60 protein-coding genes, 7 pseudogenes and 1 riboswitch (2 of these 68 only partly in view) are annotated in these 115,343 nt (G+C 72.2%); of the genes and pseudogenes, 47 read left to right on the forward strand and 20 right to left on the reverse strand.

From position 1 onward, the window contains the following. Nucleotides 1-491, reverse strand: partial view of a methylmalonyl-CoA mutase gene (scpA, locus tag AC4IHM_RS32815; RefSeq protein ID WP_490870606.1) — the start only. Its footprint begins 1,687 nt before the window's first position; 491 of the gene's 2,178 nt are visible here — the first part of the coding sequence; the start codon lies at nt 489-491; its stop codon lies off the left edge, out of view. Continuing rightward, a complete protein-coding gene (locus AC4IHM_RS32820) occupies nt 491-2,302 on the reverse strand; it encodes a methylmalonyl-CoA mutase family protein (RefSeq protein ID WP_490870607.1) in 1,812 nt (603 codons plus the stop codon). Before AC4IHM_RS32820 ends, scpA begins: the two co-directional genes overlap by 1 nt. Before the next feature lie 146 nt (nt 2,303-2,448). Here AC4IHM_RS32820 and AC4IHM_RS32825 point away from each other — a divergent pair, with 146 nt between their 5' ends. The 3 genes from AC4IHM_RS32825 to AC4IHM_RS32835 all read left to right on the forward strand — a co-directional run bounded on the left by AC4IHM_RS32825 (nt 2,449) and on the right by AC4IHM_RS32835 (nt 3,816). Then, nucleotides 2,449-2,595, forward strand: coding sequence for a hypothetical protein (locus AC4IHM_RS32825; protein WP_490870608.1), 147 nt, complete (start codon nt 2,449-2,451; stop codon nt 2,593-2,595). Between the two features lie 67 nt (nt 2,596-2,662). Then, nucleotides 2,663-2,787: riboswitch (cobalamin riboswitch) on the forward strand. Between the two features lie 37 nt (nt 2,788-2,824). Next, a complete protein-coding gene (locus tag AC4IHM_RS32830; RefSeq protein WP_490870609.1) occupies nt 2,825-3,046 on the forward strand; it encodes a CbtB domain-containing protein in 222 nt (73 codons plus the stop codon). 20 nt (nt 3,047-3,066) lie between these two features. Next, complete coding sequence (locus AC4IHM_RS32835) at nt 3,067-3,816, forward strand: CbtA family protein (protein WP_490870610.1); 750 nt, start codon at nt 3,067-3,069, stop codon at nt 3,814-3,816. 11 nt (nt 3,817-3,827) lie between these two features. Here AC4IHM_RS32835 and AC4IHM_RS32840 read toward each other — a convergent pair whose 3' ends face one another. Next, complete coding sequence (locus AC4IHM_RS32840; RefSeq protein WP_490870611.1) at nt 3,828-4,415, reverse strand: histidine phosphatase family protein; 588 nt, start codon at nt 4,413-4,415, stop codon at nt 3,828-3,830. Between the two features lie 60 nt (nt 4,416-4,475). Between AC4IHM_RS32840 and AC4IHM_RS32845 the strand changes: the two genes are divergently transcribed. Continuing rightward, entirely contained in the window at nt 4,476-4,919 is a 444-nt protein-coding gene (locus AC4IHM_RS32845) for an NUDIX hydrolase (RefSeq protein WP_490870612.1), read from the forward strand. 24 nt (nt 4,920-4,943) lie between these two features. Here the strand turns inward: AC4IHM_RS32845 and AC4IHM_RS32850 are convergent, their stop codons facing one another. After that, nucleotides 4,944-5,570: a TetR/AcrR family transcriptional regulator gene (locus AC4IHM_RS32850; protein ID WP_490870613.1), complete on the reverse strand. Its 627-nt coding sequence runs from the start codon at nt 5,568-5,570 to the stop codon at nt 4,944-4,946. A gap of 139 nt (nt 5,571-5,709) precedes the next feature. On the opposite strand from AC4IHM_RS32850, the gene AC4IHM_RS32855 reads away from it, so the two are divergent. Continuing rightward, nucleotides 5,710-6,471 carry an SDR family NAD(P)-dependent oxidoreductase gene (locus AC4IHM_RS32855; RefSeq protein ID WP_490870614.1) on the forward strand — a complete coding sequence of 254 codons (762 nt, stop codon included), beginning with the start codon at nt 5,710-5,712 and terminating at the stop codon, nt 6,469-6,471. Between the two features lie 49 nt (nt 6,472-6,520). Here the strand turns inward: AC4IHM_RS32855 and AC4IHM_RS32860 are convergent, their stop codons facing one another. Next, complete coding sequence (locus AC4IHM_RS32860; RefSeq protein WP_490870615.1) at nt 6,521-8,329, reverse strand: flavin-containing monooxygenase; 1,809 nt, start codon at nt 8,327-8,329, stop codon at nt 6,521-6,523. Nucleotides 8,330-8,503: 174 nt separating this feature from the next. On the opposite strand from AC4IHM_RS32860, the gene AC4IHM_RS32865 reads away from it, so the two are divergent. Then, nucleotides 8,504-9,526 (forward strand): SMP-30/gluconolactonase/LRE family protein, encoded by a 1,023-nt coding sequence (locus tag AC4IHM_RS32865; RefSeq protein ID WP_490870616.1) that lies wholly within the window; start codon nt 8,504-8,506, stop codon nt 9,524-9,526. Nucleotides 9,527-9,543: 17 nt separating this feature from the next. Here the strand turns inward: AC4IHM_RS32865 and AC4IHM_RS32870 are convergent, their stop codons facing one another. The 4 genes from AC4IHM_RS32870 to AC4IHM_RS32885 form a co-directional block, all read right to left on the reverse strand. Continuing rightward, entirely contained in the window at nt 9,544-10,134 is a 591-nt protein-coding gene (locus AC4IHM_RS32870; protein WP_490870617.1) for a TetR/AcrR family transcriptional regulator, read from the reverse strand. Nucleotides 10,135-10,245: 111 nt separating this feature from the next. Beyond that, nucleotides 10,246-11,130 carry a sulfurtransferase gene (locus tag AC4IHM_RS32875; protein WP_490870618.1) on the reverse strand — a complete coding sequence of 295 codons (885 nt, stop codon included), beginning with the start codon at nt 11,128-11,130 and terminating at the stop codon, nt 10,246-10,248. Then, the gene (locus AC4IHM_RS32880) at nt 11,127-11,561 is read right to left on the reverse strand and encodes an OsmC family protein (RefSeq protein ID WP_490870619.1); all 435 of its coding nucleotides are present in this window, start codon (nt 11,559-11,561) and stop codon (nt 11,127-11,129) included. Before AC4IHM_RS32880 ends, AC4IHM_RS32875 begins: the two co-directional genes overlap by 4 nt. 9 nt (nt 11,562-11,570) lie before the next feature. Continuing rightward, nucleotides 11,571-12,023 (reverse strand): transposase, encoded by a 453-nt coding sequence (locus AC4IHM_RS32885; protein WP_490870620.1) that lies wholly within the window; start codon nt 12,021-12,023, stop codon nt 11,571-11,573. A gap of 188 nt (nt 12,024-12,211) precedes the next feature. Here AC4IHM_RS32885 and AC4IHM_RS32890 point away from each other — a divergent pair, with 188 nt between their 5' ends. The 8 genes and pseudogenes from AC4IHM_RS32890 (at nt 12,212) to AC4IHM_RS32925 (ending at nt 21,238) form a co-directional block, all read left to right on the forward strand. After that, nucleotides 12,212-13,834: an ABC transporter substrate-binding protein gene (locus AC4IHM_RS32890; protein ID WP_490870621.1), complete on the forward strand. Its 1,623-nt coding sequence runs from the start codon at nt 12,212-12,214 to the stop codon at nt 13,832-13,834. A 4-nt stretch (nt 13,835-13,838) separates the two neighbouring features. After that, the gene (locus tag AC4IHM_RS32895) at nt 13,839-14,768 is read left to right on the forward strand and encodes an ABC transporter permease (protein WP_490870622.1); all 930 of its coding nucleotides are present in this window, start codon (nt 13,839-13,841) and stop codon (nt 14,766-14,768) included. Between the two features lies 1 nt (nt 14,769). Further along, nucleotides 14,770-15,654 (forward strand): ABC transporter permease, encoded by an 885-nt coding sequence (locus tag AC4IHM_RS32900; RefSeq protein WP_490870623.1) that lies wholly within the window; start codon nt 14,770-14,772, stop codon nt 15,652-15,654. Further along, nucleotides 15,641-17,323 carry a dipeptide ABC transporter ATP-binding protein gene (locus tag AC4IHM_RS32905; RefSeq protein WP_490870624.1) on the forward strand — a complete coding sequence of 561 codons (1,683 nt, stop codon included), beginning with the start codon at nt 15,641-15,643 and terminating at the stop codon, nt 17,321-17,323. The genes AC4IHM_RS32900 and AC4IHM_RS32905 overlap by 14 nt, the downstream gene beginning before the upstream one ends. Nucleotides 17,324-17,356: 33 nt before the next feature. After that, complete coding sequence (locus tag AC4IHM_RS32910) at nt 17,357-18,829, forward strand: NtaA/DmoA family FMN-dependent monooxygenase (protein WP_490870625.1); 1,473 nt, start codon at nt 17,357-17,359, stop codon at nt 18,827-18,829. Nucleotides 18,830-19,465: 636 nt separating this feature from the next. Then, nucleotides 19,466-19,972 (forward strand): annotated as a pseudogene (locus tag AC4IHM_RS32915) (LLM class flavin-dependent oxidoreductase); the annotation flags it as partial. A 63-nt stretch (nt 19,973-20,035) separates the two neighbouring features. After that, nucleotides 20,036-20,194, forward strand: a complete 159-nt coding sequence (locus AC4IHM_RS32920) for a hypothetical protein (protein WP_490870626.1) — start codon at nt 20,036-20,038, stop codon at nt 20,192-20,194. Between the two features lie 30 nt (nt 20,195-20,224). Next, a complete protein-coding gene (locus AC4IHM_RS32925; protein ID WP_490870627.1) occupies nt 20,225-21,238 on the forward strand; it encodes an aldo/keto reductase in 1,014 nt (337 codons plus the stop codon). Between the two features lies 1 nt (nt 21,239). On the opposite strand, the gene AC4IHM_RS32930 is transcribed toward AC4IHM_RS32925, so the two are convergent. Then, nucleotides 21,240-22,106 (reverse strand): sulfurtransferase, encoded by an 867-nt coding sequence (locus tag AC4IHM_RS32930; RefSeq protein WP_490870628.1) that lies wholly within the window; start codon nt 22,104-22,106, stop codon nt 21,240-21,242. 226 nt (nt 22,107-22,332) lie between these two features. Between AC4IHM_RS32930 and AC4IHM_RS32935 the strand changes: the two are divergent. The 7 genes and pseudogenes from AC4IHM_RS32935 (at nt 22,333) to AC4IHM_RS32965 (ending at nt 27,443) form a co-directional block, all read left to right on the forward strand. Beyond that, nucleotides 22,333-23,239: pseudogene (locus tag AC4IHM_RS32935) on the forward strand (ABC transporter substrate-binding protein). Continuing rightward, nucleotides 23,236-24,129 (forward strand): amino acid ABC transporter permease, encoded by an 894-nt coding sequence (locus AC4IHM_RS32940; protein WP_490870629.1) that lies wholly within the window; start codon nt 23,236-23,238, stop codon nt 24,127-24,129. The pseudogene AC4IHM_RS32935 and the gene AC4IHM_RS32940 overlap by 4 nt, the downstream one beginning before the upstream one ends. Nucleotides 24,130-24,149: 20 nt before the next feature. Beyond that, the gene (locus AC4IHM_RS32945) at nt 24,150-24,878 is read left to right on the forward strand and encodes an amino acid ABC transporter ATP-binding protein (RefSeq protein WP_490871003.1); all 729 of its coding nucleotides are present in this window, start codon (nt 24,150-24,152) and stop codon (nt 24,876-24,878) included. Nucleotides 24,879-25,049: 171 nt separating this feature from the next. Then, the gene (locus AC4IHM_RS32950) at nt 25,050-26,057 is read left to right on the forward strand and encodes a dihydroxyacetone kinase subunit DhaK (RefSeq protein ID WP_490870630.1); all 1,008 of its coding nucleotides are present in this window, start codon (nt 25,050-25,052) and stop codon (nt 26,055-26,057) included. Continuing rightward, complete coding sequence (locus AC4IHM_RS32955) at nt 26,054-26,704, forward strand: DAK2 domain-containing protein (RefSeq protein WP_490870631.1); 651 nt, start codon at nt 26,054-26,056, stop codon at nt 26,702-26,704. Before AC4IHM_RS32950 ends, AC4IHM_RS32955 begins: the two co-directional genes overlap by 4 nt. Before the next feature lie 62 nt (nt 26,705-26,766). Beyond that, entirely contained in the window at nt 26,767-27,063 is a 297-nt protein-coding gene (locus tag AC4IHM_RS32960) for a hypothetical protein (protein ID WP_490870632.1), read from the forward strand. Then, nucleotides 27,060-27,443, forward strand: a complete 384-nt coding sequence (locus AC4IHM_RS32965) for a fic family toxin-antitoxin system, toxin component (protein WP_490870633.1) — start codon at nt 27,060-27,062, stop codon at nt 27,441-27,443. The genes AC4IHM_RS32960 and AC4IHM_RS32965 overlap by 4 nt, the downstream gene beginning before the upstream one ends. Before the next feature lie 113 nt (nt 27,444-27,556). On the opposite strand, the gene AC4IHM_RS32970 is transcribed toward AC4IHM_RS32965, so the two are convergent. Both AC4IHM_RS32970 and AC4IHM_RS32975 read right to left on the reverse strand, forming a co-directional pair. After that, the gene (locus AC4IHM_RS32970) at nt 27,557-30,685 is read right to left on the reverse strand and encodes a family 78 glycoside hydrolase catalytic domain (protein WP_490870634.1); all 3,129 of its coding nucleotides are present in this window, start codon (nt 30,683-30,685) and stop codon (nt 27,557-27,559) included. Between the two features lie 242 nt (nt 30,686-30,927). After that, nucleotides 30,928-31,923, reverse strand: coding sequence for an Lrp/AsnC family transcriptional regulator (locus AC4IHM_RS32975; RefSeq protein WP_490870635.1), 996 nt, complete (start codon nt 31,921-31,923; stop codon nt 30,928-30,930). Nucleotides 31,924-32,286: 363 nt separating this feature from the next. Between AC4IHM_RS32975 and AC4IHM_RS32980 the strand changes: the two genes are divergently transcribed. The 8 genes from AC4IHM_RS32980 (at nt 32,287) to AC4IHM_RS33015 (ending at nt 42,481) form a co-directional block, all read left to right on the forward strand. Then, nucleotides 32,287-33,855: an MFS transporter gene (locus AC4IHM_RS32980; RefSeq protein WP_490871004.1), complete on the forward strand. Its 1,569-nt coding sequence runs from the start codon at nt 32,287-32,289 to the stop codon at nt 33,853-33,855. A gap of 440 nt (nt 33,856-34,295) precedes the next feature. Next, nucleotides 34,296-35,669, forward strand: a complete 1,374-nt coding sequence (locus AC4IHM_RS32985) for an aldehyde dehydrogenase family protein (RefSeq protein WP_490870636.1) — start codon at nt 34,296-34,298, stop codon at nt 35,667-35,669. Nucleotides 35,670-35,712: 43 nt separating this feature from the next. Then, nucleotides 35,713-37,677, forward strand: a complete 1,965-nt coding sequence (iolD, locus tag AC4IHM_RS32990) for a 3D-(3,5/4)-trihydroxycyclohexane-1,2-dione acylhydrolase (decyclizing) (RefSeq protein ID WP_490870637.1) — start codon at nt 35,713-35,715, stop codon at nt 37,675-37,677. Continuing rightward, nucleotides 37,674-38,483: an HpcH/HpaI aldolase family protein gene (locus AC4IHM_RS32995; RefSeq protein WP_490870638.1), complete on the forward strand. Its 810-nt coding sequence runs from the start codon at nt 37,674-37,676 to the stop codon at nt 38,481-38,483. The genes iolD and AC4IHM_RS32995 overlap by 4 nt, the downstream gene beginning before the upstream one ends. Next, on the forward strand, nt 38,480-39,697 hold the full coding sequence (locus AC4IHM_RS33000) for a Gfo/Idh/MocA family protein (RefSeq protein ID WP_490870639.1): 1,218 nt from the start codon (nt 38,480-38,482) through the stop codon (nt 39,695-39,697). The genes AC4IHM_RS32995 and AC4IHM_RS33000 overlap by 4 nt, the downstream gene beginning before the upstream one ends. Before the next feature lie 4 nt (nt 39,698-39,701). After that, the gene (locus AC4IHM_RS33005) at nt 39,702-40,661 is read left to right on the forward strand and encodes an NAD(P)-dependent oxidoreductase (RefSeq protein WP_490870640.1); all 960 of its coding nucleotides are present in this window, start codon (nt 39,702-39,704) and stop codon (nt 40,659-40,661) included. Next, nucleotides 40,658-41,545, forward strand: a complete 888-nt coding sequence (locus tag AC4IHM_RS33010) for a sugar phosphate isomerase/epimerase family protein (RefSeq protein WP_490870641.1) — start codon at nt 40,658-40,660, stop codon at nt 41,543-41,545. Before AC4IHM_RS33005 ends, AC4IHM_RS33010 begins: the two co-directional genes overlap by 4 nt. 87 nt (nt 41,546-41,632) lie before the next feature. Continuing rightward, nucleotides 41,633-42,481 carry a sugar phosphate isomerase/epimerase family protein gene (locus tag AC4IHM_RS33015; RefSeq protein WP_490870642.1) on the forward strand — a complete coding sequence of 283 codons (849 nt, stop codon included), beginning with the start codon at nt 41,633-41,635 and terminating at the stop codon, nt 42,479-42,481. A 56-nt stretch (nt 42,482-42,537) separates the two neighbouring features. On the opposite strand, the gene AC4IHM_RS33020 is transcribed toward AC4IHM_RS33015, so the two are convergent. Both AC4IHM_RS33020 and mmsA read right to left on the reverse strand, forming a co-directional pair. After that, nucleotides 42,538-43,314 carry a GntR family transcriptional regulator gene (locus AC4IHM_RS33020; RefSeq protein WP_490870643.1) on the reverse strand — a complete coding sequence of 259 codons (777 nt, stop codon included), beginning with the start codon at nt 43,312-43,314 and terminating at the stop codon, nt 42,538-42,540. Next, nucleotides 43,314-44,813, reverse strand: coding sequence for a CoA-acylating methylmalonate-semialdehyde dehydrogenase (gene mmsA, locus AC4IHM_RS33025; protein WP_490870644.1), 1,500 nt, complete (start codon nt 44,811-44,813; stop codon nt 43,314-43,316). The genes AC4IHM_RS33020 and mmsA overlap by 1 nt, the downstream gene beginning before the upstream one ends. A 270-nt stretch (nt 44,814-45,083) precedes the next feature. On the opposite strand from mmsA, the gene AC4IHM_RS33030 reads away from it, so the two are divergent. Genes AC4IHM_RS33030 through AC4IHM_RS33050 form a run of 5 tightly spaced genes read left to right on the forward strand, consistent with a single transcriptional unit; the run spans nt 45,084 to nt 50,173 of the window. Then, on the forward strand, nt 45,084-46,103 hold the full coding sequence (locus tag AC4IHM_RS33030) for a sugar ABC transporter substrate-binding protein (RefSeq protein WP_490870645.1): 1,020 nt from the start codon (nt 45,084-45,086) through the stop codon (nt 46,101-46,103). Nucleotides 46,104-46,111: 8 nt separating this feature from the next. Further along, nucleotides 46,112-47,137 carry a sugar ABC transporter substrate-binding protein gene (locus tag AC4IHM_RS33035; protein WP_490871005.1) on the forward strand — a complete coding sequence of 342 codons (1,026 nt, stop codon included), beginning with the start codon at nt 46,112-46,114 and terminating at the stop codon, nt 47,135-47,137. After that, on the forward strand, nt 47,137-48,216 hold the full coding sequence (locus AC4IHM_RS33040) for an ABC transporter permease (RefSeq protein ID WP_490870646.1): 1,080 nt from the start codon (nt 47,137-47,139) through the stop codon (nt 48,214-48,216). The genes AC4IHM_RS33035 and AC4IHM_RS33040 overlap by 1 nt, the downstream gene beginning before the upstream one ends. Nucleotides 48,217-48,221: 5 nt before the next feature. Further along, nucleotides 48,222-49,124 carry an ATP-binding cassette domain-containing protein gene (locus tag AC4IHM_RS33045; protein WP_490870647.1) on the forward strand — a complete coding sequence of 301 codons (903 nt, stop codon included), beginning with the start codon at nt 48,222-48,224 and terminating at the stop codon, nt 49,122-49,124. A 29-nt stretch (nt 49,125-49,153) separates the two neighbouring features. Further along, a complete protein-coding gene (locus AC4IHM_RS33050; RefSeq protein WP_490870648.1) occupies nt 49,154-50,173 on the forward strand; it encodes a Gfo/Idh/MocA family protein in 1,020 nt (339 codons plus the stop codon). A gap of 64 nt (nt 50,174-50,237) precedes the next feature. Here AC4IHM_RS33050 and AC4IHM_RS33055 read toward each other — a convergent pair whose 3' ends face one another. Genes AC4IHM_RS33055 through AC4IHM_RS33070 form a run of 4 tightly spaced genes read right to left on the reverse strand, consistent with a single transcriptional unit; the run spans nt 50,238 to nt 54,246 of the window. After that, nucleotides 50,238-51,257 (reverse strand): Gfo/Idh/MocA family protein, encoded by a 1,020-nt coding sequence (locus tag AC4IHM_RS33055; RefSeq protein WP_490870649.1) that lies wholly within the window; start codon nt 51,255-51,257, stop codon nt 50,238-50,240. Continuing rightward, nucleotides 51,254-52,258, reverse strand: coding sequence for a Gfo/Idh/MocA family protein (locus AC4IHM_RS33060; RefSeq protein WP_490870650.1), 1,005 nt, complete (start codon nt 52,256-52,258; stop codon nt 51,254-51,256). Before AC4IHM_RS33060 ends, AC4IHM_RS33055 begins: the two co-directional genes overlap by 4 nt. Before the next feature lie 31 nt (nt 52,259-52,289). Then, entirely contained in the window at nt 52,290-53,051 is a 762-nt protein-coding gene (locus AC4IHM_RS33065) for an SDR family oxidoreductase (RefSeq protein WP_490870651.1), read from the reverse strand. Between the two features lie 16 nt (nt 53,052-53,067). Then, nucleotides 53,068-54,246, reverse strand: coding sequence for a phytanoyl-CoA dioxygenase family protein (locus tag AC4IHM_RS33070; RefSeq protein ID WP_490870652.1), 1,179 nt, complete (start codon nt 54,244-54,246; stop codon nt 53,068-53,070). Nucleotides 54,247-54,353: 107 nt separating this feature from the next. On the opposite strand from AC4IHM_RS33070, the gene AC4IHM_RS33075 reads away from it, so the two are divergent. The 5 genes and pseudogenes from AC4IHM_RS33075 to AC4IHM_RS33095 all read left to right on the forward strand — a co-directional run bounded on the left by AC4IHM_RS33075 (nt 54,354) and on the right by AC4IHM_RS33095 (nt 61,325). After that, nucleotides 54,354-55,400 carry a LacI family DNA-binding transcriptional regulator gene (locus tag AC4IHM_RS33075; protein WP_490870653.1) on the forward strand — a complete coding sequence of 349 codons (1,047 nt, stop codon included), beginning with the start codon at nt 54,354-54,356 and terminating at the stop codon, nt 55,398-55,400. 164 nt (nt 55,401-55,564) lie between these two features. Then, nucleotides 55,565-56,644, forward strand: a pseudogene (locus AC4IHM_RS33080) (ABC transporter substrate-binding protein); the annotation flags it as partial. Between the two features lie 1,082 nt (nt 56,645-57,726). Further along, nucleotides 57,727-58,128 (forward strand): hypothetical protein, encoded by a 402-nt coding sequence (locus tag AC4IHM_RS33085; protein WP_490870654.1) that lies wholly within the window; start codon nt 57,727-57,729, stop codon nt 58,126-58,128. Nucleotides 58,129-58,303: 175 nt separating this feature from the next. After that, on the forward strand, nt 58,304-60,235 hold the full coding sequence (locus AC4IHM_RS33090) for an NHL repeat-containing protein (RefSeq protein WP_490870655.1): 1,932 nt from the start codon (nt 58,304-58,306) through the stop codon (nt 60,233-60,235). A gap of 307 nt (nt 60,236-60,542) precedes the next feature. Beyond that, complete coding sequence (locus AC4IHM_RS33095) at nt 60,543-61,325, forward strand: thioesterase II family protein (protein WP_490870656.1); 783 nt, start codon at nt 60,543-60,545, stop codon at nt 61,323-61,325. A 120-nt stretch (nt 61,326-61,445) separates the two neighbouring features. Here AC4IHM_RS33095 and AC4IHM_RS33100 read toward each other — a convergent pair whose 3' ends face one another. Continuing rightward, nucleotides 61,446-62,651, reverse strand: a complete 1,206-nt coding sequence (locus AC4IHM_RS33100; protein ID WP_490870657.1) for a cytochrome P450 — start codon at nt 62,649-62,651, stop codon at nt 61,446-61,448. A 384-nt stretch (nt 62,652-63,035) separates the two neighbouring features. Between AC4IHM_RS33100 and AC4IHM_RS33105 the strand changes: the two genes are divergently transcribed. The 6 genes and pseudogenes from AC4IHM_RS33105 to AC4IHM_RS33130 form a co-directional block, all read left to right on the forward strand. Continuing rightward, nucleotides 63,036-64,187 (forward strand): glycine amidinotransferase, encoded by a 1,152-nt coding sequence (locus AC4IHM_RS33105; protein ID WP_490870658.1) that lies wholly within the window; start codon nt 63,036-63,038, stop codon nt 64,185-64,187. A gap of 309 nt (nt 64,188-64,496) precedes the next feature. Continuing rightward, nucleotides 64,497-83,822, forward strand: a complete 19,326-nt coding sequence (locus AC4IHM_RS33110) for a type I polyketide synthase (RefSeq protein ID WP_490870659.1) — start codon at nt 64,497-64,499, stop codon at nt 83,820-83,822. 84 nt (nt 83,823-83,906) lie between these two features. Then, nucleotides 83,907-87,657 (forward strand): annotated as a pseudogene (locus tag AC4IHM_RS33115) (type I polyketide synthase); the annotation flags it as partial. Nucleotides 87,658-87,681: 24 nt separating this feature from the next. Then, nucleotides 87,682-88,461: pseudogene (locus AC4IHM_RS33120) on the forward strand (SpnB-like Rossmann fold domain-containing protein); the annotation flags it as partial. 210 nt (nt 88,462-88,671) lie between these two features. Continuing rightward, nucleotides 88,672-92,869: pseudogene (locus AC4IHM_RS33125) on the forward strand (beta-ketoacyl synthase N-terminal-like domain-containing protein); the annotation flags it as partial. Nucleotides 92,870-93,907: 1,038 nt separating this feature from the next. After that, nucleotides 93,908-95,038, forward strand: a pseudogene (locus AC4IHM_RS33130) (beta-ketoacyl reductase); the annotation flags it as partial. 86 nt (nt 95,039-95,124) lie between these two features. Here AC4IHM_RS33130 and AC4IHM_RS33135 read toward each other — a convergent pair. Continuing rightward, a complete protein-coding gene (locus tag AC4IHM_RS33135; protein ID WP_490870660.1) occupies nt 95,125-96,174 on the reverse strand; it encodes a methyltransferase in 1,050 nt (349 codons plus the stop codon). A gap of 303 nt (nt 96,175-96,477) precedes the next feature. Here AC4IHM_RS33135 and AC4IHM_RS33140 point away from each other — a divergent pair, with 303 nt between their 5' ends. Both AC4IHM_RS33140 and AC4IHM_RS33145 read left to right on the forward strand, forming a co-directional pair. Beyond that, nucleotides 96,478-115,284, forward strand: coding sequence for a non-ribosomal peptide synthase/polyketide synthase (locus AC4IHM_RS33140; protein WP_490870661.1), 18,807 nt, complete (start codon nt 96,478-96,480; stop codon nt 115,282-115,284). 38 nt (nt 115,285-115,322) lie between these two features. Further along, a protein-coding gene (locus tag AC4IHM_RS33145) for a cytochrome P450 (protein ID WP_490871006.1) crosses the window boundary here: on the forward strand, nt 115,323-115,343 show its start. Its footprint extends 1,197 nt past the window's final position; the window shows 21 of its 1,218 coding nt (coding positions 1-21); it begins with the start codon at nt 115,323-115,325; its stop codon lies beyond the right edge, outside the window.

The raw sequence follows: 115,343 nt of genomic DNA on the forward strand, positions 1-115,343 counted from the left end.
GACACCGTCATGCGGTCCAGCGGGATGCCGTCGAAGAGCTGCCGCATGTCGTAGATGGAGTCGATCGCCACGCCCGCCATGCCGACATCGCCGGTCACCCGCGGGTGGTCGCTGTCGTAGCCGCGGTGGGTGGGCAGGTCGAAGGCGACCGACAGGCCCTTCTGCCCGGCCGCGAGATTGCGGCGGTAGAAGGCGTTGGACTCCTCGGCCGTGGAGAACCCCGCGTACTGGCGGATCGTCCAGGGCTGGTTGACGTACATCGTCGGATAGGGGCCGCGCAGGTACGGCGCGATGCCCGGGTAGGTGCCCAGGAAGTCCAGGCCCTCCAGGTCGTGCCCGGTGTACAGCGGCTTGACCGCGATGGCCTCCGGCGTCTCCCAGAGGAGGTCGTCACCGTCGGCGGCCCTCTTCACGGCCGCCCGCCACTCGTCGAGGGAGGCGTCGGCGGACGGCGTCCCCAGCTCGATCGCCGAGAAGTCGGGGATGGACATCAGGACACTCCCATGCGGTCGAGGGCTGCGGTGAGTACGGCGACGGCGTCGCAGCCGGCGAAGACATAGCTGTCCACGCCCGCGTACGGTCCCGGACGGCCCGCGAGGAACACGTGCTCGGCGCCCGCCTCCCGCAACGCGGCGGCGGTGGACTCGGCCTGCTCCCCGTACAGCGCGTCACTGGAGCACAGGCACGCCTCCCGCGCCCCGCTCTGCGCGAAGCCGCCCTCGGTGACGGGCTCGATGCCGCCGGCCTGGAAGAGGTTGGCGGCGAAGGTGAGCCGGGCGGTGTGCGCGGCGGCCGGGCCGAGCGCGGTCAGATGGACCCGGGGCCGGGTGCCGGTCGCGGCCAGGTGGGCGTCCGAGCGGGCGCGCAGCGCCTCGAACGCCTCGTCCCGCCGCACCCGGGGCAGGCCGCCGGCCGGCTGCTCGGGCGCCGGCTCGCGCAGGACGGGCTTCTCGGCCAGGTGCGGGAACTCGCTGACCCCGGTGACCGGCTCCCGCCGCTTGGCCAGCTTCGCGCTGCGCACGGCCCAGGTCCGCGCCAGCCGCTCGCCGACCGTCCCGGAGCGCAGGGCGGCGGCCTGCCCACCCGCCCGTTCGATGTCCTGGAAGAACTCCCAGGCGGCATGGGCGAGTTCGTCGGTCAGCCGTTCCACGTACCAGGAGCCGCCCGCCGGGTCGATCACCCGGGCCAGATGCGACTCCTCGATCAGGATGGTGGAGGTGTTGCGGGCGATACGGCGCGCGAACGCGTCCGGCAGACCGAGCGCGTGGTCGAAGGGCAGCACGGTCACGGCGTCGGCGCCGCCCGTCCCGGCGGCCAGTGCGGCGACCGTGGTGCGCAGCATGTTCACCCACGGGTCGCGGCGCGTCATCATCACCGTCGAGGTCACCGCGTGCTGGAGCTGCGCGCCCGCGCGCGGCGCCCCGCAGACCTCGGCCACCCGCGCCCACAGCCGGCGTGCGGCGCGCAGCTTGGCGATGGTCAGGAACTGGTCGGCGGTCGCGGCGTACCGGAACTCCAGCTGGGCCAGGGCCTGAGCCGTGTCCAGTCCCGCCGCGGTCAGTTCACGCAGGTAGGCCAGGCCCGTCGCCAGCGAGCAGCCCAGCTCCTGGGCCGCCGAACCGCCGGCCTCGTGGTACGGCAGCGCGTCCACGGTCAGAGCCCGCAGACCCGGGTGGCGTACGGCGCACAGCCGGGCCAGCTCGGTCACCGGCGCGGTGTCGTACGAGCGGCCGGTGCGGGCCTCGTGGCCCAGCGGATCGGCACCGAGGTTGCCGCGCACGGCGTCCGCGCCGACGCCCCTCGCCTCGTACAGGCGCAGCAGCTCACGAGCGGCGGCCTCGAACGCGTCGCCCGGGTCCAGGACGACGGGGGCCAGGTCGAGGTGGACGCCGCCGAGGGCGCGATCGAGCGCGGCGACCGGAAGCCCCGCGGGTTCTCCGACGGCCAGCCACAGGGAGGTGACGCCGTTCTCCAGGTCGGCGAGGACCGACGCCCCGTCGGCCACCGTGTGCCGCTGGCGCACATCCCACCCGCCCGCGCTGCCGGCCTGCGCGCGGGCGCCGCGCACGAAGGGCGGGAAGCCCGGAAGACCGGGGTCGGGGGCGACATCACGCGCGGTGTACAGGGGGCGTACCCGCAGGCCGTCCTCCAGCACGGTGGACAGGGCGTCCTCCGCCTCGTCGTCGGGCACCTCCCTGCCCGACTTGCGCAGCACACCCGCCACCAGGCGCTGCCACTGCTCGTGTGTCGCGTGCGGGAACCCGGCCGCGAGGGCGAGTCCTTCGTCAGGCAGGAGCGTCATGGTCGGATGTTAGGACAGGCCGGTGGACCGGCAGCAGAGGAAGCGGTTGTGACCTTGTTCTCGCCGCGAGTGTGACACGGGCCGCTCACACACCACGAGGTGCGCCGCGCCGCGCCGACCGGACGGCCGAGGTGGCGACGGCGTGGGTGACGGCCGTCCCTCCCTCCGCGGGGATGCTCGCCCACGGCGACGTGCCGCGTCAATCGGGCCGCACCGTCCCCGGCGCGGGCGTGCCCGGCGCGTGCGCCCTGGCCTGCGGCGACAAGCGGCCACCCGGGTTCCGCCACGAGTAAGCATTCGGTGAGAGCGGATCCTCGCCCCTCGGCGCGGTATTGGTCATGTACGGGCCGAGGGGTACGGTTGCTCCGAATCGACGACGGCAGGACGGAAGCCGGTGGGAATCCGGCGCGGTCGCGCCACTGTGTGCCGGCCCCTTCACAACGGGGGCGGCGAGTCAGACCCGTAGCCGTCGTCATGTGCACCACCGAAATGGGACGCGAACTCCCGGAGGAGGCCCCCGCCATGGCGCAGCATGTCGCCCCGCCGACCGCCACCAGCCCCGCCCTGCCCGCCAAACTGCCGATCGGCGCCATCGTTCCGTGGGCGGTCTTCTTCGGCGTCCTGATGCTGGTCCTGCTGTACTTCGTCGGTGCCGAACAGGGTGCCACCGCCCTCGTCTCCGGCGAGGACGTCCACGAGTGGGTGCACGACGCCCGCCACCTGCTCGGCTTCCCCTGCCACTGACGCCGGGAGCCGACATCCTCATGAACTCCACCACGGTGCGCAACCTGCTCGTGCGGGGCATGCTCGCGGGCCTGGGCGCGGGTGTACTCGCGCTGGTCGTCGCCTACTTCCTCGGTGAGCCGAACGTCGACCGGGCGATCGGCTTCGAGGAGGCCCACGCCCACGCCCACGAACACGAGGCCGAACTCGTCTCCCGGAGCCTTCAGTCCACCGCGGGCCTGGCCACCGGTGTCCTGGTCTACGGGGTCGCCTTCGGCGGCATCGCCGCCCTCGCCCACTGCTTCGCCCTCGGCCGCGTCGGCCGCCTCACCCCGCGGGCCACCGCGCTGCTGCTGTCCGGCTGCGCCCTGCTCGCCGTCTACGTCGTGCCGTTCCTCAAGTACCCGGCCAACCCGCCGGCCGTCGGTGACGCCGACACCATCGGCAGGCGGACCACCCTGTACTTCCTGATGATGGTGCTCGGGGTTCTGCTCGCGGTGGCCGCGGCCATCCTCGGCAAGCGGCTCGCCCCGAAGCTCGGCACCTGGTACGCCACCGTCGCGGCGGTGGCCGCGTTCGGCGTCGTGATCGGCGTGGCGTACGCGCTCCTGCCGGCCGTCAACGAGGTGCCGAGCGACTTCCCGGCCACGGTCCTGTGGCGGTTCCGGCTCTCCGCGCTGGCCATGCAGGTCACCCTGTGGGGCGGCTTCGGCCTCCTCTTCGGCGACCTGGCCGAGCGGCTGCTGAACCCCAGGTCCGCCGTCGCGGCCCCGGCGACGGCTCCCGGCTGACCGCCCCGCGTTCATGCACGAGGGCTCTCCGGCGCCTCCAGCGGGCGCCCCAGCCGCAGATTCCACCGTCCGGACCTGCCGGTCAGCTCCGTCGCCGTCAGGGGCGGCACATCCAGCCGCCAGAAGGCCGTGGCGGGCAACCCCAGCGCGTGGACGACGGCCGCACGCACGACCTCGGGCTCGACCACGGCGTGCGTGCGCCCGTCCGTCCGCGCGGCGTCGAGCCACCGGGCCGCCCGAGCACACAGGTCCCGGACGGACTCCCCACCGTGCGGTGCGCAGGCCGGGTCGGTGAGCCAGCGGGTCATCGCCTCCGGCTCGCGGGCGGCGACCTCGTCGAGGGTCAGGCCCCGCCACCGGCCCACGTCCAGGGGCCCCAGTGCCGGCTCGTCCTCACCACCCAGCCCCAGAGCCACGGCCGTCTCGCGACACCGCACACTTTCCGGGGAGACGACCGCACGGCCGGCCCGGGGCAGCGAGCCGGCCGCCGCGCGCGCCCGAGCGGCCCCCGCGTCGTCGAGCGGCCCGCCGTCGTCGAAGCGGGCCTGCCGCAGCGACCGGCTCGTCGCCGGCGAGATGAGAACGACTCTGCTGGTCACGCGGCGGTGCCTCCTGCTCCTTGACGAGTGTGCGGCCGACGGCGAGAGAAAGGACAGCGTATGGCACAGGAGTACGCAGCCGGCGGCGGCCGGGGCCCCGGCGGGACAGGGCCGCTGATCGTGGTGGCGGCGGTCGTCGTGGAGGCCGGGGGCCTCCTGGTGGTGAGCAAGAAGGCGGCTCCCGAGATCTTCTATCTGCCCGGCGGCAAGCCCGACGGCGAAGAGGCGCCGCTGGAGGCACTGGCCCGGGAACTGGACGAGGAACTCGGGGTCCGGCCCGTGGCACCCCGGCAGCTCGCCGTCGTCGAGGCCACGGCGGCACTGGAAGGCGTGCCCATGAGGCTGACGGTCTTCGAGACCGCGATCGACCAGGCCCCCAGGCCCGCCGCCGAGTTGGCCGGCCTGCGCTGGATCACCGGAGGTGAGCACGGCGTCCGGCTCGCTCCCGCGCTCACCGACCACGTACTGCCGATGCTGGGACGGCGCGGCGTTCTGGCGTCGTGAGCGAACCGGAGCCGGCCGGTGAGGTCAGTCGTCGATTCCGGCCACCGCGAGGGCCACCGCGGTGCGCAGGGCGCCCACCATCTCGGCCCTGGCGCTACCGGGACCGGCGCCCGCCTCGGCCGCCCGGTAGGCGTGGTGCTCCACGGCCGCGCGCAGGGCGGCGTTGAGCATGGCGGCCCGGATGGCCGGCCGTACGTCGTCGGCGGGCAGTCCGGCGCGCTCGGCGAGGGCGCGCGCGAAGGCCGGTTCCGCCTCGTCGTGGGTCTGCAACCAGACCGCGCGCAGGCCCGGCTCGGTCCGGGTCAGCCGCAGCAGGGCGCCGATGTCCGGTCCGGTCAGGTCGGCGGTGGCCCACAGGGGCTCGAAGGCGTCCTGGAGCGGACGGCCAGGTTCCCACTGCCGCAGCGCGGCGGCGATCGCGTCGATGCCGGCCGAGAACAGCGGCCGTATGCAGCTCTCCTTGGTGGGGAAGTAGCGCCAGACCGTCCGTGCCGAGACACCGACCGCCCGACCGATCTGCTCGCCCGTGGTCGCCGCGACGCCCTGGGCGGTGAACAGGCCGACCGCCGCGTGGGCGATCTCCAGCCGGACGGCGGCCTTGCGCTCCGGGGTCAGCGGTGGCCGCCCCGTCCGTCCGCGGGCTGCGCTCATCTGCCCCTCCGTGCCGCCGATCGGTGTCCCGGCCATTCTCCACCCGGACTTTATGTCACTGAAGGACAGAAAGTTGTAGGGTGCTGGCGCGGCGCGACACCGGTCCGCCGCACCGACATGCATCCGGACGGAGTCCTTCATGACCGACGGCGAGAACCAGCGCAGCGTGATCGTCACCGGAGGGGGGTCGGGCATAGGCCGCGCGGCGGCGCTGGCCTTCGCCGGGCAGGGCGACCGCGTCGTGGTGGCGGACCTGAACGCCGAGGGCGCCGACAGCGTCGTCAAGGAGATCGAGGAGGCCGGCGGCACCGCGGTGGCCGTCCCGGGCGACCTGAGCGAACAGGCCGTCGTGGACCGGGTGACGGCGACGGCGGTGGAGCGCTTCGGCGGCGTGGACGTTCTGGTGAACAACGCCGGGATCATGGACAGCATGTCGGCGCCGGCCGACGTGAGCGACGCCGAGTGGGAGCGGGTCCTGCGGGTCAACCTCACCGCACCCTTCCTCCTGACCCGCGCCGTACTGCCGCACATGCTGGCCGCGGGGCGCGGCGCCATCGTGAACACCGCCTCGGAGGCCTCCCTGCGCGGCAGCGCCGCGGGCGCCGCGTACACGGCGTCCAAGCACGGCGTGGTGGGGCTGACGAAGTCGCTGGCGGTGATGTACCGCAAGAGCGGCATCCGCGCCAACGCCATCTGTCCGGGCGGCACCGCGACCGCCATCACGGTGGACGCCGACCGGACCGCGCACGGCCCGGCGGCACTCGGCCCGCACTTCGTGAACCTCGGCCGGGTGGCCCGGCCCGAGGAGCAGGCCGCGGCGATCCTGTTCCTGGCCTCGGAGGCCGCGAGCAACATCAACGGTGCGATCCTGCCGGTCGACGACGGCTGGTCCGCGGTCTGACCGCGCGCGTCCGCGGACCACACCGCCGCCTTGCTGGGCGACCGCCCGTTCAGGCCTGGGCGGGAGTCCTCGGCCGGAGGACCTCGTCCAGGGACTCGGCCCGCCAGCGCCCGAGGAGTTCGTGGAAGGCGACGGCGCCGTGCGGATAGGCGGTGGGGCCGTTCGGCCGGCCGCGGCCCTCGGCGTTGTAGTAGCCGGGGGTGCACTCGGCGTGGAACCACTCGTGGTCGGGGGCGCCTTCGCCCAGCACGGCGATCCAGGCGTCCTCGGCCTCGCGGGAGGGTTCGACGAGGCTGCCCCGGGCCTCGGCGGCGGCGACCAGCGCCGCGGCGTGGACGGCGTGTTCGTCCAGCACGTGTGTGTAGTTGACGCTGCTGGCGCTCTGCATCCCGCCCAACTGGATCAGGTTGGGGAAGCCGTTGCTGGTGAAGCCGTGCAGCGTACGCGGGCCCCGCTCGGCCCATGCCTCCTGCAACACCTCGCCGCCCCGACCGCGCACGGGCAGCCGGCCCGAGCGGATGCCGGAGACCCCGACGGAGAACCCGGTGGCGAAGACCAGGCAGTCCAGCGGGTACTCGGTGCCGCCGACCACGACGCCGTGCGCGGTCATCCGCTCGATGCCGTGGGTGTCGGCGGTGTCGACGAGGGTGACGTTGTCCCGGTTGAACGCCTGGAGGTACAGGTCGGAGAAGGTCGGCCGCTTGCACGCGTACCGGTACCAGGGCTTGAGCTTCTCCGCCGTCTCCGGGTCCGTGACGACCTCCTCGACGCGCGCGCGGATCTCGTTCATCTTGGCGGCGTCCGCGACCTCGTAGGCCGCCTCGAAGGCCGCCCGGTCGCCCTGCCGGCGAAAGCTCGGCAGGAGCTTCTCGAGCAGGCCGGCCGAAGTGGTCCACCGGTCCGCGACGAGGTCGTCCTCGACGGTCTCGCCGGAGACGATGCGCAGGAAGTTGTCCCGGCGCTCGCTCGCCCAGCCGTGGTGGTCGGCGCCAACGTCCCGGGCGGTGGTGCGGCGGTTGGCGCGCACGTCCACGGTGGAGGGGGTGCGCTGGAAGACGTAGAGATGCCCGGCGTCCTCGGCCAGCTTCGGGACGACCTGGATGCCGGTGGCGCCGGTGCCCACGACGCCGACCCGCTTGTCGGCGAGGCCGGTGAGACCGCCGTCCGCGGTGCCGCCGGTGTAGGCGTAGTCCCAGCGCGAGGTGTGGAAGGTGTGGCCCTCGAACTCCTCGATGCCGGGGATGCCGGGCAGTTTCAGCTCGGTCAGGGTGCCGGTGGCCGTGACGACGTACGTGGCCCGGAACTCGTCGCCCCGGTCGGTCGTGACGACCCACACCTCGGACGTGTCGTCCCAGGACAGCGACGTGACCGCGGTGGAGAACAGGGCGTCGGAGCAGAGGTCGAACTTCTCGGCGATGCGCACCGCGTGCCGGCGGATCTCCTCACCGGGCGCGTACTTCCACTCCGGCACGTAACCGGTCTCGTCGAGCAGCGGCAGATACACGTGCGACTCGATGTCGCAGTGGATGCCGGGGTACCGGTTCCAGTACCAGGTTCCCCCGAAGTCACCGCCCTTCTCGATGACACGCACGCGCCCGATCCCCTGCATGCGCAGCCGCGCCCCCGCGAGGAGCCCGCCGAATCCGCCGCCGACCACCGCGACGTCCACCCTGTCCCGCACCGGCTCACGCTCGGCCGCCGCGTCGGTGTAGGGGTCGTCGGCGTAGTAGGCGAACTCGGCGTCGGCGCCGAGATACTGCCGGACGCCGTCGGGGCGCACTCGTCGCTCGCGCTCGGTCCGGTAACGCTCCCTGAGTTCGGCGAGCGCCGCGGGCGTCAGCTCTTGTGAATGTGCCATGTGGGGGGACCTCAATCCTTCCGGTTGTCCGCAAAGGGGCCATCTCGCCCGTGAACTGGGCGGGGAGCAGGCGGACTTGATCAGCCGTGCACTACGGTAACAACAACCGGACAGTGATGTCCGGTTGGTACGCAGGTTGCTTCCGCATACTTTCGGGCAGGAAAAGTGATTCAGATGCGACGACTCCCGAGCCGGCCGCTGGCCGGGCTCGCCACGATCGGTGTGCTGGCCCTCGCGGGGTGCGGCACACAGCCGGCCGGCGACCGCGCGCGGGCGGGGACCGGCGCGGGGGACCGGACCCTGCGCGCGCAGCAGGTCGTGCGCCTCACGACGGCGCACGAGCAGACCGGGATGACCCTGCTGGAGGGACCGACCTTCGACAAGGAGGGCAAGCTGCTCGTCGTCGACGTCACCGCCCCGGCCGGCGAGCCGAAGGTGCTGCGCGTGGATCTCCGCGAGAAGACGTCGCAGGGGATCTACACCGACGACCACGGCGCCTACACCTCGGCCCAGTTCAGCCCGTACGACGGGCGGATCTACCTGACCGACTTCGCCGGCGGCGCCGTCGTCAGCCTGGCTCCGGACGGCGGTGACGCGCGGACCTTCTTCTCCGGCGAGGTCGACGGCGCGCCGATGAACCCGGACGACCTCGCCTTCGACCGGGAGGGCAACCTCTACGTCAGCGACTCGCGCGGCATGTCCGAGGGCGAGGCGAAGGGCCGCATCGTGCGCGTGGACCGCTCGGGCAAGGAGGCCACCGTCCTGGTGGACGGCCTCGCCGCGCCGAACGGCATCTCCTTCGACGCGGACTACCGCGGGCTGTGGTTCAGCGAGTTGACGCAGAACCGCGTCTCCTACCTCCTCCTCGACGGGAAGGGCTCCGTGTCCTCGCGGCACACCGCCATCCGGGTCGACGGCGGAATCGCGCAGACCGACTCGATCGCGGTGGACGCCGACGGCAACCTCTACCAGGGGCTGCACGGCCGGCCCGCGATGGCGGTGTACAGCAAGAACGGTGAGCGCCTGGCCACCGTGGAGGTACCGGCCCGTGCCGCCGCCGGACTGGAATCGGCGACCAACGTGGCCATCACGCCCGGCGGGACCCGGGCCTACATGACCGTCAGCGGACCGGACGGAGGCTACCTGTACGCCTTCGACGCCCTGGCGAAGGGCACCCGGCAGTCCAACGGCGGCTGACCTGCGCGCCGGGCGCGTCAGTCTTCGAACGGCCGCACAGGCCCCACCTCGACACCGAGGAGCCGCCAGGCCGCCCGTGCCCGGCGTTCCCGGTGCTCGCGGGTGTGGCCGGTGACGGCCCCGGAGACCATGCCGACGGCGATCATGAGATCGCCGGGCTCGGCGGCGAGCGGATGCCCCCGTCTCAGATGCCGGCGCAGGGCGCGTTCGACCCGCCGGGACAGTGGCCGCGCGTACGCGGGGACGGCCGGGCCGCTGCCCGCGCTGTCCGCGTGCAGAACGCCGATGAAGGCCGCCGACTCCCTCAGATGCCAGGTCAGGACGCCGAGAACCTCGGCCAGGCAGGTGCTTTCGTCCGCCGCCCGCTCGACCTGACGCACGTTCTCCTCCAGCACCGCGCTCGCCACGGCGGCCCGGTCGGGGAAGTGCCGGTACAGCACGCCCTGTCCGACCCCGGCACGGCGCGCGATCGCGGACAGCGGCGCGTCCAGCCCGTGTTCCGAGTAGACCTCTCGGGCGGCGGTGATGAGGGCGGCACGGTTACGGGCGGCGGCCTTGGACCCGCCGCTCGCGGGCCGCCGCATGTCGGGCGCGGGTTGCTGCGTCACCCCGTGAGCGTATCGGGCCGGCCCCGAGACCGATCCGGAGCCGGGCGGCGGACGGCGGCGCCGCGGCCGTCGGGCAAACACGCGGCTCCGTCCGCCCGGCTCCCGTGCCGTTCAGACGCAGTCGTTGTCCACGGCCGCCGAGCGGGTCGGGGCCCGGCCCTGTTCGACGGGCCGGGACGCGTCGCGCACCCAGGCCGACCACGAGTCCACGTACAGGCCGATGGGCTGGCCCACCAGGGCGCCGGCGAACACCAGCAGCGCGCTGGAGACTCCGCCGCCGCAGTACGCGCCGACCTCGTGGGCGCCGATCGCGCGCCGGGACAGGAACCACTTCCGCAGCTCCACGGGGGAGAGCAGCAGCCCGTCGGGGGCGGTCAGTTCGGCCGAGTGGGCGTGCACGGCGTGCGGGATGTGACCGGTACGAGGATCGCCGGGCGTTCCGTTGTACGAGCCGGCGGGACGCGAGTCGAGCAACGTGCCGTAACGGGCGATCTCCGGGATGTCGGCGGCCCGCAGGACGCGCGGGCCGCCTTCGGCGGGCGGGCTCGACGCGCTCGGGGAGACGGCCGGCCCCGGCGCGCGGGGCGGGCCCGTCGGACCGCCCGCCCGGACCCAGGCGGGCAGACCGCCGTCCAGGATCCGTACCGAACGGAAGCCGGCCCAGGTGAGGACGAACCACGCGCGCGCCGCCGAGGACAGCTCCTCGACACGGCGGGTGTAGAGCACCAGGTCGTCGGCGGGTCCGACACCGTGCGCCAGCAGCGCCGCGTGCACGGCGCCGCACCGCGGCAGGGGGAGGTGACCGCTGTCGGCCGTCGGAAGGCCGGCGAAGTCGGACCTGACGGAGGTACGGACCGCGTCGGGCACGCTCCCCGTGATCGGGTCGGGGCCCGGGGCCATCGTCCGCCAGGGCGCCACCTCGACGAAGACGGTGTCCGCCCGCCGGGCGTACGCCGCCGTCGCGCCGACCAGAGGAGAGCCGCCGGCCGCGCTCACTGCGGCGCTCCCGAGGGATGCGGCACGAAGACCACCGGAAGGCTCTCCTTGAGGGCGTTGTAGATGCGGCACCGCTTCTTGTACTCGGCGACGAGTTCCTCGGCCGTGACGTGGTCGACGCCGTCGATGAAGCACTCCATGATGAGCGTGCCCAGGAAGTCGCCCTCGATCCTGCGCTCGATCCGGGCGAAGATCTCGACCTGCCGCTCGGGCCGGCCGCTCTCCAGGTAGTCGTGCCGGAAGGCGTTGAGCGCACAGGAGACGAGGGACGCGACGAGCAGGTCGAGCGAGCCGGCCTCCTCGCCCGGCCCGCCGCTGCGCACCGAGCCGTCCGACACGATCTCGAATCCCGCCCCGGCGATGGTGTAACGGCCCCGGACCTCGGTGGTCCGGCCGTGCAGATTGCTGACCACGGTCACTTTGTCGCTCACCGGAAAATTCTAGGCACGCGGCGGCTGAAGGCCCGCGGAGTCCGGACTCTGGACAGCGCCCCCGCCCGTGGTGGCCGTGCGCAACTGGTCGGCCAGCAGCGACACGACCCGGGTCAGTGACCGGTTGTCCTCCCGCAGGACGGCGATTTGATGCTCCAACTCCTCGATCCTGGCGAGCAGTTCCCGCTGACCTGCGGGCTTGGCGGTGGGCCGGCGGCCGGTGGCGGGGGCGGTGCGCGGCTCCCAGCCGTCGCCATGACCGTCGGCCGGGTCGCCGTCGTAGTCGTAACTGCCGTCGTCGTAGCGCGTCAGCCACTTGCGGAGCGACTGCGGGCCGACCTCGAACTCCTCGGCGACCTCCCGGACGATCGAGCGGTTCTCGGGTTCCTCGCGCCGCCGCTCCAGCACCCGCTCGACCGCGCGCTGCCGGACCTCGTCGCTGTACTTCCTGTCGAACACCACGCCGGTTTCCCCGTTCAGGAGACTGCAACACTGCTGACACGATACTTCAAGCGCTCTCGTGCCAACATATCGGCTACGAGGTAGTCGCACTCAGTTTATGTATCACCGCAGTATCGCCGCCGAGGTGGCCATGCGGGTACGTAGCGCTACCCGCTCACCCTTGAGCCGACGGAGAGGAACAACAACTCGTGTCCAGTTCAGGCCCGTGGCGCTGGCTCGCCGCAGTGGGCGCCGCGCTGACGCTTCTCGCAACCGCCGCCTGCTCGGGCCAGGGCGGGCAGGGTGACACCGGGGCCGACGTGGCCAAGAAGGACCGCTACGGCGGCACGCTCAACATCGGCCTCAGCGCCGACCCGGGCGGAGTCGACTCCGCGGTCGTCAACCAGGTCTGGCGCACGGTCGCCCGCGCCCTCGCCGACTCGCTGGTCTTCTACAACCCCGAGACGAAGAAGGTCGAGCCGTGGCTCGCCACCAAGTGGACGGTGAGCGACGACGCACGCACGTACTCCTTCGACCTCCGTGACGACGTGACCTTCCACGACGGCACGAAACTCACCGCGCAGGTCGTCAAGGCCAACCTGGAGAGCCTGAACCGGCCGGGCATCCACTCCAGCGCCAAGACCATCGTGCAGGGCATCAGCAGGATAGAGACGCCCTCCGAGCACAGGGTCACCGTCGAGTTCGCCGAACCGAACGCCGCCTTCCTGACCTCCCTCTCGCGCGCCTACGTCGGCATCGTCTCGGCGAAGACGGCCGCCCTTCCGGTGGAGAAGCGGCAGAAGTGGCTGGACGGCTCGGGCCCGTTCTACCTGAAGGAGTACGTCCCCAACCAGCGCATCGTGCTGAAGAAGCGCGAGGACTACGACTGGGCGCCCGAGTACTTCGAGCACCGGGGCGCGGCCTATCTCGACGAGGCCGTCTACAAGATCATCCCCGAGGACTCGGTCCGCAACGGCGCGGTCATCGGCGGCAACGAACTCCAGTTCGTCTACTGGGTCAACGCCAAGTACGTCTCCCAGCTCGAAGGCGCCGGACTGACGATATCCAAGACACTCAACCCCGCCACCGGCACCGAACTCCCGCTCAACACCTCGTCGCAGTTCCTCAAGGACGTGCGGGTCCGCCAGGCACTCCAGATCGGCGTCGACCGCGACGAGTTCGTCAAGATCGACTCCGGCGGCGTGGACCAGCCCGCGACCGGCCCGCTGAGCAAGGACAACCCCTACTACTCCGACCAGAGCGAACTGCTGAAGTACGACCCGAAGAAGGCCAAGAGGCTGCTGGAGCAGGCCGGCTGGAAGAAGACCGGCGCCGACGGCATCCGCGTCAACGCCGACGGCAAGCGGCTGTCGCTGCGCGCCCCGCAGGACGACGCCGGCTGGCAGGTGCTCCAGGACCAGTGGAAGAAGCTCGGCATCGAGCTGGTCCTCGACCCGCCACTGGACGCGGAGGCCAACGAGAAACTGCTCAGCGGCGAGTACGACATCGCCTACTGGTACGCCTCCTCGCCCGACCCGGACGTCCTGCGGGCCAACTACGGCACGACGAGCGGCTCCAACCGCAGCTTCATCGCCGACGGGGACCGCACGGGCCGGGAACTCGACCGGCTCCTGGAGAAGCAGAACCAGACGATCGACCCGGGCGAGCGGCAGAAGCTGGTCGACCAGGCCTCCCGCATCCTCGTGGAGCAGGCGTACGAGGTCCCGGTCTCCAACGACGTCGACATCTGGGCCTACTCGCCCCGGCTGCACGACATCGAGCCCGTCGGCCTCGACCAGTACCTGATCAACGCCTGGCTGACGAAGCAGTAGAGCGATGGCACGATACGGACTTCGGCTCCTGTACGGCGCGATCGTGGTGTGGGGAGCCTTCACCGGAGCGTTCTTCCTGCTCTACGTCGTCCCCGGTGACGCGGCGGGCGGCCTCACGGTCGGCGCCGACGGCGCCGACGTCGAACGGCTCCTGGCCGAGCAGCGCGAACTGCTCGGCCTGGACCGCCCGGTGTGGACGCAGTACTGGGACGCCCTGACCCGGGCCCTGCAAGGGGACTTCGGGCAGAGCGTCTACCAGCGCCGGGCCGCGGTGGACGTTTACTTCGAGTCCTTCCCCGAGACGCTGAAGCTCGCCTTCCTCGGACTGCTCCTCGCCGTCGTGCTCGGCGTCACCCTGTCGGTGGTCATCGAGCTGACCGACTGGAAGTGGGCGCGCGAACTGCTCATCTCGCTGCCGCCCGTCGCGGTGTCGCTGCCGCCCTTCCTGGTCGGACTGGTCCTGCTCCAGGTGTTCGCCTTCCAACTGGGCTGGATCAAGGCGGTCAGCGACCAGAGCTTCGGCGGACTGCTCGTCGCCTCGGCGGCCCTCGCGGTCGCCGGCGGCGGCAGCATCTCCCAACTGCTGACGGCCAATCTCCGCGCCGCGCTGACCTCGCCGTACATCGAGACCGCCCGCAACTGGGGACTCAGCCGCTTCGACGTCGTGGTCCGGCACGCCCTGCGCAACGCCGCGCTGCCGGTCGTCACCTCGCTGGGCACCACCGTCGGCGTGATGGTCGGCGGGACGGTACTCACGGAGACGGTGTTCTCCCGGCTCGGCGTGGGCCGCCTCGTGGTCGACGCCGTGAACGGCCGCGACATGCCCGTCGTCCTGGTCGCCGTCACGATCAGCGCGGTCGTCTTCGTCGTCGTCAACCTCGTCGTCGACGCGGTCTACCCGCTGCTCGACAAGCGGATCCGATGGGACGGATGACATGACGACCACTCTCGAAGCCGGGACGGCCACGCCGCCGTCCACCCGCCCACGGCCCTCGCGCGGGCGGCTCGCCGCACTGCTCCGCTCACCCGGACTGCTGCTGGCGTACCTGTGGATCGGCGTGATCCTGCTCGCCGCGGTCCACCCCGCGCTGTTCGTCCCCGGCGACCCGCTGCGGCAGGACGCGTCCAGCATGCTGCTGGCGCCGAGCGCCGACCACCTGTTCGGCACCGACGACTTCGGCCGCGACCAGCTCACCCGCACCGTGTACGGCACCCGGCTCTCCCTCCAGGCGGCGGTCATCGCCGTGACCATCGGCCTGGTGAGCGGCTCCCTGATCGGCCTCGCCGCGGGCGCGCTGCGCGGCTGGACCGACGTCGTCCTGATGCGCGTCGTCGACATCATGCTGGCGGTGCCCAGCCTGATCGTCTCGCTCGCCATCATCTCGGCGCTGGGCCGCGGCACCCTCAACATCGCCGTCGCCATCGGCATCAACAGCACCGCCGGCTTCGCCCGTCTGATGCGGTCCGAGGTGCTCAGGGTGAGCAACGCCAAGTACGTCGAGGCCTCGGTCTTCGCCGGGCACGGCTATGTGCGCCGGCTGTTCAAACACGTCGTGCCCAACGCGTCCCGGTCGGTGCTGGCCGCCGCGACCATGGACATCGGCACGGCAATCCTCACCGTCGCCGCGCTCAGTTTCCTCGGCCTCGGCGCGCCCCCGCCGACGCCCGAGTGGGGCCTTCTGGTGGCCGAGGGGCGCACGTTCATCGGCGTCCAGTGGTGGCTGAGCCTGCTGCCCGGACTGGTCATCGTGCTCAGTGTGCTCGCGGTCTACCGCATCGGCAGGTCGTTCAACCGAGGGAGGACCCGTGTCGTCGCCTGACACCGACCGGAAGAACACCGTGCTGCTGCGCGTACACGACGTGAGCGTCGAGTTCGCGCTGCCCGGCCGCGCCGCGACCCGCGTGCTCGACGGGGTCGGCCTGGACGTCGCGGCCGGTTCGGTCCGGGCCGTCGTCGGCGAGTCCGGCTCGGGCAAGTCCACCCTCGGCCGGGTCGTCACCGGCACCCTCGCCGAGAACGGCCGGGTCACCGGCGGAGAGGTCGCCCTCGACGGCCGCACGCTCACCAGGCTCTCCGAGCGGCGCTACCGGGCCGTGCGCGGCAAGGAGATCGGCTACATCCCCCAGGACGCGCTGCTCGGGCTCAACCCCCTGCTGCCCGTCGGCGTCCAGGCCGCCGAACCCCTGCGCGCCCACGGGCTCGGCTCACGCGCGGAACGCCGCGAACGCGTCCTCGACCTCTTCGCCGAGGTCGGACTGCGCGACCCCGCGCGGCTGTACGGCCGCTACCCGCACGAACTGTCCGGCGGGATGTGCCAGCGCGTGCTGATCGCCGCCGCGATGAGCACCCGGCCCCGGCTGCTGATCGCCGACGAGCCGACGACCGCGCTCAACGTCACCGTGCAGAAGACCATCCTGGACCTGCTGTCGAGCCTCGTGGAGACCGAAGACCTCGGCATCCTGCTGATCACCCACGACCTCGGGGTGGCCGCCGAGCGGGCCGACGACATCGCCGTGGTCAAGGACGGGCGGATCGTGCGCGCCGGACCGACCGCGGAGGTGGTCGCCGACCCGGGCGACGCGTACACGGAGGAACTGCTGCGCTCGTCCTCGCTGGGGTTCTCCGGCCGGCGGGCCGCCAGTGCCCGGCTGGAGTACTCCAGGACCGTGCCCGCCGACGCCCCCGTGACGGTCGAGGCCAAGGGGGTCGGCAAGACCTTCGCCGCCGGCCGGGGCGCGGAGCCGGTCACCGCGCTGGCCGACGCGTCCTTCCGGGTGCGCAGGGGGACCACACTCGGCATCGTCGGCGAATCCGGCTCCGGCAAGACCACGCTGGTGCGGATCCTCGCCGGGCTGACCCCGGCGGACACCGGCTCGGCCGAGATCGACGGCGAACCGGTCGTCCACCACCGCCGGGGAGCCGGGCAGGCCGGCCTCTACCGCAAGGTGCAGATGGTCTACCAGGACCCCTTCGCCTCACTGAACCCGCGCTCCACGGTCCGCGCCATCCTCGACGAACCCCTGCGGGGCCACCGCTACGGGACGGCCGAGGAACGCGCCCGCCGGATCACCGAACTGCTGGAGGTCACCGGCCTGCCCGCGTCGGTCGCCGACCGGTACACGGCGGAACTCTCCGGCGGCCAGCGGCAGCGGGTGGCCATCGCCCGCGCCCTGGCACCCCGGCCGGACGTCGTCGTCCTCGACGAGCCGGTCTCCGCGCTCGACGTGACCGTGCAGCGCCAGATCCTCCGCCTGCTCGACTCGCTCCAGCGCGAACTGGCGCTGACCTACGTCTTCATCTCCCACGACCTCGGCGTCATCGCCGAGGTGTCCGACGAGATCGTCGTCCTGCACCGCGGGCACATCGTCGAGCGCGGCCCCGCCCTGGACGTCCTCACCGAGCCGCGGACCGACTACGTCAGACAACTGCTCGCGTCGATCCCCGGAGCCGGCCGAGCCGTCCCGGCCGGCTCGGCCGTCCCCTCGTAGGCCCCGCGGCTTCGCAACAGAAAGGAACACATGATGCCCGAGCGACAGCTCCACCTGGGCTACATGCACTGGCTCAACGGCACCCACTGGGGCGGCTGGCGGCACCCGGACGCGCCCACGGCCGAGGCGTTCGAGCTGGAGTACGCCACCAGGGCGCTACGGATCGTCGAGGACGCCAAGTTCGACTTCTTCTTCCTCGGGGACACCCTCCCGGGCGACATCGTCGGCGAGCAGTGGATCACCACCCACAACACCGGACGCCTGGAGCCGTTCACCCTCGGCTCTCAACTCGCCCTGAACTCCTCGAAGATCGGGCTCGTCGTGACGGCGCACCCGACGTTCTACGAGCCGTACATCCTGGCCCGGCTCACCGCCTCCCTCGACCACCTCAGCGGCGGACGGCTCGCCTGGAACGTCGTCCTCGGCGCCTCCGACCTCGCCGCCCGCAACTTCAGCCTGCCGGACCTCGGCGGCGCCGGCCGCTACGAGCGCGCGGACGAGTTCATCCACGTCGTCCAGCGGCTGTGGGACAGCATCGAGGAGGGCGCCTACCTCCAGGACAAGAAGAACGGACGCTACATCGACGACAGCAAGGTCCACCGGCTCGACTGGGAGGGCAGGCACTTCCAGGTCGCCGGCACCCTGCCGCTGGAGCGTCCGCCGCAGGGCCACGTCCCGCTGCTGTACGCCGGCGCCTCCGAGCTGTCCCGGGAACTGACCGCGAAGTGGGCCGACATCAACTTCACCGGCCCGGCGACCCCCGAGGAGTCGATCGCGTTCAACACCGACGTCCGACGGCGGGCCGAACGCCTCCGGGGCCGCGTGGACCCGATCTTCTTCCTGCCCGGCATCACACCGCTCATCGCGGACACCCGGGCCGAGGCCGTCGAGCGCTACGAGGAGCTGAACACCCTGCTGCCCTACGACGACGACATCGTCGAGGGCGACCAGGAGGAGTCGTACTGGTCGGGGCCCGAGTGGGCCCGGATCGCCGGGTCGCCCCGGGGCGGGCTGCCCAGGGGCGTGCGCAGCGTCCGCTCGCTGTCCGAGCGGACCGGCGTCGACCTGCGGCCGCTCGGCATCGACGGCACGGTCAAGCCGGACACCGCCGACCGGTTCAACGCCTACGGCCGCGGGCTGCTGACCGCGCTCGCCGACCGCACCGGACGCACCGTGGACAACGCCGGCGTCCGGGTCAGGGACCTCCTCGGCGCCGCCATCGCGGGCAACTTCCCGCTCGTGATCGGCACGGCCGAGCATGTCGCCGACACCCTCGTCGACTGGTTCGAGCGCGGCGCCGCCGAGGGCTTCAACGTCAGCGTGCCCCACCTCTGGGAGCCGCTGCGGCGCTTCGCGGACGAGGTGGTCCCGATCCTCCAGGAACGCGGCGTGTACCGCACCGAGTACACCGCCGACACCTTCCGCGGCCACTTCGGACTGGACGTTCCCCCGAACACCTTCGCCGCGGCCGACCCCGTGACCGACGTGGAGGAACGAACCGCATGAGCGGCCGACGCAAACTCCGCCTGGGCCTGGCCGCCTACGGCACCGGCTGGGACCTGGACGCCTGGCGTCTTCCGGAGGCCACCAACTCCGGCCTCGACGACCCCCGCGTCATCCTCGACATCGCACGCACCGCCGAACGCGGCACGCTGGACTACGTCTTCGCCGGCAGCGCCCTCGGCAGCGAACCCGACCGCCTCAACCGCGTCTTCCGCTGGGACAACTTCGTCTACGCCGGCCACGCCGCCGCGATCACGGAGAACCTCGGGTTCGTGATGTCGGTCAACTCCTCCTTCGAGCACCCCTACGCCATCGCCCGGCAGCTCGCGACCCTGGACCGCTTCAACCAGGGACGCACCGCCCTCAACGTCGTCTTCGGCATCGACCGCGACGGCGACCCGATCGGCAACTACGGCAAGAACCCGGTGCCGACGCAGGAGACCAAGTACGCCCGCGCCCGGGAGTTCACCGAGGTCGTCAACCGGCTGCTCTACGAGAGCTGGGACGCCGACTTCCTGCTCGACGACAAGGCCGGATCCACCCTGATCCGCCCCGGCTCCTGGCACCCGATCGACCACCACGGCGCACACTTCGAACGTCCGCGGCCCGCTGAACGTCCCGCCGCCCGTCCAGTCCCACATCCCCGTCGTCCAGGTCGGCCTGTCCGAGGAATCCCTGCGCTACGGCGCCGACTTCGCCCAGCTCAGGTTCTCGCCGTACTTCGGCATCAGCCGAGGGAAGGAGGAGTACCGCAAGCTCAAGGAACGGGTCGCGGCCAACGGGCGCGACCCCGAGAAGTTCAAGATCATCCCAGGCATCACCTTCCACCTCGGGGGCACTGTCCGGGAGGCCCGCGCCAAGTTCAACGAGATCAACGCCCTCCAGCTCACCCAGGCGATCCCGGCCGCGTTCTCCCGGGCCCTCGGCATCGACCTGTCGCGGGTCCGCGACAGCGAACGCGTCCTCGACCTCGTCGACATCGACAAGGTCGCCGCCGACGCGCTGCGGCCACTGCTCAGCGACCGGGTCCGCCACACCGAGGACGACCGGGAACTGCTGCGGCACATCCTCACCACCCAGATCGGCGAGGACGCCACTCTGCGCGAGCTGTACCACTACGTCCAGCGCTCCCGCCACGCACAGCAGCCCGCCGTCGTCGGCGACGCGCGGGCCGTCGCCGACTGGCTGGAGGAGAACCTGGAGGAGGAGGTGCTCGACGGCGTCCAGCTCTTCCCGCCCTACCACCGCGGCCCCGCCGACCTCTTCGTCGACACGGTCGTCCCGGAGCTGCGCCGCCGGGGCATCTTCCGCACCGAGTACGAGGCCGGCACGCTCCAGGGCCTGCTCGACACCGACGACACCCGCTGACACGTCCGACCCACCACACCGAGGAGCCCCGTGCCCCCTGCACTCCACATCCCCGACGGACACCGCCGGCTCGGCTCCTCGGGCCTGGTCCTGTCCGAGATCGGCATCGGCGCCAGCACCTTCGGCCGGTCGGGCATGCGCGCGGCCGGCCAGGAGGCGGTCACCGCGATCGTCGACCGTGCCATCGACCTCGGCGTCACCTACTTCGACCTCGCCGAGGGATACGGCGACAGGCCCGGACAGAGCGAGGAACTGTTCGCCGCCGCGCTCGCCGGCCGCCGCGAACAGGTCGTCATCGGCACCAAGTTCGGCGGCAGCCTGAGCCGGGAACGCGGCGCCGCCTACACCCGGCCGGGCTCGCGCAAGTACATCCTCGCCGCCGTCGAGGAGTCCCTGAGACGCCTCGGCACCGACTACATCGACCTCTACCAGATCCACTTCCCCGACCCCCTCACCCCGGTCGAGGAGACCCTGTCGGCCCTCGACACGCTGGTGCGATCGGGAAAGGTCCGCTACATCGGCGCTTCCAACTTCAAGGCGTGGCAGATCGTCGAGGCGGAGCACACCGCAAGGTCGCGCCGGCTCACCCGCTTCGTCTCCACGACCGACGAGTACAGCCTCCTGTGGCGCGGGCCGGAGGAGGAGCTGATCCCGGCACTGGACCGGTACGGCCTCGGCTTCATCCCGTACTTCCCGCTGCAGAACGGGCTGCTCACCGGCAAGTACGCGGCGGACCGCGCACCCGCCGACGCGAAGATCACCAACCTGAAGCGGTATCTGCTGCGCTCGGCGCCGTGGGCGGCACTGGCGAAGTTCGAACAGTTCGCGCGCGACCGTGGCATCACCCCCGCCGCGGCGGCCCTCGGCTGGCTGCTCGCCCAGCCGACGGTCACCAGTGTCATCGCGGGCGTCACCGTGCCCGCGCAGCTCGACGAGAACGTCCTCGCCTCCCGCTGGGCCCCCACCGCCGAGGAGGAGGCCGAACTGCGCGGCCTGTTCACCGGGGACCTGTCGGGCGGCCCCGGTGTGGTCGACCGGGGATGACCTACCGCCCCGGCGACGCGGGCGCACCGGGCCGGGGCCCGGTCACGGCCGGCCGCGCGGGATCGGTGATCCAGGCGGACCAGGAGCCCGGGTACAGCGCCGCCCGCACCCCGAGCGAGGCGAGCGCCAGCACGGTCGCCGTCGCCGACACCCCGCTGCCGCAGTACGCGCCGACCTCGCGCCCGTCCAGGTGCGCGGCGTACAGCTCCCTCAGCCGGGCCGCGCCGTGCAGCGTCCCCCCGGTGAAGTTCTCCGTGCCGGGGACGCTGTGCGCGCCGGGGATGTGGCCGGTCCCCGTCCGCCGCGGATCGCCGGTGTAGGCCGCCGTGCCGCGCGCGTCGACCAGATGGCCCGAGGCCGCGAGCCGTCCGGCGTCCTCGGCGTCCAGCACGGGCAGCGAGCCGGACCGTACGACGGCCGTGCCGGCACCCGCGGGCGGAACCTCCGTGCCGAGCGCTCCGCCGGCCGAGAGCCACGCCGCCAGGCCCCCGTTCAGATAGCGCACGTCCCGCACCCCGGCCCAGCGCAGCACCCACCAGGCCCGGGTGGCGACGGCGGGGTTCTGCCGGGTGTGGACGACGACCGTGGTGCCGTCGTCCACACCCCAAAGGCGCAGCCGCTCCTGAAGCGCGTCCGCGTCGGGGAGCGGACCGCCACCGGACCCCTCGGCCGCCAAACCGACCAGGTCCACGTCGAGGGCCACATACCGCGCGCCGGGTATGTGCCCCGCCAGATAGGCCCGCCGGGCCTCGTCGCCTCCCTCCTCTTCCCGGCCGATCTCAAGAACGGTGACCGTCGAGTCGTTATGTAGCGCGGTAAAGAGTTCGGTCGCGGAAATTACGACATCATCGGTGGAAACTGGGCGCATCTCAGGCACTCCTCCGCTTCTCGGTGTTGTAAAACTACCCGCACGGTGATGTAGCGCTGCGTACTTTCTATTAAGCATTTACTACGGGCTTGTAGCGAGAGACGGGTCGGGTCCGGAGGCGCCCTGCCGCAGCGGATGTTCATGAGACCGCAACACGGTTCTCGGTATGCGGACCGGCACCGGAACGATCTCGACAAACGACAGCCCGCAGGGTAAATCTCCCGGGATGGATGTCGCCCTCAAGACCCCCGGAACTGTCCGCGGTACCCGTGCACTTCGACGCGTCGCGGCCCTCGCCCTGTGCGCCGTGGCGGTGGGCTGCGCCCCGCAGCCGCAGGACGACTCCTCCGCCGGGTCCTCGCCCTCCGCCGGACAGGACAGCTGCGCCAGGGGCGAGTTGGCGACACGGACCGCGGGCAGGCTGACGATCGCGACCGACGCGCCCGCCTACGAGCCCTGGTTCAAGGACGACGACCCCGCGAGCGGCCAGGGCTTCGAGTCGGCCACCGCCTACGCCGTCGCCGAGCGGCTCGGCTTCGGCGAGGACGACGTCGTGTGGCAGACGGTGCCCTTCAACAAGGCGTTCGCACCGGGGGAGAAGACCTTCGACTTCGACATCAACCAGGTGTCCGTGAGCGACGAGCGCAAGAAGGCGGTCGACTTCTCCTCCGGCTACTACGACGTTCGGCAGGCCGTCGTCGCGCTCAAGGGCTCCCGGGCGGCGAAGGCCACCGGCGTCGCCGGTCTGAAGGGCGTCAAGCTCGGCGCCCAGGTCGGCACGACCAGCCTGGAATTCATCCAGGACGTTCGTGCGGCCCGAGCGCGCCGCCGCCGCCTTCGCCAAGAACGACCAGGCCAAGTCGGCACTCAGCAACGGACAGGTCGACGCCATCGTGGTGGACCTGCCCACCGCCTTCTACATCACCGCCGCCGAGGTGACGGACGCCGAGATCGTCGGCCAGTTCGAGAACCGGGGCGGCGCCCCCGAGCAGTTCGGACTCGTCCTCGACAAGGGCAGCAGGCTCACCGCGTGCGTGTCGGCGGCGGTGGACGCGTTGCGCGAGGACGGCACCCTGGCCGGGATCGAGAAGCGGTGGCTCTCCGACGCCGTCGACGCGCCGGTGCTGAAGTGACGGTGACCCAGGAGAAGCCCGGCCGGGACGGCGCGGACGGCGACGGCTACGTGCCGTCGCCGCGCCGCCTGGACCGGGAACGCCACCGGCGCGCCCGCACGCGGCGCGCCACGGCGGTCGCCGCGCTGTCGACCCTCGTGACGGGCGCCGTGCTGTACCTGGTGGTCGTCAACGCGCCGGGCTGGCCCCGTACCCGCGAGACCTTCTTCGACGCCGGGTACGCCCGCGAGGCGCTGCCGCTGGTCCTGGAGGGACTGTGGCTCAACGTCCGGCTGCTGCTGGTCTGCGGCGCGGCCGTCCTGGTCCTCGGGCTGCTCATCGCCGTCGCCCGGACCCTGCCCGGACCGGTCTTCTTCCCGGTGCGCGCGCTGGCCGCCGCCTACACGGACTTCTTCCGCGGACTGCCGCTCATCATCAACCTGATGATCGTCGTCCTGGGCGTGCCCGCCCTGCGCCTCCAGGGCGTGAGCGTCGACCCCGTCCTGCTCGGCGGCACCGCGCTGACACTCACGTACTCGGCCTACGTCGCCGAGGTGTTCCGGGCCGGCATCCAGTCCGTCCACCCCTCGCAGCGGGCCGCCGCCCGCTCCCTGGGGCTCACCAACCGGCAGACCCTGCGCCACGTGGTCCTGCCCCAGGCGGTCCGGCGCCAGGTCCCGCCGCTCCTCAACGACCTGGTGTCCCTCCAGAAGGACACCGGACTGGTGTCGATCGGCGGCGCGGTCGACGCGGTGCGCGCCGCCGACATCATCGTGGGCCGCAGTCTCAACTACACGCCGTACATCGTGGCCGGGCTCGTCTTCGTCGCGCTGACCATCCCCATGACCCGGTTCACCGACTGGGTCACCGCGCGCACGGACCGGCGCCGGGCCCAGGGAGGCACCCCGTGAGCGGCACACCCGTCCTGCGCATGGAAGCGGTCCGCAAGACCTTCGGACAGCACGTGGTCCTGAGAGACGTGGCCCTCGAGGTCGCCCCGCACACGGTCACCGCCCTGATCGGCGCCTCCGGGTCGGGCAAGTCGACCCTGCTGCGCTGCGCCAATCTGCTGGAGGAGATCGACGACGGCGCGATCTGGCTGGACGGCGAGGAGATCACCGACCCGCGGACCGACCAGGACGCGGTACGACGGCGCATCGGCGTCGTCTTCCAGTCGTACAACCTCTTCCCGCACATGACCGTGCTGGAGAACATCACCCTCGCCCCGCGCCGGGTCCACGGAGTGTCCCGCGCGCAGGCCGAGGCGCACGCCCGCGAGCTGCTCGAACGGCTCGGTCTCGGCTCCAGGGCCGCCGAGTACCCCGACCGGCTCAGCGGCGGCCAGCAGCAGCGCGTCGCCATCATCCGGGCGCTGGCGGTACGCCCCCGCCTCCTGCTCCTGGACGAGATCACCGCCGCCCTCGATCCCGAGCTGGTGGGGGAGGTCCTCGCCGTGGTGCGGGACCTGAAGGACGAGGGCATGACCATGGTGCTGGCCACGCACGAGATGACCTTCGCGAGAGATGTCGCCGACCAGGTGTGCTTCCTGGAAAACGGCGTGGTCCACGAGCGCGGAACCGCCGAGCGGATCTTCGCCCACCCGGAGCGCGAGCGCACCCGGAGCTTCCTGCGCCGGGTCACGGAGGACGGCCGGCTCTGAAAACCTTCCGACGGCCCTGATCCGGCGGTCACCCGTACGGCGCAGGCCGTGGCGTCCGGGATCTCCGGGTGCCGCGGCCCTCTCCCGCCTGCGCCGAGGCGAAGCGAACGCCACCATGGAAATGGTGACCGCCGAGCAACGCTCCGAAGGTCCCGAAAGGAGCCAGGTCTCGTGAACCTTCTCTTCCTTCCCTCCGACCACGCCGTCGAGCACGCCCTGAACGGCCTGGTGCTCGCCCACCCCGACCTGCTGCGGCTCAACGAGGACCCGCTCTACGTCGCCGCCCGGGAGCGCCACCCGGACCGCCGCGTGGGCCTTGTCTCCGGCGGCGGGTCCGGACACGAACCCCTGCACACCGGCTTCGTCGGCTCCGGCATGCTGGACGCCGCCGTACCGGGCCGGATCTTCGCCTCCCCGCACAACCGGCAGCTCTTCGAAGCGTCCCGGGACGTCGCCGGGAAGGACGGCGTCCTCCACATAGTCAAGAACTACACCGGCGACCGCATCAACTTCGGCATCGCCGCCGAGCGACTGCGCGCCGAAGGCATCGAGGTACGCCGCGTACTCGTCGACGACGACCTCGCCACCGAGAGCGACGAGACGGCCACGGGCCGCCGCGGCACGGGCGCCACCGTACTGGTCGAGAAGCTGCTCGGCGGTGCGGCCGACACCGGTCTCGCACTGGACGAGCTGGCCGGACTCGGCACGGAGTTCGCCGCCGCCTCCCGCAGCGTCGCGGTCGCGTCCCGCGCCCAGACCTCTCCGTCGCAGGGCGGCGAGGCGTTCCGGCTCACGGAGGGAACACTGGAGTACGGAGTCGGCATCCACGGCGAACGCGCCGTCGACACCCTGGAGCACCCGGGTTTCGAGGAACTCGTCGACCGGATGACCGGCCGACTCGTCACCGCCCTGCCCCGGTCCACCGGCTCCGTCCTGCTCCTGGTCAACGGCCTCGGCGCGACCACCCTGCTGGAGCTTCACGCGGTCCACTCCCGGGTGACGGACCGGTTGCGGGAGCGCGGTATCGACGTGGCCGGCCGGCTCGTCGGCACCTTCGTCCCCGCCCTGGACATGAGCGGCTTCTCCCTCACCCTCACCGCCCTGCGCGACGACTGGCACGCCTACTGGAGCGCCCCCGCCCGCACCCCGGCCTTCCCCGCAACGGAGTCCTCCCGATGAGCATCGACGCCCGGACCGTCCTGACCGCGTTCGCCGAAGCGGCCCGTACCGCCCGCCCGACCCTCACCGCCCTCGACCAGATCTCCGGCGACGGAGACTTCGGCGACAACCTGTGCGACGGGCTCGACCGCGTGACCGCGGCCCTGGCCGACCGTCCCGCCGAACCGCCGTTCGCCGTGGCCGCGGCCGTCTTCCTCGACGAGGTGGGCGGCACCAGCGGCCCGCTGACGGGCCTGCTGTTCCAGGAACTCGCCCGCGCCCGTGCCGCTCATCCGGATGACGAGCAGGAGTCCTGGCGGATCGGCGTACGGGAAGGCCTGGCCGCCATCCAGCGGGTCGGCGAGGCCGAACCCGGCGACCGGACCCTGGTGGACACCCTCGCCCCGGCCAGGGACGCCCTGGAGGCGGGCTCGGACCCGCGTGGCGTGGCCGAGGCCGCGCTGGCCGGGGCCCGCGCCACGGCGGCCCTCCGCGCCCGCATGGGCCGCGCGTCCTACGTGGGGGAGCGCGCGGTCGGCTCACCGGATCCCGGCGCACTCGGCATCGCCCTGCTGTTCTGGTGCCGGGCCGAGGCGGCGGGCGACGCGCCCGGCGCACTCGCCGACCACCTGCCCGAAGTCGGCCCGGAGCACGCCGACAGCCAGTGACTCGACCCCGGTTCCGGCCGCCCCCGCGACGCCTGGGTGGTACCGCTGGTACCGTAGGGGCCATGTCGGATCCCAAAGCGATGAATCTGCGTTTCCCCGACCCCACCCAGCGGGCCGCCATCGCGGCGGCCGCCAAGGAGGCGGGGGTCAGCATGCAGGAGTACATCCTCTCGGCCGCCTACGACCGGGCGACCGCGGTGGAGCAGCGGTTCCTGGCGGGCTTCAAGGCGTCCATGGCACGCAGCGGCGCGGCCTTCGCCGCCGAGCCCAGCGGTATCGACGCCGGCGCGGAGCAGCGGGCGGCCGAGCTGGAGGCGCTGCGGGAGCTCGAGCGGCAGGAGCGGGGCCACGCCGCGTGAGCGAGCAGGAACCCCATCCGATCGGCGTCACCTTCCTGCTGCACGCCGCCGAGCTGCTCGACGGCGATCCGCAGGTCGACGACTTCGGGCCGCTGTACGCGGCCGTCGCCCGGGTCAACGCCCGAGCGATGGAGCGTGACATCTACGGATCGACGCACCTCAAGGCCGCCGCCCTGCTGCACACGCTGGCGAAGCTGCCCTGCCTGGAGCACTCGAACGAGGCCTTCGCCTGGCACACGACCGAGGCCTACCTCGCCCTCAACGCGCAGACCCTCCACTACCCGCCCAAGGCCGCCGTCGCGCTGGTACGCGAGGCGGCCTCGGGCACCGTCGGCGTCGCCCGCATCGCCCGGCAACTGCGCGCCTGGACGGTGGCCTGACCCTCGGCGACGCCGGGCGCCATGACGAGCAGGCCGTGAACGGCCACGGCGGGCCCCGGCCCCGGCCTCGGCGACCGTCGGGCCGTGACCGGGGCATCCGTCCCCGCCGCCGTCTACGCCCGCCGGGCGATCACCGTGGTGCCCGAGCCGACCGGGCCGACCCGCAGCACCGTGCCGGTCAGATCGTTGAACAACGTCACCTCGACCCCGCCGTCCGCGTGGGCGCCCGTGGTGGCCACCCGGTAGTCCGTGGGGTCGGCGTCACCGATCTCCAGTTCGGCCACCGCCCGGGTGTTGGGCGGGACGGTCACCTTGAGGGAGTGCGTGCCCCCGGAACGGCGCAGGGAGACCGACACCGGGCCGCGCAGGGACGGCACCGTGCCGTCGACCTCGGTCAGCCTCCCGGTCCTGGGCCGGACACGGAAACCGGCCGCGCCCGCCTCCGTGACCTGGACGCCCAGCACATGCCGGGCCACGACGTTGGCCGGGGCGGAGGCCCAGGCGTGGGAGAAGGTCATGTTCGGCTTCAGCGACGGATCCCACGCCTCGGCGACGATGGTGGCCTTCAGGTCGTCGATCATGTGCAGCCAGGAGTTCGTGGTCCTGGAGGTGAGCAGCGCGAGCGCGGCGTCGGCGCGGCCGAGCCGGAACAGCGCGTCGAGCAGGAACTGCGCCCCGTACGCGCTCACTCTCATGCCACCCGCGGCGAGGGTGTCGCCGATCCTGGCCAGCGTCTCGTCGTCGAGGGCGTCGGCCGCGCCGAGCGCGACGGGGAAGGCGGTCGCGTGCTGGGCGCCGTGGGTGGTGCCGGCCCCGTCGCGGAACCGGCCCGCCGGACCGTCGAGCAGGGTGTCGCACATGGCGGCGGCGAGGGTGTCGGCACGCGCCCGCAGCGACGCCTCCTCGTCGCTCCTGCCGAGGACGGCGGCGCACTTGGCGAGGGCGTCGAAGGCCGCGTACTGGAAGGCGTTGACGACGGTGTTGACATCGGTGAAGACATAGCCGTCGCGGTTGGTGGCGGGCCAGTCGACCAGGTCCCCGAGGTCCTGGCTGGAGTTGCCCGGTGCCTTGTGGACCAGGCCGTCCGACCCGAGATAGGAGGTGAGGTTCTTGGCGGCGAGCAGGGCGTAGTCCTTGGCGAGCTGCCGGTCGTCGCCGGTGGCGAGGTAGTCCTCCCAGGCGGAGATCGCGCACATGAGCCGGTACTCGGTGGGCCAGGTGCCCTGGCGTACGAGGTAGTCGTTGGACCACCGGGCGAGTGCGAACGAGCGCTGCACGCCGTACTCGGAGAGCTGGTTGACGAACGCGTCGCCCTCGTAGGGGCCGCGCTCACGGGTCGGGGTGTCCTGGTAGAGGTCGCCGCGGGTGGCCTCGACGGAGTAGCGGCACAGGTCCCAGACCCGGTCGAGATCGGGGTCGGAACTGCTGAAGGCGCAGTCGGAGTCGTCCCAGTCGAGCTTCCAGGCGCGGCCCTTGACCGTCGCCCGGGACAGGTCGACGGAGGTGCGCAGTTCGGCCCAGCGGAAGCCGCGGTAGCCCCAGTGCTCGAAGCGCTGGGCGCCGTCGCGCAGGGTCCACACCTCGCGGTAGACGTTGGTGGCCCGTAGCTGGTACCGGACGCTGCCGTCGGCGTCGAGTTCCTCGCCGAGCCGCACCTCCACGGTGTCGCCCGCCTTTCCGGTGACCTCCAGGGCCAGCCCGCCGACGATCTCCCGGCCGAGGTCCACCAGCCAGCGGCCGTCGGCCGCCTTGGTCACCGAGGCGGGGGAGACGTCGTGCAGCCGTACCGGCTCGATGGGCGCCGGGACCAGTGCGTCGATGGCGGAACGGGCGGCGGGGGAGTGCCAGGCGCCGTCGTCGAAGCCGGGCTCGGTCCAGCCGACGGGCTCGTTGCGCAGATCCCAGTTCTCCTGGGGCACGGTGAAGAACGTACTGCCCGCACTGCCCCCGGCCGGGAGCAGACCGGCCTGGCCGCGGGCCTTCCAGTCGCCGCCCGAGCCGATGGTGGCCCGGCCGCCGTCGGCGTACGTGACCTCCAGCTGGGCCAGGAACTTCTGCTGCGAGGTGGTGTAACAGAGCGCGGCCAGGGCGTTGGCCCGGCCGGCGCGCAGGGTGTCGGTGATGTCGAAGGACTGGTACGCGACACCGGACCCGGAGCGCACCGACGCGTGGCCGACCAGGCTGCCGTTGCTCCACACCTTGGCCGCGTACTGCCGGGCCGGGGCGGCGGAGGTGGCCGCGACGTGCAGTACGGCGGCGGCGACCTCCCTGCCGGAGGCCAGGCCGTATTCGTGCCGCAGCAGGGCCCACGTGGAGTCGGCGCCGTACGAGGAGAGCGAGGAGGCGCCGGCGGGGAGGGTGAGGACGCCGTTCGCGACGGTGCCCGCGGAGAACGTGCCCCGGTCGGACGTGAAGTCGTCCTCGATCAGTACGGTGCCGTCGGCCGCGGTGAAGCGGACGCTGTCGTACACCTGCGACTCGGTGAGGCCGTTGCGCAGGCCGATGTTGCCGGAGGCGTAGCGGGCGTCGGTGGTGGTGTCGACGACGACGCCGTTGACGCGGGTGGTGAAGGTGGAGCCGGTCATGGTGACGGAGAGGTCGATCCAGGTGTCGGTGCCGACCGGGAAGGGCAGGGTCACCTCCCCGAGGACGCTGTAGGTGCCGCCGACGCACACGTGCTTGCGCAGGACTCCGGCGGTGGTTCCGGCCCGCAGCTGCCACATGTAGTTGTTGGAGGTGTCGGTGGCCCGGAACCACAGGCCGGCGGCGACCGCGGTGACCTTCAGACGGGCGGCGAAGGTGCCGTCCGACAGCGTGGGCCCGGCCGGAGCCCAGATGGGCGTGGCCTGCCACTCGTTCTCCACCGCCGTCGCCATCAGTGCCGGCTCCGACCACGACGACGGCTCGCCTTCGCCCCAGCTGCGGACCCGCCACCAGTAGGCGGTCCGGGGTTTGAGCGCCGGACCCCCGTAGGCCACGGCCGTGGAGTCGGCGGCGGCCACCTTGCCGCTGTCCCAGACCAGATGACCCTCCCGGAACCCCGACGGGGTGGCGGCGACCTCCACTTGGTAGGCGTGCTGGGGGACACCGGCTCCGAGATCGGGGACCTGCCAGCTGAATCGCGGCCGTTGTCCGGCACCGGCACTCAGGCCCCGCGGCAGCAGGTCGGTCAACAGCCCGGTGGGCGCGCACCGCACGCCCTCACCGCGCGCGGCGGCGGACGCCTTGGAACCGAAGACCACAACAGAGGCGGATGCCGCGGCCCCCAGCTGCAAGATCCTGCGACGCGACGGGTGTCTGGACATGGGCGACCTCGCAGCGGTGAAAGGTTTCACTCAGGTGGCTCGGAGGTTAAACGCCGTGCAGAAAGCGGGTCAACCAGTAGGACGAGGAAACGATGATGAAACGAATGAAACGTTTTACCGACTCCCGCCGGTGCGCCTGCCGCGGGACCCGACCGCCGGCCACCGACTTCTCTCCCCCCTCACCGCCGCGGAGGCGGGGGAATCAGCCGGCCCCGGTAGACGAGTGACGCGGCCTGTTTGAGGGGGCGGAGGCGGACGCTCACCGCATAGCCGGTGACGCCGGGGACCGTGGCGAGGCGGTGGCTGAGGAAGTCGTAGAAGTCGGCGGCGTCCGTGCACATCACGATCGCCATGAGGTTCTGGTCGCCGGTCGTGGCCGCGGCGAAGACGACGCGGGCGAGCGCGGCGACCGCCGTGCCCGTCTCGTGCAGCCGCTCCGGGGAGGTGCGCAGCCACAGCGCCGCACTGAAGGGGTAACCCAGCCGCTCCGGCACCAGGTCCACGTCGTACACGAGGGTGCCCGAGCGCTCCAGGACCTCCATGCGGCGGGCGATCCGGCCGGTGGTCCAGCCGGTGCCCTCGGCCAGCGTGGCCTGGCTCGCCCGGCCGTCCTCGGCGAGGACGGCGAGCAGCGCGCCGTCCTCCTCGCGCAGTTCTACCGGCGGGCCCTGCGGCCGCTGCCGCGGATGCCGCTCCAGGAGCAGCTCCACCGCCTCCTGCGGGAGCGAGGGGCCAAGCCGTGCCCAGTCGGCGCCGGGCGGGGAATAGGCGTGCAGCACCATGCGGGTGTCGAGATCCACCACACCCGGGAAGCGCGCGAGTTGGCGCAGCACCTCCGGCACCCGCCCGTCGTGGGGCGCCTCGACAGAGCAGACGATCTCCGAGCCGCCGAAGGAGATGTTCGCGAAGGAGACCTCCGGCAGCCGGGTCACCGCCTCGGCGAGCGCGTCGATCCTGTCCGGGCTCAGCGTGATCCGCACGACGCTCGAAGTGAGGCCCTGCACCGCCGGGTTGACGAGTCCCACGACCCGCACGGTGCCCGTACGCCGCATCGCCCGGTAGCGTCGCGCCACGGTCTGCTCCGACACTCCGACCGCCTCCCCGATCACGCGGAACGGCGCGCGCGGCACCACGTGCAGAGCGTGGAGGATAAGGCTGTCCAGGGTGTCGAGCATGGAGGAATCTTCGCACGAAGTGCTTGGTGGTAGCGGTTTAACCCATGTCTTCGGAAGGAATTTGGGGGAATCGTCGGGTGTGACGGAGACTTCTGGAGGTACGCAGCGAGCGGATGCACGGTGCGCCCCGCGCCCGCACCGCGGGGTCCGTGTCTCCCCGACGCCGGCCGGCAGCGTCGCCGTCCGGCCCGTCCGGCCAGGTGAGCGAGCTTCGTCGCCCGCCCCGGTCCCGCAGGGCCGGACCCGCTCCACCGCTCGCGCGCCCCCCACCCGTCCCTCGCGCCGCAGTTCCGGCGCTTCGAAGGAGTCCTCTTGTCCCAGTCACCGCCCGCCGCCGAGCCCCGTCGCGGGGTGACGCTCCTCATGGCCTGCCTCGGGGTCTTCGTCGCCTATCTGCCGGTGACGAGCGTCTCGGTGAGCCTGACCGCCATCCAGTCGGCCCTGTCCACGACCACCTCGCAACTGGCGTGGGTCTCGGACGCCTTCGTGCTGCCGATGGCCGCCTTCATCCTCACCGCCGGGGTCTTCGGCGACGTCCACGGCCGCAAGAAGGTCTACCTCACCGGGCTGCTGCTGTCCGCCGCCGGCGCCGCGACCTCGCTCACCGCACACTCGGTCGGCCAGCTGTGGGCCGGTCAGGCGCTCTCCGGGATCGGTGCCGCCGCGCTGCTGCCGACGACGCTGGCACTGATCAGCCACGCCGTGCCCGACCACCGCGAGCGCGGAAAGTTCATCGGCTTCTGGGCGATGTGCCTGCTCGGCGCGCTCGCCATCGGCGGCGTGGTCGCCGGGCTGATCCTCGGCCAGGCGGGCTGGCGGTGGATCTTCCTCGTGCCGATACCCGTCGCGCTGTTCGCCTTCGGCTTCTCCCTGCGGCTGCTGCCCGAGTCCCGCGCCCCGCGCACCGGACGGCTGGACTGGCCTGGACAGATCAGCGCCGCGCTCGCCATCACCGCGCTCGTCTTCGGAGTCATCCAGGGCGGCGCGGGTTCCTTCGGCGACACCCAGGTCGTCGTCGCGCTCGCCGTCGCGGTCGTCAGCGGGACCGTCTTCGTCGTCGCCGAGCGGCGCTCCGCGCATCCGATGCTCGACCTCGCGCTCTTCCGCAGCCCCGGCTTCACCGCCACCACCCTGGTGGCCATGGTCATGTTCCTCGGCATGATCGGCTTCTTCTTCGTGCTGAGCCTCTACTTCGGCATGGTCCAGCACCTCGACACGCTCGACACCGCCTGGCGGATGCTCCTGATCACCGGAGCCGCGCTGCTCGTCAGCGGGGTCGCCGGGCGCGTCATGCACAAGGTCTCACCGCGCCTCATGATCACCACCGGGCTGCTCATGGTGACCGCCGCACTGCTCACCCTGCTCGGCGCCGACGCGAGTACCTCCTTCGGGTCGCTCTCCTGGCGGCTGCTCCTGCTGGGACTCGGCATGGGCCTGGTGACGACCCCGATGACGGCCGTCGCCGTCGCCTCCGTGCCGCACCCGCTCGCCGGGATGGCCGCCGCGGGAAACAACGCCTTCCGCCAGGTCGGCGGCGCGCTCGGCCCCGCCGTGCTCGGCGCCCTCCTCACCAGCCGCGCCGTCTCCGCGCTGCCCGGCAGCCTCTCCGGCGCCGGCGTCGAGGGGCCTCTCGCCGACCGGCTCACCGACGCGGCCCGCGACGGCGGCCTCGGCGCGGTCGGATCCGTACCGCTCGGCGCGCAGGCCGGCCAGGTCTGGGGCGCCGTCGGCGACGCCTTCCTCGAAGGCATGCGGTTGTGCCTGACCGTCTCGGCCACGCTGACCTTCCTGGCCGCCCTCCTCGCCTTCATCCTGCTGCGCCCCCGCACGCCCCGCGCGGGGACGGCGAAGGTCGTGCGCGCGTCGCAGGCACAGACGCCGCCCGGCACTACCCCGCAGCGGCCCGAGGCCGTCGTGGGGGAGGGCGCCTGACACGGGACGGCACTGCCGCCGTCGGTTTCAAGAGCCGGTTCCGGGAATCCCCGGAACCGGCTCTTGCGCGGTCGGGCCCGGCACGGCCGTCGCAGGGAAGAGGCGACCACCGGTCGACGCACCGCGCTGTGCGTGATCCATCCGGCGCGAGCGCACCGGCACGACAGATGATGGAAACGAGATGGATCCAATGACGTAATAATGATGGATCCCGCCCCTTCAACAATGCCCTGCGGCCCACCTACCGTTGCGCCCAGGTAAACGGCCTGGCTGTCGGCTGCTCGGTACTTCTTCGGCCTTGTGAAAGGTCTTTCGGGAGCTTCTTGGAGAAGCCACGGACCAGCCTCGACGGTTTCTGGAGGGAGACGGCAATGGCGCCCGCGGAACTACTCATCGGAAGCCGGTGGCAAGCGTCGGCAGGGCAGGGACAGACCTGGGACGTGACGTCGCCCTTCGACGGCAAGACCGTCGGCAGCGTCGCGGTGGCCGGCCCCGAGGACGTCGAGGCGGCCCTGGCGGCGGCGGAGCGGGGCGCCGCGCTCTGGCGGCGTACGCCCGCCCACGAGCGGATGACGATCCTGCTGCGGGCCGCGGAACTCGCCGACCAGCGAGCCCCCGAGATCGCGCAGACCATCAGCTCGGAGTCGGGCAAGACCATCAGCGAGGCCACCGGCGAGGCATCGCGATCCGGTGACCTGATCCGTCTCGCGGCCTTCGAGGGCACCCAACTCTACGGCGAGACATTGCCGTTGGACGCCAACCGCGGCACCGGCCAGGACAAGGTGGGCTTCACGCTGCGCCAGCCCTGCGGGGTCGTGGTGGCCATCACCCCGTTCAACTACCCCTCGCTGCTCGTACTGCACAAGCTGGCCCCCGCGCTCGCGGCGGGAAACGCGGTCGTCCTCAAGCCGGCCACCTCGACACCGCTGACCGCGCTGGCGCTCGCCGAGTGCTTCGTGGACGCCGGGCTCCCCGAGGGCGTGCTGTCCGTACTCGTCGGTTCCGGCGGGGTGTTGGGCGACGCTCTCGTGACCGATCCCCGGGTGCGGAAGATCTCCTTCACCGGCTCCACGGCGACCGGCGAGCACATCGCGAGGGTCGCGGGAGTGAAGAAGCTCTCCCTCGAACTGGGCGCCTCCTGCCCGGTGGTCGTCCTGCCCGACGCCGATCTCGAACTGGCCGCCAGCGCCGTGGCGTTGGGCGGCTACGTCAACGCCGGGCAGGTGTGCATCTCCGTTCAGCGGGTGATCACGCACCCCGAGATCACCGCCGACTTCCTCGACGCCCTCGTCCCCAAGGTCGAGGCCATCAGGACCGGGGACCCCTCGTCCCCCGAGACGACCATGGGCTCCCTGATCACGACCGCCGAGGCGGAACGGGTGGAGCGGGCCATCGCGCGGGCGCGGGCGGACGGCGCGCGCGTCCTGACCGGCGGCGAGCGCGACGGCACCGTGGTCGCACCGACCGTCGTGGCCGATGTGGATCCCGAATCCCCCTTCAGCCAGCAGGAGTTGTTCGGACCCGCCGTCGCCGTCAGCTCGGCCGCCGACTGGGAGTCCGCCATCGCCCAGGCCAACGGCACCGCCTACGGCCTCGGCGCGGGGATCTTCACCTCCGACGTGGCCGGCGCGGTCCGCGCCATCCGGGAGATCGACGCCGGCTCCGTCCACATCAACTGGACGCCGCTGTGGCGCGCCGACCTCATGCCGTACGGCGGTCTCAAGGGCAGCGGCTACGGCAAGGAAGGCCCCCGCGCCGCGGTCAGTGAGATGACCGAGGTCAAGACCGTCGTCCTGCACGGCCGCCCCTGGTGACGTGGCCGCGTCCCCGTACACATCCCCGATCAGGAGCCGACTCATGACCGACCGGACGCCACAGGGCACGGTGCGCCTCACCGTCGCCCAGGCCGTCGTCACCTACCTCTCCCGCCAGTACTCCGTGGCCGACGGCCACCGCCGCCGCCTCGTACCGGCCGCGCTGGGCATCTTCGGCCACGGCAACGTGGCCGGGCTCGGCCAGGCCCTCGACCAGCTGAGCGACCAACTCCCCTTCGTCCAGGGCCGCAACGAACAGGCCCTGGTCCACATCGCGACCGCCTACGCCAAGGCGACCAAGCGGCACGCCACCCTCGCCGTGACCGCCTCCATCGGCCCGGGTGCTCTCAACATGGTGACCGGGGCGGGCCTCGCCACCGTCAACCGGCTGCCCGTCCTGCTGCTGCCGGGCGACACCTACGCGACCCGCCACCAGGGGCCCGTACTCCAGCAGTTGCAGCACCCCATCGAGGCCGACGCCTCGGTGAACGACGCCTTCCGGCCCGTCTCCCGCTTCTTCGACCGCATCACCCGGCCCGAGCAGCTCCTGACCGCGCTGCCCGCGGCGATGCGGGTACTCACCGACGTCGACACCGGTGCGGTCGTCGTCTCCCTCCCGCAGGACATCCAGTCCCACGCCTACGACTTCCCGGTGGAGTTCTTCGCCGAGCGCGACTGGCCGATCCGCCGTCCCGCGCCGGACGCCGACGAGGTCGCCGTGGTCGCGCGGCTGCTCGCCGAGGCGGAGAAACCTCTGATCATCGCCGGTGGCGGGGTCGTGTACTCCGGCGCCACCGAAGAGCTGGAGGCACTCGCCGACGCGGCCGGCATCCCCGTCGCGGAGACGTTCGCGGGCAAGGGCGCCGTCCAGCGCCGCGCCTGGTGGCAGCTCGGCGGCATCGGCCTCGAAGGCACCCCGGCGGTCAACGCCCTGGCCCGGGAGGCCGACTTCGTGCTCACCGTCGGCTCACGGCTGACCGACTTCGCCACCGCCTCGCACTCCGTCTTCCAGAACCCGCGGGTGCGCTTCGCGAGCATCAACGTCAATATGCACGACGCGGGCCGCCTGGGCGCGACCGGCATCGTGGCCGACGCCAAGCGGGCCCTGGCCGCGCTGGCGGACGCCGTACGGGCGAACGGCACCAGCACTCCGGCGGCCTGGCAGGAGAAGGCCCGCGCCCTGGACGAGCGGTGGCGGGAACAGCGCGCCGCCGCACTCGACCCGGACACCCCCTTCGACCTCGCGTCGCTGCCCGACGACTCCGATGTCGTGCGCGACACCGGAGCCGCCCTCACCCAGGGCCAGTTGATCGGACTGCTCCAGGAACACGCGCGCTCCGGCGACACGATCATCGCCGCCGCCGGCGGTCCGCCCGGTGACCTGCAGAAGGTGTGGGACGCCACCGAGGGCCGTCACGCCCACCTGGAGTTCGGCTTCTCGTGCATGGGCTACGAGCTGCCCGCCGCGATCGGCGTCCGCTTCGCGGAGCCGGACCCCACGAAGCGGGTGCTGTCCCTGCTGGGCGACGGCACGTTCCTGATGGCGCCGACCGAACTGGTCACGGCCGTCCAGGAAAGGCTCCCGGTCACGATCGTGATCCCGGAGAACCACGGCTACCAGGTCATCCACCGACTCCAGATGGGGCGCAGCGGACGGGAGTTCGGCAACGAGTTCCGCTACCGCGACGGCAGCCTGGAGATCGGATCCGGCAAGCCCGCACGCCTGGAGGGCGAGTACCTCCCGGTCGACCTCGTCAAGATCGGGGAGGGCCTCGGCGCCCGCGCCCTTCGGGCCACGACCGCCGACGAGGTACGCGCCGCGCTGACCGAGACCCGCGACCACACCGGCCCGGTCCTCCTGGTCGTCCCCGTCGTACCGCACGCCGACCTGCCCGGCGCCGGAGTCTGGTGGGACGTGGCCCCGGCCGAGGTCTCCGAGCGGGAAACCGTCGCGCAACTGCGCGGCGAGTACGAAGAAGGTCTGGCGTCCCAGAGGTGGTACGGATGAATCGCTCTCCCCTGGATCACGGCCGCCTGCGCGCCCGGCTCGCCGCCGGCGAGACCACGTTCGGCACCTTCGTCGGCACCGCCTCCCCGGTCACGGCCGAGGTGTGCGCCGCGGCCGGCGCCGACTGGCTGCTGCTCGACCTCGAACACGGCGCGGGGGGCGAGGAGCAGGCCCGTACGGTCTTCCCGATCGCGGCGGCCTACGGCGTCCCGACCGTCGTACGCGTGGAGTCCGCCGCCCGCATCCGCATCGGCCGCGTCCTCGACCTGGGCGCCGCCGGGATCATGCTGCCGCGACTCGACACCGCCGCCGAAGTCCGGGAAGCACTGCGACACTTGAGGTACCCGCCCGAGGGAGACCGGGGCGTGGCCACCTACAACCGGGCGTGCCGCTTCGGGCTCGACGCCGGGGCCCTGGACCGGGAGGGCGAACTCCTCGGCGTGGTCCAGATCGAGTCGGCATCCGCCCTGGCGGAGGTCGAGGCGATCGCCGCGCTGGACGGCGTCGACGTACTGTTCGTCGGCCCCCGCGACCTCAGCCACGACCTCGGCGTGCCCGGCGACTTCGCCGCACCGGTCTACCGGGAGGCCCTGGACCGCGTCCGCAAGGCCGCCGCCGCGCACGGCAAAGCCTGCGGACTGCTCGTCCCCGACGGTGCGGCCGCCGCCGCCAAACGCGCCGAGGGCTGGACGTTCATCGGCATCGGCTCGGACGCCACCCTGCTCGCGGCAGCCCTGTCCGCCGCGCTCGACCAGGCCCGGCCCCAGCCCCACGGCTCTCAGGACTCCCAGGAGACACGATCATGACCCCCGCCACCCCGCACGCCGCACGTGAGATCGGCGTCGGCCTGATCAGCGTCGGCTGGATGGGCAAGCTCCACAGCCGCGCCTACCAGGCACTGCCCTCCGTCTACCCCGAGCTGGGCATCAAGCCCCGCCTCGTGCACGCCGCCGACACGGCCGAGGACCGCGCGGCCTACGCCCGTGACGTGCTCGGCTACGCGAAGGCATCCACCGACTACCGGGCCGTCCTCGACGACCCGGAGGTCGAGGTCGTCTCGATCTGCGCGCCCAACCTCCTCCACCACGAGATAGGCATCGCCGCGGCCAAGGCCGGCAAGCCGTTCTGGATCGAGAAGCCGGTGGGACGCGGTGCCGAGGAGACGGCCGAGGTCGCCGCCGCGGCGCGCGCGGCCGGCGTCGTCACCTCCATCGGCTACAACTACCGGCACGCCCCCGCCGTGGAGCGGGCCCGCGAGCTGATCGCCACGGGGCGGCTCGGCCGGGTCACCAACGTGCGGGCCACCTTCTTCTCCGGCTACGCCTCCGAGCCCAAGGGCGCGCTGTCCTGGCGCTTCAAGCGGGACCTGGCCGGGCACGGCGCGCTCGGCGACCTGATGAGCCACGTCGTGGACCTCGTCAGCTACGTCGTCGCCCCCATCGACGAGGTCTCCGCCCTCACCAGCACCGTCTACACCGAGCGCCCCATCCTGCCCATGGGCTCGGGCACGCACTTCGCGGTGATCGAGGACGGCGAGATGGCCACCGTGGAGAACGACGACTACAGCGCCGCGCTGGTCCGCTTCCAGGGCGGAGCCGTCGGCACGCTGGAGGCGTCCCGCGTCATCGTCGGCCCGCAGTGCGGCATCGGCTTCGAGATCTACGGCACCGACGGCTCGGTCACCTGGAACTTCGAGCGGATGAACGAACTGCGCGTCGCCCTGGACCGCAGCGGCCCCCACCAGGGCTACACCACCGTGCTCGGCAACGGCCACATGGGCGACTACGCCAGCTTCCAGCCCGGACCGGGCAACAGCATGGGCTACGACGACCTGAAGGTCGTCGAGGCCAAGAAGTTCCTGGCCGCCGTGGCCGGCGTCGAGCACCACAACTCCACCATCGAGGACGCGCACGCCGTGGCCGAGGTGATCGAGGCGGCCGCCGCCTCCGCGGCGAACGGCTCCTGGCAGCCGGTGCCCGCCGTGCCGGGCGCTAACTTCGGCCACCCGGCGCGGAGTTGATCGTATGACTGAACATGTCACCAAGCATGTCGTAGTGGCCCTCGGTCCCGTCGACGCCGAAACGGTGGCCCCCGTCCTCGGCGAACGGGTCACCTTCGTCACCGACCCCACACCCGATGACCTCGCGGTCGCCGAGGGCGCCATCGTGCGCGCCGACCGGCGGGTCGACGAGGACTTCCTGCGGCGGGCGCCGCGGCTGCGGGTCCTCGCCCGCACCGGCGTCGGCGTCGACCTGGTCGACGTGGCGGCGGCCTCGGCCCGCGGGATCGCCGTGGTCGTCACCCCGGGCAGCGGCAGCCGGGCCGTGGCCGAGGGCGTCTTCGCCATGGCCCTGCATCTGACCAAGCGGCTGAAACCGCTGACCGACCTCGTACGGGAGAGCCGCTGGGCCGAGCGGAACACCGTACCGGTCGGCGACCTCGACGGCGCCACCCTGGGGATCGTCGGCTACGGCCGCATCGGCCGCCGGGTGGGCGAACTCGCCGCCGCCTTCGGGATGCGGACCCTCGCCCACGACCCGTTCAGCCCGCCGCCGCCCGAGTTCGCCCGCGCCGACCTCGGTGAACTGGCCGCCTCCAGCGACGTGCTCACCCTGCACGCGCCGCTCGTCGAGAGCACCCGGCACCTCGTGGACGAGCGGTTGCTCTCCCGCGTCAGGCCGGGATCGATCCTGATCAACTGCGGCCGGGGCGGACTGCTCGACCCCGACGCCACCCTGGCCGCTCTGCAGTCGGGCCGGCTGTCGGGCGTCGGACTGGACGTGTTCGACCCGGAACCGGCCCTGCACCACCCGCTGTTCGACCACCCCGATGTCGTCCTCACCCCGCACCTGATGGGCATGACGCGCCGGGCGACGACCCTGACCTTCGTCGACGCCGCCCGCGGTGTCGCCGATGTCCTCGCGGGCCGATCGCCGGCCGCGGTCGCCGACCCCGACTGGAACCAGCGAAAGGCCACGGCATGACCACCTCACCCCTGAACAGGATCGCGGGCGCGCCCATCTCCTGGGGCGTGTGCGAAGTCCCCGGCTGGGGCTACCAGTTGACGCCCGAACGGGTGCTGAACGAGATGCGTGAAGTCGGGCTGGCCGCCACCGAGATCGGCCCCGAGGGCTTTCTGCCCGGCGAGCCGGACGCCATGGCCCAGGTCCTCGCCCACCACGACCTCCACGCGGTGGGCGGCTTCACCCCGCTGCTGCTGCACGAGCCCGGACACGACCCGCTGCCCGAGACCGAACAGCTCCTGGAGAGCTACGCGGCCTCGAAGGCGGAGGTGCTCGTCCTGTCCGCCGTCACCGGCCAGGACGGCTACGACTCCCGGCCCGAACTCGACGCCGACGGCTGGCGGCTGCTGCTGTCCAACCTCGACCGGCTCGCCTCGCTGGCCGCCGAACGGGGCGTACGCGCCGTCCTGCACCCGCACGTCGGCACGATGATCGAGAACGGTGACGAGGTCCGACGCGTCCTGGAGCACTCGGCGATCTCCCTGTGCCTCGACACCGGGCATCTGCTCATCGGCGGCACCGACCCGGCAGAGCTGACCCGCCAGGCGCCCGAGCGCATCGCCCACACCCACATGAAGGATGTGGACGCCTCCCTCGCCGCCAAGGTCCAGTCGGGCCGCCTCACCTACACCGAGGCCGTACGCGGGGGCATGTACCGCCCGCTGGGCGAGGGGGACGTGGATGTCCGGGCCATCGTCACCCACCTCGGCGCACGCGGCTACGACGGCTGGTACGTCCTGGAACAGGACACCATCCTGACCGAGGAACCCCGGCAGAAGGGGCCGGTCGAGGATGTGTGGGCCAGCGCCGAACATCTGCGCGCGGTGCTGCGCGATGTCGCGTAGCGGTATACCTTCTCGACGCGTACGTGCAATTGCCCCTCGTCGCCCGCCGGTGTCCTTTCGCGAACATGAGGAATCCAGGAAACAGAAATGACCGCTGACGAGTTTCTGGCCACTTGCTGGACCACCGCGGGCGACGCCGCTCCCGACGAGAAGGACCAGCGCAGTCCGCTGAACCTGCGCGAGCGGGTGGAGGCGGCGCGCGAGGCCGGATTCACGGCCTTCGGGCTGCTGTACTGCGACCTGGTGGAGGCCGAGCGCGAGTACGGGCTGGCCGGTGTCCGCTCCCTCTTCGAGGACAACGGCATCGGCCACGTCGAGCTGGAGCTGCTGAGCGACTGGTGGACCGACGGAGCCCGGCGGGCCGCGTCGGACTCCGTCCGGGCCGGAATGCTGCGGGCCATCGAGGCCCTCGGCGCACGCACCTTCAAGATCGGTCCCGACGTGGCGGACGAGCCCTGGGACCTCGACGTCTGGGCCGAGGAGTTCGCCGCGCTGGCCGCGCAGGCCGACGCGGTGGGCGCCCGGCTCGGCGTCGAACCCCTGCCCTGGTCCAACCTCAAGACCGTGCACGACGGACTGCGGCTCGTCGAGAGCGCCGGCCACCCGGCGGGCGGCCTCATCATCGACGTCTGGCACACCGAGCGCGCCCACACCCCGCCCGCCGAACTGGCGGCCCTGCCCGGGTCGCGGATCGTGGGCGTGGAGCTGAACGACGCCGACAGCGAGGTCGTGGGCACGCTCTTCGAGGACACCGTCCACCGCCGCCGCCTGTGCGGGGAGGGCTCCTTCGACCTGCCGGCGATCATCGGCGCGCTCCGTACGGCCGGCTTCCGCGGCCCCTGGGGCGTGGAGATCCTCTCCGACACGCACCGTGCGCTGCCGGTGCGGGAGGCCGCCGCGGCGGCGTACCGGAGTGCCGCGGCACTGGTGCGGTAGGTGAACCAGGAGCGACAGGGGTGGCGGGGACGACCGTGGGTCCGTCCCCGCCACCCCTATCTCCGCATGAACAGCTGGAACTCGAACACATGGCGCGCCGCGTTGTAGAGATGCGTGCTGTACTCCACGGCCTGACCGGCGGCGTCGTACGCCGTGCGCCGCAGGGTGAGCAGCGGCGCGCCCTCGGGTTCCCCGAGGTGTTCGCCCTCCTCGGCGGTGGCCGCACCGGCGCCGATCACCTGGTGCGCGCTGTGCAGAGCGACATGGGCCCCGTGCAGGAGCCGGTACAGACCCGTGGCCTCCAGCAGCCGGGTGTCGAGGCCGAGCAGCAGGCCGGTCGGCAGATGGTTGCGCAGGACGGCCACGGCGAGTCCGTCCGCGTACCGGATCCGCTCCAGCCGGAGCACGCTGTCGCCCTCGCCGATGCCCAGCGCCGCGGCGACCTCCGCCGACGCGGACACCACGTCGTTGCGCAGCACCCGGGTGCTGGGCGCCTGCCCGGCCTCCTCCAGGTCGTCGTAGAGGCTGGTGAGTTCCAGCGGGCGCTTGACCGAGCGGTGCACCACCTGGGTGCCGACGCCCCTGCGCCGTACCAACAGCCCCTTCTCGACCAGGGTCCTGATGCCCTGCCGGACGGTCGGCCGGGACAGGCCGAGCCGTTCGGCGAGGTCGATCTCGTTGCCGAGCAGGGCACCCGGCAGGAGCAGGCCGTGCTCGATGGCCTGCTCCAACTGCCGGGAGAACTGGTGGTACAGCGGTATCGGGCTGGTGCGGTCGAGGGCGAAGTCGAGCACGCCCGTGCCGCCGTCCGCCTTCCGGCGCCCGGACACCATCAGTGGTTGCGCGGGAAGCCCAGGTCGACGCCGGTGGGGGTGTCGGCGGGGTCGGGCCAGCGGGTGGTGACGACCTTGCCGCGGGTGTAGAAGTGGGTGCCGTCGTTGCCGTAGACGTGGTGGTCGCCGAAGAGGGAGTCCTTCCAGCCGCCGAAGGAGTGGTAGCCGACGGGGACCGGGATGGGGACGTTGACGCCGACCATGCCGGCCTCGACCTCCAGCTGGAAGCGGCGGGCCGCGCCGCCGTCCCGGGTGAAGATCGCGGTGCCGTTGCCGAACGGCGAGGCGTTGATGAGGGCCACGCCCTCCTCGTAGGTCTCCGCGCGCAGCACGCACAGCACGGGGCCGAAGATCTCGTCCTGGTAGGCCTTCGCGGTGGTCGGGACCTTGTCCAGGAGCGAGATGCCGATCCAGTGGCCGTCCTCGAAGCCCTCGACGGTGTGGCCGGTGCCGTCCAGGACGACCTCGCAGCCCTCGGCCGCCGCGCCCTGCACGTAGGAGGCCACCTTGTCGCGGTGGGCCCTGGTGATCAGCGGGCCCATCTCGGAGGCCGGGTCGCTGCCGGGACCGATCCTGATCTTCTCCGCGCGCTCGCGGATCTTCTCCACCAGGGTGTCGCCGACGGCACCGACCGCGACGACCGCGGAGATGGCCATGCAGCGCTCCCCGGCCGAGCCGTAGGCCGCGCTGACCGCCGCGTCCGCCGCCGCGTCCAGGTCGGCGTCCGGCAGCACCAGCATGTGGTTCTTCGCACCGCCCAGCGCCTGCACACGCTTGCCGCCGGCCGAGGCGGTGGCGTGGATGTACCGGGCGACGGGGGTCGAGCCCACGAAGGAGACGGCCCTGACGTCCGGATGCTCCAGCAGCCGGTCCACCGCCACCTTGTCCCCGTGCACGACATTGAACACCCCCTCCGGCAGACCGGCCTGGGCAAGCAGCTCACCGAGCCGGTTCGCCGCCGACGGGTCCTTCTCCGACGGCTTGAGCACGAAGGTGTTCCCGCACGCGACGGCGACCGGGAACATCCACAGCGGCACCATCGCCGGGAAGTTGAACGGCGTGATCCCCGCGACCACCCCCAGCGGCTGCCGGATCGAGGACACATCGACCCGGGTCGCCACCTGCGTCGACAGCTCACCCTTGAGCTGCACCGCGATACCGCACGCCAGATCGACGATCTCCAGACCCCGCGCGACCTCCCCCAGCGCATCGGAATGCACCTTGCCGTGCTCCGCCGTGATCAGCCCCGCGATCTCGTCCCGGTGCTCGTCCAGCAGCGCCCGGAACCGGAACAGAATCGACGTACGCTGCGCCAGCGAGGACTGACCCCAGGTCAGATAGGCGTCCTTGGCGGCCGCGACCGCCGCGTCCACCTCGGCCACGGAGGCGAAGGGGACCTGCTTCTCCTGGTTGCCCGTGGCCGGGTCGTGGACGGCGCCGTGGCGCCCGGACGAACCCTCGATGGGCTTGCCGTTGATCCAGTGCTGGAGACTCTTCATCGGGTGCGGGTTTCCTTTCGGACGGCCGGGCGCGGTTCGTTCCGGGGCCGGCCGTTTCAGGTGTAGAGGGCACTCGCAACCAGCGTCAAGCATTTGTCCTGACATCTTGCCCTGATGGGCAAATGATGTCAGTACAAACGTTGACCCCGGGGTGGCGTGACGGTTCTATCTCGTCATAAGCAACAGCCGTGTTAACGGCATGTGATCGGCGGCGTTCGCCCGGTCAGCCGCTTCTCCCTTTCCCCAGTAGCACAGTGAGGTGCCGGAAAGATGGATCGTTCGTCCCAACCCCGTTCCCGCAGAGTCGTCCCCGTCGTCGCGGTGGCGGCGGCCGCCGCGCTGCTCGTGGCCGGGTGCTCCAGCAGTTCGGGAGGCAAGAAGGCCGACGAGAGCGGGGCCGGTGTCTCGGCAGGCAAGGCCGACACTCCCCGTATGACGGTCGCGATGATCACGCACGCGGCTCCTGGCGACACGTTCTGGGACACGATCCGCAAGGGTGCCCAGGCCGCTGCCGCCAAGGACAACGTCAAGTTGGTCTACTCCAGCGATCCCAGCGCGGGCAACCAGGCCAACCTGGTCCAGAACGCCATCGATCAGAAGGTCGACGGCATCGCCGTCACGCTCGCCAAGCCGGACGCCCTCAAGGGCGTGGTCGCCAAGGCCGAGCAGGCCGGCATCCCCGTCGTCGGCTTCAACACGGGCGTGCAGGACTGGAAGAAGCAGGGCCTGCTCCAGTTCTTCGGCCAGGACGAGAGCATCGCCGGAGAGGCGTTCGGCCGCAGGCTCAACGAGGCAGGCGCCAAGCACACCATCTGCGTGATCATGGAACAGGGGCAGGTCGCCCTGGAGGCCCGCTGCGCAGGCGTGAAGAAGACCTTCTCCGGCACGACGGACATCCTCTATGTCAACGGCACCGACATGCCGTCCGTGAAGTCGACGATCACCGCCAAGCTCAAGCAGGACGACTCCATCGACTACGTGACGACGCTCGGCGCCCCGTTCGCGATGACCGCCATCCAGTCCATCGCCGACGCCGGCGGCAAGACGAAGCTCGCCACCTTCGACGTCAACAAGGACGCGGTCGGCGCCATCAAGGACGGCAGGATCCAGTGGGCCGTCGACCAGCAGCCCTACCTCCAGGGATACCTGTCGATCGACTCCCTGTGGCTCTACAAGACGAACGGCAACTACAGCGGCGGCGGCGAGGCTCCCGTGCTGACCGGTCCGGCCTTCGTCGACAAGTCCAACGTCGACCGGATCGCCCAGTTCGCCGCGAAGGGAACCCGGTGATTCCCGTGATCCACCATGCTGACCACTCCCGCACCCGTTCCCGCAGAGTCGTCCCCGTCGTCGCGGTGGCGGCGGCCGCCGCGCTGCTCGTGGCCGGGTGCTCCAGCAGTTCGGGAGGCAAGAAGGCCGACGAGAGCGGGGCCGGTGTCTCGGCAGGCAAGGCCGACACTCCCCGTATGACGGTCGCGATGATCACGCACGCGGCTCCTGGCGACACGTTCTGGGACACGATCCGCAAGGGTGCCCAGGCCGCTGCCGCCAAGGACAACGTCAAGTTGGTCTACTCCAGCGATCCCAGCGCGGGCAACCAGGCCAACCTGGTCCAGAACGCCATCGATCAGAAGGTCGACGGCATCGCCGTCACGCTCGCCAAGCCGGACGCCCTCAAGAGCGTGCTGGGCAAGGCGGAGGCGGCCGGGATACCGGTGGTCGGTTTCAACTCCGGTGTCAGCGAGTGGAAGAAGGTCGGCCTGCTGGAGTTCTTCGGCCAGGACGAGACCGTCGCGGGCGAGGCGCTCGGCAAGAGGCTGAACACCGTCGGTGCCAAGAAGGCCGTCTGTGTGATCCAGGAACAGGGCAACATCGGCCTGACCCAGCGCTGTACCGGCGTGAAGAAGACGTTCTCCGGCACGACGGACATCCTCTATGTCAACGGCACCGACATGCCGTCCGTGAAGTCGACGATCACCGCCAAGCTCAAGCAGGACGACTCGATCGACTACGTGGTCGGGCTCGCCGCCCCCATCGCTTTGACCGCCGTCCAGTCGGTGTCCGACGCCGGCAGCAAGGCGAAGGTCGCCACGTTCGACCTCAACAAGGACCTGACCGGTGCCATCAGCAAGGGCACCATCGAGTTCGCCGTCGACCAGCAGCCCTACCTCCAGGGCTACCTTGCCGTCGACGGCCTGTGGCTCTACAAGAACAACGGCAACTACAGCGGCGGCGGCGAGGCTCCCGTGCTGACCGGTCCGGCCTTCGTCGACAAGTCCAACGTCGACCGGATCGCCCAGTTCGCCGCGAAGGGAACCCGGTGATGACCATGACCCAGACCACGGCCCCGGCGACGGGTTCCCCGTCGCCGGCTCCGCCGGCCCCGCAGAAGGACGGGCGGACCGCTGAACGGCCGCTTGTCGTACAGGTGTTGGCCCGGCCTGAAGTGGGCGTCTTCCTCGGCGCCCTCGCGGTGTTCGTCTTCTTCTTCGCCGCGGCGCCGGCGCTGCGCGACGGCAGTTCGATGGCGACGGTGCTCTACCAGTCGTCGACCATCGGCATCATGGCGCTGCCCGTGGCCCTCCTGATGATCGGCGGCGAGTTCGACCTGTCGGCCGGCGTCGCGGTGATCACCTCGGCACTGACCGCGGCCATGATCAGCTACCAACTGAGCATGAACGTGTGGCTCGGTGTGATCGTCGCGCTCCTGGTGTCGCTGGGGGTCGGCTTCCTGAACGGCTGGCTGGTGGTCAGGACCGGGCTGCCCAGCTTCCTGATCACCCTGGGCAGCTTCCTGATCCTGCAAGGCGTGAACCTCGCCGTCACCAAGCTGTTCACCGGCAATGTGGCGACCGACGACATCAGCGACATGGACGGCTTCGCCCAGGCGCAGAAGATCTTCGCGACCTCCTTCGACATCGGCGGAGTCCAGGTGAAGATCACCGTCTTGTGGTGGCTGTTCTTCGCGGCCGTCGCCACCTGGGTGCTGCTGCGCACCAAGTACGGCAACTGGATCTTCGCGGTCGGCGGCAACAAGGAGTCGGCGCGGGCCGTCGGCGTCCCGGTGGCCTTCACGAAGATCTCGCTGTTCATGCTGGTCGGCTTCGGTGCCTGGTTCGTCGGCATGCATCAGCTGTTCACCTTCAACACCGTGCAGTCGGGCGAGGGCGTCGGGCAGGAGCTGATCTACATCTCCGCGGCGGTGATCGGCGGCTGCCTGCTGACCGGCGGCGCCGGCTCGGCGATCGGCCCGGTCTTCGGCGCGTTCATGTTCGGCATGGTCCAGCAGGGCATCGTCTTCGCGGGCTGGAATCCGGACTGGTTCAAGGCGTTCCTCGGCGTGATGCTGCTCGGCGCCGTCCTGATCAATCAGTGGGTCCAGCGCACAGCGACCCGGAGGTGACCCCCATGGCAAGCAACAAGACCGGCACCCACGGCGCCGTCCTCGAGGACACCGCGCCCGAGGGCGAGAACCGTCCCGTCGTCCAGCTCCGCAACACCGGCAAGTCCTACGGCAACATCCGTGCCCTGCACGGCGTGGACCTGGAGGTCCATCCCGGCCAGGTCACCTGCGTGCTGGGCGACAACGGCGCGGGCAAGTCCACCCTCATCAAGATCATCTCCGGGCTGCACCAGCACACCGAGGGCGAGTTCCTCGTCGACGGCGAATCGGTGCACTTCTCCACCCCGCGCCAGGCCCTCGACCGCGGCATCGCCACCGTCTACCAGGACCTGGCCACCGTCCCGCTGATGCCGGTGTGGCGCAACTTCTTCCTCGGCTCCGAGATGACCAAGGGCCCCTGGCCCGTGCGCCGCCTCGACATCGAGAGGATGAAGAAGACCGCGGACCAGGAACTGCGCAACATGGGCATCGTCCTGGACGACCTGGAACAGCCCATCGGCACCCTCTCCGGCGGCCAGCGCCAGTGCGTCGCCATCGCCCGCGCCGTCTACTTCGGCGCCCGCGTCCTGATCCTGGACGAGCCCACCGCCGCCCTCGGCGTCAAGCAGTCCGGTGTCGTGCTGAAGTACGTCGCCGCCGCCCGCGAACGCGGCCTCGGCGTCATCTTCATCACCCACAACCCCCACCACGCCTACATGGTCGGCGACCACTTCAGCGTGCTGCGCCTGGGCACCCTCGAACTCAGCGCGCCCCGCGCCGAGATCACCCTGGAGGAACTCACCAACCACATGGCAGGCGGCACCGAACTGGCCGCGCTCAAGCACGAGTTGTCCCAGGTACGCGGCGTCGACGTTGAGGAGCTTCCCGAAGAGGACGCCCTCCAGGCCGGCGCCCCCAAGGCCGACTGACCCCCACCAGCACCGGAGACATCACGAACATGCCAGCTCAGCGACCACTGGGTGTCGCCGTCGTCGGCACCGGCAAAATGGGTGCGGACCATGTGCGCAGACTCCACGACGTCATCAGCGGGGCACGCGTGACGGCCGTCGTCGACATCGAGGCGGAGCGTGCCAAGAAACTCGCGAGTGCCATCGCGGGCTGCACGGCGTACACCGAACCCGCGGCGGCCATGGCGGCTCAGGACGTGGACGCCGTCCTCATCGCTTCCCCGGGGCCCGCTCACGAGGCGGCCCTGCTCGAAGCACTCGGCCGTGATCTGCCGGTGCTGTGCGAGAAGCCGCTCACCCCCGACGCGGCCTCCGCCCTTCGCGTCCTGGAGGCGGAGCGACGGCTCGGGCACCGGCGTGTCCAGGTCGGCTTCATGCGGCGCTACGACAGCGAGTACATGAAGCTGAAGCGGCTCCTCGACGGCGGGGAACTGGGCAGGACACTGATGCTGCACCACCGGCACCGGAACCCGTCCATGCCGCCGTGGTTCACCAACGAGATGCTCATCAACGACTCGGTGGTCCACGAGATGGACGTGACCCGCTGGCTCTTCGGTCAGGAGATCACAGCGGTCACCGTGCACAAGCCGGCCCCGACCTCGCATGCTCCGGCCGGTATGGACGACCCCCAATTCGTGTTGTTCGAAACCGAGTTCGGGGCACTCGCCGACGTGGAGATCTTCGGCCACTGCGGCTACGGCTACCAGGTGCACGCCGAGGCGGTCTGCGAGCGGGGCACCGTACGCATCGGTGACGAGCACGGGCCGCGGCTGAGCGCCGACGGGCGTTGGGGCGGACGTATCACGCCGGACTACGTCGAGCGCTTCGAGGACGCCTACGACCGCGAGGTCCAGGCCTGGGTGGACGCCACCAGGCGCGGCGGGATCACCGGCCCCGGCGTCTGGGACGGCTACGCGGCCGCGGCCGTGTGCGAGGCGGGCGTGCTGTCCCAGCGGGAGGGGCGGCGCGTCGAGGTCGAGCTGATCGAGCGGCCCGCCTTCTACCGGTAGGCCGCGCACCACGGAAAGAGGGCGGTACCGGACCGGTACCGCCCTCTCCCCGTCCCGCTCTACGTCATACCGCGGCCGGAAGGACCGTGCGCGGACGCACCGGGAACCCGGCCGCCCGGTAGCAGTCGTCGATGAGCCGCATGGTGGTCAGCGCGTCGTCGGCGTCGAGCACCAGCGGCGCGCCGTGCCGCAGCCGGGCGGCGAAGGCCTCCAGCTGGTAGGTGTACGAGGACCGGCGGCCGAGTTCCTCGGTGCGCTCCCCGGCGGCCGTACGCACGACGACCCGGTCGTCCAGGTGCGGCTGGACGAAGTTCACCGCCGTGGCCTCACCGAGCGAGCCCACCACGCGGCAGCTCATCTGCCAGGTGTCGTGGGCCATGTGGCAGCGGGCGCTGCCCGTGACGCCGCCCGGGAACTCCAGGTCGGCGTCCAGCCACTCGTCGACGCCCGGCGCCCCCGCCCTCTCACCGCCGCGCGCGGCGACCAGCCGGGGCGCCCCGCCCGCCCATGGCGCGAGCATGCGCTGCGCGTGCAGGCTGTAGCACCCGAGATCCATCAGCGCACCGCCCGCCAGCGGAAGCGACCAGCGTACGTCGCTGTCCGGCGGCGCGGGCATGGCGACCACGGTCTCCACATGCCGCAGCTCACCCAACTCCCCGCTCTCCAGCAGCTCGTGCAGGCGCAGGGTGACCGGGTGGAACAGGTAGTGGAAGCCCTCCATGAACACCGTGCCCGCCTTGGCGACGGCCTGGTGGACCTCGGCCGCCTCCTGCGCGTTGCTTGCCGACGGCTTCTCGGTCAGGACGTGCTTGCCGGCCCGGAGGGCGGCCAGGTTCCACGGCCCGTGCAGGCTGTTGGCCAACGGGTTGTAGACGACCTCGATCTCCGGGTCGGCCACGAGTTCGGCGTAGGAGCCGGCCACCCGCTCCACACCGTGGGCGGCGGCGAAGGCCTCGGCCCGCTCCCGGTCGCGCGCGGCCACCGCGACGAGGCGGTGGCCGCCCGCACGGGCCGGTCCGACGAGGGACAGTTCGGCGATCCGGGCCGCGCCCAGGACGCCGATCCGCAGGGGCTCGTCCGTCATCCCTTACGCACCTCGTCGAGTCGTACGGGCCGGTGCTCGTGGAGTGACAAGGTGCACGCCTCGGCGATCCAACTCGCCTCGATGGCGTCCGCGACCGTGCACGGGGAGGTACGGCTGCCCGCGACGACCTCGGTGAACGCGGTGAGTTCGGCGCGGTAGGCGGCGGAGAAGCGGTCCATGAAGAAGTCGTGCGGGGTACCGGCCGGGAAGGTCGCCCCGGGCTCCACCGAACGCAGCGGCAGCTTGTCCTCCAGCCCGACCGCGATGCTGTCCTTCATACCGTGCAGTTCCAGGCGCACGTCGTAACCGCGGGCGTTGTGCCGGGAGTTGGAGATGGCGGCGATGGTGCCGTCGTCAAGGGTGAGCAGGGCGGACGCCGTGTCGACGTTGCCCGCCGCACGGATGTACTCTGCGCCCCGGTTGCCGCCTGCCGCGTACACCTCCACCACCTCGCGGCCGGTCACCCAGCGCACGATGTCGAAGTCGTGCACGCTGCAGTCGCGGAAGATCCCGCCGGAGACGGCCACGTAGGCGGGCGGCGGCGGAGCGGGGTCGAGGGTGGTGGACCGCACGGTGTGCAGATCGCCGAGTTCACCGCTGACCACGGCCCGGCGCGCGGCCGCACAGCCCGCGTCGAAGCGTCTGTTGTAGCCGATGTGCACCTCGACGCCGCTGCCCTCCACCGCACGCAGCACCTCCAGGCTCTCCTCCACGCCGCGGGCCACGGGCTTCTCGCAGAAGACGGGGATGCCCGCCTTGACGGCGGCCAGGATGAGCTGGGGGTGCGCGTCGGTCGCGGCGGCGACGACGACGCCGTCCACCCCGGCGGCGAGCACCGCTTCGGGGGAGTCCACCGCGGTGGCCCCGAAGCGTTCGGTGGCCGTGGCGACGGCCGCGGCCACCGGGTCGGTGACCACCAGGGAGTCCACCGTGTCAAGCCCGGACAGGGTCTGTGTGTGGAACGCGCCGATGCGGCCCAGCCCCATGATGCCTATACGCATGAGAGTCGTGCTCCTTCAGCCCGAAGGCGGCTCAGTCCTGGCCGCCGAAGACGATCTGGTCCCAGTCGATGACCGAGCCGGTCACCACGCCGCTGCGGTCGGAGAGCAGGAAGACGACGAAGTCCGCGATCTCGTCGACCTGCCCGAGCTTGCCCATGGGCTGCGACCGGGCGGCCTTCTCCCGCCAGTCGTCCCCCGCGTCGTGGAAGGCGCGCTGCGTGGCGTCCTCGCCCTCGGTGTCCGTCCAGCCGATGTTGAGACCGTTGATCCGGATCCGGTCCCAGCGGTGCGCGTGGGCGGCGTTGCGCGTCAGGCCCGCCAGGCCCGCCTTGGCCGCCGAGTACGGCGCCAGGTGGGGCGGCCCGCCGTGCGCGCAGTTGGAGATGATGTTGACGATGGTGCCGGGCGCCTCGCGGCCCGTCATGTCGGCCACCGCCGCCTGCATCGCGAAGAACGGCGCGCGCAGATTGATCGCGATGTGCTGGTCGAAGAGTTCCGGCGTGGTGTCCAGCAGCGAGCCGCGCGAGGTCAGCCCCGCCGCGTTGACGAGACAGTCGATGCGCCCGTGGACGTTGATCGCCTGTACGACGCTGTCGCGCGCCCGCGCCGGATCGGAGAGGTCCGTCCGCACGAAGCGCGCGCCCGTGTCCGCGGCCAGTTTCTCACCGACCTCGGCCCTGCGGCCGGTGAAGACGACGCGCGCGCCCTCCCGGACGGCCGCCCGCACGATGCCCGCGCCGACGCCCTGGCTGCCGCCGTTGACGAGGACGACCTTGTCCTCAAGCAGTCCCATGAATGCTGTGTCCCTTTCAGCTTTGGCGGCGCTTGGCGGCCGCCTGCAATTCCTGGCGAAGCCGCTCGGGGGCCCAGCCCTCGGCGACGGCCTGCCACACGATGTCCGCCTGGGAGGCCGGGGCCAGACCGTCGACCGGCGAGTCGAGGTCGAGGTTGGTGGGGAAGGGGTAGCCCTCGGCGGTGGCCGCGACCACACGGCGCAGCCAGTCCTGCGGGGCGCCCTCGGCCTTGCGCCGCAGCAGCACCGGGAACAGGGCGTTCGCCATCGCCTCGCGGTCCACCGTCTCCATGGCACGCCCGAAGGCGGAGGAGATCTGCAGCAGATTGGCCATGCGCCTGATGCCGGTCGAACGGTTGTGCCCGGCGGCGTGGAAGAGCGCCGGGTTGAAGAACACCGCGTCGCCCTTCTCAAGGGGGAGCTGGACATGGTGGTCCTCGAAGTACTCGACGAACCGGGGGAGCCGCCAGGCCAGATAGCCGGGCTCGAACTTCTGCGAGTGCGGCAGGTACAGCGTCGGGCCGGACTCGACGGGCATGTCGCAGTGGGCCACCGCGCCCTGCAAGGTCAGCACCGGTGAGAGGCGGTGGACGTGCGCCGGGTAGGCGGCGGCGCGCTCCTGGGAGAGGAAGCCGAGATGGTAGTCGCGGTGGACGTTCTGCGCCGCACCGCCCGGGTTGACCACGTTGACCTGGGAGGTGACCTGGTAGGCGGGCCCGAGCCAGGCCTCGGCGATCAGCTCCAGGATGTCGTTGGCGTAGTAGTCGGCGAACACCTCCGGCGCCCGGACGGCCACCTTGTCCAGGGCGTTCCAGACGCGGTCGTTCGCACCGGGCTTGGCGAAGTGGTCGCCGCGGGCCGCGCCGGTGGCGCGCTCCTCCTCGATCAGCGCGCGGAAGGCCTCGGACGCCGCGTCCACGGCCGCCGCGTCGGTGAAGGCCCGCTGGAGCACGACGATGCCGGGCCCGTCGAGCAGGGCCCGGACCAGCTCGTCCTGCACCCTGCGGCGGCCCTGCGGGGAGGCGGCCAGCGAGCGGAGCCGTTCGCTGTCGTAGAGCGGAACACTCTGCTCGATCCGCTCGGCCGAGGGGTGGTCGGCGAGGTCGGTGCTCTGCTCCACGAGTGAGCGGAACACATCGAGATCACAGTCCGCCTCGGTCAGCCAGGTCCCCGCTTCCGCGGCTGTGGGAGACATCCGGGTCCTTTCGCAGTCCGTGCATTTCTGACAGTCTTGAGAACCCCAACACATCATTCAATGCTTGGTAGTGCATCAAAAATCCATCATCAGCCTTGGGATCAGTCATGCGACACCCCTACCCGATCAGGGAAATCGCTCGCCAGGCCGGACTGAGCACGGCCACTGTCGACCGCGTCCTCAACGACCGGGGCAACGTGACGGAGAGCACCATCAGGGAGGTGCACGAAGCCATCAAGGACCTGGACCGCCAGCAGAGCCAGGTCCGGCTCGGGGGCCGCACCTTCATGATCGACATCGTGATGCAGACCCCGGAGCGATTCTCCACCGCCGTCCGGAACGCGCTCGAAGCCGAACTGCCCTCCCTGCATCCCGCTCATGTGCGCTCGCGCTTCCACTTCCGGGAGGCCTGCCCTCCCGAGGAGCTGATCGGAACCCTGGACAAGATCGCGAAGCGCGGCACGCAGGGTGTGATCCTCAAGGCCCCCGACGAGCCGGAGATAGCAGCCGCGGTCGGCCGGCTGGTCGCGGCCGGCATCCCCGTCGTCACCCTGGTGACCGACCTGCCGCACAGCGCACGCCTGGCGTACGTCGGCATCGACAACCGTGCGGCCGGCGCCACCGCCGCCTACCTCCTCGGACAGTGGCTCGGCAAGCGGCCCGGCCATGTGCTCACCACCATCAGCCGGGGCTCCTTCCGGGGCGAGGAGGAGCGCGAGATGGGCTTCCGCAGCGCCATGCGCGTCGCCGACCCCAGACGATCCCTGGTGGAGGTCACCGACAGCGACGGCCTGGACGCCACGCAGCACGATCTCGTCCTGGAGGCGCTCAAACGGGACGAGGAGATCGTCGCCGTGTACTCCGCGGGCGGGGGAAATGTCGCCACCCTCGACGCCTTCGACAGGCTCGGCCGGGAGTGCGAGGTGTTCATCGGGCACGACCTCGACCACGACAACACCCGCCTGCTGCGCGAGCGCCGCCTCTCCGCGGTCCTCCACCACGACCTGCGCCAGGACATGCGCCGGGCCTGCCAGGTCATCATGCGGGCCCACAAGGCACTCCCCGACGACGGCCCCTCGCTGCCCTCGGCGATCCAGGTGGTCACGCCGTTCAACATGCCGCCGGGCGCCCCGTCCGTGTCGGTCGTCGACTGAGACCCGCCGGGTGAGCCGGTGGCGGAAACTCGGTTGCCTGCCGGCGGCAAGGGTGAATGCAATGTCCGCCGTGGCCGCCCGGGTGGGTCCGCCACGGTGAAGCGGGACGGACACAAGTCGTCACTGGGGGACACCAATACATGAATACGCCACCGCCGTAGCCGCTGCCCGCAACGGCGCCGACCGACGGGTCACCCGTCCGGATCGGCGCTCTGGTCCCGCTGACCCTGCCCGGCTGGGTCGAGGCGGGTCAACACGTGCTCGCCGGACTTGAGTTGGGCGTCCGCGACGTGAACGAGAGCGGCTGGATCGGCGGAAGACCCCTCGATCTGGTGGTCCGGGACACCGCGGCCGACCCGGAGAAGGCCGCGGCGGCCGTGGACGACTTGGCCCGCCTGGGCGTGGCCGCCCCGGCGGGGGAGTACCACAGCGTCGTCGCGCGCGCCGTCGCCACCGGGGCCGACGCGCTCGGTCTTCCGTTCCTCTGCTCGTCGGCGGTTCTCGACGCGCTCACCGAACGGCCGACGGCATGGATCGCACGCCTCTCACCGCCGCAGTCCCGCGGCCGGCGGGTCTACGCGGACTTCATCCTCGGCGCGGGCCACCGCCGAATCGCCGTCGCGGCCCAGCCGAGCGTCTACTGGGCCGCCGGGACCCGGATCCTGCGGGACCACCTCGCTCCACGCGGCGGCACCGTCACCGAACTCGACCTGGGCGCGTTCACTCCCGCGACGGTGTGCGACGCACTCGCCGACGAACGTGCGACCGCCCTCCTCCTTCTGGCCGGACACCCGGAGCCGGCCGTGTCGATCGTCAAGTCCGTCCGCCACGACCCGCGCCTCGCCAAGGTCATGATCGGTGCTCCGGCCGGACAGCCGGAGTTCGCCGAGTGGGTCACGGCGCTGGGCGACGACGGCGCCGCGATCCCGTTCCTGCGCTGCCTTCCCGATCGCCTCGGCCCGCTCGGCACCCGGGTCGGCCCGGTTCTCCGCGAACGGCTGGACGCGGCACCCTCGTTCGTCGCCTTCGAGGGGTACGACACGATCGTGGTCCTCGCCGAAGCACTGCGTTCCCACGGCAGCGACCGAGCGGGCATCGCCGCCTCCTGGCCGCACGTCGCGGTCGAGGGCACCCGCGGGAGCATCCGCTTCTCCCGCGTGCCGGGCATCAACGTCTGGCAATGGGCGTCGCCGCCGATCCAGGTCGTCGAGCGGGATCCGGCGCGATCCGATCGGTTCCGGATCCGACTACACCGACTACACCGACTGAGGACTTGGCCGGGGAGGGTCATTCCGCAGCCCCGACCACCCGCGATGCGCCGCCTGTCGGGGAGTACCTCGTCGTGTCCGTCTCAGCCCGGCAGCGCCGCCAGCCGGCGCCGGTCGTTGGGGGACGCCCGCCGAGACCAGGGCGTACAGCAGGGTCTCCTCGACGATCTCGCGCCGGGCCGCGCTGCCGCCGACTTCGGGGAGCTTGGGCAGCAGGCGTTCCAACTGCTGTGCCGCCCGGGGCCACGCCTCCTCCACGACGCTCTCGAACGCCTCGCACAACGGGGCGATGACCTCTTGCTGGGCGAGGTCGGCGGTCCGGGGGCAGTCCCACGCGGCCGGCCGGTGCGGATCGTCGACCAGAAGCTGAAACGGTGGTCGTGGATCAACTCGTCGCAAAGTTCCGCCCTGTAGGCAGTGGCCGACGGGAACTCCCGCCGCGGGGGAAGAACAGGGCTTGATCAAGTTGCGTAGGTGTCCGGGTTGTTGACGATGCCCGGTGTGAACGGTGGAGGTGTCCTCGGCGAAGGTGACGTCCCTGATGTGGTGCGAGGAGTTCTCCGCTCCCCGCTCTCGCGAGTCTCGCGAAGGGCCGCCACTGACGGCCGCCGACGGCTCGGACACACAGACGATGCCTGCCCTTGCTTTCGAGGACCACCCCCGGCCAAAAGGCAGAATACCGATCAGTTTCGGCCCCATATCGGGGAAGTTGGAAAGGCCAGGAATCAACGCGATCTGCAGTTCGATGACGTCGTGAAGCAGTCCCTCCGGGCTGGTCGTTGCAGGTCGCAGGCGGGGCATTTCAGGGAATCGTTCAATGGGAAAACAACTCGTGGGGCAGTTCCAGCCATCATGGTGGCCGGACAAGAACGTCGCAGTCAGCCTGCGGCCAGGTGATGGGCGAGAAGCCGCAGGGTCGCGCCGCATGGGTTGATTAATGAGGGGGTAGGCAGCAGCACGAAGATCCTGGTGCGCGAGGCCTTGGCCCTTGAATATCAAGGTTTTACTCCCGGCATCCCGGATTTCGTGTCCATCGAGAGAATCCGGAGGGAAGTCACATGACTTTTAGGAACATCTTCGACAGCGGCGAAAGTGAAGCCAGGTCGGCCGAAGAGTCCGCTCGGAAGGTCCATGAAACGATTCCCGGGGCTCGGCCCGAAAGGGAAGGGGTCGATCCCGAGCTGTACGACGGCATTCCTGACGCTGCGCGCGACCCGAAGATTGTGCGCGACACGTCGCATGAGGCGCTCAGCATCATGGAAAACTTCATCACCCCCCTGTTCGAGAACACCCAGACGGCAGCGGCAAAGCAGAAAGAAGCCAGTGAGAACCCCGAGTCCACGTCCGGTATGGCGTCTTCGGCCAATAATGAGGCATTCAAGAAGGTGAAAGTGGAGATCAAGGAAGAAGACCGGCCGAAGATCAGAGAGGAAGACCGTCCAAAGGCCAACGACGAGTAGCTGGAAGAACCGGGGATCGAAGGCCTCGGCCTTATGAGCCAGCAGCCCTTGAGCGGCAGCAACGGCCCCGCTCGGCAGCCTGACGACTCCTCACCTGGGCGTGCCGGGCCGTCAGCAGCTCACAAGTGGTCCCTGACGAATCGTTGAGTTCTGGTATGCAAGGAGGCTGAAGGCCATGGGCGGTCCCACCAAGAACAATGTGAGTACGACTCATCTCGGCGAACGATTTGTGCGCCACCCGCTGACAAAGCGAAACCTGGAGGAACTCGGCATCGCCGGAAAGGCCGCTGCCATCCTGGAGCGGGACAAGGAAAAGCTGAGGCGGAAGGCCGAGAAGAAGGCGAAGGATGGGAGCGACCGGTATGTCTCCCCTACCGGATTTTCTTTGAACAAGGGACGATTCGACTTTCCCGAGGAGGACACCGCGCACGACCTCGGGTGGATCGCCTACATGACGGTGGGTGTGCCGCTCGTCGAAGAGCGGGGCGACATCGCGCAACCCCCTCCCGACGTGATTTCCAAGCAGACGTACGTCAATCGGACCGACCCCATCCCCACCGACTGGTCGCACACGGTCGAATTCTCGATCTCGAACACGATCAGCTGGTCGCTCCAGGGGCAGGTGCAGCTCACGTTCGGGGCAAAAGTCACTGCCGCACTGCAGCAACAGCTGCAGAAGAGCATGGCTTTGAATCAATCGCAGAAGAGCACCCTGAAGAACAGCAAGGACAATCAAGGCGTTGACACGGAGTCTCAGTCGCAGACGACGAGCACGTCAACGGCCACGAGCACCGCCACGGGTACTGGCGAATTGTCGGCACAGCTGATGCTCGGGATCACGGGTTCCGTCAGTGGTTCGCTGACCACTTCGTTCAAGACCTCGTCCACGTTGAGCGGCAAAGTCGGCAGCCGCGTGGACGTCCTGGCCACCCAGCAACGTCAGGTGCGGAGGTTCGACTACGAATACCCCATCTCCTTCGGTGGGTGGGTCGCTCTGTATTACCCCGAGCCGGTGGAGGTCAAAGAGACCCTCCCGAGCGGTCCACAGGCGAAGGAGCCGAAATATTCCAGGGTGCTTGCATGGAAACTCGGCGAGACCGGCACGGCCGCGGAGGCCTTCGACTTGACCGATGAAGGCAAGCCGTTCCTGCAAAAAGGGGAGGCTGAGGTCGTTTCCACCCTTGCCGGGGTGCACGAGATCTTCGAGCTTGAAAAACTCAATTTCGATGTGTCGAAGCACCCCCTTCACCAGGGCAGGGGCAAGGAGCAGGAGCGCCCGAAAAGGGCTCCCTCGGTGTGCGCCGACGGGCTGGGCAGATCGTACGGCCTGGCGCTGGACGAGCCGAACAACAAGGCGTACGTCGCCGACCGGAACGGCCGGCTGTACGAGGTGGATCTCACCTCGGATCTCCGCTCCGGCAACCGGCGTGAGGTCGCGAGCGGCCTGGGCGACATCGTGGATGTGGCGCTGGACCTGTCGAAGAAGGTCGCGTACGTCACCGACTACACAGGTGGCCGCTTGTGCAAGGTGAACAACCTGTTCGATGACTCCAAGGCCGTCGAAGTCGTCGAGGTCGCCAAGGTCCCCCACGTGTACGGCCTCGCGCTGGACGGGTCGGACAGGGCCTATGTCACCGACTACGACAACGGGCAGTTGATCGCGGTCGAGCTGAAGGACGAACTGGAGAGCGGAGAGGCAAGGACGAAGCCGGTCATCGGGGGCATGGCGCATGCCTCCGGAGTAGCGCTGAACAGGGACGGCAGCAGGGCGTACGTCGGCCGGTACGTCAGCGGCCCTCTGTACGAGGTCGACCTCAATCCCCCTTCAGGCGCCACCAAGAGCGAAGTCGCCACCTTCTCCGCAAGCACCTACGTCGCGCTGGACGGCAAGGGCCGCGCATACGTCTCCGACCATGCGGGCGATTGCCTGCACGAGGTCGACCTGGATGAGAAGACGAAGGGCCTGCGGCGCGTGGTCGCCACCGGGCTTGGCGATGCTTGCGGCGTCGGGCTGCACAGCCGCACCGGCAAGATCTACGTCAGCAATATGGCCGGCCGGCTGTGGGAGATCCCGGACGTGCTGCCCGAGTCTCGGGAAACGTCGTAACGCAGGTCGTCTTTCGCGGGTGGTCGGGCAGTGGTCGGTTGGGGTGCATGGCAGAGCGGGTACGGGCCTCGTGGTCGCTGATCTGCGCCCCTGCTTCGACTCGGTGCCCGACCCGCGCGCACGGCGGGCCGGTGGTACTTGCCTCGGAAGTGATTGGGGCGGTTCGGGACATCGACCCGTGTACGGGCCACCATTTCGACGAGCCGACCGGCCGTGTAACGGTGGCATGCACGGATGCCGCGGCAGGCTCGGCCCGAAAGGGTCGGCGGGTACCGCGACCCGTCGAGCCGAAGGGAGCGGCTCCACCATGGCGCCACCCGTTCCGCCCAGGAGCCAATGGTTCCGCACCTTCCATCCGCGCCCGGCCGCCCGGATCACCCTGGTGTGCCTGCCGTACGCCGGAGGGGCCGCGAGCGCCTTCTTCTCGCTGTCGGAGCGGCTGCCCGCCGAGATCGAGGTGCTCGCCGCGCAGTATCCGGGGCGCCAGGACCGGATACGCGAGCCCTGCCTGAAGACCGTGCCGGAGCTTGCCCTGGGCGCGTTCGATGAGTTGGGAGCGCGCGTCGCGGGCGGTCCCTTCGCCCTTTTCGGGCACAGCATGGGCGGCGCCGTCGCCTTCGAACTGGCCCGGCTCCTCGAACGCGAGGGCCCCGCCGCGCCCAGCGCCCTGTTCGTCTCCGGCCGTCGCGCCCCGTCGATCTCCGGCGACCGCGGCATACGCTTCCGCGACGACGACGGCCTCGTCGAGGAACTCCGGGAGCTGGAGGGCACCGACCGCCGCGTCCTCGACGAACCCGAATTGCTGCGGCTCGTCCTGCCGACGGTGCGCGCCGACTACGGTGCCGCGGAGACCTACCACACCGGAGCCGACGCCCTGGTAGGCAGCCCGGTCGTGGCACTCGCGGGGGACCGGGACCCCCATGTCCGGCTCGACGAGGCGGCCGCCTGGCGCGGGCACACCGCCGGCGCCTTCGACATGAAGGTCTTCCCCGGCGGCCACTTCTTCCTGACCGACCACGAGCCGGAGATCGCCGCGCTCGTCACCGACACCCTGCGCGCCACCGCCCGCCCGGGACCCGTCGCCGGCTGAGGACGGAGCGGGGGAGAGGTCACGTCCCGCACTCGCCCCCGCCCGTGCGGACACCGTCCGTCGGGGGGGGCACATGCCGGACCCGACGCGGCGCTCGACGCCGACCCGGGCCCTCGTGGTTCACACGTCCCACGCGACCGGAAGACTCTTCACCCCGTGGATGTCGGACAGTTCCGTGCGCAGGACGATGTCCTCGGCCGGTACGGCGAGCCGCAGTGAGGGGAAGCGGTTGACCAGCGCGGCGAAGCCGACACGCATCTCGACCCGCGCCAGTTGCTGACCCAGGCACTGGTGGATGCCGTGCCCGAAGGCCACGTGCCCGCCCTCCTGCCGCCCGAAGTCGAGCACATGCGGGTCGGTGAAGCGCCCGGGGTCACGGTTCGCCGTGTTGTAGGACAGGATGAGCGACGAGCCGGCCCTGACGGTACGCCCGCCGAGACGGACGTCTTCCAGCGCCGTACGCATGAAGGTCTTGCCGACGCTGAGATACCGCAGCAGCTCCTCCACGGCCCGGTCGGTGAGCCCGGGGTCGGCACGCAGCCCGGCGAGCTGCTCGGGGTGGCGCAGCAGCGCGAAGGTGCCGAGCGCCAGCATGTTCGCCGTGGTGTCGAGACCGGCCGCGAGCAGTACCAGCGCCATTCCCCGCAGTTCCTCGTCGGTGAGGTCGCTGTCGGTGAGTTCGCTGAGCACGTCGTCGGTGGGGTGCGCGCGCTTCGCGGCCACCAGCTCGCCCAGGCGGTGCCGGGTCGCGGTGTAGGCGGCGACCGCGTCCTCGTCCTGCGCCTCGGCGTCCATGAACGACTCGAACTGCGCCTGGAAGGAGGCCCGGTCGGAGTGCGGAACGCCCAGCAGCTCACAGATCATCATGGCCGGGACGGGCTTGGCGAACGCGCTCACGAGATCCGCGGGAGGGCCCGACTCCGCCATGGCGTCCAGGTGTTCGGCGGTGATCTGCTCCAGGCGCTCGGTCAGCAGCCGCATCCGGCGCACGGTGAACTTGCCCATCAGCGGCTTGCGGTAGCGGCTGTGCTCGGGGTCGTCCATGAGGAGGAACTCGCCCGGCGGTACCGGCGGCAGCTCCAGGCCGCCGTAGTCGACGGTCGGATGACGCATGAACTCCCGCCGCGAGCTGAACCGCGGATCCGACAACACCGACTTGATCAGGTCGTACCCCGTGACCAGCCAGCCGACATGGCCGTCCGGGAAGGTGTAGCGGCTGAGGGGACCGTGCCGCTGGGCTTCGAGCAGTTCCGTCGGAGGGTCGAAGGGGCAGCCGGGCCGCCGCGCCGTGGGCAGTGTGGAGACGGTGTGCAACGGGTCACCCATGACCCTTCCTCATCTCGCGAGAGAGTGAATTCGACAAAGCCCGAAAGATACGTCCCGTGGGGAATGGGCATCAACAGCGGACCGGCATCGCGGCGTGCGCGGGACGCAATCCTCCGGCCGTCCCGCACGCCTTTCTACCCGGCTGGACGCGAACATGTCCACCCCCGGCCTTCTTCTTTTCCGGAACCGCCCCGGGAAGTCCGCCGTAACTCCAGGAGTTCCATACCGGAGGCCTTCGTGCCGCACTCGGCAGGTGAAAAGAGACTTCGTGCCGTAACGGCGGAGCTTGCCGATGCCCGGAGAGGTCCGTGCCCGGTGATGATGGCGAGAACTCTGCGGAGTTCGCGGCCGGCCGGCCACCCCGACGAGTAGGCGGTTCACTGCATGCTTCTGAACAGTTTTGACGAGTGGTCGCGACTGCGTGAGGTCGTCGTCGGATCCGCGGAGAACTACGTCTCGCACGAGCGGGAACTCTCGTTCGACCTCTTCTTCCACGACAACCTCGCCCAGGACAACCCCGGCCGGTCCGAGTGGTACTACCCCCGGCTGTCCGCACGCGGCCAGGAGCCCGACCGGCAGCGGCTGCCGGTGGCCCAACGCTATGTCGACGAGCTGAACGAGGATCTCGAAGGGCTGGCCGACACCCTGCGCGGCCTCGGCGTCACCGTCCACCGCCCCCGCGCGCTGCCCGCCGAGACCGCCGAGGTCACCACCCCTGCCTGGTCCGCCTCCGTCGTGCCGCCGCTCAACATCCGCGACAACACGCTCATCCTCGGCGACGAGATCATCGAGACACCTCCGATGATCCGCTCCCGCTACTTCGAGACCCAGATGCTCAAACCGCTGTTCCAGGAGTACTTCCGGCGCGGCTGCCGCTGGACCACCATGCCCCGCCCGCTGATGACGGACGCCTCCTTCGACCTGTCCTACGTGCGGACCGCGACCGCCGGCGGACCGACCGAGCCCATCGCGGATCCCCGGCCCTCACCCTGGGACGTCGGTCTGGAGATGATGTTCGACGCGGCCCAGTGCCTCCGGCTCGGCCGGGACATCGTCGCGAACGTCTCGACGGAGAACCACGAACTCGCGGTCACCTGGCTGGAGCGCCACCTCGAAGGCCGCTTCCGCGTCCACCGCGTCCACCGGCTGAGCGACAGCCACATCGACAGCATGGTGCTGGCCCTGCGCCCCGGCCTGCTGCTCGTCCGCTCCGAAGCGGTCGCCGACGCCCTGCCGCCCGCGCTGCGCCGCTGGGACCGGATCGTCGCCCCCACCCCCACGGAGAACGGCTTTCCGCGCTACGACGCCGACGCGCTCATCCTGACCAGCCCCTTCATCGACCTCAACGTGCTGTCCGTCGACCCGGACACCGTCCTGGTCAACGAGGCGAGCCCGGAACTCGTCCGGACCCTGGAGGAGGCGAAGTTCACCGTCGTGCCGGTACGGCACCGGCACCGCCGCCTCTTCGGCGGCGGGTTCCACTGCTTCACCCTCGACACCGTGCGTGACGGCGGACCCGAGGACTACCTCGAATGAACCGGCCGCCGCGTTCCCCGGCATTCCCGCCTTTCCCGGTACGAGGAGAAGCGGCGCGCCGTGCCGCGGCGCCCCATATGGCCTCGGGGATGTAACGGCGGAGTTCGCGGATGGTCCCGCACCCGCCGGATGAAACCGTGGGACGCTCGCGGGGGGTGCTGTGCGCATACTCCGGGAACTCGAATTCAGGGGAATGCGGAGCAACCGTTCATTCCACTTCTCCGCTTCTTCTCGCGGAGATGTCGGGGTCGCGAGAAACCCGGGAATCCGGGAATCCGGGAAGTCCAGTGAATCTAGGGAGTCGCACTCATGAGGGCAGCGGACGGCCTGGACTCGGCGCTCGCCGTCGTCGGTGTCTCGTGTCGCTTTGCCGGGGCCGAGAACCCCGACGAGCTGTGGCGGCTGCTGGCCTCGGGCGGGAGCGGCGTCGGCGAGGTGCCGCCCGGCCGCTGGACGGGAGCCGCCGCCGCACAGACTCCGCGCGCCGGCGCCTACCTGGAGCACGTCGACGAGTTCGACGCCGCGTTCTTCGGGATCTCCCCGCGCGAGGCCCCGTACGTCGACCCCCAGCAACGGCTCGCCCTCGAACTGGGCTGGGAGGCGCTGGAGGACGCCCGGATCACACCGGACCGGATCCGCGGCACCCGGCTCGGCACATTCGTCGGCGTCACCGGCGACGACTACGCCCAACTCCTGTACCCGCACGCCCAGACACTCGCCACGCAGCACGCGCTGACCGGCGTGCAGCGCGGCGTCCTCGCCAACCGGCTGGCCGCCTTCCTCGGCGCCCGCGGACCGAGCATCACCGTCGACTCCGCGCAGTCCTCCTCCCTGGTCGCACTCCACCTCGCGGGCGCGAGCCTGCGCTCGGGCGAGTCCGACGCCGCCCTGGTCTGCGGCGTCAACCTCCATCTGCTGCCGCAGAGCGTGCTGCTCGCCGCCCGCCTGGGCGCACTGTCCACGCTCGGCCGCTGCTACACCTTCGACGAGCGCGCCGACGGCTACGTACCGGGCGAGGGCGGCGGCGCCGTCGTCCTCAAGCGCCTCGAGACCGCACTCGCCGACGGCGACCGCGTCCTGTGCCTGGTCCGGGGCAGCGCGACCAACAACGACCCCGCCGGAGCGACCCTGACGGCCCCGACCGCCGAGGCCCAGTCCGACGTGCTCACCTCCGCCTACCGGAGCGCCGGCATCGCGCCCGAGGCCGTCGGCTACGTCGAACTGCACGGCACCGGCACCCCCACCGGGGACCCCGTCGAGGCCGCCGCACTGGGCGACGCCCTCGGCCGTCACCGCCCGGCCGACCGGCCCCTCGCCGTCGGCTCGGTGAAGACCAACATCGGTCACCTCAGCGGCGCCGCCGGAATCGCCGGTGTCCTCAAGGTCGTCCTCTCCCTCAAGCACCGTCGGCTGCCCGCGAGCCTGAACTTCGAGAACCCCAACCCCCGCATCCCCTTTGAAGAACTGAACCTCCGTGTACAGCGGGAACCGGGGCCGTGGCCCGACGGACCCACGGGGGCGGGGGGCGAGGGCGGTGAACTCGTCGCCGGTGTCAGCTCCTTCGGCATGGGCGGTACCAACTGCCACGTGGTCCTGTCCGACTGGAACGCTCCTTCGGTGGCGCCCGCCGTCCCGCCTGTGTCACTTCCCGAGGTGCCGTGGCTGCTGTCCGGACGCAGCGAGGCCGCCCGGCGTGACGCCGCGTCCCGGCTGGCGAGCAGCGGCGCGGTTCACGACACGGACGCGTCGGCGGCGGATGTCGCATGGTCCCTCGCGGCGTCACGCAAGGGCTTCGAGTGGCGGGCCGCCGTTGTGGCGTCCTCGCACGAGGAATTGCTGACCGGGGTGCGCGGGCTCGCCGACGGGACCCTCGCACCCGAGGTCGAGTTGTCCGGCCCGGCGCCGGGCGAGGTGGGAGTGGTGTTCTCGGGCAGGGCCCCGAAGCCCGGCGGCGCGGCCGCGGTCCTGTCCGCCTTCCCCGTGTTCGCCGAGGCGTTGGCGGAGGTGTGCGAGGCCTTCGACGAGGTGGCCGCGGAGGCCGCCGACACGCTCGGTCCACCGACCGGGGAGAGGGCCCGACTCGGGCTGGAGGAGGGGACGTTCGGCGCGGCGCTGCGTCGGGCCATGACCGCGGAGGCCGGCGAAGCGCAGGCCGACGCAGCGGAGCCGCGGGCGGAACTGGAGTACGGCGACCGGGCGCAGGCCGCCGCCTTCGCGTTCGGCGTCGCCTCGTGGCGGCTGCTGGCCTCGTGGGGTCTCGCGCCGTCGGCGGTGGTGGGACACGCGGTGGGCGAACTGACGGCCGCCCATGTGTCGGGCGTGTGGTCACTGCGGGACGCGGCACGGGTGGTGCTGACGCGCGGGACCTCGCCGACCGGTGAGGCGGAGCCCCGGTCGCGGCAGACACGGGAGGCGGCTCCGCTCACCGACGCCCTGGCGCTGTTGCGGGACAGCGAGGCGTCGGCCTTCGTGGAGATCGGCCCGGACGCCGCTCTCACGGCCCTGGCCGCGGAAACGGACGCGGAGACCCTCCCCGCCGTCATTTCGCTGGTCGGGGAGGCCGAGGACCGGGTGTCGGTCAGGTCGCTGGCGAAGCTGTGGGTGGCGGGCGTCGACGTCGACTGGACCCCTGTGCTGGGCGGTGCCCGAAGTGTCGACCTGCCGGCCTATCCCTTCCAGCGCCGCCGCTTCTGGCTCGACGCGGAGCCGGCACCGGCCGCCACGGAGGCGTCCCACACCGACGGCACCGACACCGACGGCACCGACACCGGCCCCGCCGAGGACACCGCGCACCCCGGCCGCGAGGCCGTTGCCCGGCTGACCGCGCTCACCGGACCGAAACGGACGGCGGCCCTGCGCACCCTCGTGTGCGAACAGGCGGCCGTCGTCATGCGGGACACGGACCCGGTCGACCCGGCGCTCACGTTCAAGGACCTCGGTTTCGACTCCGTCATGATCGAGGAACTCGGCAGGACCCTCGCGGCGTGCACGGGACTGCCCGTCAAGGCGAGCACGGTCTTCGACCACCCCACGCCCCAGGCACTAGCCGCGCACATCGACGGCGCGCTCACCGCCGGCGGCAGGGACACCGGTCCGCAACAGGCGTCCAACGAGCCCCGCGGCAGCGGGAAACCAGCCACCGGACTGGCCACACGCTCCGCACCGCCACGAGTGACGGCCACGGACCCGGACCACCCCGGTTCCACGACGCCCACCGCTCAACCGGACGATGAGACGACCGGCCCGGCAGACGAGCAGGACAAGCGCCCACGGCACACCGACGACGAACCCGTTGCCGTAGTCGGCATGGCCTGCCGCTACCCCGGCGGCGTCGCCTCGGCGGACGATCTCTGGCGTCTGGTCGCGGACGGCGCACACGCCGCCACGACCTGGCCCGCCGACCGCGGCTGGGCAGCGCACGGAACGGACACGGACGAGGCCGCTCCCGGCGGCGGATTCCTCGACGGGGCGGCGGACTTCGACGCGGACTTCTTCGGCGTCGCCCCGCGTGAGGCGCTGGCGATGGACCCGCAGCAGCGGTTGCTCCTGGAGACCTCCTGGGAAGCCCTCGAACACGCCGGAATGGACCCGCACGGCCTGCGCCGCTCCACCACCGGCGTCTACGTCGGCGCCACCAACCACGACTACGGCCCCCGCGCCCACCACGCGCCGGACCACCTCGCAGGCCAGATCCTCACCGGCAGCACCCCGAGCGTGATCTCGGGCCGGGTGGCCTACACGTTCGGTTTCGAGGGCCCGGCGGTGACGGTGGACACGGCGTGTTCGTCGTCGCTGGTGGCGATACATCTGGCGGGCAGGGCCCTGCGGTCGGGCGAGTGCGACCTCGCCCTGGCCGCGGGCGTGACCGTCATGGCGACGGACGGCATGTTCCGCGAGTTCGGCAGACAAGGGGGTCTGGCGGCCGACGGCCGGTGCAAGCCCTTCTCGGCGGACGCCGACGGCACGGCGTGGTCCGAGGGCGTGGGAGTCCTGGTCCTGGAACGCCTGTCGGACGCCCGGCGCAACGGGCACCAGGTACTCGCGGTCGTGCGGGGGAGCGCGGTCAATCAGGACGGTGCGTCCAACGGCCTGTCCGCGCCCAGCGGTCCCGCGCAACAGAGGGTGATCCGGGCGGCGTTGGCGGATGCGGGGCTGGGCGTGTCGGACGTGGATGTGGTGGAGGCGCACGGTACGGGGACGAGGTTGGGTGATCCGATCGAGGCGGAGGCGTTGCTTGCGACGTACGGTCAGGGGCGTGATCCGGGGCGGCCGTTGTGGCTGGGGTCGGTGAAGTCGAACATTGGGCATACTCAGGCCGCCGCCGGCGTCGCGGGTGTCATCAAGATGGTGGAGGCACTGCGGCACGGCGTGCTGCCGGGTTCCCTGTATGCGGATCGGCCGTCGTCGCATGTCGACTGGTCTTCCGGTGGGGTGCGGTTGCTGGCTGGGGCGCGTGAGTGGTCCGGAGTGGGGCGGGTGCGCCGGGCGGGTGTGTCCTCGTTCGGGATCAGCGGCACCAACGCCCACGTCGTCGTGGAACAGGCCCCGGCCGCGATCGAGCCGGTGAGCCGCCGCGATGAGCCCTCCGTGGTTCCGTGGGTGCTCTCCGCCCACAGCACCGACGCGCTCCGGAACCAGGCGGAGCGTCTGGCGGCGTTCGTGGACGCCCGCCAGGACGTGTCCGCCGCGGACGTGGGCCTCTCCCTGGCCTCCGGTCGTGCGGTGCTGGGGCATCGTGCGGTGGTGGCGGGGGCTTCGCGGGAGGAACTGCTTGACGGGGTGCGGGCGTTGGCGCGGGGTGCTGGTGACGTGGGTGGGGTGCGGGTGGATGGTGCTGTGTCGAGGGCGGTGTTCGTTTTTCCGGGGCAGGGGTCGCAGTGGGTGGGTATGGCGGTGGAGTTGTTGGGGGATGTGCCGGTGTTCGCGGAGCGGATGGGGGAGTGTGCGGCGGCGTTGGAGCCGTATATGGATGTTGGGTTGTTGGATGTGTTGGGTGATGGTGGGGCGTTGGGGCGGGTGGAGGTGGTGCAGCCGGCGTTGTGGGCGGTGATGGTGTCGTTGGCTGCGGTGTGGGAGTGGTTGGGGGTGCGTCCGGGTGCGGTGGTGGGTCATTCGCAGGGGGAGATTGCGGCGGCGGTGGTGGCGGGTGCGTTGAGTGTGGAGGACGGTGCGCGGGTGGTGGCGCTGCGGAGTAGGGCGATCGCGGCCGAACTCGCCGGTCATGGCGGCATGGTGGCGGTGCAGCGGCCTCTGGTGGAGGTGGAGCGGCTGCTCGGGGCGTATGAGGGGGAGGTGACGGTCGCCGCCGTGAACAGCCCGGCATCCACTGTGGTTTCCGGCGGCACCGAGGCGCTCGACGCTTTGACGGCGGACTGTGAGACCCGGGGCATTCGGGCCCGCCGTATCCCCGTGGACTACGCTTCCCATTCGGCGCAGGTGGACGCGCTCGCCGACCGTATCCTCGCCGATCTGGCCCCGATCAGGGCGGGCCGCGCCCGGGTGCCGTTCTTCTCGACGGTCACCGGCGACTGGCTCGGCGACGACGTGCCGGACGCTGCCTACTGGGTACGCAACCTCCGGCACCGGGTCCGCTTCGAAGACGCGGTGAAAGAGCTGGCCGCCGACGGCTTCGACGCCTTCGTGGAATGCAGCGCCCACCCCGTACTCGCCGGAAATGTGACACACACGCTGGAGGAAGCCGACCAGGACGCGGTCGTGGTCGGCTCGCTGCTCCTCGGCGACGGAGGTCTGCGACGCCTGCTGACCTCACTGAGCGCCGTCTTCACCCACGGCGTACCCGTGGACTGGTCCCAGATCTACGCCGGCACCGGTGCCCGCCACGTCACACTGCCCTCGTACGCCTTCCAGCGGGAGCGCTTCTGGCTCGCCCCCGACACCGGCACCGGCGCCCCGGACATCGCGTCCGCCGGGCTCACCCCGGCCGGCCACCCCCTGCTCGGCGCGGCCGTGCGCACCGCGACCGACGAGAGCCTCGTCCTGACCGGACGAATCACCGCCCAGAGCCACCGCTGGCTCTACGACCACGCCGTCGGCACACTCCCGCTCCTGCCGGGAACCGCCCTGCTCGAACTGGCGGTCCACGCCGGCGCCCGGCACGGCACCCCCCACATCGACGAACTCACCCTGCACGCCCCGCTGCCGCTGCCCGCCGAGGGCGACGCCACGGACCTCCAGGTCACCGTCACCGCCGACGGCCCCGACCGCGCGAGCGCGACCGTGCACAGCCGCCCCGGCACCGACCGGGACTCCCGCGCCCCCTGGACCCACCACGCGACAGCGGCACTCCGCACGGCCGCCCCCGCACCGGACCCCGCCGCACCCGACTGGGCCGCCACCTGGCCGCCCCCCGGCACCACCGAGACCGACCTCACCGGCTTCTACGACGACCTGGCCGACGACGGATACGTCTACGGCCCCGCCTTCCGGTGCCTGGCCCGCCTCTGGAACGCCCCCGACGGCACCGTCTACGCGGAGACGCGCCTGCCCGAGCACGACGAGCCCGAGCATCTGGACGACGGCGCGGGCTTCGCCCTCCACCCGGCGCTCCTCGACGCCGTCCTGCACGCCGCGGTCACCACCGGCCGCTCCGAGGGCGGACCGCGCCTGCCGTACGCCTTCGAGAACGTCGCCGTACACACCCCCGGAGCCCGCACGCTGCGCGCCCGCATCACCCCCGACAGAGGCTCTGCCGTCACCCTCGACCTCGCCGAACCCTCGGGGCGGCCAGTGGCGAGCATCGGCTCCCTCACCCTGCGGCCCGCCGACACCACGCAGCTCACCGCGGCGCACGGCACGGCGGCCCGCTCCCTGTTCGCCGTGGCATGGGAACCGCTTCCGCTGCCCAAAGAAGCCCGCCCCACCGGCCACTGGGCCGTACTCACCGACGACGACGCTTCCCCGGTCCCGAACGCCCTGCGGAACGCCGGCGCCGCACCGCACACCTACCGCGACCTCGACGGCCTGCGCGCCGCCCTCGACACCGGCGCCACCGCACCCGACATCCTCGTGTGGACCGTGCGCGACCGGCACAGCGACACGGTGTCCGCGGCGTACGGCCACGCGGCCACGGCCCTGGAGACCGCCCGCGCCCTGCTCCTCGACGAACGCCTGGCCGCCACTCGCCTCCTCACCGTCACGGAGGAAGCGGTCGGCCCGACCCCCGTGGCCGGTGTCGCCGCCGCCACCGTCTGGGGCTTCCTGCGCACCGCACACACGGAGACCCCCGGCCGGTTCCTCCTGGCCGACACCGACCAGGACCCCGAATCGCTGCGCCTCCTGCCCGCCCTCGCCGCGGGCGACGAACCCCAGGTCGCGCTGCGCGCAGGCCGGGCCCACGCCCCCCGGCTCGCCCGCGTCACCGGCCCGGCCGACGACACCACCAAGCCCTTCGGACCCGACAGCACGGTCCTGCTCACCGGCGCCACCGGACACATCGGCCGACTGATCGCCCGGCGCCTGGTCCACGAGCACGGCGTACGCCGACTCGTCCTCGTCAGCCGACGCGGAACCGCGGCCACCGGCGACCTCACCGCCGAACTCACCGGCGCGGGCTGCGAGGTGACCACACTGCGCTGCGACCCGGCGGACCACGACGCCCTGCGGACCGCGCTCGCGGGCATCCACGCCGACCACACCCTCACCGCGGTGGTGCACGCGGCGGGCGCCCTCGACGACGGAGTCATCACCTCACTGACGCCCGACCAGCTGACCACCGCGCTGCGCCCCAAGGTGGACGCCGCCTGGAACCTGCACGAACTCACCCGCGACGAGCCGCTGACCGCGTTCGTCCTCATGTCCTCGGTCTCCGGCGTCCTCGGCGGCGCGGGGCAGGCCAACTACGCCGCCGCCAACGCGTTCCTCGACGCCCTCGCCGTTCACCGCGCCGGCCTGGGCCTCCCGGGACAGAGCCAGGTGTGGGGCCTGTGGGAACAGGACGACCTCAGCGGCGGCATGGCCTCCGGCCTCGACACCACCGACCGCGCGAGGCTGGCCCGGCTCGGCGTGGCGCCCCTGCCCGAGGACGAGGCCCTCGCGCTGTTCGACCGAGCGGTCGCCGACTCCGGGCCGCTCGTCGTCCCCACCAAGCTGGATCTGCGCCGGGTACGCGAACAAGCGCCCCGCGAGGGGGTACCGGCGCTGCTGCGCGGACTCGTCCGCCCGGCGCGGCCCGCGGGTGCCGACGGGACGTTCACCGAGCGTCTGACGGCCCTCGCGCCGCACGAACGGACCGACCTGGCCCTCGGACTCGTACGGGACCTGGCCTCCGCCGTCCTCGGCCACGCCTCGGCCGACCGGATCCCCGTCTCGCGCGCCTTCCGCGACTTCGGCTTCGACTCGCTCAGCGCACTCGAACTGCGCAACCGGCTGAACAACGCGACCGGACTGCGCCTTCCCGCCGGACTGGTCTTCGACCACCCCACCCCCACCGAACTCGCCGCCCACCTGGTGGACCAACTCGTGGGCCCGGCCCAGGAGGAGGAGCAGTCCGCCGCGCCGGCCGCACCCACGGACGAACCTCTCGCGATCGTCGGCATGGCCTGCCGCTACCCCGGCGGCGTCACCGGCCCGGAGGAACTCTGGGAGTTGACGGCCACCGGCGCCGACGGCATCGGCCGCTTCCCGGCGGACCGCGGCTGGGACCTCGACGGGCTCTACCACCCCGACCCGGACCACACCGGTACGTCGTACACCCGTGAGGGCGGATTCCTGTACGGCGCGGGCGACTTCGACGCCGGCCTCTTCGGCATCGCGCCGCGTGAGGCGCTGGCGATGGACCCGCAGCAGCGGTTGCTCCTGGAGACCTCCTGGGAGGCACTCGAACAGGCCGGACTCGACGCGGACGACCTGCACGGCAGCCGTACCGGCGTCTTCGCGGGACAGGTGTACCACGACTACGCACCGCCGCTTGAGCAGACCCCCGGGCACGTCGAGGGCCTGCTCATGACCGGCGGCGCGGGCAGCGTCCTGTCCGGCCGGGTGGCCTACACGTTCGGTTTCGAGGGCCCGGCGGTGACGGTGGACACGGCGTGTTCGTCGTCGCTGGTGGCGATACATCTGGCGGGCAGGGCCCTGCGGTCGGGTGAGTGCGACCTCGCCCTGGCCGGCGGCGTGACCGTCATGGCCACCCCCAGCCCCTTCGTACAGTTCGCCCGGCAGCGAGGTCTGGCGGCCGACGGCCGGTGCAAGCCCTTCTCGGCGGACGCCGACGGCATCGGAATGGCCGAGGGCGCGGGTGTCCTCGTCCTGGAACGTCTGTCGGACGCCCGGCGCAACGGCCACCGCGTACTCGCGGTCGTCCGGGGCAGCTCCATCAACCAGGACGGGGCCAGCAACGGTCTGACCGCACCGAACGGTCCCGCGCAACAGAGGGTGATCCGGGCGGCGTTGGCGGATGCGGGGCTGGGCGTGTCGGACGTGGATGTGGTGGAGGCGCACGGTACGGGGACGAGGTTGGGTGATCCGATCGAGGCGGAGGCGTTGCTTGCGACGTACGGTCAGGGGCGTGATCGGGAGCGGCCGTTGTGGCTGGGGTCGGTGAAGTCGAACATTGGGCATACTCAGGCCGCTGCTGGTGTGGCGGGTGTCATCAAGATGGTGGAGGCGCTGCGGCACGGTGTGCTGCCGGGTTCCCTGTATGCGGATCGGCCGTCGTCGCATGTCGACTGGTCTTCCGGTGGGGTGCGGTTGCTGGCTGGGGCGCGTGAGTGGTCCGGGGTGGGGCGGGTGCGCCGGGCGGGTGTGTCCTCGTTCGGGATCAGCGGCACCAACGCCCACCTGATCCTCGAAGAGGCACCCGCTCGCACCGGAGCCGGAGAAGAGCGGCGCACCGAACTCCCGGTCGTGCCGTGGGTGATCTCCGGACACAACCACACCGCCCTGCGCGCACAGGCCGGTCGGCTGGCGGGCTTCGTCGAGGCACGGCCGGACACCTCCGTCACGAGTGTCGGCGCCGCGCTCGCGTCCGGTCGTGCGGTGCTGGGGCATCGTGCGGTGGTGGCGGGGGCTTCGCGGGAGGAACTGCTTGACGGGGTGCGGGCGTTGGCGCGGGGTGCTGGTGACGTGGGTGGGGTGCGGGTGGATGGTGCTGTGTCGAGGGCGGTGTTCGTTTTTCCGGGGCAGGGGTCGCAGTGGGTGGGTATGGCGGTGGAGTTGTTGGGGGATGTGCCGGTGTTCGCGGAGCGGATGGGGGAGTGTGCGGCGGCGTTGGAGCCGTATATGGATGTTCCTCTGCTGGATGTGTTGGGTGATGGTGGGGCGTTGGGGCGGGTGGAGGTGGTGCAGCCGGCATTGTGGGCGGTGATGGTGTCGTTGGCTGCGGTGTGGGAGTGGTTGGGGGTGCGTCCGGGTGCGGTGGTGGGTCATTCGCAGGGGGAGATTGCGGCGGCTGTGGTGGCGGGTGCGTTGAGTGTGGAAGACGGTGCGCGGGTGGTGGCGCTGCGGAGTAGGGCGATCGCGGCCGAACTCGCCGGTCATGGCGGCATGGTGGCGGTGCAGCGGCCTCTGGTGGAGGTGGAGCGGCTGCTCGGGGCGTATGAGGGGGAGGTGACGGTCGCCGCCGTGAACAGCCCGGCATCCACTGTGGTTTCCGGCGGCACCGAGGCGCTCGACGCTTTGACGGCGGACTGTGAGACCCGGGGCATTCGGGCCCGCCGTATCCCCGTGGACTACGCTTCCCATTCGGCGCAGGTGGACGCGCTCGCCGACCGTATCCTCGCCGATCTGGCCCCGATCAGGGCGGGCCGCGCCCGGGTGCCGTTCTTCTCGACGGTCACCGGCGACTGGCTCGGCGACGACGTGCCGGACGCCGCCTACTGGGTACGCAATCTGCGTCGGCCGGTGCGTTTCGAGGAAGCCGTACGCGCCCTCGCCGCGACGGACGCCGGCGCGTTCGTGGAATGCAGCGCCCACCCGGTGCTGACCTCGGCCGTGCAGGACACGCTCGACGCGGCCGGCCACGAGGCCGCGGTCACCGGAACGCTGCGCCGCGACGACGGAGGAGGGCGACGCCTGTTCGCCTCGTTGGGCGAGGCCTTCGCCCAAGGAGTGTCCGTGGACTGGGCACGGGCGTTCGCCGACGCCGGCGCCGGACAGGTCGAACTGCCCACCTACGCCTTCCAGCGCGAACGTTACTGGTGGGACACCGACATGCTCCGCAAGCCCGCCGCGCAGAACGCCACACGCCCCGCCGACGACACCGTCTTCTGGGGGGCCGTGGAGAGCGAGGGCGCCGACAATCTGGCCGGTCTCCTCGACATCGACGGCGACACGCTGGACGGTGTGCTGCCCGCCCTGCGGACCTGGCGTCGGCACCGCAGGGCCACGGCCGCCGTCGACTCATGGCAGTACCACGTGCGCTGGACCCCCGCCGCCCTGCCCGAAAGCCCCGTCCTGGACGGCACATGGCTGCTGGCCCTGCCCGCCGACCGCGCCGCGGCGACCGACTGCGCCGACGCGGTGGCCGCCGCCGTACGCGACCACGGCGGTGATGTCGCCACGCTCACCCTGGCCACGGACGCCACCCGGGACGACATCGTGCGCCGGCTGCCCGACGGGACCTTCGCGGGTGTGCTGTCCCTGCTGACCGTCGCCGACGGCGCCGCCACAGCGGGCGGCGTCGCGCGCACCGGCCTCACCACGACCGTCGCCCTGCTCCAGGCACTCGGCGAGGCCGGGACCGACGGACCCCTGTGGTGCCTGACCCACGACGCGGTCACCGCCACCACGCAGGACGCGCGCACCGTCCGGGACAACGCCGCGGCCCAGCACATGGTGTGGGGCCTCGGCAGGATCGCGGCCCTGGAACACCCCGAGCGCTTCGGCGGCCTCGTCGACCTGCCCGCACGGCCCGACGCACGCACGGGACGCCTCCTCGCGGCGGTCCTGTCCGGCGACACCGGCGAGGACCAGGTGGCCCTGCGCCCGTCCGGCGCCCTCGTCCGCCGGCTCTCCCGCACAGGTGCCTCCGAGGCCCGACCGGCGTGGCGTCCGCGCGGCACCGTCCTGGTGACCGGCGGCACCGGAGGTCTCGGCGCCCGCGTGGCCCGCCACCTCGCCCGCACGGGCGCCGAACACCTTCTGCTGGCCAGTCTGCGCGGCCCCGACGCGCCGGGCGCCACCGAACTGCGCGCGGACCTGGAGGAGACCGGCGTACGCGTCACCCTCGCCGCCTGCGATGTCGGAGACCGCGCGGCCCTCGCCGAGCTGCTCGCCACGGTGTCCGCCGACTGCCCGCTGACGGCGGTCGTGCACACCGCGGCGGTCCTCGACGACTCCGTGGTCGAACGCCTCACCCCCGACCGGATCGACCGAGTCCTGCGGGTCAAGGCCGACGGCGCCCGGCACCTGCACGAGCTGACCCGGGACACCGACCTGGACGCCTTCGTGCTCTTCTCCTCCCTGGCCGGCACCCTGGGCGCCTCCGGGCAGGGCAACTACGCCCCCGGCAACGCCTACCTGGACGCCCTCGCCGAGCAGCGGCACGCCCTGGAGCTGCCCGCCACCTCCATCGCCTGGAGCATCTGGGACGAGCGGGGCATGGCCGCCGAGGGCGACATCGAGGCCACCGCCGGCCGCCACGGCCTGCCCGTGATGGATCCCGACCTGGCGGCCGCGGCCCTCCTCACGGTGGCCGGTGACACCGAACCGACGGTCCTGGTCGCGGACGTGGAGTGGGACAGGTTCCACGTGGCCTACACCGCCACCCGCCCCAGCCCGTTCCTCGCCGACCTGCCCGAGATACGACAGCTCACCGCCGCGGCCACCCGGCAGGCCGCGGACACGGACGCGGGCACCGGAACTCTCGCCGCCCGCATCACCGCACTGGGCGACCGGGCCGAACAACAGGCCGCCCTGCTCACCCTGGTTCGCGAACATGCCGCCAAGGTCCTCGGTCACTCCGGTCCCGACGCCGTGGAGCCCACCACCGCCTACCGGGACCTCGGCCTCGACTCCGTCACAGCCGTCGAACTGCGCAACCGGCTCAACAGCGCGACCGGACTCCGCCTGGCCTCCACCATCGCGTTCGACCACCCCAACGCCCGTTCCCTCGCAGCCCACTTGTGGGACGAACTCGTCGGCGGCGCGAGCGCGGACCCGGCCCCCGCACCCACACCCGTCCACGCCCCGGCCTCGGCGGACGAGGACGACCGGATCGCCGTCGTGGGCATGAGCTGCCGCTTCCCCGGGGACGTCCGCTCCCCGCAAGACCTGTGGCACCTGCTCCGCGACGGGGTCGACGCGATCACCCCGTTCCCCGACGACCGGGGGTGGGACCTCGACACGCTCGGCGCGGCCGACTCCGGTGGCCGCACCGGCACTTCGAGCACCCACGAGGGCGGATTCCTCCGGGACGCGGCCGACTTCGACGCCGGGTTCTTCGGGATCTCGCCGCGTGAGGCGCTGGCGATGGACCCGCAGCAGCGGTTGCTCCTGGAGACCTCCTGGGAGGCACTGGAGCAGGCGGGCATCGACCCGACCGGCCTGCGCGGCACCCGCGCCGCGGTGTTCACCGGCACCAACGGCGGCGACTACCTCGCCGTCGGCCCCGACGTGCCCGAGGAGACCGCCGGATACGTCGCCACGGGCAACATCGGCAGTGTCCTCTCCGGACGCGTCGCCTACACCCTCGGACTGGAGGGACCGGCCCTCACCGTCGACACGGCCTGTTCCGCATCCCTCGTCGCTCTGCACCTGGCCGTGCGTTCGCTGCGCCAGGGCGAGTGCGACCTCGCCCTCACCGGCGGCGTCACCGTCATGTCCACTCCGGGCATCTTCACCGAGTTCACCCGCCAGGGCGGCCTGGCACCCGACGGACGCAGCAAGGCGTTCGGAGCGGGCGCGGACGGCGCCGGGTTCGCCGAGGGCGTCGGTGTCCTCGTCGTCGAACGGCTCTCGGACGCCCGGCGCAACGGGCACCAGGTGCTCGCGGTCGTGCGGGGGAGCGCGGTCAATCAGGACGGTGCGTCCAACGGCCTGTCCGCGCCCAGCGGTCCCGCGCAACAGCGCGTGATCCGCGAGGCGTTGGCGGATGCCGGGCTGAGTGCGTCGGACGTGGACGTGGTGGAGGCGCACGGTACGGGGACGAGGCTGGGGGACCCGATCGAGGCCGGGGCGTTGCTTGCGACGTACGGGCAGGGGCGTGATCCGGAGCGGCCGTTGTGGCTGGGCTCGGTCAAGTCGAACATCGGGCACACTCAGGCCGCCGCCGGCGTCGCGGGTGTCATCAAGACCGTCCTCGCCCTGCGGCACGGCGCCCTGCCCCGCACTCTGCACGCCGAGGAGCCCTCCGCACACGTCGACTGGTCCTCCGGCACCGTGGCGCTCCTCACCGAGCCGCGCGACTGGCCCGAGACGGGACGGCCCCGACGCGCCGGAGTCTCCTCGTTCGGAGTCAGCGGCACGAACGCCCACGTCATCCTGGAACAGGGCCCGGACCCCGTGACCCGCGACGACGACCACCGCCCCGACGGTACGACCGGACCCTGGATCCTGTCGGCGCTGTCCGACGCGGCCCTGCGCGACCAGGCCCGGCGCCTGTCGCCGTTGACGGAAGGCATCACCGGGACCGCTCGGACCGACGACATCGGCCACGCCCTCGCGACCACCCGTGCCGTGTTCGACCACCGGGCGGTCGTCCTGGGCGCGAACGGCACCGAGTTGGCGAGCGCGTTGACCGACCTCGCGGAGGGTCGGCAGACACCCGCCGTCGTTCGCGGCACTGCCACCACCTCCGACGACCGCGTTGTCTTCGTCTTTCCGGGGCAGGGGTCGCAGTGGGTGGGTATGGCGGTGGAGTTGTTGGGGGATGTGCCGGTGTTCGCGGAGCGGATGGGGGAGTGTGCGGCGGCGTTGGAGCCGTATATGGATGTTCCTCTGCTGGATGTGTTGGGTGATGGTGGGGCGTTGGGGCGGGTGGAGGTGGTGCAGCCTGCTTTGTGGGCGGTGATGGTGTCGTTGGCTGCGGTGTGGGAGTGGTTGGGGGCGCGTCCGGGTGCGGTGGTGGGTCATTCGCAGGGGGAGATTGCGGCGGCTGTGGTGGCGGGTGCGTTGAGTGTGGAGGACGGTGCGCGGGTGGTGGCGCTGCGGAGTAGGGCGATCGCGGCCGAACTCGCCGGTCATGGCGGCATGGTGGCGGTGCAGCGGCCTCTTGCGGAGGTGGAGCGGCTGCTCGGGGCGTATGAGGGGGAGGTGACGGTCGCCGCCGTGAACAGCCCTGCCACGACAGTGGTTTCCGGCGGCACGGAGGCCCTCGACGCTTTGACGGCGGACTGCGAGAGCCAACGCATCCGGGCCCGCCGCATCCCCGTCGACTACGCCTCCCACTGCGCCCAGGTCGACACCATCCGCGCGCAGGTCGAAAAGGCGGCGGCCGACGTGGTGCCGCGCCCGCCGCGGGTACCGTTCTTCTCCACGGTGACCGGCGGCGACCTCGCCCAGACGGCACTGGACGGCACGTACTGGTACCGGAACCTGCGCTCCACCGTCCGCTTCGAAGAGACCGTACGGGCCCTGTTCGACGCGGGATTCCGCAGGTTCGTCGAGGCAAGCGCGCACCCGGTGCTGACCACCGGCGTGCAGCTCACCGCCGAGGACCACGGGGTGGACGTGACCGTCACGGGCACCCTGCGCCGCGACGACGGTGGTCGGCCGCGCCTGCTGCGGTCGCTCGCCGAGGCGTTCGTGACCGGCGTACCGGTGCGGTGGTCCCGCGCCTTCGACGGCCGCCCCGTGCGCCGGGTCGAACTGCCCACGTACGCCTTCCAGCGCAAGCGCTACTGGGTGGCGGACGGGGGCGGCAGCGCCCGGCGCGGTGCGCACGTGCACCAGGACGGCATGGAGGCCACCGGGCACGCCCTGCTCGACAGCGCGGTGAAGCTGCCCGGGACCGGCGGGGCCCTGTTCACCGGCCGCCTGTCACTGCGGGAACAGCCCTGGCTGCGCGACCACACCGTACGTGGCCGCGTGCTGGTGCCGGGCACGGCACTGCTGGACATGGTGCTGCGCGCCGGGGACGCGGTCGGCTGCGAACGGGTCGAGGAACTGACCCTCGAGACCCCGCTGCTCCTGGACGAGTCCCGACCGACTCAGGTACAGGTGCTGGTGGCCGGGGCGGCACAGGACGGCAGCCGCGCGGTGGATGTCCACGCCCGTCTCCAGGACTCAGAGTGCCGGGAGGCGGACTGGGTGCGGCATGCGCGCGCGACGCTGGTGAGCGGCGCCGCACACGAGGACCCCGCCGGCCCGGAGGGGTGGCCACCGGCACCCGCGCAACACGTGGACATCACGGGCCTCTACGAACGGCTGGACGAGCAAGGCCTCACCTACGGACCGGAGTTCCAAGGGCTCACGGAGGTGTGGCGCGGGTCCGAGGGCGAGCTGTTCGCCGAAGTCTCCCTGCCCGAGGCGGACGTGACAGGATTCGGTGTCCACCCGGCGCTCCTTGACGCCGCCCTGCACGCCTGGCCGGCGTGCGCGGACGACGACCAGTCCATCGGGCGGCTGCCCTTCCTCTGGACCGGAGTCACCCTGCACGCCACCGGGGCGACGCGACTGCGGGCATGGCTCACCCCGACCGCCGAGGACGCCTTCTCGGTACGGGTCACGGACAGCGAGGGGCTGCCGGTCCTGACCGCCGACGGACTGCTGACCCGCCCGCTCGACGAGGCGCGCCTGCCCGCGCCGCGCGAGGAGGGCGTCGCCGCTGCCTACCGGGTGGCCTGGACTCCCGTGCCCGCGCCGGACCAGGACACGGAACCCCTGCGTGTCGCGGTGCTCGGCGACGCGTCCGCCACACTGCCCGAGCCGGACCCGGCCTACGCCGGATGCGCCGACCCGGCGGCACTGGAGGAACACCTGACCCATGAGGAGCTGCCGGCACCCGGGCACGTCCTGGTGGACCTGCGGGCCGACGCGTCCCCGGACACCGACGACGACATGGCGGCAGCCGCCGAACGCACCGCCCTGCACGCGCTGAAGCTCGTGCAACAGTGGCTGGAAGGCGAGCGGTTCACGGAGTCCCGGCTGGTCCTCGTCACCGGCGGAGCGGTACAGGTCCGAGACGGCGAACGCATGGACCACCTCGCCGCCGCACCCGTGTGGGGCATGGTGCGCTCGGCACAGACCGAGCATCCCGGGCGCTTCGTCCTCCTCGACATACTCGACGACACCGCCACGGCGCCCGACACCGTGCTGCGCGCCCTGACCGCGGACGAACCCCAACTCGCCGTCCGCGGCGACGACATCCTCGCCCCACGACTGGTGCGAAGCGACGCACCGCCGGACCACGGGCTCGCCCCCGTGCGGGAACAAGGGGAGTCCGCCCCGGCGCACGACGAGGAGCCGGCCGGGGAACACAGGCTCACCCACGCCGGGAACGGCACCCTCGAAGGGATCGTCTGGGATCCCGCGCCGGAGAACGACGGCGACCGCGTCCTGGGCGAGCACGAGGTGCGGATCGAGATCCGAGCCGTCGGCCTCAACTTCCGGGACGTGCTGATTCCCCTGGGCATGTATCCGGACGCCGAGAACGCGCGGATGGGCAGCGAGGGCGCCGGCGTGGTCACCGGGGTCGGCTCCGGTGTGACGGCTGTCTCCGTCGGCGACCGGGTCATGGGCGTCTGGCAGGACGGGTTCCGGTCCTGCGTCGTGGTGGATGAGCGGGTGGTGGTGGGGGTTCCGCAGGGGTGGTCGTTTGTTGAGGCGGCTTCGGTGCCGGTGGCGTTTGTGACGGCGTTCTACGCGTTGGTGGATGTGGCGGGTGTGCGGGTGGGTGAGTCGGTGTTGGTGCATGCGGCTGCGGGTGGTGTGGGGATGGCTGCGGTGCAGTTGGCGCGGTGGTTGGGTGCGGAGGTGTGTGCGACGGCGAGTGAGTCGAAGTGGGCGGTGGTGCGGGGGTTGGGTGTTGCGGGGGACCGGATTGCTTCGTCGCGGTCGGTGGGGTTCGCGGAGGTGTTCGGGTCGGGGGTGGACGTGGTGGTGGATTCGTTGGCAGGGGAGTTGGTGGACGCTTCGTTGGGGTTGGTGCGTCCGGGTGGCCGGTTCGTGGAGCTGGGCAAGGCGGATGTGCGGGACCCGGGGGAGGTCGCGGCTGCCTATGAGGGCGTGATGTACCGGGCGTTCGATCTGGCCGAGGTGGCACCGGAACGGCTGGGGGAGATGCTGCGTGAGGTGGTGGGCTTGTTCGAGGCCGGTGTGCTGGAGCTGCTGCCGAGGCGGGAGTGGGATGTGCGGCGGGCTGGTGAGGCGTTCGGGTTGATGGGTCGGGCGGGGCATGTGGGGAAGTTGGTGTTGAGTGTTCCGGTGGGGTCTGGGGGTGTGTCGACGTCTGTTGGTGCTGTTGGTGCTGTTGGTGGTGGGGGTGGTTGGGTGTTGGTGTCGGGTGGTTCGGGTGTGTTGGGTGGGGTGGTGGCGCGGTTTTTGGTGGGGGTGCGGGGTGTGCGGCGGTTGGTGTTGTTGAGTCGTGGTGGTGGTGATGTGGGTGGTTTGGTGGGGGAGTTGTCGGGGTGGGGTGCTGAGGTGCGGGTGGTGGTGTGTGATGTGGCGGATCGGGTGGCGTTGGGGGGTGTGGTTGCGGGGTTGCCGGGTGGTGTGTCGGGGGTGGTGCATGCGGCGGGTGTGCTGGATGACGTGGTGGTGGAGGGGTTGTCGGGGGAGCGGTTGCGGGGTGTGCTGGCGGCGAAGGTGGTGGGTGGGTGGAATCTGCATGAGGTGATGGCGGGTTCGGATGGTTTGTTTGTGTTGTTTTCTTCGGCCGCGGGGGTGTTGGGGGCTGGGGGTCAGGCGAATTATGCGGCGGGGAATGCGTTTTTGGACGGGTTGGCGGCGTTTCGGCGCTCGCGTGGGTTGTCGGGTGTGTCGGTGGCGTGGGGGTTGTGGGAGGAGCGGAGTGCGATGACGGGGGGTTTGGAGCGGGCGGACCTCGCGCGGATGCGTCGTATGGGTGTGCTGCCGATGCCCACCGAAGACGGACTGCGCCTCCTCGACACCGCCGAACGGTCGCCGGACAGCCTGGTCGTGGCCGCGCGTTTCGACCCGCGCACCTTGGCCGCGGGCGGCGCCGGCAGTGCCGCCCAGCCCATGCTGCGCGACCTCGCCCACGCATCCGCGCCTCTCCTCCGGCACCGCAGCCTCACCGAGGCCGCCCCCGGCACCGCGGACCGGGCCGCCCCGCTGCCCCCGCGACTCGAAGGCCTGGGAGACGCGGAACGGCACCAACTGGTGCTGCGCACGGTGCGGGAGCACACGGCGACCGTACTGGGCCACGACTCGGCGACCGCGATCCCCGCCGAACGGGGATTCCTGGACCTCGGCATCGACTCGCTCACCGCGGTCGAGCTGCGCAACCGGCTCAAGACCGAGACCGGCCTGCCCCTGTCCGCCACCCTGGTCTTCGACCATCCCGACGCCACCCGCCTCGCCCGGTACCTCTCGCAAGCCCTGGCACCGGTGGAGACCCGCGACGCACCGACACACGCTGACCCGGACCCGCGGGCCGACGGCGCCCCCACTCCGGCGGCCGGTCCCGAGGCCCGCGCCGACGACGTGTCCGGCCACCTGGAGTCGGCGGACGCCGACGAACTCTTCGACTTCATCGACAGGGAATTCGGCTCGAACTGACCGCCACCGGCACACGTGCCGGCACCCCGCGGCCAGTTGTGCGCCGTACGACCCGACACCGCGGCAAGACCATGTGAGGCCCTGATGCCGGAAGATGACAAGCTCCTCGGCTACCTGCGCCGGGTGACCGCCGACCTGCACCACACCAGGGGACGGCTGCGCGAGATCGAGGCCGCGGCCCACGAACCGATCGCCGTCGTCGGCATGGCCTGCCGCTTCCCCGGCGGTGTCAGCACCCCCGAGGAACTCTGGCACCTCGTCCGCGACGGTGCCGACGCCATCACCCCGTTCCCCGACGACCGGGGCTGGGACACCGAGGCCCACTACGACGCCGACCCGGACGCGCCCGGACGCACCTACGTCAAGGAGGGCGGCTTCCTGCACGACGCCGGCGACTTCGACGCCGGCTTCTTCGGAATCTCCCCGCGTGAGGCCGACGCGATGGACCCCCAGCAGCGCCTGCTCCTCGAAGCGTCGTGGGAAGCCGTCGAACGGGCGGGCATCGACCCCGCCGCCCTGAAGGGCCGAGCCGCCGGCGTGTTCGTGGGCGCCGTCGCGCTCGACTACGGGCCCCGCCTGGACGCCGCCGACGGCCTTGAGGGCCACCTGATGACCGGCACCACGACCAGCGTCCTCTCCGGCCGCATCGCCTACACGCTCGGGCTCCAGGGGCCCGCCGTCACGGTGGACACCGCCTGCTCGTCCTCCCTCGTCGCCCTGCACCTGGCCGTGCGTTCACTGCGCCAGGGCGAGTGCGACCTCGCCCTCACCGGCGGCGTCACCGTCATGCCCACCCTCGGCACCTTCATGGGGTTCAGCCGTCAGCGCGGCCTGGCACCCGACGGCCGGTGCAAGCCCTTCTCGGCGGACGCCGACGGCTTCGGTCCGGCCGAGGGCGCCGGCGTGCTCTGTCTTGAACGGCTCTCCGACGCCCGGCGCAACGGACACCGCGTCCTCGCCGTCGTCCGCGGCACGGCGGTCAACCAGGACGGCGCCAGCCAGCGGCCTCTCCGCTCCGAACGGTCCCGCACAACAGGAAGTGATCCAGGCGGCGTTGGCGGACGCCGAGTTGGTCCCGTCGGACGTGGACGCGGTGGAGGCGCACGGTACGGGGACGAGGCTGGGGGATCCGATCGAGGCCGGGGCGTTGCTTGCGACGTACGGTCAGGGACGGGATCCGGAGCGGCCGTTGTGGCTGGGCTCCGTCAAGTCGAACATCGGGCACACCCAGGCCGCCGCCGGTGTCGCGGGCATCGTCAAGACCGTACTGGCCCTGCGGCACCAGGAGTTGCCGCGCACCCTGCACGCCGACGAGCCGTCACCGCATGTCGACTGGTCCGCCGGTACCCTGCGCCTCCTCACCCGAGCCGTCCCCTGGCCCCGGGGCGAACGGCCGCGCCGGGCCGGGGTGTCGTCGTTCGGCGTCAGTGGCACCAACGCCCACGTCGTCCTCGAAGAGGCACCGGGCGTCGAAGAGACTCGGGCAGGCGAAGAGACTCGGGCAGGAGAGGAGACACAGGTCGGCGAAGAGACTCGCGCCGACGAGGCACCGGTGGAGGAGACCCCCCGGACGCAACCTCTCGTGCCCTGGGTCCTGTCGGCCAAGTCCGCCGCGGCACTGCGCGACCAGGCCGCGCGGCTCGCCGCCCACACCGCACCGCACCCCGGCCGGTCGCCCGCCGACATCGGCCTCACCCTCGCCACCGCCCGCAGCGCCTTCGACCACCGGGCCGTGCTCCTCACCCGGGGACACGCCGACGGCACGGAACTGCTGCGGCACTACGCCTCGGGCGGGGAACCCGCCGAACTCGTGTCCGGCACGGTCCACGACGGCATCGGCCCCGTCTTCGTCTTCCCGGGGCAGGGCTCGCAGTGGACCGGCATGGCACTGGAACTGCTGGACGCCTCACCGGTGTTCGCCCGACGGATGGACGAGTGCGCCGCGGCGCTCGCGCCCCATCTCGACATTCCGCTGCTTCAAGCGCTGCGGGACGAGGCCGCGTTGGAACGGGTGGAGGTCGTCCAGCCCGCGCTGTGGGCGATCATGGTGTCGCTGGCCGCGGTGTGGCAGTCCTACGGAGTCCGACCGGCCGCGATCGTGGGCCATTCGCAGGGCGAGATCGCCGCCGCGGTGGTGGCGGGTGCGTTGGCCCTGGAGGACGGGGCACAAGTGGTGGCCCTGCGCAGCCGGGCGCTGACCGCTCTCGCCGGGCGCGGCGGCATGGCCTCCGTCGCGGCACCGGCGGACGACGTACGCCGCGCCGTCGACTCCCACCACGGCGCCCTGTCCGTCGCCGCGGTCAACGGACCCTCGCACCTCGTGGTCTCCGGCGACGCGGCGGCGCTGGACGAACTGATCGCCGCGTACGAGGCCGACGGTGTGCGGGCGCGCCGCATCCCGGTCGACTACGCCTCCCACTCGGCACACGTGGAAGAGATCCGCGCCCGTGTCGAGGAGGCGGCGACCGGCGTGTCCGCACGCCTCTGCGACGTGCCGTTCTACTCCACGGTGACCGCCGGGAAAGCCGACACGACCACGCTGGACGCCACCTACTGGTACCGCAACCTCCGCTCCCCGGTGCGCTTCGAGGACACCCTGCGCGCCCTGCTCGACGCGGGATTCCGCCACTTCGTCGAGATCAGCCCGCACCCGGTGCTCACCCCCGGCGTGGAGCGGACCGCCGAGGACCACGGCAGTGACGTGTCGGTCGTCGCGACGCTGCGCCGCGGCGACGCAGGCGAACCCCGGCTGCTCAGGTCCCTCGCCGAGGCCCACGTCGCGGGAACACCGGTGGACTGGGCCCGCGTGTTCGACGCGACCGGCGCGCGCCACGTCGACCTGCCGACGTACGCCTTCCAGCGGCGCCGCCACTGGCTCGACTCCGGCACTACCGCGGCCGCCGGCGCCGCCGCCACCGGCATGGAACCCGTCGGGCATCCACTGCTCGACGCGGGCGTGCCCCTGCCCGACTGCGACGGCCACCTGTTCACCGGCCGCTGGTCACTGCGCACCCACCCCTGGCTCGCCGACCACACGGTCGCGGACCGGACGGTCGTCCCGGGTACCGCCCTCGTCGAGACCCTGCTGCGCGCGGGCGACGCCGTCGGCTGCGCCCGGCTCGAAGAACTCAGCATCGAGACACCGACCGTGCTTCCCGCGGACGGCGGCCCCCTGCGCGTCCAGATCACGGTGGGCGGCCCCGAGGACGCCGACGGCCGCCGGGCCGTCGGCGTGTACGTCTGCGACACCGAGGGCGTCTGGGCACGGCACGCCCGCGCCACCCTCACGGCCACCGGCGACCACCGCGAACCCGCCGGACTCGAGACCTGGCCCCCCGCCGACGGCGCCCGACAGGTCGACACGAATGGACTGTACGAGCGGCTCGCCACCGCCGGACTCTCCTACGGCCCCGCCTTCCGCGGCCTCGGCGCCGTCTGGAGCCGGGGCGACGAGATCTACGCCGAGGTCGCGCTGCCCGACGAGGCCCGTCGCAGCGCCGACGGTTTCGGACTGCACCCGGTGCTGCTGGACGCCGCCCTGCACGCCTGGCCGGCACGCGCGGACGACCTCACCTCCGTGGAACTGCCGTTCCTGTGGACCGGTGTGTCCCTGTACGCCACCGGGGCGTCGAGCCTGCGGGTACGGCTGACGCCGATCTCCGGCGGTGGCATGTCGGTGCTCGTGACGGACGACACCGGCCGGCCGGTGGCATCGGCCGAGGCACTGGTGACCCGGCCCCTCCAGGACGCAGACGCGACGACCGGCACCGGTGGGAGCGGCAGGGCCGCCCTGCACCGCGTGAACTGGACCCCCGTACCGATGCCGGCCACCGACGGGGAGCCCGCCGTCCCGGCCCTCGCGGTCGTGGGCCCGGACTCCCTCGGTCCCGAACTGGACGGGATCGCCTCACGCCACGACGACCTCACCACCCTCGCCGGGCAACTGGCCGACGGCCGGTGCCCGACACCGGCGTACGTCATGACGGGCGTCGGCCGGGACCCGGCGGTCCTGGCCGACACCGAAGAAGACACGGCACAGGAGGCCCTGGCCACCGCCGGCCGCGCGCTGGCACTCGTGCAGTCCTGGCTGGCCGACGAGACGCTCGCCGCCACCGGGGCCAGGCTGGTGCTGGTCACCCGGGGAGCCGTGGCCGCAGGGGCGGGCGAGGGCGTGCCGGACCTGGCCGCCACGCCCGTCTGGGGCCTGGTGCGATCCGCGCAGTCGGAACACCCCGGCCGATTCGTCCTGGCCGACCTCGACCACGACCCGGCCTCGCTCGCCGCCCTGCCCTCCGCCCTGGGCACCGGGGAGCCCCAACTGGCCCTCCGGCGGGGCGAAATCCTCGTCCCGCGGCTCGGCACGGTACCCGACACCCGGGAACTGCCCGACGGCTCCTGGCAGTTGCGAACCACTCCGGGAGCGGCCCTCGACGGGCTCACCCCGGTCGCGTCGACGGCGGCGACCCGGCCGCTCGGCGAGCGCGACATACGCGTCGAGGTCCGAGCCGCCGGCGTCAACTTCCGTGACGTGCTCGTCTCGTTGGGCACCTACCCCGACGCGGAGAACGCGCGGATGGGCAGCGAGGGCGCCGGTGTGGTCGTCGAGATCGGATCCGGTGTGACCGGCGTGGCCGTCGGCGACCGCGTCATGGGGCTGGGAGGCGAGTGGTTCGGCTCGTTCACCGTGGTGGATGAGCGGGTGGTGGTGGGGGTTCCGGAGGGTTGGTCGTTTGTTGAGGCGGCTTCGGTGCCGGTGGCGTTTGTGACGGCGTTCTACGCGTTGGTGGATGTGGCGGGTGTGCGGGTGGGTGAGTCGGTGTTGGTGCATGCGGCTGCGGGTGGTGTGGGGATGGCTGCGGTGCAGTTGGCGCGGTGGTTGGGGGCGGAGGTGTGTGCGACGGCGAGTGAGTCGAAGTGGGCGGTGGTGCGGGGGTTGGGTGTTGCGGGGGACCGGATTGCTTCGTCGCGGTCGGTGGGGTTCGCGGAGGTGTTCGGGTCGGGGGTGGATGTGGTGGTGGATTCGTTGGCGGGGGAGTTGGTGGATGCTTCGTTGGGGTTGGTGCGTCCGGGGGGCCGGTTCGTGGAGCTGGGCAAGGCGGACGTGCGGGACCCGGGGGAGGTCGCGGCTGCCTATGAGGGCGTGACGTATCGCGCCTTCGACCTGGCGGAAGCGGGGCCCGATCGCACGGGGGAGATCCTGCGGGAGGTGATCCGGCTCTTCGAGGCCGGTGTGCTGGAGCTGCTGCCGAGGCGGGAGTGGGATGTGCGGCGGGCTGGTGAGGCGTTCGGGTTGATGGGTCGGGCGGGGCATGTGGGGAAGTTGGTGTTGAGTGTTCCGGTGGGGTCCACGGGGGTTTCGCAGTCTGTTGGTGGTGGGGGTGGTTGGGTGTTGGTGTCGGGTGGTTCGGGTGTGTTGGGTGGGGTGGTGGCGCGGTTTTTGGTGGGGGTGCGGGGTGTGCGGCGGTTGGTGTTGTTGAGTCGTGGTGGTGGTGATGTGGGTGGTTTGGTGGGGGAGTTGTCGGGGTGGGGTGCTGAGGTGCGGGTGGTGGTGTGTGATGTGGCGGATCGGGTGGCGTTGGGGGGTGTGGTTGCGGGGTTGCCGGGTGGTGTGTCGGGGGTGGTGCATGCGGCGGGTGTGCTGGATGACGTGGTGGTGGAGGGGTTGTCGGGGGAGCGGTTGCGGGGTGTGCTGGCGGCGAAGGTGGTGGGTGGGTGGAATCTGCATGAGGTGATGGCGGGTTCGGATGGTTTGTTTGTGTTGTTTTCTTCGGCCGCGGGGGTGTTGGGGGCTGGGGGTCAGGCGAATTATGCGGCGGGGAATGCGTTTTTGGACGGGTTGGCGGCGTTTCGGCGCTCGCGTGGGTTGTCGGGTGTGTCGGTGGCGTGGGGGTTGTGGGAGGAGCGGAGTGCGATGACGGGGGGTTTGGAGCGGGCGGACCTCGCGCGGATGCGTCGTATGGGTGTGCTGCCGATGCCCACCGAAGACGGACTGCGCCTCCTCGACACCGCCGAACGCTCCCCCGAGGCCGCGGTCCTGGCCGCCCGCCTCGACACCCGCTCCCCGGCGGCCGGTGACGCCGCAGGCCACCCCATGCTGCGCGGCCTGGTCCGGAAACCGGCCGCGCCCCGGCGCCGCAGCCTCACCGAGGCCGCCCCCGGCACCGCGGACCGGGCCGCCGCGCTGCGGAACTCCCTGCTCCGACAGCCACCCGCCGGGCGCAGGACCACTCTGCTCGACCTGGTCCGCACCCAGGTGACCACCGTGCTCGGGCACGCCGACGCGGACGCGATCGCGCCGGACCGGGCGTTCAAGGACCTGGGACTCGACTCGCTCACCGCCGTCGACCTGCGCAACCGGCTCGGCACCGCCACGGGGCTGCGGCTGCCCGCGACGCTGGCCTTCGACCACCCCAACTGCTCCGCCCTCGCCGGACACCTCCTCGACGAGATCCTGGGAGCGCAGCACACAACCGCCGACCCCGGCCCGGACGACCACGAGACCTTCGCGACGCCAACAGCCCACGACCCGATCGCCGTCGTCGGCATGGCCTGCCGCTACCCCGGAGGCGTCACCACCCCGGAGGACCTGTGGCGCCTCGTCGACTCCGGCGGCGACGCCATCGGCCCGCTGCCCGCCAACCGCGGCTGGGACCTCGACGCCCTGTACGACCCCGACCCCGACACACCCGGCCGGGCCTACGTCCGGGAGGGCGGCTTCCTGCACGACGCCGGGCGCTTCGACGCCGAGTTCTTCGGCATCTCCCCGGTGGAGGCCCTGGCCACCGACCCCCAGGCAGCGGCTGCTCCTCGAAACGGGCTGGGAAGCCGTCGAGCGGGCCGGCATCGTCCCGGCGACCCTGCGCGGCAGCCGGACCGGAGTGTTCGTCGGCTCGCACTACCAGGAGTACGGCCCCCGCCTGCACCAGGCCGGGCAGGGCACCGAAGGCCACCTCATCACCGGCACCGCCGGCAGCGTGGTGTCCGGACGGATCGCATACGTCCTCGGCCTCGAAGGCCCGGCCGTCACCGTGGACACCGCCTGCTCGTCGTCCCTCGTCGCCCTGCACCTGGCCGTACGGGCGCTGCGCGCGGGCGAGTGCGACCTCGCCCTGGCCGGGGGAGTCGCGGTGATGCCGGGGCCCGGCGCCCTCATGGGCTTCAGCCGGCAGCGCGGCCTGGCGCCGGACGGCCGCTGCAAGCCGTTCGCCGACGCCGCGGACGGGACCTCCCTCGCCGAGGGCGCCGGCGTCCTGCTGGTGGAACGGCTCTCGGACGCCCGTCGCAACGGACACCGCGTCCTCGCCCTGGTACGCGGCACGGCGACCAACCAGGACGGCGCCTCCAACGGGCTCTCCGCTCCCAACGGACCCTCCCAGCAGCGCGTGATCCGCGCCGCCCTCGCCGACGCCCGCCTCACGAGCGCCGACATCGACGCCGTGGAGGCGCACGGCACCGGCACCCGGCTGGGCGACCCGATCGAAGCGCAGGCCGTCCTCGCCACCTACGGCGCCGACCGCGACGCCGGTGAGCCCCCGGTACGACTCGGCTCGGTGAAGTCCAACATCGGTCACACCCAGGCCGCCGCCGGGGCGGCCGGCGTCATCAAGATGGTGCAGGCCCTCCACCACGGCGTACTGCCCCGCTCCCTGCACCTCGACAAGCCGTCGGACCACGTCGACTGGACGAGCGGCGCCGTCGAGCTGCTGCGTGAGCCCGTGGCCTGGCCCGCCACCGACCGGCCCAGGCGCGCCGGCGTGTCCTCCTTCGGCATCAGCGGCACCAACGCCCACGTGATCATCGAGGAGGCTCCACGGGAGGAGCCCGCCCCGGCCGCAGGCACCACCCGTGAGGTCCCCGAGCCGGCCGGCACCGTGCCCTGGGTACTCTCCGGACGCTCCCCGGACGCGTTGCGCGACCAGGCCCGCCGCCTCCTCGCACAGCTGCGGCGGTGCCCGGCCGACGCCACGCCGGCCCCGCGCGATCTGGCCGTAGCGCTCACGACCCGGCGATCGCTGTTCGCACACCGGGCCGTCGTCACCGGCGAACGGCACGAGCAGCTCGCGTCGGGACTTGAGGCGCTCGCCGCCGGCCGGCCCGCGCCCCACCTGGTGACGGGCGGCGCACCGGCCGGGCGTACGGCCGTCCTGTTCACCGGGCAGGGCAGCCAGCGCGCGGGCATGGCCGGACAGTTGCACCGCACCCAACCGGTCTTCGCCGCCGCCTTCGACACCGTCTGCGCCCGCTTCGACACCCTGCTCCCCGACGAACCGCCCCTGCGCGATGTCGTCTTCGACACCGGCGAGAGCGCCGCGCGCACCCTCACCGGCACGCTCCACGCCCAGTGCGCGCTGTTCGCGGTCGAAGTCGCGCTGTACCGGCTCCTCGCCTCCTGGGGCCTGCGCCCCGACGTGGTCGCGGGCCACTCCGTCGGCGAGATCACCGCGGCCCATGTCGCCGGTGCGCTCACCCTCGCCGACGCGTGCACGCTCGTCGCCGCCCGTGGCAGGCTCATGCGGAACCTGCCCGAAGGCGGCTCGATGGTCGCCGTACGGCTGCCCGAGGCCGAGGTCGAGCCGCTGCTGGCCGGCCGTGCCCACGAGGTGGGCCTCGCCGCAGTCAACGGCCCCGACTCCGTCGTCCTGTCCGGCGCGGAGGACGCCGTCGCCGGCATCGTCGCCCGCCTTGAGGAACGCGGTGCGCGGACCCGTCGGCTGACGGTGTCCCACGCCTTCCACTCGCCGCTCATGGAACCCGTCCTGGCCCCCCTGCGCGCCGAACTGGCCGATCTCGCCCGCGCCGTGCCCGAGATCCCGGTCATGTCCCATCTGACGGGCGGGTTCCTGCCCTCGGACCGCCCGGTGGAGGCCGAGCACTGGGTACGGCACGTGCGGGAGCCGGTCCGCTTCGCCGACGGGGTCGCCGCGCTCGCCGCCGAGGGGGTGACCACCTTCGTCGAGATCGGCCCCGACGCCGTACTGTCCGCGGTGGGCCAGGACAGCGCTCCCGAGGCCGAGTTCGTCCCGACGCTGCGCGCGGAGGAGGACGAGGCCGCCGCCCTGATCCGGGCAGCGGGGCAGCTCTTCGTGCGCGGCGCCGACGTCGACTGGTCCGCCGTACTCGCCGTCCCGGACGGTGCGCCGCACGCCGTGGACCTGCCCACGTACGCCTTCCAGCGGGCCGACTACTGGCTGCCCTCGGACGGCCTGGCCACGGACGGCGGCCCCCGGCGCCCCGCCGATCGGCCCGACACGGTCCTCCCCGGCGCCGACGACGTGGCCCTCGCCGCCGAACTCGGCCTCGGAGACGCCGAGTCGACGGCCACACTGCTGCCGCTGCTGGCCGCCTACCGGCGTCGACGCGACGAGGACGCCCGTATCGCCGGGTGGTGCCACCGCGCCGCCTGGACAACGACCCCCGTCCCCCCGGCGGCACCGGCCGGCACCTGGATCCTCCCCGTCCCCGCTGAGCAGGCCGGCGACCCGTGGGTCACCGGCCTCGCCGAGGCACTGTCCGCCGAGGGCACGAAGCCGGTCCTCGTGTCCGTCACGGGCGACGACTCCCTGGCCGGACAACTCCGGGCCGCGGCGGACGACTTCGGTCCCGTCTCCGGCGTGCTGTCGCTGCTCGCCCTCGCCCCCGGACGGCACCCCGGGCACGAGGCGGTGCCACGGGGGGCCGCGCTCACCCTGGCGCTCCTGCGCGCCCTGGAGGAGAGCGGCAGCAATGTCCCCGTATGGCACGCCACCCGCGCCGCGGCGGCGGTCGGCGCCGCCGAGCGCGTCGCGCACCCCGAGCAACTCGGAGTGCGGGCGCTCGGACGCGTCGCCGTCCTGGAGTCCTGCGGGCAGTGGACGGGCACCGTCGACCTGCCCGAGCGGATCGACGGCTGGACCGGCGGCCGACTCGCCCAAGTCCTCGCGCACAGCGCGGCCGTCGGCGCAAAGGACAGCGGCAGCGACTCCGAGTACGACCTCGCCGTCCGCGGCGCCGGACTCTTCGCCCGCCGCGTCGTCCAGGCACCCGCCACCACGCCCGCCCCCGATCCCGCCCCATGGCCGCCCACCGGCACGGTCCTCGTCGTCACCGACGGCATCGGCCCGCTCGCCCGGCAGATCGCCCGGCACCTCGCCCGCGGCGGCGCCGAACACCTCCTGCTCGTGCGCCGTCCCGATCCGGGGAACCCGGCGGACCCGGAGGCCGCCGACGCGAGCGATGCCCTGCGCGCCGAACTCACCGCCCTCGGCACACGCGCCGACATCGTCGCCCGAGACCTCGGCGACCGGGCCGAAGCGGCCGCCCTCCTGGACGGCGTCCCCACGACCGGCCCGCTGACCGTCGTCGTGCTCACCGGCACCGCGTCCGGCGGCGATACGCTCGCCCGACAGACCGCCACCGGGCTCCAGGAGGCACTGCGGACCGGCGCCCAGGCCGCCGCCCGGAACCTGCACGACCTCACCCGCGACCGCACCGAGCCGGCCGCCCTCGTCCTCCTCACCGGCCTCAGCGCCACCGTCGGCGCCCCCGGACAGGCAGGACAGGCCCTGGCCGAGGCCCTCCTGGACGCCCTGGCCGAAGAGCGCCACGCCGCAGGACTGCCCGTGACCCGCCTAGCCTGGCGGCCGGAGGCCGGCGCCGACGAGGACGCGCGTGACGACGGACTGGTCCCGCTGGACCCCGACCTCGCCCTGCGGGCCCTCGACCGTGTCGTCCGTGCCCGGGAGACCGGGATCCTCGTCTTCGACGCCGACTGGCGGCGCCTCGCGGCCCACGCCGCCGCCACTCCCGGAGCCCGGCCGCCGGCCAGGCTGTTCGACGGCGTCCCGGCGCTGCGCGACGCGGCACGCGGTGCCGGTACCGTGCGCGAGGAGCGGTACGCCCAGGACCCGCAGGAGTTCCGGCGCCGCCTCGGGAAGCTGCCCGCCGGGGAACGGAGCGCCGAAATGCTGCGGCTCGTGCGCACCCACGCCGCCCTGGTGCTGGGACACGACACCGACGACGTGGTGGCCCCCGACCGCGGCTTCGTCGAGATGGGCTTCGACTCGCTCACCGCGACCCGGCTGCGCAACCGCCTCGGCGCCGCGACCGGCCTCCAGATCAGCGCCGCCACCGTTCTCGACTGCCCCACCCCGGACACCCTCGCCGGCCATCTGCTCGAACTCTGCGCGGACTCACCCACCCGGCCGCGTCCCCGGCTGCGCCCCCGAGACCGCGACTGACACCACCGGTGCCGGCATGTCACCGAAGCCCCGGCAGCACGGCGGGGCCGGCCCCAAGGCCGGCCCCGCTGCCCCGTTCCGGGCGGTCAGCGCTTGACGCCCAGGCTCAGCCCGTGTTCGTAGGGCAGCCCCGGAACGGTCCCGACCTCCTCGAACCCGGCCGCGCGCAGCCACCGTTCGTAGTCCCGCGCCGGATAGGCCATGCCCCGGCCGCTCGCCAGCACGTTGAAGTACAGCCCGAGCCGGGCGCCGAACACCCCGTCCGTCTCGTCGTCGGAGACGTGGTAGCCGTACACCATGACCCTGCCGCCCGCCGGCAGCGCGTCGTACGCCTTCTTCATCAGGAACAGGATCGAGTCCTCGTCGAAGATCTCCAGCACATGGCTGAACAGCACCGCGTCCGGCCCCTCGGGGAACGGATCGGTGAAGATGTCACCGGGCACCACACTCACCCGGTCGGGCCGGTCCCCCGCCTCCGTGCCGGCCGCGAGCCGGGAGACGCTCGGCATGTCGAACACCGTTGTCCTGAGCTTCGGACGGCGGGCGACCAGCCGCGCCGAGGTGCTGCCGTCACCGCCGCCCACGTCGAGCACATGCCGTACGTCCCCGAAGACCGGATGCCCGACCAGCGCGTCGACCGAGCGCAGCGTGAAGGCGGTCATCGCCCGGTGGAAGACCTCCTCCAGCGCGGGATCGCGGGACAGCCGCCCGTACAGGGTCGGTTCGTCGCCGGGGTGGGCGGCCAGAGCGGTGTTGGTGCCCGCCCGCAGCGCCGTCGTCATGTCCGCGAACGCCGGATAGTAGACCTCCTTCCAACCGGTCAGAATGTGACTCCAACTGTCCGGCTCCTCGTCCGCGGCCAGCAACTCCTCGGCGACGGACGAGTTGTGGTAGACACCGTCCCGACGCTCCAGCAGCCCCGTCGCACAGACCGCCTGGAGCAGCACCCGCAGCTGGTGCGCGGGCAGGCCGCAGAACGAGCGGATCTCCGCCGCACTCGCGCCGGGACTCCCCGACAGGAAAGCGAAGATCCTCAACTCGGCGGCGGTGGTGACGGCGTTGAACAACGCCGGAGCGTTGACGAGGAAGTGGAAGCGTTCGAGGACCGGATCGTCTTCGTGGACGGCGTTCTTCATCGTTCTCCCGGGAAGGAAAGGCGTCGGCCGGCACGCCACGGTGGTCCCGGCACGCTAGGCGGGCGAAAACCGAGCGACAACGACGAACCCCGCCGTTACGGACGCACGGCCGCCCGCGCCCCGACCACCGGCCCGGCCGCCCCGCGTCCGCGCGCCGACGCCGTTCGTAACTGTGGCTCCCACCGATGCTGGTGAACCCCGCTTCTCAGCACCATCTCTACTGCCCGCACAGGACCGCGAGACGCCCGCGTGGACGGCCCGCGCGGACGCGACGGACGGCCCGGCCCGCATTGAGGAGTGCACGTGATTCCTGCGTCGTATGCGCAACGTCGGCTGTGGCTCGTGGACCGGTTGGAAGGCCCGAGCGCCCTCTACACCGTCCCGCTGGTGCTGCGCCTGTCCGGGCGGCCGGAGGCGGGCGCGCTGCGGGCGGCGCTGCACGACGTGGTGACCCGCCACGAGGCGCTGCGCACCCGGTTCCCCCAGGCCGGCGGCGAGCCCGTGCAGGAGATCGTGCCCGCCGCCGGGCTCCCCGACCTGCTGACCGTGGACGAGGTGGCGGCCGACGAACTGGAGGCCGAGATCGGCCGCACCGCCCGGCACGTCTTCGACCTGACCGCCGGCATCCCCTTCCACGCCCGGCTGCTCACCGTCGAGGACCGGACATCGGCACTCGTGATCGCCCTGCACCACATCGCCGCCGACGGCTGGTCCGCCGCCCCGCTCTGGCGGGACCTCTGCGTCGCCTACGCCGCGCGCCTGACCGGCGCCGAGCCCGAATTCGCGCCGCTGCCCGTGCAGTACGCCGACTACACCCTGTGGCAGCGCGAACTGCTCGGCGACGCCGACGACCCCGGCAGCCTGCTCACCGAGCAACTCGCCCACTGGCGTGCGGCGCTGGCCGGCGCCCCCGAGGAACTCGCACTGCCCACCGACCGGCCGCGGCCCGCAGCCGGCGCCCACGACGGAGGCACCGTACGCCTCGACGTGCCGGCCGACCTGCACGCCCGACTCGCCGACATCGCGCGGGCCGAGAACGCCACCATGTTCATGGTCTGGCACGCCGCGGTCGCCGTACTGCTCGCCAAGCTCGGCGCCGGCGAGGACATCCCCATCGGCAGCCCGTTCGCCGGACGCGACGAGGCCGACCTCGAAGACCTCGTCGGATGCTTCGTCAACACCCTCGTCCTGCGCACCGACCTGACCGGCGACCCCGACTTCACCGAGGTCGTCCGGCGGGTGCGCGCCACCACCGTGGCCGCCATGAACCACCAGGACGTGCCCTTCGAGCGGCTCGTGGAGGAACTCGCCCCGGCCCGCTCACTGACCCGGCACCCCCTCTTCCAGGTCAACCTCACCCTGCACAACACCCCACGGATCCCGGTCGACCTGCCCGGCCTGACCGCAGTCGCCGGCTTCGCACAACTGCCGCTGGTCAAGTACGACCTCGACTTCCAGATCCTCGAACACTTCGACGAGCAGGGCCGGCCCGCCGGCCAACGCGTGGAACTGCACTACAGCGCCGACCTGTTCGACCGCTCCACCGCCGAAACCCTCGCCGACCGGCTCCTGCGCGTCCTGCGGCAGACCGCGCACGCCCCGCACCTCCCGCTGCGCGCCGTCGACATCCTCTCGGCCGCCGACCACAGGACACTGCTCGCCGCGGCGGGCGACACCACGGCACCGCCGCCCGGGGCGACCGTGCCCGACCTGTTCGCCGCCGAGGCCGCCGCCCACCCCGACGCGACAGCCGTCACCCACGACGCGACCACCCTGACCTACGCCGAGCTGGACGCCGAGTCCAACCGCCTCGCCCGCCACCTCGTCGCATGCGGCGCCGGACCCGAGACCCGGGTCGCGGTGTCACTGGAGCGCACCGCCGGCCTGGTGATCGCGCTGCTCGCGGTCATGAAGGCGGGCGCCGGGTACCTCCCGGTCGACCCCGCCCACCCGGCCGCCCGGATCGACGCCCTGCTCACGGACGCCGCCCCCGCCCTCCTGCTCACCACCGCGGGCAGCGCCGCACACGCCGTCGCCGCCCCCGGACTGCGCCGCGTCCTGCTCGACGACCAGGAGATCCGTACCGTCGTCGCCGCCCGCGACGCCGGTCCGCTCACCCAGGACGAACGCCGCGCCCCCCTGCGGCCCGGCCACCCCGCCTACGTCATCCACACCTCGGGCTCCACCGGCACGCCCAAGGCAGTCGTGGTCGCGCACGCCCAGGTGACCGCGCTGCTGCGCGCCGCCGCCGGCCGGTACGGCTTCGGCACCGACAACGTCTGGACCTGGTTCCACTCCTACGCCTTCGACTTCTCGGTGTGGGAACTGTGGGGCGCCCTCCTCACCGGCGGCCGGCTCGTCGTCGTCGGCCACGACACCTCCCGTTCCCCGGCCGACTTCCACGACCTGCTGGTCCGCGAAGGCGTCACCGTCCTCAGCCAGACCCCCTCCGCCTTCCGGCAACTCGCCCAGGCCGACGCCCGGCAGGACGCCGCCGCGCTCGACGCCCGGCTGCGGCTCGTCCTGTTCGGCGGCGAGGCCCTGGACCCCGCACGGCTCACCGACTGGCACGCCCGCCACGGCGCCGACGGCCCGCGCCTGGTGAACATGTACGGCATCACCGAGACCACCGTCCACGTCACCCACCTCGACCTGGACCCCGACACCGGCGGCGCACCCGGCCCGCGCGGCGGCAGCCCCGTGGGACGCCCCCTCGACCACACCCGCGTACACGTCCTCGACGACGCGCTGCGGCCCGTACCGCCCGGCGTGCCCGGTGAGATGTACGTCACCGGCTCCGGAGTGGCCCGCGGCTACCTGGACCGGCCCGCGGCGACCGCCGCGCGCTTCGTGGCCTGCCCCTTCGAACCGGGCACGCGGATGTACCGCACGGGCGACCTGGCCCGCCGCGCCGCCGACGGCACACTCACCCACCTGGGCCGCACCGACGAGCAGGTGAAACTGCGCGGCTTCCGCATCGAGCCCGGCGAGGTGGAGGCCGCACTCCTCGGCCACCCGCAGGTCGGTCAGGCGGCCGTCGTGCTCCGTACCGACGCCCCGGGCGACCCGCGCCTCGTCGGCTACGTCGTCCCCCGCGACCCGGCCGGCGCCACCGGCGAGGACGGCAGCGAGCTGGCACGCCGGGCACGTGAGCACGCCGCCGCGCTGCTGCCCGTCCACATGGTGCCCTCCCTCTGCGTGCCGCTCGCGCGGCTGCCCCTCACCGCCAACGGCAAACTCGACCGCGCCGCGCTCCCCGCCCCCGACCGGCAGAGCACCGCGGGCGGCGGACGAGGCCCCGCGACCGCGCGCGAGGAGATCCTCTGCGCGGCCTTCGCCGAAATCCTGGACGTGCCCGAGGTCGGAGCCGACGACGACTTCTTCGCACTCGGCGGCCACTCCATGCTCGCCGTACGCCTCCTCGACCACCTCCGCGCCCAGGGCGTCCGCGTCGACATGCGCACCCTGTTCACCGACCCGACGCCCGCCCGGCTCGCCGCAGCCGGAGGCCCCGAACCCGTCCAGGTCCCCGAAGCCGCCGTCCCGCCCGGCGCCACACACCTCACCGCGGAGATGGTCCCACTCGCGGGCCTCACCGGGGACCAACTGCGCACCGTCACCGACGCCCTGCCCGACGGCGCGGCCGGCATCACCGACATCTACCCCCTGGGCCCGCTCCAGGAGGGCCTGTTCTTCCACCACCGGCTGCACGCAGAAGCCGGCGCAGAAGCCGGCGCCGAAGCCGGCGCCGAAGCCGGCGCCGAAGGCGGCTCCGGCGGCGACCCCTACGTCCTGCGCTACGTCCTGGCCTTCGACACCCCGCGGCTCCTCGACGCCTTCCTCGCGGCCCTGTCCCAGGTGATCGACCGGCACAACGTCCTGCGCACCTCGCTCGCCTGGACGGGCCTGCCGCACCCGGTGCAGGTCGTGCACCGGCACGCCCAACTGCCCGTCACCGAAACCGATGTGGGAGAAGGGCCGGACCCCGTCGGACGGCTGCTGGCCCACGACGACGAGCCGCTGGACCTGCGCCGCGCCCCGCTGATGGACGCCCGGACCGCCACCGAACCCGGCACCGGCCGCCGGCTCCTCGCCATCCGCACGCACCACATCACCCAGGACCACACCACGCTCGACCTGGTGCTGCGCGAAGCCACCGCCATACTCGAAGGACGCGGCGACGACCTGCCCACCCCACGCCCCTACCGTGCCTTCGTCGGCCAGGCCCTGCTGAGCACCCCCGCCGAGGAACACAGCGCCTACTTCGGCCGGCTCCTCGGCGACATCACCGAACCCACCGCCCCCTTCGGCGTGTGGGAGGTGCGGGGCGGCGGCGCCGATGTCACCGAACGCCGCACCCTCCTCGACCAACCGGTGACGGCCCGGCTGCGCGAACAGGCCCGGCGCGCCGGAGTGAGCGCCGCGACCGTCCTGCACGTCGTGTGGTCCCGGGTCCTCGCCGCCGTGTCCGGACGGGACGACATCGTCTTCGGCACCCTCCTCCTCGGCCGCATGCAGACCGGCGACGGCGCGGCCGACGTGCCCGGCCTGTTCATCAACACCCTTCCGGTACGCACCCGCACCGCCGCGACCGGCGTGGCCGGGGCGGTCCACGCCATGCACCACCAGCTCGCGGAACTCATGGTGCACGAGCACGCCTCGCTCGCCGTCGCCCAGCGGGCCGGCGGCGTGCGGGCACCCGCGCCGCTGTTCACCGCCGTACTCAACTACCGGCACAACTCCTCGGGCGGCCCCGGCACGGTCCTGCCGCCCGGCACGGAGATCCTCGCCTTCCGGGAGCGCACCAACTACCCGCTGATCGTCTCCGTCGACGACGACGGCCGGACGCTCGCGTTCGACGTCCAGGCCGCCGCCTCGCTCGACCCGGACCTCGTCACCCGGCTGCTGCACACCACCACCGAGCGCGTCGTCGACGCCCTCGAACAGGCCCCGAACACCCCGCTGGCCGACCTCGACGTGCTGCCGCCCGCAGAACGGCACCGCATCCTCACCCGGTGGAACGACACCGGCCACCCCGACCTGGCCCCCACCCTCGCCGACCTCTTCGCCGACCGCGCCGCCGCCACCCCGCACGCCCCGGCGCTCACCTACGACACCCCCGGCGACGACCACGACGGACGCGGACCTGAAGACGGTGCGCACGAACACCTCGACTACGCCGGACTGGCCGCCCGTGCCAACCGGCTCGCCCGGCACCTGATCGGCCGAGGCGTCGGTCCCGAGGACCGGGTCCTGCTCCTCATGGACCGCTCGCCCGACCTCGTCGTCGCCCTCCTCGCGGTCATCGAGGCCGGCGCCGCGTACGTCCCCGTCGACCCGGACCAGCCCGCCGAACGCATCGCTCACCTGTGCGTCGACGCCGCACCCGCGGCCGTCCTCACCAGCACCGCCCACGCCAAGGCGGTGCCCGCCTCGGCCCCGGCGCCGATCGTCGTGGACGACCCCGCCGTACGCTCCGCCGTCGCGGCACACACCGCGGACCCGGTCACGCAGGACGAGCGCACCACCCCGCTGCGCCCCGCCCACCCGGCGTACGTCATCTACACCTCCGGCTCCACCGGCACCCCCAAGGGCGTCGTCGTACCGCACTCGGGGGCGGTCAACCTCCTCGCGTTCCGCTGGCCAGGCCTGACCGCCGACAGCCGCCTGTTGCAGTTCGCGTCGATCGGCTTCGACGTGGCGACCTGGGAGATCATGACGGCCTTCGCCGCCGGAGCCTGCCTGGTCGTCGCCCCCGCCGCCCGGCTTCTGCCCGGCGCCGGCCTCGAAGACCTCGTCGAACGGCACGCGGTCACCCACCTGCAACTCCCGCCCACCATCCTCGGCATGGTCGAGGACGATCACCGACTGACCTCCCTGCGAACCCTGTTGGTCGCGGGCGAGGCCCTCGGCCAGGCGCTCGTGGACCGCTGGGGCGCCGACCGCTGGTTCGGCAACGCCTACGGCCCGACCGAGATCACGGTCATCGCCGCCGCCGACGGCCCACTGCGCCCCGGTGACGCACCCACCATCGGCCGCCCCCTGCCCGGCGTCCGCCTGTACGTCCTCGACGCCCGGCTGCGTCCCGTCCCCGACGGCGTCGACGGCGACCTGTACGTCGCGGGCGCCGGAGTGGCCCGCGGCTACCTGCACCGCTCCGGCCTCAGCGCCGAACGCTTCGTGGCCGACCCGCACGGAGCGGCCGGCACCCGTATGTACCGCACCGGCGACACCGTGCGCCGCACCTCCGAAGGCCGCCTGCTGTACACCGGACGCGCCGACGACCAGGTCAAGATCCGCGGCTTCCGCATCGAACCGGGCGAGATCGAGACCCGGCTCACCGAGCACGAAGGCGTCGCGCACGCCGCGGTCGCCGCCCGCGACGACGTGCCCGGCGCCCTCGGCGACAAACGCCTCGTCGCCTACGTCGTGCCGACAAAACCCGGCGTCACCGCTCTGCCCGCCGTGCTGCGCGACTACCTCGCGGACCGGCTCCCGGCCCACCTGGTGCCGGCCGCGTTCGTCCTCCTGGACCGGCTGCCGCTGTCGGTCAACGGCAAGCTCGACCGCGCCGCACTGCCCGCCCCCGACCCCGCAACCGGTGCCGGCGTCGCGCGTCCCACGGGGACCTACGAGGAACTGCTCTGCACCGCCGTCGCGCAGGTCCTCGGCGTGCCGCGCGTGGCTGCGGACGACGACTTCTTCGCACTCGGCGGCCACTCACTGCTCGCCGTCCGCCTGGTCGGCCGCATCCGCGCCGTCCTGGGCGTCGAAATCCCCGTGCACGCGGTCTTCGAGGCCCCCACGCCGGCGCGGCTCGCGGCCCGGATGGGGCAGTGGACCGGGACCGATGTGCGTCCTGGTGTGGTGGTGGGGGAGCGGCCGGAGCGGTTGCCGTTGTCGTACGCGCAGCGTCGGTTGTGGTTCGTGGACCGGTTGGAGGGTGCGAGTGCGCTCTACAACATTCCGTTGGTGGTGCGGTTGTCGGGGCGGGTGGACGTGGCGGCGTTGCGGGCGGCGCTGGGTGATGTGGTGGTGCGGCACGAGGCGTTGCGGACGCGGTTTCCGCAGGGGGAGGAGGGGGAGCCGTACCAGGAGATCGTGCCGGTGGGCGAGGCGGTGGTGGAGCTGCCGGTGGTGCCGGTCACGGTGGGCGGGCTGGAGGCGGGGATCGACGAGGCGTGCGGTCATGTCTTCGACCTGGCCGGTGAACTGCCGGTGCGTGCCACTCTGCTGAGTGTGGACGAGGAGAGCTGTGTCCTGGTCCTGGTCGTGCACCACATCGCCGGTGACGGATGGTCCCTCGCACCCCTGTGGCGGGACCTGTCCGCCTCCTACGGCGCGCGTCGGGCCGGCCGCGCCCCCGGCTGGGAGCCGCTGCCCGTGCAGTACGCCGACTACACCCTGTGGCAGCGCGACCTGCTCGGCGACGCCGGCGACCCCGAGAGCGTGCTGGCACGGCAGTTCACGCACTGGCACGAGGCACTGGAGGGCGCGCCCGAGGAACTCGCCCTCCCCACCGACCGACCGCGCCCGTCCGCCGAGAGCCACCGGGGTGCCGCAGTACCCGTCCGCGTACCCGCCCAACTGCACACGCGCTTGGCTGAGTTGGCTCGGTCGGAGGGCGTGACCATGTTCATGGTGTGGCAGGCGGCGGTGGCGGTGCTGCTGTCGCGGCTCGGTGCGGGGGAGGACATCCCGCTGGGCAGTCCGGTCGCGGGCCGCACCGACGAGTCGCTGGAGGACCTGGTCGGGTTCTTCGTCAACACCCTCGTGCTGCGCACCGACCTGTCCGGCGACCCCGCCTTCAGCGACGTACTCGCCCGGGTCCGCCGGGACACGCTGGGAGCCCTGCACCATCAGGAAGTCCCGTTCGAGCGGCTGGTGGAGGAGCTGGCGCCGCCCCGGTCGATGGGCCGCCATCCCCTCTTCCAGACCGTCCTGGAAGTGCAGTCCACACCCCTGCTCGTCCCCGAACTGGACGGAGCGGACGTGGAGGTGCTGCCCTACGCGGTCCGCGACGCCAAGTTCGACCTCGACCTGCAGATCGCCGAGCGCTTCGACGCCGAGGGGCGCCCCACCGGCATGGAGGGCGAACTCGTCTACGCAGCCGACCTCTTCGACCACTGCACCGCCGAGACCCTGACCGCTCGGCTGCTGCGCGTCCTGGACGCCGTGGCCACCGCTCCGAAGATCCCCGTGCACACCGTCGACGTGCTCGACGAGGCCGAGCGGCGGCGGCTGGTACGGGACTGGTCCGGCCGGCACCCGGAGATCGGCGGTCCACACGCCCGGGTCTTCATCCTCGACGACCACCGCATGCCGGTCCCGCCCGGCGTTCCCGGACTGCTCCACATCACCTGCGACGAGTCCGCGGACGGCGCGGTCGCCTGCCCGTTCACCGAGGAGGAGTCCGCCATGCGACCCACCGGCGCACACGCCCGCTGGGACGACGAGGGCCGGGTGCACATCGCGCCCGACAGCGGAGCGACACCCGGAACGACACCCGGGACGGACGCGGAACCGCCCACCGCCCCCGCCCGGCACGGCACAGGGCTGCGCGAGGAACTGCTCCGCTCCGTCTTCGCACACGTACTCGGCGTGCCGGAGGTCGACGCGGACGACGACTTCTTCGCCCTCGGCGGCCACTCACTCCAGGCCGTGCGACTGGTCAGCCGGATCCGCGCCGTCCTCGGCGTCGAACTGCTGGTGCGGGACCTCTTCGAGACACCCACCGTGGCCGGACTGGCCGCCCGACTGGACGAGACGACGGAGATCGATGTGCGTCCTGGTGTGGTGGTGGGGGAGCGGCCGGAGCGGTTGCCGTTGTCGTACGCGCAGCGTCGGTTGTGGTTCGTGGACCGGTTGGAGGGTGCGAGTGCGCTCTACAACATTCCGTTGGTGGTGCGGTTGTCGGGGCGGGTGGACGTGGCGGCGTTGCGGGCGGCGCTGGGTGATGTGGTGGTGCGGCACGAGGCGTTGCGGACGCGGTTTCCGCAGGGGGAGGAGGGGGAGCCGTACCAGGAGATCGTGCCGGTGGGCGAGGCGGTGGTGGAGCTGCCGGTGGTGCCGGTCACGGTGGGCGGGCTGGAGGCGGGGATCGACGAGGCGTGCGGTCATGTCTTCGACCTGGCCGGTGAACTGCCGGTGCGTGCGACTCTGCTGAGTGTGGACGAGGGGAGCTGTGTCCTGGTCCTGGTCGTGCACCACATCGCCGGTGACGGATGGTCCCTCGCACCCCTGTGGCGGGACGTGTCGACGGCCTACGCGGCACGCCGCTCGGGGAAGACCCCGGACTTCCCGCCGCTGCCCGTCCAGTACGCCGACTACGCGCTGTGGCAGCAACGGCTGTTCGGCGACGAGGACGCCTCGGACAGCCGGCTCACCGCACAGGTCGAGCACTGGCGCGCCACCCTCGACGGCGTCCCCCACGAACTCGCCCTCCCCTTCGACCGGCCCCGCCCGGCAAGGCCCGGACGCGGCGGCGGCTGGGCCGACATCGACGTACCCGCCGAACTGCACGCGCGAATGGCGAAGCTGGCGCGGTCGGAGGGCGTGACCATGTTCATGGTGTGGCAGGCGGCGGTGGCCGTGCTGCTGTCGCGGCTCGGTGCGGGGGAGGACATCCCGCTGGGCAGCCCGGTCGCGGGCCGCACCGACGAGTCGCTGGAGGACCTGGTCGGGTTCTTCCTCAACACCCTCGTCCTGCGCACCGACCTGTCCGGCGACCCCGCCTTCACCGACGTACTCGCCCGGGTGCGGACGACCGCACTGGACGCCCTCGACCACCAGGACGTTCCCTTCGACCGGCTCGTGGAGAAGCTGGCACCCGCCCGCTACACCGACCGCGTGCCCTTCTTCCAAGTACTGGTCGCCGTGCAGAACATGCCGCAGGCCCACGTCGATCTGCCCGGCCTCGACGTGGACGCCGGACCCGGCAAACCCACCACGGCCAAGGTCGACCTCAACGTCCAGGTCGTCGAACTCCACGACGAGCAGGGCGCGCCGAACGGCATGACCGGCGGTCTCACCTACGCCACCGACCTCTTCGACCACTCCACCGCCGAGACCCTCGTCGCCCGGCTGCTGCGCGTCCTCGACGCCGTCACCGCCGACCCCGCCCGGCGGATCTCCCGCGTCAACGTCTTCGACCCCGCCGAACGGCGCCGTCTGCTCACCGAGTCGAACGGCGCCCGCAGCGACACCCTGGCGCTCACCGTCCCCGAGGTGTTCACCGTCCGCGCCTCCCGCGCCCCGAAGGCGATCGCCCTCGACACCGGAGCCGAACCGGTCACCTACGGACAGCTTGAGGCCCGCTCCAACCGGCTCGCCCACCACCTCATGGACCTCGGTGTCGGTCCCGAGACCGTGGTCGCCGTCGTCATGGACCGGTCCCCCGACGTGGTCACCACCCTGCTGGCAGTCCTCAAGGCGGGCGGCGCCTACCTCACGCTCGATCCCGCCCAACCGGCCACCCGCACCGCCGAGACGGCCGGCCGCGCCGGAGCCGAGGTGTGCCTGGCCGACGGCCGGTACGCCGAAGCGGCACGCGCACTGTTCGCCACCGTCGTCGTCGCCGACGCCGGAGACACCGAATGGGCCGGGCGGCCCGCGGGCACCGTCGCCGGGCGCAGCCTGCCCGACCAGCTCGCCTACATCATGTTCACCTCCGGCTCCACCGGCGAACCCAAGGGCATCGGCACCACCCACCGCGACATCGTGGACCTCGCCGGCGACCGCTGCTGGCAGTTCCCCGGCACCGCCCGCGGCATGTTCGCCGCGCCGCACACCTTCGACGGCTCCACGGTCGAGGTGTGGGTACGGCTGCTCACCGGCGGCACGCTCGTCGTCACCCCGCCCGGCCGGACCGACGCCGCCCGCCTGCGCGGCCTCGTCGCCGACCACGGACTCACCCACGCCCACCTGACCGCCGGCCTGTTCCGGGTCATCGCCGAGGAGGACCCCGCCGCCTTCACCGGCGTCCACGACGTGCTCACCGGCGCCGACGTCGTCCCCAGGGAGGCGGTCCGCCGGGTCCTCGAAGCCGTCCCCGGCATCGTCGTCCGCAGCAGCTACGGGCCGACCGAGTCGACCGTCATCGCCACCCAGATCCCGCTCACCGACCCCGACACCCTGGGCGAGGTCGTGTCGATCGGCCGCCCCATGGACAACACCGGCGTCTACGTCCTCGACGACAGCCTCCAACCGGTCCCCGCGGGCGTCGCCGGCGAGGCGTACATCGCCGGCGCCGGACTCGCCCGCGGCTACGTCGCCCGCGCCGCACTCACCGCCGAACGGTTCGTGGCCTGCCCGTTCGACACACCCGGCGCCCGCATGTACCGCACCGGCGACATCGTGCGCCGCCGCGCCGACGGCACACTGGAGTTCGTGTCCCGGGCCGACGACCAGGTGAAGATCCGCGGCTTCCGGGCCGAGCCCGGCGAGGTCGAGAAGCTCCTGGCCCAACACCCCGCCGTCGCCCAGGCCGTCGTCACCGTCCGCGAGGACACCCCGGGGGACAAGCGCCTCGTGGCCCACGTGACCCCGGTGCCCGGCGAACTCCTCCCGGACCTCCGCGAGTTCGCCGCCGGACGGATGCCCGAGTACCTGGTGCCGGACGCCGTCGTCGTACTGGACCGGCTGCCGCTGACCGCCAACGGCAAGGTGGACCGCGCCGCCCTGCCCGCGCCCGAGGCGGTGAGCGCCGGTGCGCCGCGCCGCCTGCCGTCCCTGCGGGAGGAACTCCTGTGCTCCGTCTTCGCACAGGTCCTCGGCGTGCCCCGGGTCGCCGTGGACGACGACTTCTTCGCGCTCGGCGGCCACTCGCTGCTGGCCGTGCGCCTCGTCAGCCGGATCCGCGGCGTCCTCGGCGTCGAGATCCCCGTGCAGGCGGTCTTCGAGGCGCCCACCGTCGCGGCCCTCGCCGCCACCGTCGAGGACGCCGGCTCCACCGGCACCCCCCGGCCCGCCCTCGCCCCCGCCCCCCGGCCCCGGCGGGTGCCGCTGTCGTACGCCCAGCGCCGCCTGTGGTTCGTGGACCGGCTGGAGGCCGCCGGGCCCCTCTACAACATCCCGCTCGCGCTGCGGCTGACCGGCCCACTGGACACCGGCGCGCTCCGTGCCGCCTGGACCGACCTGCTCACCCGCCACGAGAGCCTGCGCACCCGGTTCCTGCACGCCGACGGCGACCCCTACCAGGACATCGTCTCCCTCGACGACTTCCCCCCGTACTTCACCGTCGAGTCCGTGGGCCGCGCGGAACTGGACGCGCGGATCACCGAGGCCGCCGGGCACGTCTTCGACCTCACCGCGGGACCGCCCGTGCGGGCCACCCTCCTCGACGTGGCCGGAGCGGACACCGACGAGGCGGTGCTGGTCCTGGTCACCCATCACATCGTCGCCGACGGCTGGTCGATGGTCCCGCTGCTGCGCGACCTGTCCGCCGCCTACACCGCCCGCCGGGCCGGCCGCGCCCCCGGCTGGGAGGCGCTGCCCGTGCAGTACGCCGACCACACCCTGTGGCAGCGCGACCTGCTCGGCGACGGCGACGACCCCGACAGCGTCCTCGGCAGTCAGGTCGCCCACTGGCGGGACGCGCTCAGCGGCAGCCCCGAGGAACTGACCCTGCCCACCGACCGGCCGCGGCCCGCCGTGGCGAGCCGCGAGGGCGGCTGGGTACCGATGGCCGCCTCCGCCGACCTGCACGCGCGCCTGACGGAACTCGCCGTCACCCAGGGAGCCACCGCCTTCATGGTGTGGCAGGCGGCGCTCGCCGTCCTGCTCTGCCGGCTCGGCGCCGGCCGGGACATCCCGATCGGCAGCCCCGTCGCGGGCCGCACCGACGAGGCCGCCGACGACCTGATCGGCTTCTTCGTCAACACCCTCGTGCTGCGCACCGACCTGTCCGGCGACCCCACCTTCACCGAGGTGCTCGGCAGGGTCCGCAGGTCGGCGCTGGGCGCCCTGGGACACCAGGACGTACCGTTCGAGCGACTGGTGGAGGAGCTGGCACCCACCCGGTCCCGGGCCCGCCACCCCCTCTTCCAGGTCCTGCTCGCCGTGCAGAACGTGCCCGCCGCCTCCGTCGACCTGCCGGGCCTGCACGTCGAGGCCCTCCCGACCGAACTGGGCCGCGCCAAGTTCGACCTCGACCTGCACGTGGCCGAACAGTTCGACGACGAGGGCCGCCCCGCAGGCATCGACGGCGGGATCACCTACGCCGCCGACCTCTTCGACCGCACGACGGTCGAGTCCCTCGTCGAACGCCTCCTGCTCGTCCTGCACGCCGTCGTCGCCGACCCCGCCCTGCCCGTGCGCGACATCCCACTGCTCGACACCGCCGAACACCACCGCGTCCTCACCGAGTGGAACAGCACCGAACGGGCCGCACCGGCCGCCACCGTGCCCGAGCACTTCCGGGCCCAGGCCGCCCGCACCCCCCACACCCCCGCCCTGGTCGCCGACGGCACACGGATGACGTACGCCGAACTCGACGCCGCCTCCGACCGGCTCGCCCAGCACCTGACCCGGCACGGCGCGGGCCCCGGACGCCTCGTCGCCGTCGCCCTGGAACGCTCGCCGGAGACGGTCGTCGCCCTCCTCGCCGTCCTGAAGACCGGCGGCGCCTACCTCCCCGTCGACATCGGCTACCCCACCGCCCGCATCGAACTGATGCTGCGCGAGGCGGCCCCCGTCGCCCTCCTCACCACCGGCGACATCGCGGACCGGCTGCGCGGCACGAGCCAGGACCCGCCCCGTATCGTCCTCGACGATCCCCGGACCCGGGACGCGGTGGCCGCCGAGGACGCCGTCCCCACGGCCACACCGTCGCACCCGGACTCCGCGGCCTACACCATCCACACCTCCGGCTCCACCGGCACCCCCAAGGGCGTCGTCGCCACCCACCGCGGCGTCGACCGCCTCGTCCGCCCCGCCGACTACGCCGACGTGCGCGCCGGGGACATCGTCGCCCACCTGGGGTCGGTCTCCTTCGACTCCACCACCTTCGACATCTGGGCCACCCTGCTCAACGGCGCCACCCTCGCCGTGGGACCCGCGGGCTCCCCGTCCGTCGCCGGGATCCGCGCCTTCCTCGCCCGGCACCGGGTCACCGTCGCACTGCTGCCCACCGGACTGCTGCACCAGGTGATCGACCTCGATGCCGAGGCACTGCGCGGCGTCCGCTCCGTACTGACCGGCGGCGAGGCGCTCTCCGTCGAACACTGCCGCACGCTGCTCGACACCCTGCCCGGCACACGGCTGATGAACGGCTACGGACCCACCGAGAGCGTCACCTACACCCACACCCACGCCGTCACCCGCGAGGACATCGACAGCGGCCGGGCGATCCCGCTCGGCCGGCCGCTGGCCCGCACCCGCGCCTACGTCCTCGACCCCGCCCTGCGGCCGGTGCCCGTGGGCGTGCCCGGCGAGCTGTACATCGCGGGCGACGGCCTCGCCCGCGGCTACGCGCACCGTCCGGGACTCACCGCCGAACGGTTCACGGCCTGCCCGTTCGAGGACGGCGGCGCCCGGATGTACCGCACCGGCGACCTGGTGCGGTGGCGGTCCGACGGCGTGCTGGAGTTCGTCGGCCGGGCCGACGACCAGGCCAAGATCGGCGGCTTCCGCGTGGAACCCGGCGAGGTGGAGGCCGCCGTCCGCGCACACCCCGACGTGGCCCAGGCCGTGGTCGTGGTCCGCGAGGACACCCCCGGCGACAAGCGTCTCGCCGCCTACGCGGCACCGGCGGACCCCGCCGTGACCGGCCGTGAACTGGCCGACCGCATCCGGGAGTTCGTCGCCCACCGGCTGCCGGACCACCTGGTGCCGCCCTTCGTGACCGTCCTGGACCGGCTGCCGCTCACCCCGAACGGCAAGGTCGACCGGGCCGGCCTGCCCGCCCCCGACCCGATGGCCGCCGTCAGCGTCGGACGCGGCCCGGCCTCGCCGTACGAGGAACTGCTCGGCGTCGTCTTCGCCGACGTGCTGCGGCTGCCCCGCGTCGGCGTCGACGACGACTTCTTCGCCCTGGGCGGGCACTCCCTGCTCGCGGTACGGCTGGTCAGCCGCATCCGCACCGTCCTGGGCGCCGAGACCTCCGTGGCCACCGTCTTCGAGAACCCCACCGTGTCCGGCCTCGCACGGCGGCTGACCCGGGACGGCGGCCGCACCCGGCCCGTCGTCGTGCCCATGCCGCGACCGCCCGTGCTGCCGGTGTCCTACGGCCAGAGCCGCCTGTGGTTCGTGGACCGCATCGAAGGACCCAACCACCTCTACAACATCTGCCTCGTCCTGCGGCTCACCGGCGACCTGGACCCGCAGATCCTCCGCACGGCCCTCACCGACGTCGTCGCCCGGCACGAGAGCCTGCGCACCACCTTCCCCCTGGTCGACGACGAACCGAGCCAGCACATCCTGCCCGTCGACGAGGCGGCCGTGGACCTGCCCGTCACCGCCGTCACCGAGGCGGAGCTGACCGGACGGCTCGCCGCGCTCGCCGCCCACCCCTTCGACCTGGCCTCCCAACCGCCCCTGAAGACCGCGCTGTTCTCGCTGCGCCCCGGCGAGTGGGTGTTCTCGCTGACGGTCCACCACATCGCCGGCGACGGATGGTCGATGGGCCCGCTCTGGCGGGACCTGTCGGGGGCCTACCGGGCACGCGCCGCCGGGCGGGCCCCGCAGTGGGAACCGCTGCCCGTGCAGTACGCCGACCACACCCTGTGGCAGCGGGACTTCCTCGGCGACGTGAACGACCCGGACAGCGTGCTCGCCACCCAGGTCGCCCACTGGAAGGACCGGCTGCGGGGCGCGCCCGGGGAACTCGCCCTCCCGGTGGACCGGCCCCGACCGGCGGTGTCGGACCACCGGGCCGGGGTGGTGCCGCTGAGCATCCCGGCGCCCCTGCACGCCCGGCTGGCCGAACTGGCGCTCGGACAGGGCGTGACCATGTTCATGCTGCTGCACGCGGCGGTCGCGGTCCTGCTGTCGAAGAGCGGCGCCGGCCGGGACATCGTGATGGGCAGCCCCGTCGCCGGACGCACGGACCAGGCCCTGGACGACCTCGTCGGCTTCTTCGCGGGCACCCTGGTGCTGCGCACCGACCTGTCCGGCGACCCGGACTTCCTGGAACTGCTCGACCGGGTGCGCAAGGCCGGCCTGGACGCGTTCGAGCACCAGGACGTGCCCTTCGAGCGACTGGTCGAGGAGCTGGCCCCGGCGCGCTCCATGGCCCGCAACCCGCTGTTCCAGGTGATGCTCGCCGTACAGAACAACCACCGGGACACGCTGAGCCTGCCCGGCGTGCACGTGAGCGAGGAGCCCGCCGGATCCCCGACCGCCCGGTTCGACCTGGACTTCGAGGTCCGGGAGAGCTTCGACGAGTCCGGCGCCCCCGCCGGACTGGACGGAGAGGTCGTCTTCGCGGCCGAACTCTTCGACCGCTCCACCGTGGAGACGCTCGCGGCCCGCCTCGTGAGGGTCCTGGAAACGGTGGCAGCCGACCCCACCGCGCCGGTGGCCCGCGTGGGCATCCTCGACGACGCCGAACAGCGGCGCGTGCTCGACGAGTGGAACGACACCGCCGCTCCCCTCCCGGACGACACCCTCGCCGCACTCTTCGGCCGGCAGGCCGCCCGCACCCCCGACGCCGTCGCCCTGGTCCACGACGGCGCGCAGGTCACCTACGCCGAACTCGACGAGCGCTCCGACCGGCTCGCCCGGCACCTGATCGGTCTCGGAGCCGCGCCGGAGACCCTGGTCGGCGTGGCCCTCGACCGGTCGGTGGAGCAGCTCGTCGCGCTCCTGGCCGTCGTCAAGACCGGCGCCGCCTACCTGCCCGTCGACCCCGGCCAGCCGCGGCGGCGCACCGACCTCCTGCTCACCGACGCCGCCCCGGTCCTCGTGGTGAGCACCGCGCGGACCACCGTGCGGCTCGGCGGCACGAAGGCGGCGGCGCGGGCACGCTGGATCGACCTCGACGGACCCGGGACGAGCGGCCTTCAGGACACCCCGGCCGGGGCGGTGACCGACGCCGACCGCGTGACGCCGCTGCGGCCCTGGCACCCGGCGTACGTGATGTACACCTCCGGCTCCACCGGCACCCCGAAGGGCGTCCCGGTCCCGCACCGCGGCGTGGTCAACCAACTGGCCTGGATGCAGGAGGAGTACCGCCTCGAACGGAGCGACCGGATGCTCCAGCGGGCGTCGTTCGGATTCGACGCCTCGGTCTGGGAGATCTTCTGGCCGCTGCTGAACGGCGCGGCGGTGGTGCTGAGCGGACCCGGCGCCCACGCGGACCCCGTCCAACTCGCCGAACTCGTCGACCGGGAACGGGTGACCGTCGCCCAGTTCGTCCCCTCCGTACTGCGGGCGTTCCTCGACGGCGGCGCCGCCGGGCGGTGCACCGCTCTGCGGACGGTCCTCTGCCTCGGCGAGGCACTCCCGGCCGCCGTGCGCGACCGCTTCGAGCAGACCCTGGGCGTGCCGCTGCACAACCTCTACGGCCCCACCGAGGCGTCCATCGCCGTCACCTCCTGGCCGTGCGACGCGGCGCAGGACGGCGACTCGGTGCCCATCGGACGCCCCCTGCGCAACATCCGGGCCTACGTCCTCGACGACGGCCTGCTGCCCGCGCCCCCCGGCACGGCCGGTGAGCTGTACGTCGCGGGCGCGGGCCTGGCCCGCGGCTACCTGGGCCGGCCGCAGCTCACCTCCGAGCGCTTCGTGGCCTGCCCGTACGGCCCGGCGGGCGAACGAATGTACCGCACCGGCGACATCGTGCGCTGGACCGCGGAAGGCCACCTGGAATTCCTCGGCCGCGCGGACGACCAGGTGAAGATCCGCGGCTTCCGCGTCGAACCGGGCGAGGTCGAGGCGACCCTTGCCGCACACCCGAAGGTCGCGCAGGCGGCCGTCGTCACCCGCGAGGACCCCGGCGGCGAACCCGCCCTGGCCGGCTACCTGGTGCCCGCGGCCACCGCCGACGGCGACGACCGGGCGGACCTGGTGACACAGGTCAGGCAGTACCTGGCCGACCGGCTCCCCGAACACCTGGTGCCGCCCGTGCTGATGCCGCTGGACACGCTGCCGCTCACCCTCAACGGCAAGCTGGACCGGGCCGCCCTGCCCGCCCCCGACCACACCGCCCTCACGACCGGCGGCCGGGGACCCGTCACACTCCGCGAACAACTGCTGTGCTCCGTCTACGAGCAGGTGCTCGGCGTCTCACCCGTCGGCGTCGACGCGAGCTTCTTCGACCTCGGCGGCCACTCCCTGCTCGCCGTACGCCTCGTCAACCGCGTCAAGGCGGTCATCGGCGCCGACCTCCCCGTCCGGGCCGTGTTCGGGGCACCCACCGTGACCGGCCTGCTGGCCTGGATCGCCCGCGAGGGGCGGCAGGGCACCACCGACGTGCTGGTGCCCATGCGGTCCTCCGGCAGCCGGCCCCCGCTCTTCTGCGCCCACACCGTGCTGGGACTCGGCTGGGAGTACGGCTGGCTGGCCGACGCCGCGCCGGGGGAGCAGCCGCTGTACGCCCTGCGTCCCCGCGGTATGGACACCGGCGCGGCAGAACTGCCCGACTCGCTGTCCCGGATGGCCGCCGACTACGTCGCACAGATCCGCGCCGTCAGGCCCACCGGCCCCTACCACCTGCTCGGCTGGTCCTTCGGCGGCAACGTCGTCCAGGAGATGGCGGCCCAGCTCCAGGACGAGGGCGAGGAGGTGGCCGCCCTGATCCTGCTGGACGCCGGCCCCGTGGACGGCCCCGTCACCGCCGAGCAGCGGGCGGGCTTCGCCGAGCAGGAGGAGACGGTGGCCGCCGCACTCACCGGAGAGGAGCACGAGGCCTACCTGCGAATCGTCCGCAACAACACCCGCATCCTCCTGGCGCACCGGACCCGCAAGACCTCCGGCACCCTGCTGCTGATCTCCGCCGACTCCGAGCCGAAGGCAGCACGGTGGCGGCCCTTCGTCTCCGGCGAGGTACGCGAGCACACGCTCGACTGCGCCCACCGCGAAATGCTCCTCAACCCGGACGTCGTCCGGCGGATCTGGGACCTCGCGGCGCGCGAACTGGAACCGACCGACAACCACCCGGACCCGGCGTAACGGCCGGACCGGCGGACAGCAGCCCTTGCGAGATGAGGATGGCCGTGGGCGACCCCCTG

It is taken from the genome of Streptomyces sp. SL06 (assembly GCF_058244745.1).

Bases quoted from the DNA above. Each gene is read 5' to 3' on its own strand.
- AC4IHM_RS32820 (WP_490870607.1), bottom strand. From the start codon at position 2,302: ATGACGCTCCTGCCTGACGAAGGACTCGCCCTCGCGGCCGGGTTCCCG.
- AC4IHM_RS32830 (WP_490870609.1), top strand. From the start codon at position 2,825: ATGGCGCAGCATGTCGCCCCGCCGACCGCCACCAGCCCCGCCCTGCCC.
- AC4IHM_RS32835 (WP_490870610.1), top strand. From the start codon at position 3,067: ATGAACTCCACCACGGTGCGCAACCTGCTCGTGCGGGGCATGCTCGCG.
- AC4IHM_RS32845 (WP_490870612.1), top strand. From the start codon at position 4,476: ATGGCACAGGAGTACGCAGCCGGCGGCGGCCGGGGCCCCGGCGGGACA.
- AC4IHM_RS32850 (WP_490870613.1), bottom strand. From the start codon at position 5,570: ATGAGCGCAGCCCGCGGACGGACGGGGCGGCCACCGCTGACCCCGGAG.
- AC4IHM_RS32855 (WP_490870614.1), top strand. From the start codon at position 5,710: ATGACCGACGGCGAGAACCAGCGCAGCGTGATCGTCACCGGAGGGGGG.
- AC4IHM_RS32860 (WP_490870615.1), bottom strand. From the start codon at position 8,329: ATGGCACATTCACAAGAGCTGACGCCCGCGGCGCTCGCCGAACTCAGG.
- AC4IHM_RS32865 (WP_490870616.1), top strand. From the start codon at position 8,504: ATGCGACGACTCCCGAGCCGGCCGCTGGCCGGGCTCGCCACGATCGGT.
- AC4IHM_RS32895 (WP_490870622.1), top strand. From the start codon at position 13,839: ATGGCACGATACGGACTTCGGCTCCTGTACGGCGCGATCGTGGTGTGG.
- AC4IHM_RS32900 (WP_490870623.1), top strand. From the start codon at position 14,770: ATGACGACCACTCTCGAAGCCGGGACGGCCACGCCGCCGTCCACCCGC.
- AC4IHM_RS32910 (WP_490870625.1), top strand. From the start codon at position 17,357: ATGCCCGAGCGACAGCTCCACCTGGGCTACATGCACTGGCTCAACGGC.
- AC4IHM_RS32930 (WP_490870628.1), bottom strand. From the start codon at position 22,106: ATGCGCCCAGTTTCCACCGATGATGTCGTAATTTCCGCGACCGAACTC.
- AC4IHM_RS32945 (WP_490871003.1), top strand. From the start codon at position 24,150: ATGGAAGCGGTCCGCAAGACCTTCGGACAGCACGTGGTCCTGAGAGAC.
- AC4IHM_RS32955 (WP_490870631.1), top strand. From the start codon at position 26,054: ATGAGCATCGACGCCCGGACCGTCCTGACCGCGTTCGCCGAAGCGGCC.
- AC4IHM_RS32960 (WP_490870632.1), top strand. From the start codon at position 26,767: ATGTCGGATCCCAAAGCGATGAATCTGCGTTTCCCCGACCCCACCCAG.
- AC4IHM_RS32975 (WP_490870635.1), bottom strand. From the start codon at position 31,923: ATGCTCGACACCCTGGACAGCCTTATCCTCCACGCTCTGCACGTGGTG.
- AC4IHM_RS32980 (WP_490871004.1), top strand. From the start codon at position 32,287: ATGGCCTGCCTCGGGGTCTTCGTCGCCTATCTGCCGGTGACGAGCGTC.
- iolD (WP_490870637.1), top strand. From the start codon at position 35,713: ATGACCGACCGGACGCCACAGGGCACGGTGCGCCTCACCGTCGCCCAG.
- AC4IHM_RS32995 (WP_490870638.1), top strand. From the start codon at position 37,674: ATGAATCGCTCTCCCCTGGATCACGGCCGCCTGCGCGCCCGGCTCGCC.
- AC4IHM_RS33000 (WP_490870639.1), top strand. From the start codon at position 38,480: ATGACCCCCGCCACCCCGCACGCCGCACGTGAGATCGGCGTCGGCCTG.
- AC4IHM_RS33005 (WP_490870640.1), top strand. From the start codon at position 39,702: ATGACTGAACATGTCACCAAGCATGTCGTAGTGGCCCTCGGTCCCGTC.
- AC4IHM_RS33010 (WP_490870641.1), top strand. From the start codon at position 40,658: ATGACCACCTCACCCCTGAACAGGATCGCGGGCGCGCCCATCTCCTGG.
- AC4IHM_RS33015 (WP_490870642.1), top strand. From the start codon at position 41,633: ATGACCGCTGACGAGTTTCTGGCCACTTGCTGGACCACCGCGGGCGAC.
- AC4IHM_RS33020 (WP_490870643.1), bottom strand. From the start codon at position 43,314: ATGGTGTCCGGGCGCCGGAAGGCGGACGGCGGCACGGGCGTGCTCGAC.
- mmsA (WP_490870644.1), bottom strand. From the start codon at position 44,813: ATGAAGAGTCTCCAGCACTGGATCAACGGCAAGCCCATCGAGGGTTCG.
- AC4IHM_RS33030 (WP_490870645.1), top strand. From the start codon at position 45,084: ATGGATCGTTCGTCCCAACCCCGTTCCCGCAGAGTCGTCCCCGTCGTC.
- AC4IHM_RS33040 (WP_490870646.1), top strand. From the start codon at position 47,137: ATGACCATGACCCAGACCACGGCCCCGGCGACGGGTTCCCCGTCGCCG.
- AC4IHM_RS33045 (WP_490870647.1), top strand. From the start codon at position 48,222: ATGGCAAGCAACAAGACCGGCACCCACGGCGCCGTCCTCGAGGACACC.
- AC4IHM_RS33050 (WP_490870648.1), top strand. From the start codon at position 49,154: ATGCCAGCTCAGCGACCACTGGGTGTCGCCGTCGTCGGCACCGGCAAA.
- AC4IHM_RS33055 (WP_490870649.1), bottom strand. From the start codon at position 51,257: ATGACGGACGAGCCCCTGCGGATCGGCGTCCTGGGCGCGGCCCGGATC.
- AC4IHM_RS33060 (WP_490870650.1), bottom strand. From the start codon at position 52,258: ATGCGTATAGGCATCATGGGGCTGGGCCGCATCGGCGCGTTCCACACA.
- AC4IHM_RS33065 (WP_490870651.1), bottom strand. From the start codon at position 53,051: ATGGGACTGCTTGAGGACAAGGTCGTCCTCGTCAACGGCGGCAGCCAG.
- AC4IHM_RS33070 (WP_490870652.1), bottom strand. From the start codon at position 54,246: ATGTCTCCCACAGCCGCGGAAGCGGGGACCTGGCTGACCGAGGCGGAC.
- AC4IHM_RS33075 (WP_490870653.1), top strand. From the start codon at position 54,354: ATGCGACACCCCTACCCGATCAGGGAAATCGCTCGCCAGGCCGGACTG.
- AC4IHM_RS33085 (WP_490870654.1), top strand. From the start codon at position 57,727: ATGACTTTTAGGAACATCTTCGACAGCGGCGAAAGTGAAGCCAGGTCG.
- AC4IHM_RS33090 (WP_490870655.1), top strand. From the start codon at position 58,304: ATGGGCGGTCCCACCAAGAACAATGTGAGTACGACTCATCTCGGCGAA.
- AC4IHM_RS33095 (WP_490870656.1), top strand. From the start codon at position 60,543: ATGGCGCCACCCGTTCCGCCCAGGAGCCAATGGTTCCGCACCTTCCAT.
- AC4IHM_RS33100 (WP_490870657.1), bottom strand. From the start codon at position 62,651: ATGGGTGACCCGTTGCACACCGTCTCCACACTGCCCACGGCGCGGCGG.
- AC4IHM_RS33105 (WP_490870658.1), top strand. From the start codon at position 63,036: ATGCTTCTGAACAGTTTTGACGAGTGGTCGCGACTGCGTGAGGTCGTC.
- AC4IHM_RS33110 (WP_490870659.1), top strand. From the start codon at position 64,497: ATGAGGGCAGCGGACGGCCTGGACTCGGCGCTCGCCGTCGTCGGTGTC.
- AC4IHM_RS33135 (WP_490870660.1), bottom strand. From the start codon at position 96,174: ATGAAGAACGCCGTCCACGAAGACGATCCGGTCCTCGAACGCTTCCAC.